This window comes from Actinomyces lilanjuaniae, from assembly GCF_003606385.1.
GTDB classification, from domain to species: Bacteria; Actinomycetota; Actinomycetes; order Actinomycetales; family Actinomycetaceae; genus Actinomyces; species Actinomyces lilanjuaniae.
Genome location: NZ_CP032514.1, coordinates 2,931,408 through 3,024,912 on the forward strand (window position 1 = coordinate 2,931,408; position 93,505 = coordinate 3,024,912).

The following is a 93,505-nucleotide window of genomic DNA, read 5'->3' on the forward strand; positions in this document are numbered from 1 at the left end:
CATTCTGGTCCAGGACCAGGCGTCGGCAGGCGCTCGCACGTACGGATTCAGCCAGTCGGCGAAGACACTGGGGACGGCCGACCTTCGGCCGTGCATTCGCACGGTAGACCTTGGCGCTCATGGGCATCTCAGTCATCATGTCGATGAGTGCTTTGCGAACCTCCGGACGCTCCCTGGAGTCCTCGGAGTCGCCCTGCACCACTGCTGTCCTCACAGCATGCAGCTCACGCAGCCCTCAACCTCGGTGCCGGTGAGCGCCGCCTGGCGCAGACGGATGTAGTAGAGGGTCTTGATGCCCTTGCGCCAGGCGTAGATCTGCGCCCGGTTGACGTCGCGAGTGGTGGCGGTGTCCGGGAAGAACAGGGTGAGGCTCAGCCCCTGGTCCACGTGCTGGGTGGCAGCCGCGTAGGTGTCGATGATCTTCTCGGGACCGATCTCGTAGGCGTCCTGGTAGTACTCCAGGTTGTCGTTGGTCATGTAGGGCGCCGGGTAGTAGACGCGGCCGATCTTGCCCTCCTTGCGGATCTCGATCTTGGCGACGATCGGGTGGATGGAGGAGGTGGAGTTGTTGATGTAGGAGATCGACCCGGTCGGCGGCACCGCCTGCAGGTTGCGGTTGTACAGACCGCCCTGCCTGACCTTACGGGCCAGCTCCGCCCAGTCCGCACGAGTGGGCACGTGCACACTGGAGGCCTCGAAGAGCTCACGCACACGGTCAGTCACCGGCACGAAGTCCTGAGTCACGTACTTCTCGAAGAAGGAACCGTCGGCGTAGGCGGAGTCCTCGAAGCCCACAAAGCTCTGGCCCCGCTCCACCGCCAACTCGTTGGAGGCGGTCAGGGCCGCGAACAGCACGCTGGCAAAGTACACGTTGGTGAAGTCCAGCCCCTCCTCAGACCCGTAGTAGATGCGCTCCCGGGCCAGGTAGCCGTGGAGGTTCATCTGCCCCAGGCCGATGGCGTGGGACTCACGGTTGCCCCGGTCGATGGAGGGGACGCTGGGCAGGCGGGTCTGGTCGCTGACCGCCGTCAGGCCGCGCACCGCGGTGCGGATGGTGCGCGCGAAGTCCGGGGAGTCCATCGTCCTGGCGATGTTGAGGGAGCCCAGGTTGCAGGAGATGTCCTTGCCCACGTGGGTAAAGGACAGGTCCTCGCCTAGGACGCTGGGCTCGCTGACCTGGAGGATCTCCGAGCACAGGTTGGACATGACCACCTTGCCCTTGACCGGATTGGCCCGGTTGACCGTGTCCTCGAACATGACGTAGGGGTAGCCGGACTCGAACTGGATCTCCGCCAGGGTCTGGAAGAAGGTGCGGGCGTTGATCTTGGTCTTCCTGATCCGCCCGTCGTCGACCATCTCCCGGTACCTCTCAGTGACATTGACGTCAGCGAAGGGTATCCCGTAGACGCGCTCGACGTCGTAGGGGCTGAAGAGGTACATGTCCTCGTTAGCCCGCGCTAGCTCAAAGGTGATGTCGGGAATGACCACGCCCAGCGACAGCGTCTTGATACGGATCTTCTCGTCGGCGTTCTCGCGCTTAGTGTCCAGGAAGCGCATGATGTCAGGGTGGTGGGCATGCAGGTACACCGCCCCTGCACCCTGGCGGGCGCCGAGCTGGTTGGCGTAGGAGAAGGAGTCCTCCAGCAGCTTCATGACGGGGATGACGCCGCTGGACTGGTTCTCGATCCGCTTGATGGGGGCGCCCATCTCCCGCAGGTTGCTCAGCAGCAACGCCACGCCGCCGCCGCGCTTGGACAGCTGGAGGGCGGAGTTGATACCGCGGGCAATGGACTCCATGTTGTCCTCGATACGCACCAGGAAGCAGGAGACCGGCTCGCCGCGCTGCGCCTTGCCCTCGTTGAGGAAGGTCGGGGTGGCCGGCTGGAAGCGCCCGGTCATCATCTCCTCGACGAGGTCCAGGGCCAGCGTCTCGTCACCGTCGGCCAGGGTCAGGGCCACCATGGTGACCCGGTCCTCGAAGCGTTCCAGGTAGCGCTTGCCGTCGAAGGTCTTGAGCGTGTAGGAGGTGTAGTACTTGAAGGCGCCCAGAAAGGTCTCAAAACGGAACTTGTGGGCGTAGGCGGCCTTGAAGGCCGTCTTGACGAAGGCCGGGGAGTAGCGCTCCAGGACGTGGCCCTCGTAGTAGCCCTCGCTCACCAGGTAGTCGAGCTTCTCCTCCAGGTCGTGGAAGAAGACCGTGTTCTGGTTGACGTGCTGGAGAAAGTACTGGCGGGCTGCCTGGCGGTCGGCGTCGAACTGGATGAGCCCGTTGGCGTCATACAGGTTCAGCCTGGCATTGAGGGCGTGGTAGTCCAGGTCCGGGGACGGCGCGGTCTCCGTGCCAGTGTCCGTCAGCGTGTCTGCCAAAAGTTATCCAATCCTTGCTTGACGCGTTCCACGTCGGTCGGAGTGCCGAGCAGTTCGTAGCGGTACAGCACAGGTACGCCCAATTTGCTGGCGATGATGTCGCCGGCCAGGCCGTAGGCCTGGCCGAAGTTGGTGTTGCCCGAGGTGATAACCCCTCGGCACAGCGCCCGGTTGCGCGGGTCGTTGAGAAACCTGATGACCTGCTTAGGCACTGCACCCTTGACAGAGCCACCGCCGTAGGTGGGCACCACCAGAACGTAGTCCTCCTCCACCCGAAGCGCCCCGTCCGCGGGACGCAGGGGGATACGAGCACTGGGTAGGCCGAGCCTGCTGACAAACCTGTGGGTGTTCTCCGAAGTGGAGGAGAAGTAGACCAGAAGGGGTGGCCCAGGAGGCTGGCTGCTCATACAGCAACAGCATCCAGCGCAGAGATCAGACGGCGACGGCCTCAGCCGCAGCCGCCAGGGCCTTGATCCTGTCCGGACGGAAGCCGGACCAGTGGTCGCCGCCAGCGGTAACCACCGGCGCCTGGGCGTACCCCAGGGCACGAACCTGCTCCAGGGCCTCGGCGTCCTGGGTGACGTCCACCGTCCGGTAGGCCAGGCCGGCCTTGTCCAGGGCACGGTAGGTAGCCGAGCACTGGACACAGTTGGGCTTGCTGTAGACGGTGATCGCCATGTCGTCCTCTTCCTCAGGTTCCCGCGGCCCCTCCAGACCGTCCCCCCGTGAGAGGGCCGACCCGGAGGCGACCACGCTGCTGCCATTCACGGCTGGCGCGAGCGCCGCCGTTGGGCAAGACACTACCCCTAGGGGTCGATTCACGCCACCACCCCTAGATGATGTGTCTGGCGTGTTCTTGTGCATAAGCACCGCTCCGTTCTGTGGACAGCTTCCACGAGCTTGTGGAGGACCGGTGGACGCCCCACCGGTCACGGCCCAGGCCCCGCCGGAACCCCGGTCAAGTGTCCCGCGGAACCATGGTCCTCCAGGGGTGTGACACGAACCCGGGCACCTTGGACACAGACAGCCCCGGCACAGTGAGCACCAGTGTCTCCAGCCTGCCCCCACCCTGGGGACAACGTCACCTGAACCTCTTGTCCCACTCTTGTCACACCTCCGTCTGGCGTGTCGCGGCAGCGTGGACATCACGACCTGCGAGGGCCGCCGCAGGCGCAGCGGTCGCAGGGCAGCCCGGGCAGGCGCTCGGTGCGACCGCTGTGGCAGGATGTCAGGCCACACTCAGACCTGCCGCCTCGTCAGAACGAGGAGGAGGAGCCGGACCCCGAGAAGCCTCCGCTGAAGCCACCGCCCCCGTGCCCGCCCCCCACCGAGCCTTCACCGCCAATGAAGCCTCCCACACCGCTCTCGCCGCTGGACGGCTCGTAGGAGGCTGCGGCGCGGTAGCCCGCTACCAGGTCCGCGGCTGGTGCGAAGAAGACAGCTGTCCCAGCCAGGCCGCCTGGGGCGCCGACCCCGGCCGCCTGCCGTGAGCCGTCCCGGACCCTGCTGCTGCGCCTCGACACTCCTGGCGCTGAGAGACCAGGCGAGCTTGGGTTGAGCCGGATCGTGGAGTACGGGACGTAGCTCTCACTGACACCGTCATACGACCACTGACCGCCGTAGACCCTCGCTGTCTCCGAGTCCCCGCAGGGGTGGGACTGCTTGTAGTACTGCTGCCGCTGCTCGGCGTGGCGCGAGTCGTCCGCGTCTAGGGCGGCCTTGGCCAGCACGTCAACCCGGATTCGGGTCTCGTCTGAGACGCGGTCCAGCTCAGCCAGAGCGTCTTCGGGCACCATCCGATGGTCAGCCAGCTCCTCCGTCATTGTGTCCAGCCGCTGCTTCTGAACACGTACCCACTGGCGCTCCTTTGCCGCAAGCCCCCTCAGCCTCCCGTCCCAGACCTCGCCGCACAGCTCTCTCAGGGCCTGCAGGTCCTCCAGCACCGGCCCCATCTCGTTGCGCCAGGCATCCTGCCAGCCGTGGCCCATGGTGAGCAGGGCAGCAGCGTTGACGACGACGTCGTCCAGCGCGTCCAGCTCAGCGGCCTTCTTCTGCAAGCGGGTCGCCCGCCGCAGCAGCCGCCAGCTGAACCACTGGGCACCTACCGGCTCGCCGTGCTCACCGAAGAGCCGCGTTACGTCGTCGTACTCCTGGCGGAACCACCGGTACCGGGCAAGGACCTGCGCCCCGTAGGGCCGGGCCTCCGGGATTGTGCGGGCCGCACGCTCGGTGGCCTCATGATCACGGACCACCTGCGCGTAGGAACTGCGTGCAGCAGCGGTGCGGCGCCGGGCCAGCACCCCAGGACCCAGGTAGGCGCCGACAAGAGCCACGCCTCCTACCCCGAGCAGGACCGGTAGCACGGCTACCGCTGGCCTGTCCTCACCGGGTCTGCCAACATTGTCGGCAATATCCCCTCCCATGGCCGCCACGGCGCCGTCCCAGTCCGCCTGCCGCAGCCGGGACCTAGCAGCCTCCTGGGCCGCCTGCTGCTGGTCCAGGGGCAGCGTGACGTCCTCCCCGAAGTAGCAGCCGACCCACCGGGAGTCCGGGGCAAGGGCCAGGATGACTAGCCCTTCAGCCCAGTAGCCCGGGTCCTTCGGGGAGATCCAGGGGGTGTGGGTGTCCCTGGTGCGCGCATAGTCCCGGACCGTGTCGTTAAAGTCGCGAGCGCTGGCAATACCGTGACCGGGCACAGAGAGGACGGCCACGTGGACATCCTGGCGGAAGGCCAGCTCACCCAGGCTGTCAGCAAGGGTCTCCTCCTGGAACACGTCTGCCTCGTCGTGAATCTCCACGCTGGGGTGGTGGGTACGCCCAAACGGCCACGTCACTACCAGCACAGCGGACACGAGAAGCACCAGGCCCGTGCCGAGCACTGCCACAAAGAGCGCGACAGCCCGCAGCCCTCCCAGGTGCACAGCAGACGGCCTCTTGCCACTGCCAGCACTGCCATCACGAGGCGGCCTCACGCCCCTCCCGCGTCCGGTGCGGGGCAGCCTCATACCTCCTCCGGTTCTGGCCGGGCAGGGCCTCACGGCAGCCATCCGTCAGGGCCGTACGGCCACGGCCTCGATCTCCACCCTCGCCCCCAGCGGCAGGGCCGCCACCGCGAAGGCGGCCCGGGCGGGCAGGACCTCCCCCTCGAAGAAGCGGGCGTAGACCTCGTTGACCGCGGCAAAGTCAGCGATGTCGGCCAGCAGCACGGTGGTCTTGACGACGTCGGCGTAACCCAGGCCCGCAGCGGACAGGATCGCGCCCACGTTCCTCAGCACCTGCTCCGCCTGCACCTGGACACCCCCTTCGACGAGGGAGCCGGTAGCGGGGTCCAGCGGGACCTGTCCGGAGACAAAGACTAGGCTGCCACTGCCCTCCCCGGTGCTCACTGCCTGAGAGTAGGGGCCGACGGCAGCGGGGGCCGACTCGGTGGCGACAACGGATGCAGGGGCGGCAGCGCCGCGATCAGGACTGGTTGAGATCATGAGCACACCCTGGTCTACCCTGCGGACCAGGTCAAGGCGCGCCGAGCAGGCATACCTTCTCGGTCCTGTTCTCGGTCCTGCGCCCGGCTTCTTGTGCCCGGTGAGCGAAAACACGCACCCGCACCAGTGGTCGGTGACACACTATGCGCCATGCACCCACGCGCAGGACAACCAGCCCAGCCCGAGGACCTCATCAATGTCGACGAGGTCGTCTCCGCCTACTACGACCTTGTCCCCGACCCCACCGTTCCCGCACAGAAGGTGGTCTTCGGCACCTCCGGGCACCGGGGCTCCTCCCTGGACACGGCCTTCAACGAGGCACACATCGTGGCCACCACCGCTGCCATCGTGGAGTACCGCCGCTCCCAGGGCACCGACGGCACTCTCTACCTGGGGCGCGACACCCATGCCCTGTCCGAGCCTGCGTGGCGCACCGCCATCGAGGTGCTCTCCGGTGCGGGCGTCATGACCGCGATCGACGCCCGCGGCTCCTACACCCCCACCCCTGCCGTGTCCCACTCCATCCTCCTGGCCAACGGGGCAGGCACCGCTGAGGGCGTGCGCACCACCGGTCCTGGCCTGGCCGACGGCATCGTGGTCACCCCCTCCCACAACCCTCCGCGTGACGGCGGCTTCAAGTACAACCCGCCCACAGGAGGTCCCGCGGGCTCCGAGGCCACCGGCTGGATCGCCTCGCGGGCCAACGAGCTGCTAGCCTCCGGCTGGCGTGAGGTCCCCGCGTACCCGTCGCCGAGGCCCTGGACGGCCCCTACGTGATCAGGCACGACTACCTGGAGACCTACGTCGCCGACCTGGCCAACGTCATCGACATGGACGCCATCCGTGAGGCGGGGGTACGCATCGGCGCCGACCCGCTGGGCGGGGCAGCCGTGGACTACTGGGGGGCCATCGGCGAGCGCTACGGCCTGGACCTCACGGTGGTCAACCCGAGCGTGGACCCGGCCTGGTCCTTCATGACCCTGGACTGGGACGGCAAGATCCGCATGGACTGCTCCTCCCCCAGTGCCATGGCCTCCCTGCGTGAGGCCATGACGCCTGACGCCGAGGGCGCGACCCCCTACGACGTCGCCACCGGCAACGACGCCGACTCCGACCGTCACGGCATCGTCACCCCTGACGGCGGGCTCATGAATCCCAACCACTACCTGGCCGTGGCTATTGAGTACCTCCTCACCCACCGCCCCGGCTGGGGGCAGGGCTGCGCCGTGGGCAAGACCCTGGTCTCCTCCTCCCTCATCGACCGGGTGGTGGAGGCTGTCGGCCGCCGCCTGGTGGAGGTGCCGGTGGGCTTCAAGCACTTCGTACCCGGCCTGCTGGACGGGTCGGTGGGCTTCGGCGGCGAGGAGAGCGCCGGGGCGTCCTTCCTGCGCAAGGACGGCACCGTGTGGACCACGGACAAGGACGGCATCATCCTGGCGCTGCTGGCCAGCGAGATCATCGCGGTGACCGGGAAGTCGCCCTCCGCCCTGCACCAGGAGCAGGTGGAGCGCTTCGGTGCCAGCGCCTACGCCCGTATCGACGCTGCTGCCTCCAAGGAGGAGAAGGCCAAGCTGGCGGCCCTGTCCCCCTCCGACGTCACCGCCACCGAGCTGGCTGGCGAGGAGATCACCGCCCGCCTGGTGGACGCCCCCGGTAACGGGGAGCCGATCGGCGGGCTGAAGGTCACCACGGACAACGCCTGGTTCGCCGCGCGCCCCTCAGGCACTGAGGACGTCTACAAGATCTATGCCGAGTCCTTCAAGGGGGACGAGCACCTGGCCCTGGTCCAGGAGGAGGCCAAGAAGGTGGTGTCTGCCGCCCTGGGCGGCTGAGGCCGGGCTGGCTCGCCGCGACGCGAGGCGCGCCGAGACGTACCGATTCCGTCACGATGCACCGAATCCTCATAGGTGACTGACGTACCAGTCGTCCTATGAGGATTCGGTCGTTCTCGCAGAGACCTCCCCGGTCTTCATGCCTGGCCGTCAGGCAGTCTCCTGTCAGGGCCACCAGCCAGCCCGGTGGACTGTCTAGGCTTGTCTACGTGAGCCAGACACGACCGTCCTCACCCTCCGACCCGTGCGGTGACGCCTCGAGCACTCGCCCGGGCAACCAGTCAGGCGACTCCACGAGCGGACCGAGCCAGCCGCCCCGCACCGCCCCCTCCCACCAGTCCCGCCCCGGCCCGGACGACGACGTCATGCTGGCCACCGGTAGGCCAAGGTCCACATCGTCTGTCCCCTCCGCGCAGCACCCCCCACAGAGGCGGCCCGGACATGCCGGGCCCTCCCAGAGCCCGGGGCAGACCAGCACTGCCTGGAAGAGACCTGCCCCGGCACGTCCCGCCCAAGGCGGCCGCCGACCGGGCCGCAAGGCGTGGGTGCCCAACCAGCACGGGGCCTGGTCCATGCTCGTCCTGCCCCCGGTGGTCGGCTGGGTGGTGGGCGGCTTCAGCTGGGTGAACCTGCTGCTCATCCCCGCCTGGTGGGGGGCCTACCTGACCTACTGGGCGTGGTCACAGTGGCTGCGCACCCGCTCCGCACAGCGCCGTGTCCTGCTGCTCATGCCGCTGCTCGTCTACACCGGCTGGACGGGAGTGCTGGGCCTCGTCACCGTCCTGGTCACCCCCTACCTGCTGCAGTGGGCCGTACCGCTGGCACCCTTGCTTGCCGTCGCAGCCCACCAGGTGTGGCGAGGCCGCGAGCGCTCCCTCCTGTCCGGGCTCTCCACCACGGCGGCCGCCTCCCTCATGGCGGCTATCACCTACTGCCTGGCCGTGGGGGGCGCAGGCGGGTTCCTGGGACTGGGAGCGGGGGCCGACAACCTACCGGGGAGCTCACCTAACGGAGAACTGACAGGCTGGTCGTGGATGTGGCTGGTCACTGCGCTGACAGCCGCCTACTTCTGCGGAACCGTGCCCTACATCAAGTCCATGATCCGCGAGCGTTTCAACACCGTGCTCCTGGCCGGGACGGTCGCGGCGCACACGGCGGTCGCAGCGGTGACGCTGTGGCTGGCCAGCGGCGGCTACCTGCCGTGGGCGCACGCGGTGCTGTGGGTGGTGCTGGCTGTGCGGTCCCTGGTCGTGCCGCTGCGGCAGTGGCGGCTGGTACGCGGGCACCACCAGCCCTTGCGACCCCGCCAGCTGGGACTGATAGAGATCGTGATGTGCCTGGCCTTCCTGCTGAGCGTAGCCACGTACTGAGGGCGGCACGGGCGCGCTCCGGCACCTGCTGACACCTGCTGCGCGCACCGTGCCGAGCCCAGTCGTCACACACGGACCTTCGCGACACCTCTAGCACCCCAGCCGGGCACGGGTGTCCCGGAGGTGGTCATCGATCCACCACACCACGGGCCGGGGGATGCCCTCCGCCCAGGCCTCTTGGCTGGCAGTGTGCCAGAGGTCGCAGAAGCGCTGCACCGTGTCGTCGACGACGTCGAGCACGTCCTCCTTCCCCACGCCGAGCCTGCGCTGGAGCTCGGCACAGTGGTCCCGGGTCACCTGGGACAGCCGCCGGGCACCCAAAAAAGGCAGGCCCAGGTCGGGGTCCTCCGGGCTGGGCAGGTACACCGCCGTGCACACGAGGTCGTAGGCGGGCGAGAGGCGGGCGCGCCTGCGGTCGGGATAGATGAGCGACCAGTTCTTCAGGTGGGCGTCCCCGTTACCTACCAGCAGGTTGAAGGTGGCACGCCGCACCATCTCCCGCAGCGACTCGTGGTCCCGCCCACGATAGGCCAGGCCTGCCACGGTCTGGACGGTGGACTGGTACTTCCCCTCTCCCGCCCCAGACTTTCCCAGGACCTGGGCAAGGTCCTCCATGTGGACGCGGCCCCCGGGACTGCGGTCAAAGCGCCGTATGGCGTAGGCCTGGCCCTCATGGGAGGGCCAGAACCTATCACTCAGGTCAGGAGCCTGGTCGCGGTGCACCATCCGGGTCTCGGGAACCGCAATGCCCACGGCCCGGGCCAGGCCCATGACAGCGAACTCGTTGGCGGGCAGGTCTGGGTACTGGGTGTCCGGCGTCTTGAGGATCCACTCTCCCGTCTGGCCGTGCGCGGGCAGCGCCAGGCGCTCCTCCTCCCACCTCATGGAGAGCTTGAGGGCCAGGCCGGCCAGTGAGAACCGCAGGTCGGGCTGGACCGGGTCCCCCCGACCGCCTGGGCCGCCCTGGTCGACGACGTGCAGCAACTCCGTCCGGACCCCTAGGGACTGCTGGTCCTCCGGGTCCAGTACCACCTCAACGGCCCCGGGCAGGTCGCGGCCGATCCGTACCAGCAGGTCGATCTCCTGGTGGGTGCTCACATCCTGCTCACGGGCGATCAACTCGCGCAGCCGCCCCTCAGGTAGCAGGTTGGAGAACCACGCAGGCAGATGGTTTACCGCGTGCGGCTGCCTGCGGGGATGGTCCTCAAACTACTGCCCCAGCACGGGACGGTCCGCACGCCCCCAGTAGTCGCGGTCAAGCACGAACTTGGTGAAGGAGTCCCGCCGCTGGAGCGAGCCGACGTGCTGTCCATGCAACAACACAGCGTAGACCTCCTCCCTCACAGGTCAGCCTCCCCGTGAGAACGGTCCTGGTCGGAGGGAGGACTGATCAGCTCGACCAGGGGCGGGGTGTCGTCATAGGCGTAGGCGGTGCGCACCGCCAAGAAGTCGCTGAGGTAGTCCTCCAGCATCTTTTCCCGCCGCTGCAACAGCTCCTGGTAGCGGTTGTCCTGAAGGAGACCCAGCGTCTCCTGGTCCAGCAGCAGGGAGGCAAGGGCGGACTCCTCGACGTCGCCGGAGAGCTGGGCTACCAGTTCACGCCGGTCATCTACGGCAATAACCCGATTAGCCGCCAGGGCAGAGTCCGGCCCCAGCACAGCAGCAGGAGCCAGCTCCACCGCGACCGCCCGGGGAGTAGTCTCTCCCTCCAGCACAGTGGCCAGCTCCTCCAGCGTGACCGACTGGCCTGTCATCAGGTTGACTGGGTTCCGTTTCCACATGGCCGCCAGGATCATCTTGGAGTCGGCACGAGTGGACCGAAAGGTGCGCAGGTCTGGCAGTCCCGGAGGCTCGGGGAGCCTGACAGCGTCAAGAAGCCGCTGGACGGAGGCGGACTCTTCGCCTGGAACCACGTGCTTGGCCATGTCCCGCAGGTCGGTCCGGGAACCGCTGATGCTCAGGGCGTCAGCCCCCGCACTGGAGCGCCACAGCCACCGGCGCAAAAGCTCTAGGTTGCGCGCGTGAGGCTGGGGGAAAAGAGCAAAGAACCTGGTGAGGACAAGCAGCTGGAAGCGGAAGGGCAGGAAGGTCATATGAGGGACATCCGCCTGCCCCTGGAGAAAGCGGACTGCGGCCACCAGTGCCCGCTCAGTAGCCTCATAGGCCTCCTGTCGGTCCTCTCCGGAGAAGGCGCTGACCTCACGGCGAGCCGGGGAGAACTCGCTGTGGATGTCCCGGGTGATGTCAGGGTGACGGCGGGTCAGCAGTGCCTGAACCACCACCGTGTCCGAGAGCAGGCCAAAACGGGTCTCGCTGTCTACACGAGCGGCTATCCCCGGGATCGTCAGCTCCCGCCCCGGGCCACCGTGGATGGCGTCAAAGATCTCGGCGGCGTTCAGGCGCTTGCCCCGGGAGTTGATCCGGTCAAACACCTCGCGTAGGACGCTCTCGTCAGCCTGCTCCATGACCGTAGCGGGTACAGCGACCCGGTTGAGCCGACCCGCCACATCCTGGATGAGAGGAGCATGCTCAGAGGCGTCCGGGTTGTCCGCCAGCCAAGCGAGCGCCCGCCCGATATCAAAAAGGTCCGGCAAGGGGATGACCAGTGACTCGTCAAGGCGGCTGGCCCCCACTACCTGGTGGGTCCTCAGCGAGTATCCCAGGGTGAAGCGCGGGTCCTTGGCGCCTTCTGGGTCGACAACGTTGACCAGGCTGGTAATGCGCTGCTGGCCGTCCACTACCCATAGAGCGTCCTCACGCGCAGCCGCCTCCACCTCCAGCCCGCCAATCCGCAGCACCTGCGCCTGCGCCTCACGCTTCCACAGCAGGAGGCTGCCAAAGGGGTAGCCTCGCACCACGGAGTCAAGCAGGCTAAGAACGTCACGGGCCTCCCAGCGGAAGGAGCGCTGAAACTGGGGGACGCGCAGACGACCGGAACGCACCAGCACACGCAGGTCGGCAATGGTGTAGACCTGGCTCGTCGAGACCGCCTGAGACTCCTCCATAACCCTGATCATAAGGCCAGGCACTGACAGCCTCTGTCGGCTCACCTGCCCACTCCTCCGGCTCCGCTCGCCCACTCACTGCCAGGAGTCCGGTTCACGGCACACACCGCTGGCCAGGCTGACTCAGACCCCCTCAAGCCCCCAGCACAGTCAGAGGCAGCACACCCACGCCGTCGGGCCGTACGTGGGCCACGCCGGTGGGCACCACCACCAGACACATCAGTGGCGGGCTGGTCATCTTGGCGGTGACCCGCAGCAGGTTCGCCGCACCCTCCTCAACACGGCCCTCACCCAGCTTGACCTCGACGGCTAGCCACTGGCCATCCGCCCCTTCCACCACGGCGTCGATCTCGTCACGTCCCTTGGTGTCACGGTAGTGGAACACCCCGCGCGCACCCGCAGCCTGGGCATAGACTCGCAGGTCGTGCACCACCTGGGACTCGAACAGGAAGCCAAGCGTCTGCGGATCCGTCATCAGCCTGTCGCTGCCCGCCCCCAGCAGGACGGCCGCCAGTGAAGGGTCCACCAGGTGCCGGGCGGGGGCCTGCGAGGCCGCGCTCGCTGAGCGCAGGCTCGGCGACCAGGCAGGCTGGTCCTCAACCAGGAAGAGACGCTGGGCCAGGTCGTGCAGCGCCGTCGGCGCCGTTGGTCCCAGAGAGCCCACGTACTCCTTCCTCATGCGGCGCACGACCGCCGCCTGGCTGGCCGGCTGCGCCACCAGACCCGCCAGGGCACTCAGGTAGGCGTGGAACCTGCGTGGGTCACGGCGCGTGCCAGCCACTGTGGCGAACTCGTGCTCCACGATATCCTGGACGTAGGAGTCAGCACGCGAGCGGGCGGACCGCTCTGACAGGTCGAACCAACCCGGCCACCCACCGGTGACGACGCGGCTGACCAGCTCGGGCAGGCCCAGGGCGCTCTCTGCCAGCGGGAGCTCCTCGCCGTCCAGGAGCGAGGACAGCGAGACCTCCCCCGTAGAGTGCCCCGTCTCCGCGAGGGTCATGGTACGCAGCAGGAGCGTGTGCATGCGCCCCGCCCCCGAGTGGCGCAACGGGTCGTCGTCAGGACTGGCCGAGCCAGTGAGCACGAACTGACCGGGTGCACGACGCTGGTCCACAGCATGGCGCACCTCGTTCCACAGCCCCGGGGCCAGCTGCCACTCGTCCAGCAGCCGAGGTGTGTCACCAGCCAGCGCGGTCTCCGGAGAGGCACGTGCCAGCCGGGCCCGGGGCGAGGCCGAGTCAAGCCGCAAGGTAGACGCTGCCACCTGCAGGGCGGACTCCGTCTTGCCTGTGGCCCGGGCACCACGCAGCACCACGGCGCCGCTGGAGGCCAGAGCATCGCGGATCAGCGGGTCCACCACCCGAGGCCGGTACGACGACATGCCCTTAGCGTACAGATACGCCCCTGCTCCACAGTGGAGTTCTCCATCAGCCACTGGTGGAGAAATCCGCTAGTGACTGATGGAGTTCTCCACCAGGTTTCAGCGTTGTCCCGTCACCTGCGGCCCGGTCCGCAGCCCGCGTCGGCCACACCTCACGGCGACCGCGCCCCAGCCCGGACCGGCACCAGCCACCCCTCAGCCGCAGCCGCCGTCGGCCGTACCCGGCCTGCGTATGGCACCGGGTCCCTCGGTCTACCGCCCCGGCGCAGCTGCCCCTCAGTCCGTGGCCCGCACCAACCACCAGGCGGCGTAGGGAGGCACCGGTACCCGCCCGTCCCCGGCCCCCTCCAGGGAGGTCGAGCCGAAGGGCACCGTGTCAGTCAGGACGTCGGTGGCCCCCATGACCCCTAGCTCGGCCAGCCGGGCGGCCGAGACCGAGCGCCAGTCAGGCGTCACGTTGTACACGCCCACGAAACTGCCCCTGGGGTGGTCGCGGTGGGTGAGGAGCACACCGGGGTCGTCCACGTCGTCGACCTGGGTGCGCACGCTGGCCTCCAGCTGGGGCAGGCTGGCGCGCACGCGGGCCATGCGGACCAGGTCGGTGAAGACCCGCCCCTCCACGGTGGAGCGGTTCCAGCGCTCAGCCACCCGGGCGTCATCGAGCCGGGGACGCCCGGCCCAGCGGCAGTCCGCCTCGTGGCCGGGCTCGGCGTCCCAGTTGGGGTCGTTGGGCTGGGCCAGCTCGTCCCCGCTCCACAGCACGGGAACTCCTCCCCACCCGTAGAGGAGGGCGTGCGCCATGCGCAGGGCGTGGATCCTCTCCTCGCGCCATGTCCACAGGTCCTCGGCCTGGTGCGCAGGAGTGTCGTCGGTGACGCCCTCCCAGGCCTCTGCCGCAGCCTCCAGCCCGATGAGGGAGGCGGCGGTGCCTGCGATGCGCCGGTCCCCGGTGATCGGGTTGTGCTGGAAGACCAGCCCCCGGGCGTCGCTGGTGGGATAGGCCCCGCAGTACCAGTCCGCCAGGAAGGCCCGGTGTCCGAACCCGGACAGGCCGACGGCGGCAGCGTCGCCGTCGTCGATGGCCCAGCCGATGTCGTCGTGGCAGCGCAGGTAGGTGATCCAGGTGGCGGTTGAGGGCTCCACGGGCAGGTTCTGGAGCGCCTCGACCGCCAGGGTCGTGTCCCGGGTGGCAAGCATGGACCAGACCTGGACCATGAGGGAGTTGTGGTAGGCCAGGTCGGAGACCTTGCCGGTGTACCTGCCCTGCCCCAGGTACTGGAGCAGCTCGGTAGGAGCCACGATCGCCTCGGCCTTCAGGTCGAGGGCCGGGCAGGCGATACGGGTCAGCGCCCGCAGGGCTGCGGTGACGGCGTGGACCTCAGGCTGGCCCTGGCAGTCGGTGCCCTTGCGCTTGATGGTGAAGGCGATGGCGTCCAGGCGCAGCACCTCCACCCCCCGGTTAGCCAGGTCCAGCACGATGTCGGCGAACTCTTCCATGACGCGGGGGTTGCGCCAGTTGAGGTCCCACTGGAAAGAGTTGAAGGTGGTCCACACCCACCCCGCCATGTCCTCGTCCCAGGTGAAGCTGCCGGGCGCGAAGTCCGGGAAGATCTCCGGGAGGGTCTCCTCGTAGGCGTCAGGTTCGGTGCGGTCGGGATAGACCAGGAAGTAGTCTCGGTAGCGCTGCTCCCCGGCCCGCGCCCGCGCGGCCCACTCGTGCTCGGCGGCCACGTGGTTGAGCACCAGGTCCACGACCAGGGAGATCCCGGCCTCACGCAGATGCGCCGTCAGGTCCTCCAGGTCCTCCATCGTACCCAGGTCCTCGCGGACGGACCGGTAGTCGGCCACGGCGTAGCCGCCGTCGGAGTCGCCCGGCCGCGGAGTGAGCAGCGGCATGAGGTGGAGGTAGGTGACGCCCAGCTCACGCAGGTAGTCGATACGCTCCTCTACGCCCCGAAGCGTCCCGGCAAAACGCTCGGTATAAGCTGCGTAGCCGATGCGGCTGGGGTCCTGGACCCAGGAGGGGTCCAGTGTGCGGGCCAGGTCCAGCCGACGCAGCTCGGGGTCACGGTCGGCGTAGGCGTGCGCCGCCTGCTCTACCAGCGTGAGCGCGGTATCCGCCCCGGCATCACCGTAGAGGGTCGTCAGACCGTCAAGCAGGTCCGGATACCAGCGCTCGACGCGCGTGAGAAAGATGTCTCTCTCTGCGGCCTCAAGCGGGTCAAGAGCGTGAAAGACGAGATCGTAGAGGGTCTCGGGGACGGGGGCGGCGCTGCTCATGGACCTATCTTCCACTGCGGACGGCCCGAAGGAAAGCGCACGGGCGGACACCAGGGAGGTCGTGCTCCATTCCCGCTAGGGCCTGGCCTCACGTGCAATCAGGCTCGTCTTGACGCCCACCCCGTAGCGGAAGCCGCCGAGGGAGCCGTCGGTACGCACCACCCTGTGGCAGGGAACAAAGAGCGCAGCAGCATTGAAGGCGCACGCCCCGGCCGCCGCGCGCACGGCACGGGGACGTCCGCAGCGGGCGGCGTAATCGGCATAGCTCAGCACAGCCCCCGGCGGGATCCCGCGCAGAACCTCCCAGGCCGCCTCACGAAAGGGACCTGAGCGCTGGACCACCGGCACCCGGCCGGGCGCCTCCAGCTCACCGGAGTAGTAGGACTCCACGGCAGCCAGTGCCTGGCTGAGCGGGTCGGAGTCGCCGATCTGCGGACCGGGTGGACACGACCCGCTGGCGGCCGCGGAAGATCCCTCCAGCCCCGGGGACAGGCTCTCTGCACCTGGACGCGCGCCCTCGTCGGTCGGAAGCAGGTCAGCACAGACCAGCTCCAGGTCCTTGGCACCCGGTCGCAGGCTGGGGTGGATAAGAGCCAGCAGGTCAGCCGGGTCGGTAGTCCACCCCGATGCCAGAACCTCCCGGCCCACGACAATCGTGAAGGGGCCGTCCGGGGTCTGCGTCGTGGCAGCACGAGGGCGGTACGGACGAGGAGGGTCGGGGTACACCATGGGCATGAGGCACTCCTGTGTCGTCTCCGGACCGTGCCTGGGCCGTCTCCAGTGTCCCCGGTATCCCCAGGCACCTCCGGAGCAGGCACGGACCCTGCCTCCAGTTCGCGCGTCATTCTGGCATACCAAGCGTCCAGGTACCGGACTCACGCGTCGAGCGGCTGGTCGGCACAGTGCCTGCCACCGTCCGGGCGCACGCCGCCACCCCCACCCCCGGCAGCCGTCTTTTGTTGGCCTGGGCACCTGTCCGGGTGCAGGCTAGTGCCATGACCCAGACACCCACGACGGCCCCGACGGCTCTGACGGACCGCATCACCACTCCCCCCATCGCCCTGGCCATCGCCGGCTCGGAGGCCTCCGGCGGCGCCGGGGCGCAGACTGACCTCAAGACCTTCCACCAGTTGGGAGTCTTCGGCTGCACCTCACTGACCTGCATCGTATCCTTCGACCCCGCCAACGACTGGGCGCACCGTTTTGTCCCCGTGGACCCGCAGGTCATCCACGACCAGATCGAGGCCGCCACGGCAGTACACGGCCGCATCGACGCCGTCAAGATCGGCATGCTGGGCACACCTGCCACGATCGACGTCGTGGCTGAGGCCCTGGAGCAGCACCGCTTCCCCCACGTGGTCGTGGACCCGGTCCTCATCTGCAAGGGCCAGGAGCCCGGGGCCGCTCTCGACGTGGACAACGCGCTGCGCCAAAAGGTCCTCCCCCTGGCTGACGTCGTCACCCCTAACCTCTTTGAGAGCCAGGTCCTGGCCGGCGTCGAGGAGATCACCACGGTTGACCAGCTCAAGGACGCCGCCAGGCGCATCCACGACGCCGGCGCCCCCCACGTCGTCGCCAAGGCCGGCACCCTGCTGGGTACGGGCACGGCGCTGGACGTCTACTACAACGGCAGCGACCTGGAGGTCCTGGAGGTGCCCGCCGTGGGACAAGAACGCGTCTCAGGCGCGGGCTGCACCCTGGCGGCAGCGATCACTGCCGAGCTCGCCAAGGGCGCTACGCCGTTGGAGGCTGCCCGTACCGCCAAGGACGTCGTCGTCAGTGCCATCGAGAACAGGATGCACGGCAACGCGCCCTTCGACTGCGTCTACCAGGGGGCCTACACAGCCTGACACCGGAGCGGACGCACACCGACGCTCAACAAGGCCAGCCACCTACCGGGCCGTGTGAGGCAGCCGCCTCCAACGGCCGCGCACTCACTGCGCTGGTGGGCGCCGCCCCGGTAGACAGGCTGTCTGGTTACTAGGTAACCTACCTACCATGGCGACCCCACCCGTCTCAACGAACCTCGTACGCGGGCTCCTGGAACCCTGCCTGCTCTCCCTGCTGGAAGTCGGCCCGGACTACGGACTGTCCCTCAGCCAGCGCCTGGAGACCAGCGGCATCGGCCCGGTACCCGGCGGCACCCTCTATCCGGCGCTGCTCCGCCTGGACCGACGCGGCCTAGTCACCACCTCCTGGAGGCCGTCCCCCTCCGGACCTGCTCGCAAGTACTTCGAGCTGACCCCGCTGGGTACCTCCGAGCTCGCAGAACGTCGCCGGGAGTGGCGGCGGCTGTCGGCAGCACTGGGAGGCGTCATCGAGGGAAACGCACAGGAGACACATACCAGCGCAGACGAAGCCGAGACGAGAGGCTGATACAACGGTGCCCCTCAACAACCCGTGGCTACGCCCCAAGACCTCCCGGGACCACCCAGCCTCCTCCGACTGGCTGCGCTCCTTCACCACCGAGCTGACCTCCCTGGGCGTAACCGCCCAGCAGCGCGAGCAGCTGGAGACGGACACTCGGCTGGAGGTCGAGGCGGCAGACCTGCCACCAGCAGAGATGTACGGACCGGCCGCCCTCTACGCCCGCGAGCTTGCTGCCGCCCTGCGCAGCAGCGAGCCTGCCCGGCAGCCGCTTCCCCCTATGCCGCCTCAGGAGGTCGTCCTCCGCCTGACTGACATCTGCCTACGTCGGGGGCGGCGGGCTGTCCTGGACCAGGTAAGCCTGGAGCTGCGTCGCGGGGAGGTCCTGGCGGTAGTCGGGACCAACGGCGCCGGCAAGTCCTCCCTGCTCCAGGTCTGTGCCGGGATCCTCAGGCCAACCAGCGGTCAGGTGGAGCGCTGCCAAAGCTTCGGATACGCTCCCCAGCGCGACGCCCTGGCTCCGCTGCTTACCGTCGACGAGCACCTCAGCCTGTTCGGGTGCGCGCGCGGGGCCACAGGCTCCCGAGCCCGTGCCACCGGATACCGGCTCCTCTCCACCCTGGGGTGGAACGCCCGGGGCGCCCAGACTGTGGGCACGCTGTCCGGCGGGACCCAGCAGAAGGTCAGCCTCAGCCTCGCCCAGCTCGACGCCCCTCACCTCCTTCTTCTTGACGAGCCCTACCAGGGCCTGGACTCCACAGCCTACGAGGACCTGTGGGAGCTGATCAGGACCTGGAGCCGGGCGGGCACCGCCATCCTTCTGGTCACCCACCTGCTGCGCGACGTCGACCGGGTGGACCAGGTCATCGAGCTGGCCGCCCTTGACGAGAGGACACAGGAGGCACACCGATGAGAACGCCAGCGACGACTCCCTCCATGGCCGGGCTGGTCGCGCAGGTCACTGTGCACGAGCTGTTTCGCCGCCGGGGAGCGCTCGCACTGACCCTGCTGCTGCCGCTGACCTTTTACCTGGTCCGCCTGGACACCCACTGGACGGCGCTGCGCCTGCTGGCTATGGGCTTGGGGTGGGCTGTGGCGACCCTGGCCCTGTTCACCCAGGTCTCCTCACGCCTCATCGACCGGCGGCTGGTGGTGGCCGGGGCGCGTCCACAGTCGCTGTGGGCCGGGTGCCACCTGGCCGTCCTCCTGCTGGGGTGGGTGGTGGCTGTGGTCTACGCCGCCCTGGTGCTGGGTACTGCGGGCGACGACCTGGAGCACCCAGGCGCCGTGGTCGTCATGCTGGTGCTGACCGCGACCGCAGCCGTGCCGCTGGGCTCACTGGTGGCGGCGCTAGTCCCCCGGGACCTGGAGGGGGCGATGCTCCTGCTCGCAGTCATGGCTGTCCAGCTGCTGGTCGACCCTGAGGAGGAGTGGACCCGGATCCTGCCCCTGTGGTCCGCCCGCGAGCTGGCCAGCTACGTCGTGGAGCCCCTGGGAGCGCAGGCAGGCGACTACCTGGCCAGGGGCGTGGGCCACGCAGTGGCCGTCACCGCCGTCCTGCTGGTGCTCAGCGCAGTGCTGAGCAGGCTGCGGCTGCGCGTAGTGACACCGCCACTGCCTGCGGAACCGGGGTAGGCGGCTGGCTGCACCGAGGCAGGGGAGGCCGACACCTGGGCGTATCCGGTTCGGGCTGCCGTCACCCTCCCAGGTGTGCTGCCCGGGCTAGCGCGGGCAGCCGCGCAGCGCACGCACAAGCAGGTCACGGCTGCCGACCTGGGCGGCTTCACCGTGTGGGTCTCGGCCGTCATCGCGGACCAGGGCGTGGGCGAGCACAACCTTGGCAGCAAGCCGTCTCCGACCAGCAGATTGAGGCACGGCTGCGAGACCGAGGGCCTGACCACGCGCTCGGATGCGATCCGAGCGCGGAGTCTTGGCTAGAGCCTTTCAAGAAGGGCGTCAAGGGCGTCGGTGCTAGCCCAGCCGTTGACGCTGACCGCGCCAGTAGGGTCAACACGCACCTCAAGCCGGTCCGGGACAGAGTCAAGGCGTGAGACGAGCCTGGCGTATCGTGGAGTCAGAGCGTGGAACCGCTGGTTGACCGACCCGACCCAGGGGCGCCGGTGGTCAGGCACCGCGATGTCAAAGGGCCCGTCAACAAGAAGGTCCGTGTTCGCCAGAAGCCCTGCGACGCCGGGAGCGCGGGAGCACCTGAGCCTCTCCAGCCAGTAACCGGTAAAGGTCATGACCGTCTGGCCGCGACGCCGCACAAGGTAGGCAAGCCGCGCAAGAGCCTCTGGCTGCTCGAAGGGCTCGCCCCCAAGGAAGGTAACACCCTCGACATCCTCGGGAATCCGTTGAAGGAGGCTGTCGGGCTCGACGGGTGTACCGCCCCGCTTTCCCCACAGGTGGGGGTTGAAGCACCCTCTGCACCGAATTGTGCAGCCTTGCACCCACAAGGCGGTACGCAGCCCCGGCCCCTCGGCCCTCGTCCGCTCAAGAAGACGAGCGAGCAGAATAGGGTCACTCATCACAGGTCAAGCAGGCGACCGCGCTGACCGCCCCGGTCCTTCCCGGACTCACTGCCCCTGCTGGGCTCACCACCCTTCCTGGCCTCCTCGTTCTTCGAGAACTCGCTGAAGACGACCCGCTCACGCATCCGAAAGACCTGGTGAGGCTGGAGGTCGGCCGCGGACACCAGGTCGTCAAGGTCGCGAAAGCCCCCGAGCCGCTGGCGGGCTTCAAGGATCCTGTTGATCGCCTCTGCGTCAAGAGAGCCGATGGTCTCCAGCTCCGAGGCCCCAGCGGCGTTGGCGTCAACTACGCCTGTCGAAATGTCTACCTGCCGTCGGGAGGAGCGGCGTTCATCAGCGCCCGGAACCGAGACCTCCTTGAATGGGTCAGCCGGCGATTCAGCCGAAGCCTCGTGGTGCCCGTAGTACCGCGACATGTCAATTCCAAGATCAGACGACCCGAGGCTCAGGTCGGCAGGCGACGCCGCAGACCCTCCACCAGCCCGATAAAGGTCCTGGGAGCGGGACCACTGGGCCTCGGATGGCGTTCTGCCACCCGAGAAGAGGGGATCACCCCACCCTAGGCCAGTGTCACGCCCTACCAGCCGCGCAAGCGCGTCCTCACGCTTCATGACGGCACGAAGGACTGTACGCCGCATGATGAGTGCGTGGGAGGTCCCCCCGATCCAGCAGATAAACATGAGCGCCCCGAACATGTTCTCCATGAGGGAGGCATACTCCGGCACGTCGTCATAGCCAGAGGAGAACCACAAGCCAGTGGTAAGAACGAGCCAGACGGCCACAACGCACCAGAACCGCCTGGACTGCACCATCATGCCGGCCCAGATCCACCCAAGAAAGGAAAATATCCCCAGACCGGCGGCAACAACAACTATCCAGGCGGAGTGCCTGAGCCTCCACCCGAAGGGCTTCTGAGCCAGCAGGGCGTCAATTCTGTCGACCGGCAACAGTGGTCTCCTCAGTAGTATCCTGCTGGCTCACGCCCTGGGCCGCGTAGTAGTCAGCCGTAAACGCGCTCTCTGTCGCGACCGCCTCAAGGATATCCTCAAGAACGCCGACCTGCGGAAGACAGGAAGAGCCGACGAAGCCGATCGTCTCGGCATCCACCGTGCCGTCAGGCCCCACTGAGACCTTGAGGTACCTCCGCGCACTCATCTCGCCCCTACCTCCATCATCAAGGTGACAACACGGTCGTCATCAACAGTCTCGGACTCGATACGCATACCAGCGGCAGGAGCACGGTCCCGCAGTCGCTGGACCACGGCCTGCTGCACCCTGAGACCATAGGCGCGGTCAAGATCCTCAACAAAATTGCGCGCAAGATCCGGGGAGTCCGGGTCAGCAAAGTGGATCGTCCACAGCCCGTCGCTGTCACGGGTCAGGACAAGGGGACCAACGGAGGTCGCACCGGCAAGCCGCCCCTCCTCAGTACGCTGCACTGACACACCCAGGTCATGCAGGGCGTCAACAAGCAGCCCCTCGTCACGCATACGTGACCTCACACCGACCGTCCGCCTCGGGTGCGACGGGGTGCTGCCCTCCTGCCACGCCTGCCCCACGGTCACAGCGGCCAGGGCCAGGGGGACCAATGTGATGCTAAGACTCATCCGCTCATCCTTCCGCTCAGACTGGTCAGAACTCGACACGGCGGCCAGCTGCGGCAATATCCCCGGCAAGGCCTCCAGGCCCTCCTGGCCCCGACCGCGCCGTAGCCGACCACGTACCAGCCGACCCCCCGGGAAAGGCCCCAGGAGGAGACGCAGGCAGGGACCCGGAGAGGGAGGACGGCCTCGCGCTCGCAGCCACCGCGCGCTCACTCGCCCACGCCCGGACAGCGCTCAGCTGCTCCGCCTGCGTCACGCTCAGAGGAACAGACCTGTTCACCGCGCTCACCAGGTCGTCTCCCGTCAGGGCACGACGGCTCGCGAAGGCGTCGAACAGGGCATCCAGGACCGCCTGCTCAATCTCTGCTCCCGAGAATCCCTCAGAGGTCGCCACCAGGTTCGCAAGCAAGACCTTGTCAAGCACGAAGTCGCTGTGCCGCTCGGCAGCCTGGACGTGCTTGGCAACATGGAGCCTCCAGATCTGCTCACGTTCCTCCTCGTTAGGCAGGTCCACGAAGAAGATCTCGTCAAACCGCCCCTTGCGCAGGAGCTCTGGAGGCAGGTCACGGACATTGTTGGACGTCGCGATGACGAAGACCGGGGCCGTCTTCTCCTGCATCCACGTGAGGAAGGCACCGAAGACGCGGGAGGAGGTTCCGGAGTCCCCGCTCCCGCCGACCCCGGAGAACCCCTTCTCTATCTCGTCCACCCACAGCACGGCGGGAGAAGCCGCCTCAGCAGAACGAATTGCCGAGCGCAGGTTCGACTCGCTGGAGCCGACAAGCCCCGAGAACATCTTGCCGACGTCGAGCCGCAGCAGAGGGAGGCACCACGCCGACGCCACCGCCTTGGCTGTCAACGACTTTCCACAGCCAGGAACCCCGGTAATCAAGACACCACGGGGGGCAGGAACGCCGTAGTAGCGCGCTTCCGCCAGCCACGACCCGTCCCTGCGGCTCAGCCATCTTTTAAGGTTGTCAAGGCCGCCCACGCCGTCAAGATCGATATCGGTGTCGATGTAGTCAAGCAGACCGCTCTTGCGCACCGCCTGCTTCTTCTCCTGAAGAACGGTCTCCACGTCACTGGCGTCAAGTCGGCCGTCCTCAGCCATCGCCAGGGCGAGAGCCCCTTCCGCCTCCGTCTCCGTGAGCCCGACAGCCGCTCTCACCAGGCGGTCCTTGTCCGTCTCCGCCAGGTCGATCTCGAGACGTCGGTTCCCGGCGTTGTCCATGATGAGCTGGTCAAGAATACTACGGATTTCAACCTCGTCCGGAAGCGGGAAGTCGAGAAGGTGAATGTCTTTCTCCAGCTCGGCCGGAATCCGCCGTATCGGAGCGAGGATGATAATCGTGCGCCGCAGCTCCCCGCGCTGGAACTCAGCCGCGGCCTCCCTCAGCTTTCGCACAACTCCTGCATCCGCCGGGCGAGTCCCGTCCCCCAGGTGCGCGTGCAGGTCAAGGAACACAAAGGTTGCAGACTCCCGGGTCTCCATTGCCGCATCAAGCGCCCTGCTGGGATCAGTCGTTCCAGGTGCCACCTTTCCTTCCGGGCCAACAAGACCTGCGGTACAGCTCCAGGTGTGTACCGGGCGCGAGGACGCCAGCGCCGGCCCGGCCTCCAGCGTCTCCCGGATTGCGGCAAGCGCCCGCCTCTCCTCAAAGGTCTCGACATAGATAATCGGGAACCGGGCTTTTGCCAGGACAGAAAGGGACGCCTCAAAGGATGCGGCCACGCTATACGTCCTCTCATGTATGGGGCGGAGCAGGTCCCGGGGAGCGGCTCCCGGGGAAACCGGGCCTGACGCTGCGGCACTTTACTCTCACGCAGTCCCCGTGTCAGTCCATGAGGTAGAGAGTCGTCCCAGCCCTTCCCTCTGCGGAGGTTCCAGCCTGGTACCCGGCAAGGCAGGCGGTGACACACCCGGCAGGCCGCCGCCCGCCCCCGCCCTCACACGTAGGCGGGCTCGGGAGTGATATCGCGGGCCATGTTGGCGAACCTCGACAGGTGCCCCTGGAAGGCCACCGGGATGGAGCGGGTCTGCCCGTTGCGGTGCTTGGCGACGATAATGTCCGCCTCTCCGGGACGCTCCTCCTGGTTGTAGTACTCGGGCCGGTGCAGCAGCATGATGATGTCGGCGTCCTGCTCCAGGGATCCGGACTCGCGCAGGTCCGACATCTGCGGCTTGTTGCCGGTGCGCTGCTCGGGACCACGGTTGAGCTGGGCCACGGCAATGACGGGGATCTCCAGCTCCTTGGCCAGGAGCTTCAGCGAGCGGGAGAACTCTGAGACCTCCTGCTGGCGCGACTCCACCCGCTTGCCCGAGCTCATGAGCTGGAGGTAGTCAACCACCATGACGCCTAGGTTGTGCTGCTGGCGCATCCGCAGGGCCTTGGAGCGTATCTGGGGCATGGTGAGGTTGGGGGAGTCGTCGATGAACAGCGGCGCGTTGGAGACCGGGTTGTAGGCCACGGCCACGTCAGTCCAGTCCCGGTCCTCCATCTGGCGCGAGCCACGCAGCTTGTTCATGTCCACCCCGGACTCGGCGGCCAGGATGCGCATCATGAGCTCCATGCGCCCCATCTCCAGGGAGAAGTAGCAGCTGGTGATGCCGTGGTGGATGGAGGCGCTGCGGCAGAAGTCCACGGCCAGGGTGGACTTGCCCATGGCTGGGCGCGCGGCGACGATGACCATCTGGCCGGGATGGAGGCCCCCGGTCAGCTCGTCGAGCTCCAGGAACCCGGTGGGTACCCCGGTGAGCACCCCGTTGTCGCGGTTCTGGGCGGCCTCGATCTCCAGGTTGGCCTCCCCCAGGAGGTCCGCCACCGGGAGGTAGTCCTCCCGCTCACCCTCGTTGTGGGCTACGGCGTAGACCTCGGCCTCGGCCAGGGTCACCAGCTCATCGATGTCACCGGCGTCCGTAGAGTAGCCGAGCTGGGTGATGCGGGTCCCGGCCTGGACCAGGCCGCGCATGAGGAACTTCTCCTTGACGATGCGTGCGTAGTAGGCGGCGTTGGCGGCGGTAGGGACCGTGGCCATGAGCGAGGCCAAGTAGGAGGCGCCGCCGACACGTTCCAGCTCGCCCCGCTTGGCCAGCTCGTCGGCAACGATGAGAGGGTCGGCGGGCTCGGACCGATTGTAGATCTCGACGATCGCATCAAAGACCAGCTCGTGGGCCGAGCGGTAGAACTCAGGGCCGCGCAGCACCTCAATGACGTCGGTGATGGCCTCCTTGCTCAGCAGCATCCCGCCCAGCGTGGCCATCTCGGCGTCAAGGTCCTGGGGAGGGAGCCGGTCGAATGCAGAGTCCCCCCGGGAGGAGACAGTCTCCCCCGCAGCCTCCGTCCCGTCCGTTCCGTCCATCTGAACCCGCCTTCCTGCGCCCCTGCGTGAACCCGCTCCTAGACATGACCCGGCGCCACCCGGCACGGGTGGATCCGTAGGAGCCCCGGGGGACGAGCGTCGGACTCCCACCCGCACGAGCCCCTGACCGCGGGTTCCAGCAACGGTACTGACGCCGCTATCGGCGCTGCTGCCGTTGCTGCTGCCAGCACTGCCGAGCCTCGCGCGCGCGAGACCATAGCGCCAATGGATCGCACTCGCAAACCCTCAGGCCGGACATCCTGGGGAGAACACCCATAGACCTGTGGACTCCACCCACAGGCTTGGGGACGCCACCCTGATGTCATGGGGACAGCCGTGGGGACCGGAGGTGGTGACCATCGGAACACATCCATCAAACCCTTGTCATAGCAGGCAAAAGTGAGCCCAGGACACCTATAGGAACTTCCCACCGGATCACAATGTGGGTCTGTGGAAAGGTGGGAATCTCTGTGGACAAAGGTCACGTCGAGGTTGAGGTCTACAGCCCCGCGCAGCCTCCGATCACCAGATTGTCAACAGTTTTCCCCAAGGTCACCCCCACTTATGAGCGACGATGTCTGCCGCCACCGCAGTGGGCACAGTAGGACACAATGACACCGTGCACGCCGCTCCCACCGTCCCTAGCCTGAACCGCCGTATCTTGTCCCTGGCGGTACCCGCGCTGGGGGCGCTCGTCGCCGAGCCGGTCTTCGTCCTCATAGACTCGGCCATGGTGGGCCACCTGGGGACTGCCAGCCTGGCGGGGCTGTCCCTGGCCTCGACTGTGCTGACGACCACCGTGGGCCTGTTCGTGTTTCTCGCCTATGCGACGACAGCCACCACAGCCAGGCTCCTGGGAGCGGGGCGCCAGGCCGACGGCCTGCGAGCCGGGCTTGACGGCATCTGGCTCGGCCTGGTCCTGGGTGCAGCGGGCGCGGTAGCCCTGGCTGCCACCGCCCCCTGGCTCGTCGAGGCGATGGGAGCCCAGGCGCAGGTGGCTCAGGCAGCCCGCTCCTACCTGTGGGCCTCTGCCCCCGGTCTGCCGGGCATGCTTGTGGTCCTGGCGGCTACCGGCACGCTGCGAGGACTGTTGGACACCCGCACACCTTTTGTCGTAGCAACAGCAGGGGCTCTGCTCAACGTCGTCCTCAATGCCGCCCTGGTCTACGGCCTGGGCCTGGGGATCGTCGGCTCCGGCGCAGGGACAGCTCTGGCCCAGACCCTGATGGCCCTGGCGCTGGTACGGCCCCTGGTCAGAGCCGCTCGTGCCCGGGGTGTTCCCGTGGCGCCTCGGCGCGCGGGTCTTCGTGCCTCGCTGGGCAACGGGCTGCCGCTCCTGGTGCGCACCCTCAGCCTGCGCACCGCCATCCTGGTCACCGTGTGGGCCGCGACGGCACAGGGGCCCACAGCACTAGCCGCCCACCAGGTAGTGACCGCCGTGTGGAACCTCGCCGCCTTTGCGCTGGATGCCCTGGCGATCGCCGCCCAGGCACTGGTGGGCACCTCCCTGGGACAGGCGGAGGCATCACGAGCCTCCCAGCCCGCTCCGGCCAGAGGCCCCAGCCCAGGAGCCGGTACTGAGGCCCTGGCCGACCCGCAGCACGGGCGGTGGGCAGAGACCAGCCGGGAGGAGGCAATCTGGCAGGTGGATGACGTCTTGCGCCGGACACTGGCGTGGGGGGTGGTGACCGGGACCGGTATCGGCATGGTTGTCGCCGTGTCCAGCCCCTGGCTTCCTCGCCTGTTCACCTCGGAGTCGGCCGTGGTCCTCACGGCAGTGCCGAGTCTTCTGGTCGCCGCCTCTGCCATGCCCCTGGCCGGGGCCGTCTACCTGTTCGACGGCGTCCTCATGGGGGCGGGGGACGGCCGTTACCTCGCCCGTGCTGGCCTGATGACGCTGGTGCCCTACGTGCCTCTGGCGATCGTGGTCAGTCGTACCTGGCCTGCTGACGACCTCGGCAGCAGTGTGCCTGCCCCTGGCCTGCTGTGGCTGTGGGTCGCCTTCGCGTGGGTGTTCATGGGTGCCAGAGCAGTCACCACCGGTCTACGCACACGCGGGAGCGCCTGGCGAAGGTAGCCGGAACACGCGAGTCGGACCGGCAGGTGCAGGCATCCCCAGGTACGCCCAAGCGCACCCCAGGCCTTCAGGCCCGGCCTCCAGCCCGACCTACCATCACGCAGTACCGGGCCTGCCCTACCACCTGCGTGCCACAGGCAGGTGGTAGGGCAGGCCCGGTGGGGGTGTCGCTGGTCAGTCACCCGCCCGCTTAGCGGGCTGCGACGACATTGACCTCAAGACGGGCGACGACGTCAGCGTGCAGGCGCACTGAGCCGCTGTGGCGGCCGGTGGACTTGATAGGAGGAGTCATGTCGATCTTGCGACGGTCGACATCAGGACCACCTGCCTCCTTGACTGCCTCGGCCAGCGCAGCCGTGGTCACTGCGCCAAAGAGGCGTCCGCCGGCGCCGGCCCGGGCCGTCACGGTCACGACGTTCCCATTGAGCCAGTCGCGGGCCGCATGGGCCTGGTCAAGGGAGTGGATGGCCCGACGACGCCGCGCCTCGTTCATCTGGTCAATCTGGCGTTGGGCACCCTTGGTCCAGGGTGTGGCCAACTTGCGGGGTACCAGGTAGTTACGGGCGTATCCGTCCTTAACCTCTACGACCTCGCCTGCGGCACCCAGGTGGGCCACGTCATGGGTGAGGATCAGCTTGGTTGTCATCTCAACAGCCTCCTGTCAGCGAGCCGAGCTCGAGTAGGGAAGCAGCGCCATCTCCCGGGCGTTCTTCACAGCCTTGGCGATCTTGCGCTGGTCCTGGACAGAGACGCCCGTGACACGGCGGGCACGAATCTTGCCACGGTCGGAGATGAACTTGCGCAGGGTTGCTGTGTCCTTGTAGTCGATCCTGCCGACCTTGACGGTCTTAACCGGGCTGACCTTCTTCTTGGGCTTGCGAAGTTGGGGCTTCGCCATAGTGGTACTCCTTGGTCTGAGCGCCTGGGCGCTCTACGAGATGATTTTTCGGGTGAGTGGGGACGGGGGAGGAGGCCAGTAGCGTCAACAGTGCCAGTGACGTCCACGGAGAGCAGCGCGCTGGACGCGATGCCGGTCAGAACGGGGGCTCGTCCCCGAACGACGTGGAGCCGCCCGTGGCCCAGGGGTCGTCGGGGCGCCACCAGCCGGAGCGTTGTAGCTGGGCTGGCCACCAAAGCCGCCGCCCTGCTGGCCTCCCTGGCCGCCAAAACCACCCTGCGACTGGCCGCCGAAACCGCCCTGGGGACCCCCCTGACCACCGAAGCCGCCCTGCTGGCCACCACCGCGGGGGTTACGGGTGACCTGGGCCTTGGCGTACCTCAGAGAAGGGCCGATCTCGTCGACCTGCATCTCCACCACGGTGCGGTTCTCGCCCTCACGGGTGGTGAAGGAGCGCTGGACCAGGCGCCCCTGGACGATGACGCGGGTGCCCTTGGTCAGGGACTCCGCCACGTTCTCCGCGGCGTCCCTCCAGATGGAGCAGCGCATGAACAGGGTCTCCCCGTCACGCCACTCCTGGGCCTGGCGGTCAAAGGTACGCGGCGTGGAGGCCACGGTGAACGACGCGACCGCAGCCCCGGAGGGGGTGAAGCGCATCTCGGGGTCCGCCGTCAGGTTCCCCACGACGGTGATGACAGTGTCTCCAGCCATAGGTTTCTCCGTTCCCGGTAGGGGCTCAGGCCTCGGGGCGCAGCAGCTTGGTACGCAGGACAGTCTCGTTGAGGCCGAGCTGGCGGTCGAGCTCCTGAGCGGTCTCAGGGGTCGCTGTCATATCCACGACGGCGTAGATGCCCTCGGACTTCTTGTTGATCTCGTAGGCCAGGCGGCGCTTGCCCCAGATATCGACCTTGTCCACAGTGCCCCCGCTGCTGGGGACAACCTGCAGCATCTTCTCCAGCGCGGAGCCGACAGTGCGCTCATCCGTAGCAGGGTCAAGGATGATCATGATCTCGTAGTGACGCATGCTTAGTACCCACCTCCTCTGGTCTTCAGCGGTCACGGTCCTTCCGTGACAGGAGGGTGATGCGTACGGCGCACCGTGCGGCAGGGGACCTGGTACAGGCCCGCTGACGCAGACCGGCGCAGCCAGTGGCCCAGACTACCGGAGACCAGGCAGGGCCGAGAAGACCCGGCAGGCCGGTGTGACGTGCCGTGCCACACGTCAACAGCGTCTAGCACCCCTCAGCGCCCGCCCCACGGCCCCGTGCCAGCGGCCGGGAGCCTGAGCACGGCCCAGCAGCTGAGCCGGAAGACGGCAGAGCCGGGGGAGTGCCCCCAGGGCGCAGGGATTAGTGGTCAGTCGCCGCCCTAAAATTACTCCGTCTCGGACTCGGGCGGACTGTCCGGCAGCTCAGCACCCCCTCCACCACCAGAGTTACCGCCCGAGTCAGTGCCACCGCCCGAGTCAGTGCCACCGCCCGGGTCAGTGCCATCGCCCCCGGAACCGCCCGGATCCTCCTGCTCCACCGGCGGCTGCACAGGTTCCTGAGTGACTGGGGCCTCAACCGTCGGCTGAGCAGGTGCCTCGGTAGCAGGTGCCTCGGTAGCAGGCGCCTCGGTAGCAGGCTCCTCTACAGGGGCCTCCTCTACAGGGGCCTCCTCTACAGGGGCCTCCTCTACGGGCGCCTGGTCCTGAGACCCGGAGTCGGTGGAGGGCTGCTGGTAGTCCTCGGCAACCTCGCCCGCCTCCCCGTGAATCGCACCGCGGGTGTAGGAACCAGCCGTGCGCTCGGGGAAGGCCTCAACAGGAACATCCTCCAGGGCCACCGACATGTAGTCCACAAAGATGTCAGCCGGGTAGGTGGAGCCGGTAATCTCGCTGTACTCGCCCCAGGGAGTGATCGACTCCTCCGTCCCGTCCTCACCCGACTGGTAGAGAGTCACGGCAGTCACCACCTGCGGGGTGAAGCCGACGAACTGGGCGGACTTGTTGTCCGAGGAGGAGCCGGTCTTGGCTGCGATAGGGCGCCCCAGGGCGAGCACCTTGGTCGCGCTCCCCTCGTTGACCACCTGCTGGAGGGCGTAGTCCGCGTCCGCCATGACCCCCTCATCAAACTCCTGGGAGCCCTCCGTGGGGGCCGCGTAGGCGACCGCGTCCTCCGAGTTCTTTACGGTGTCCACAATGTGGGTGTCGCGCTTGACCCCTTGGGCCGCAAAGGTGGAGTAGGCCCCGGCGATGTCGATCGTGTGCGGAGAGGCCGAGCCCAGCACGTTCTGGATATAGTCGTTCATCCCCTGGGTGTCCTCCGGGTAGCCGGCGCGGACGGCCGCCTCGTTCGTCAGCTCGGGCCCCACGTCCTGGTTGAGCTGGAGGTAGGGAGTGTTGATCGAGTGGGCAGTGGACTTCACCAGGTCCGACCAGCCGTAGGAGGCGTTCTGGTAGTTCTGGAACTGGTGGCCCGCAATGGTCATGGGCGAGTCACCCACGTATCCGTTAGCCAGGGTCGCCCCGTTCTCCAGCGCCGCCACCAGCGCGAAGGGCTTGTAGGTGGACCCAGCCTGGGCCATGGCGTCGGTCGCGGTGTTGACCTGGTTCGTCAGGTAGTCCTCCCCCCCGTACAGGGACAGGATTCCCCCGGTTGAGGCATCGACGGAGACCAGGGCCACGTGCAGGTTCTCCGAGTGCCCCTCCGGCAGACCCTGGGCAGAAGCGACGGCCGCGTCCTGGTCGGTCTTGTCGATCGTGGTGACAATCTGAAAGCCACCGGTGTCGATCTCCTCCTCGCTCAGGCCGGCCTTCTCCTGGAGCTCGGCGCGCACCATCTGCAGCAGGTAGCCGTTGGTGCCGGCGTAGACCTGCTCTGTACTCGGCGTAACCGTCTCCGGGAAGGCCGCGGAGTCGTACTCCTCCTGGGTGATGTAGTCATCCTCGAGCATGTAGTCCATGACCCGTTCCCACCGGACCTCAGCCTGGTCCGGGTCCACCGCAGGGTCCCAGGAGCTGGGAGAGGGTAGGACACCGGCCAGCAGGGCTGCCTCCGAGACGGTCAGGTCCGCCGCAGACTTGTCGAAGAACGCCTGAGCCGCAGTCTCGATGCCGTAGGCACCCCTCCCGTAGTAGACGGTGTTGAGGTAGGCGCCCAGGATCTCCTCCTTCGACTGCTGCTGGTCGATCTTGATGGCCATGATGGCCTGCTGGAACTTGCCGAAGTAGGAGCTGGTAGTGTCAACGTAGTAGTTCTTGACGTACTGCTGCGTCAACGTGGACGCACCCTGGGTCTCGCCCCCACGGAGGTTGTTCCACAGGGCTCGGGCAATGCCCCTGGGGTCCACACCGCTGTTGGAGTAGAAGGAGCGGTCCTCAGAGGCCACCACGGCGTTGCCCACGTAGTCCGGCAGGGAGTCAGCGTCCACCACCTTCCGGTTGTGCTCGGCAAACTTACCCATCGCGGTGGTTCCGTCGGAGTAGTAGACGGTCGTGGCCTGCGCCAGGGCGAACTCGTTGGGCTCAGGGACCCTGATGGTGGCGTAGGCGTAGGCGAAGGTGCCGACCACGGCCAGGACCAGGAAGAGGAAGCTTCCCATGACAAAGCGCCAGCTCGGAAGCCAGCGCCGGACCGGCCCCTTTCCGGCGCGCGGGTAGTTGAGGAAACGACGTCGTGCCTTGGCTCCTGAGGCTGCGACGCTACCAGCCGCAGCCGACACAGCCGTACCCGCCCCCCGGGCCCGGTCCGCAGACCTGCGGGCCCAAGGAAGACGGGGAAACGTACGGGTGGATGCCGCAGAGGAGTCAGTCCCCTCGCGCTCAGCGCTCGCCACCTGAGCCAGCTTCTTGCCGCTAGGACGAGAGCCACCCGGGTTCATGTTGTCTGCCACGCGCTCCTCGCTTCAGTTGACGGCCATGACATCGGTTGACACCAACCGGTTTCGGTCGGTCTCGACTGACACCGCCTCAGCACCTGCCGGTACCAGCAGACGGTAGGCGACGCCTGCCCGACGGACCTCCTGCACGGAGCCCGTTCGTACGAGGATAGTAGCCTTGCCTGTTACTCGCGCTGTGAGGTACACCCGGACACCTCGACCCGGCACGCCAGAAGAGTGGGCAGGACTGTCCCAGGACGCTCACCACGCCCGCCCTGGACTACCCCGCCGTACCGGGCCTGCCAGCCGCTCCCGCGCGTCAGCTGCCCTCAAGGTCAGTCCGGGCCGACACCGAGCTGCGTGGGCCCGAGCCCGGGCACTCCCACCAGCCCGGGCTCTCTACGCGACCAAGGACACACGAGCAGTCTAGGCTCTCACCGGTGCAGCGGCGCACGGCACAGGCGCACCGGCAGGACCGGGCTGCGGCTGAGACAGGACCAGGACGTGGGTGATGACAAAAAGCTCACCCGCACTAGGAGACTCATGACAAAAGGCCTACCTGGTCCGCGATAGTCTTTTGCGCGGGCGCCCGGAGAACGTCGGCTCCCGTGGACGGCATGTGCGATGGCTGCCCACGGGGGCCGACAGCCCAGACAGCGTCAGGACTCTCCCGGCGGCATCCACTTCCGGGCGCTTCCAGGTACTGCGCACCGTCGTCAGCACTTGTGACACCCCTCCTATCTTTCCCCTGCCCACAGTGTCAGGCTTGCCAGGAGAAACTACTCCTGCTGGGATGCGGGCTCATGACTTCCAGGACAGCTCAGGACACCGGTACTGCCGTGCCTTTCTCCCGCCTCGCCTCCTCGGTGGTCTCAGACCTGGGCACAACGACCACTACAGGGCTGACCGCCACCGAGGCGTCCCGGCGCCTGGCCGCCGACGGCCCCAATGACCTGCCGTCCGCACCTGCCGTACCTGCGTGGAGGCGCCTCCTGTCCCAGCTCAACGACCCGCTCATCCACCTGCTGCTGGTCGCTGTGGTCATCTCCGCCGCCGCCTGGGCCCTGGAGGGATCTCACGGGGTCCCGGTCGACTCGCTCGTCATCCTGGCCGTTGTCATCCTCAACGCCGTGATCGGCCTCGTCCAGGAGAGCAAGGCCGCTGACGCTGTCGCAGCCCTGTCAGAAATGACCCGGGCCACCTCAACCGTCCTACGTGACGGATCACGGCTCGTCGTGCCCTCCTCCGAGCTCGTCGTCGGGGACGTCCTGCTCCTGTCCGAGGGGGACCAGGTGGGAGCCGACGCCCGCCTGCTGGAGACAGCCACCCTGCGCGTGGTGGAGTCCTCCCTGACTGGCGAGGCCGAGGCCGTCACCAAGACACCAGACCCGGTCGGTCCCGACACGGACCTGGCCGACCGCACCTGCATGGTCTACCGCGGCACTGCTGTGGCCCAGGGCACCGGCCGGGCCGTCGTCGTGGCCACCGGGGCCGACACGGAGATGGGCGCCATCGCCCAGATGCTGGAGTCCGTCGAGGAGGAGCCGACCCCGCTACAGAAGGAGATCCACCAGATCTCCAGGATGCTGGGAGTCATCGTCGTCGTTATCGCGGTGGTCGTGGTGAGCACCCTCTTGGCCCTGGCCAGCGACCGCAGCGCCGAGACTGTCATCCAGGCCCTGCTGCTGGGCGTGTCCCTGGCGGTGGCCGCAGTACCTGAGGGGCTGCCCGCCATCCTGTCAGTGGTCCTGGCACTGGGAGTCCAGCGCCTGGCCCTGCACCGGGCGGTGGTCAAGAAGCTGACCAGCGTGGAGACCCTCGGGTCGGCTTCGGTCATCTGCTCGGACAAGACCGGCACGCTCACTCGCTCGCAGATGACCGTCCAGGAGGTGGTCACCGCCTCGGGAACCGCTGTAGTCACCGGGACCGGCTACGCCCCTACCGGCCAGGTAGCCCCCGACGCCGACCGCGACGGCCGTCCCGACCCTGAGCCCCTGGCAGGTGCGCTGGCCGACGAGGTCACGGTGGTGCTCTCCGGCGGGGCGATGGCCTCAGACGCTGAGCTGAGCGTGACCGACGAGGTGTGGAGCGTCATCGGCGACCCCACCGAAGGCGCCTTCCTCGTGGCGGAGAGAAAGCTCGGCACCGACGGGAGCCGCCAGGGACGCTTCACCCGTGTGGGCGAGATCCCCTTCACCTCCGAGCGCAAGATGATGTCCGTGCTGTACAGCGACGCCAGGCACGGCACCATCCTCGTGTCCAAGGGAGCACCCGACGTACTCCTGGAACGCTGTACACGGGTCCGCGTGGACGGTACCGCCACCGTCCTGGATGAGAAGCTGGCCACCCGCCTCACCAATCACGTCACGGACATGTCCGGCCGGGCCCTGCGCACCCTGGCAGTGGCCTACCGGGTGCTCAGCCAGGAGGAGGCTGAGCGTGTGAGCGCGATCTCGCACGGGACGGGAGCAGGCGGCACAACCGCTGCGGCTGAAACCCCAGGCTCCCCGCAGACCACAGGCTCCGCGCACAGCCCCTCCGTCACGGCCGCCGTCCCTGCAGATGCCCCTGCAGAGCGCTCTGACCTCTCCGACCTGGAGCACGACCTGGTCATGGCCGGCGTCGTGGGCATCATCGACCCGCCCCGCCCCGAGGCAGCCACCGCCGTCGCCGAGGCCCACCGCGCCGGGGTACGCGTCCTCATGATTACCGGGGACCACCCGGCCACCGCCGGGCGCATCGCCGCCGACCTGGGTCTGGCCGAGCGCGGAGCGCGAGTGGTGACCGGCCGCGAGCTGAGCACGATGGACGAGAACGCGCTGGACGCCGCCGTCGCCGAGGCCAACGTCTACGCCCGGGTGGCGCCCGAGCACAAGATGCGGATCGTCCACGCCCTGCGCTCCCAGGGCCACACGGTGTCCATGACCGGCGACGGCGTCAACGATGCTCCCGCCCTGCGAGCCGCCGACATCGGTGTGGCTATGGGGATCACCGGCACTCAGGTGACCAAGGAGGCCGCCGCCATGGTGCTGGCTGACGACAACTTCGCCACCATCGTGGACGCGGTGCGCGAGGGGCGGCGCATCTTCGACAACATCAAGAAGTTCCTGCGGTTCCTGCTGTCCTCCAACATGGGGGAGGTGCTCACTGTCTTCAGCGGCGTGGTGCTGGCCGGGGCCATCGGGTTGTCCCAGAACTCAGGGACTGACGTAGTGCTGCCCCTGCTGGCCACCCAGATTCTGTGGATCAACCTGGTCACCGACTCAGGACCGGCCCTAGCCATGGGGGTGGACCCCAGCGTCGAGGACGTTATGGGACGCCCGCCGCGCAAGCCTGACGACCGTGTGGTAGATGGCACTATGTGGGTCGGAGTGCTACTGGTGGGAGCGGTCATGGCTACCGCCACCCTGGGAACCCTGGACCTCTTCCTGCCCGGGGGGCTCATCCAGACCAGCCTGTCCACCGACGACCTGGACACGGCCCGCACGGCGGCCTTCACCACCCTTGTGCTGGCCCAGCTGTTCAACACCCTCAACTCACGCTCAGAGCGGGTGAGCGCCTTCAGCCACCTCTTTGTCAACAAGTGGCTGTGGGGCTCTGTCCTCCTGGCCGTGCTGCTCCAGGTCGCCGTGGTGGAGGTGCCCCTGCTCCAGACGGCCTTCTCCACCCGTTCCCTGGACCTGACCCACTGGGCAGTCGTGGTGACCATGGCCTCCCTGGTGCTGTGGGCCGACGAGCTGCGCAAGGTGGTGGCACGGGTACTGGCCTGACCAGGAGCACCAGCACCTCAGTCTCCACCACGTCGACAGCGCCCCCACGCTGTACGTCTTGAAGCCGGCACCTGGTTGTGGCCCACGGCACCAAGCACGCTCATTGCTGCCCCACAGGGCAATCACGAATTGCACCAGTCCCGCCTGCGGGGAGGTCTGGGCACAGGCTCAGCAGGCTCGGAGACCGCCGAACGGCTCCAACTCCCTGAACCGGCTCGAGCCGCCTCGGTAGCCCCGCGATGTAGCGAATCCTCATAGAATCCTCACAGAACGACCGGCACGTCAGTCATCTAGGAGGATTCGGCTGCTCTTGAGGATTTGGTCGCCTCTGCGGCAAGGCCGTGCGAGTGGTGGCGAGCCCGGGGGGTAACAGGCGCGGCTACCCGGCGGCTGGCAGCGGGCACCTGCGTTCCTGGCAGGACCACCCCGCTAGCGGCCCTGGTACTCCTCCAGAAGGCCCTGGTACACCTGAGTGTCACGCTGGGAGAAGGTGTCGATGACGACGAGCATGCCCTGACCGCCCCCACCGCAGGACCAGAGGCCTCCGCCGCTCCTGCGCTATCCCCGTGCTCGCCCAGCCAGTCAAGGACCTCCGTCAGCGCCACCCTGGCGGCCTGCTCGACCGGGTACCCGAAGGCTCCGGTGGACACCGAGCACAAGGCGATGCTGTCCAGCCCGGCACTCCAGGCCGTCTCCAGGCAGGAGCGGTAGCAGGAGGCCAGCAGGCGGGCGTTCTCCTCTGTAGGCTCACCGCCGGAGACGACCGGGCCAACCGTGTGGATAACGGCCTGGGCGGGCAGGCTGAAGCCGGGGGTGAGGACGGCGGTACCAGTGGGCTCAGGCGCCCCCTGGGCACGTACGTGCTCAGCGCAGGCGTTGCGCAGCCACGGCCCGGCGGCGGCGTGGATGGCGTTGTCGATGCAGGCGTGGCCAGGGACCCGGCAGCCCAGCAGAGCGCTGTTGGCAGCGTTGACGACAGCGCCCACACGTAGGCGCGTGATGTCGCCCTGCCACAGAGCCATCGCAGACAGCGGCCCGCTACTGGCCACCCGCGGCAGGGTGGCGACGTCAACCACGCCCCTGTCCCGGGCCTCGGCGTCCAGGAGGGCACCGATGGCGTCAGCGGCCTGCGACGGCACGGTGCCAGGCTCGCGCAGGGTCAGCAGGGTGTCCAGCAGCCGACGGTCCGCCTCGACCCGCCCGGTGGGGGTAAGCCGTGCGAGCTCGGAGTCGGAGAGATAGCGCCTGGCGTCGTCAACGGCCCAGGCCAGCGTCTGGGCCACAAGCGTCCCGTAGTCCTCGACATGCTGCCCTCTGGCCTCCCTCATGGAGCACCCGCCGCGTCGTAGGCCTCCCGGGCGGCCAGGACCTGGTCGGCGTGGTCCTGCGCCCAAGTCCGCAGTGTCGTCATCGGCCCGCGCAGCGTGGCACCCAGAGGGGTCAGCCCGTAGTCCACGCGCGGCGGCACGCCACTGGTCTCGGTGCGCTCCAGCAGACCGTCACGCTCCATGGAGCGCAGCGTCTGGGTCAGGACCTTGGGGGTCACCCCACCAACGCGACAGCGCAGGTCGGAGAAGCGCAGGGGGCCGTCGTGCAGGGCCATGACCACCAGGGGAGACCAGCGGTTCACGACGTGGCGCAAGACCGTGCGCGAGGGACAGCGCGGAGACATGACGTCATAGTCGATAAGTGGACCAGCACGACGGTCCTCAGTGACGTAAGACGTTGTATCAGTCATAAAAGCCTCGGAGCTTCTCGTAGTTTCCTTGAGGTATCTAGTATCTAGAACATACCATCACAGCACCTGCCGCCAGCAGAGGCGGGACAGGACAGCCGCCACACCTTTAGGAGGAACCATGAAGATCGCAGTCATCGGCGGAACCGGGATGGTCGGGTCGCGCACCGTCACCGAGGCGGCCTCTCGCGGACACGAGGTCACCAGCGCCACCCGCTCGGGCAGGCCTGCCGCCGACGCCACGACAGACATCGTCACCCGGCTCTCCGACGTTGAGGCCGTGCGCCGTCTGCTGGCCGACAACGACGTCGTCATCATCACGACCTCACCTGACCGCACCGGCGGACCGGTCCAGCCCACGATCGACGAGCACCGGGCGCTGGTGGAGTCCCTGACCGCCGAGCCGCTCGGACGACTGGTCGTGGTCGGCGGCGCAGGAGCGCTGGAGACTGAGCCCGGCTCCGGCCAGCTCATCAAGGACACGCCCGACTTCCCGGCGGAGGTCTACCCCGAGGCCAACGCCTACGCCCAGGTCCTGGAGCTCTACCGGGGCGCGGGCTCTGCCTTTGCCTGGTCTGTCGTGGCCCCGGCCCCGACGATCGAGCCCGGGCAGCGCACCGGGACCTACACCCAGGCCACGGACAGCCCCGCCGGTCCCCGGGTCTCCGCAGAGGACATGGCCGTGGCGCTGGTTGACGAGGCCGAGTCCGACGCCCACCGCGGTATCCGCTGGACAGTGGCCTCACAGGGCTGAGGCGCGGACGGCTCCCGGCAGCCGGGCCGGGAGACCCGCTCACCCGCCCCTACCTCGGCAGGCGGCCTGCCAGCCCCGGCGGCTACCCGAGGACCTGCCCCAGCAGCCCGGCCCGCTCCGCCAGGACGGCGAGCTGGACACGGTTGCTGGCGCCCATCCGCTCCTGGGCGCTGCGCAGGTGGGTCTTGACCGTGGAGGCGGAGACGTAGAGCCGGGCCGCGATCTGCTCGGTGGTCAGGCCCTCCGCAGCCGCCTGGACCACCTCACGCTCCCGGTCAGTCAGCCTGGCCCCGCCCTCACCGGACGGCACGGTCCCCCCAGACCACGACAGCCGAGTGCGGGGCGCCCCGGCACCCGCCTGCCCGGTACCAGGCAGCCCGGCGCAGGGGCTCCCGGCCTCCGCCAGGCTCCCAGGCCCGGCAGCGGCCCTGCCTACCCCGCCTGAGGCCACCGCCTGCCCCCGGGAGCGCACGTGTGCCAGGAGCGTGCGCATGGCCCCGGGCGACAGGGGGCTGTCTCCAGCCACGACCCGTCGCAGGCCGGGCACCAGCTCCTTGGGGGCAGAGACCTTGAGCAGGTAGCCCTCGGCCCCGGCCTCGATGGCACGCACCACCGCGTCGTCCACGTCCCACGTGGTCAGGGCAACCACGTGGGGGTGGCCCGCGGCCGCACAGATGCGCCGGGTGGCCTCGATACCGTCCATGACCGGCATCCCCAGGTCCATGAGCACCACGTCTGCGCGGTGGTGGGCGACGGCATGGACCGCCTCCTGACCGTCGTCGGCCTGCGCCACGACCTCAAACTCCTCCCGGGGGCGCAGGAGAGGCAGGATGGCCGATCGGGTCAGCGGGTCGTCGTCAACGACGATGATCCGGACAGGCCCCGAGGTGGTCGCACCGGGCTCCGTTGTGTGCACCTGCCCAGTCTACGTACCAGCAAGGCAGCCCGCACCCATTCTCACGTCGGGGCGGGCCGCCACGGCAGGTGGCTGCGCACCACAAAGCTGCCCTGGCCGTCCGGACCGGCCTGGAAAGTGCCCCCGCAGATCTCGGCACGCTTGGCCATCCCGCGCAGCCCCGTCCCGCTGCCTGCGCCCGCACCCGTTCCCCGTGCCCCGCCCACAGCCTCAGCCTCCCCTGCAGCCTCACCGACTGCCTGCGCCCCGACGTCCACCGCGTTGGAGCAGGTGATGTCAATGCCAGTGGTCGGCCCTCCCTCCACCCGCAGCCTCACGGTGCGCCCCGGGGCGTGCCTGCGGGCGTTGGTCAGGCACTCCTGCACGATCCGGTAGACGGCCCGGGACAAGACGTCGTCGGCCTGGTCAGCGCGGTCAAGGAAGATCGAGGAGGTGACAGGCTGCCGGGCAGCCAGGACGTCGTCCACCATGCCAGCCAGGTCCGCCAGGCGCGGCGCAGGCTCGGCAGCGCCCACAGGCTCACGCAGCACCGTCAGGAGCGAGCGCAGGTCCCGCATAGCGGTCTCCGCCTCCTCACGGACCAGTCGGGCCGCCTCCCGCGCGTGGTCCGTGGGCACGTCCTGGTCCGGACCCACGGCCCGGGCCAGGACGTCCGCCTCCTGCGAGCCACCCGCCCCCACCTGGCCGTCGGCCTCCTCCTGCGGCTCACTGGGCTGGGCTGCGGCCTCAAGGACTGCGGCGTGCAGGGCGAGCAGGGACAGGCGGTGCCCCAGCCCGTCGTGCACCTCCCGGGCCACGCGCTCCCGCTCCTCCTGCAGGTCCACGCGCTCAGCCAGGTGGGTAGAGACCCTGGCCTGCTCCTGGGCGGTGCGCGCGGCCTGGGCGGAGGCGGCAGCGGCGGCCCGGGCGCGCTGGCGGGCACTCCGCTCGCCGTCGCGGGCGCGCAGCAACAGCCCGGTGACCACGGGCAGGGCCATGACGAGCAGGGTCAGGGCGGGGGCGGTGCTCCCGTGGAGGGTTCCCACACCGTTGCTCTGGTCAAAGGCCAAGATCCCCACCACGGAGTTGCCGGTGACTGCCTGCACCGTGTCGCGGCCGATGGCCCGCCAGGTCCCGGCACCCAGCACGAGGCCGACCACCCAGGGAGCCGGGTCGCGCACGGAGCCGGCCCGCCGTACGACGGTGGTCATGGCGACCAGCCCTACCGTCGTATCCAACCCGGTGAGCAGGCCAGCGACAGAGGAGACCACGGTGACGGCGACGGGCCACCTGTGACGCGCGAACAAGGCCGCCAGGAGCACCAGGGCGAGGCCTATGAGCCCCAGGCCGGGCAGTGCCCGCATCGGGCGGCCAGTGAGCACCTCCTCGTGGGACATGATGGATCCCAGGCTTATCAGGCTGGCGAACAAGCACAGGAGGAGCAGCCCGGTCTCCCGCGCCACCCTGCCCACGACGGCTGCGAGCCGAGGCCGGGGGGCCGGGGCAGGGAGGTGGTAGGCGGGGTAGGGGGACCCTGCCAGCGCACCCGTACCAGGGGCAGCCGCACAGGGCGGGGCCGTCGCAGAAGCATCGGGGATCGGGTAGGCAGGCGGGGCTGCCGGGACCGGGTAGGCAGGCACACCCGCCCGGGCCGGGTAGGCAGGTGCACTCCCCTGGAGGGGGTAGGCGCCGTGCCCGGGGATGAAGCCGGGTGAGGTCATGCGGACACTGTAGAGCCTGCACCGGCCGCCGACCTCCACCGATGAGGCAGCCACCTGGCCACGGACCTGTCGGCAGGACGACCCGCACGGGGCTGCCCACAAGGCTGACTGCGGCGGCAGGCGTGGGCATCCAGAAGCCCTGTCCGAACAGACAGCTGCTCAGACCGATCGGTCGATGTGGCCGCACGCCCCTGCGGCGCAGCCTTGACCCTGTCATCAACCAGCGCTGGACGCCACCGCCCCGGGCAGCCTGCCGCCAGACAGCAAGGCCCTTACCGGTCCCGGGCGCACCTCTGCTGGAGCAGACATGACGCAGACCTGGCACAGATCCTGACAGGAAGGACCCGACCATGACCACCACACCTGGCACACCGCCTCAGCCCACACCGCCCCAGCCCTCCGCTCCCTACCCCGGACCTGGGGGACAGGTGCCTCCCGTCCCCGTGCCCGACGCTCCTGTGCCCTCTGGACCCAAGCGCTCGTGGTTCGCCAGGCACAAGGTCCTCACCGGCCTGGGCGCCCTCGTCCTCGTGTCCGCCCTGGCCTCCGCCCTCGGTGGGGGTGAGGGCTCCTCCGCAGGCGCGACCACGGCACCCAGCGCAGCAGCCGACGCAGCCGAGACGGACCAGGCCGCCGCAGGCTCTGGGGACAGCGCCGACACCGCGCAGGCTCCTGCCGAGGGCAGCCAGCCCGAGGACAGCCAGCCGCCGTCGGGTCTCACCTTCCCCGGCATGGCCGACGACGACATCGTCGGTCGCACGGGCGACACCCTGACAAGCAAGGACGTGAGCATCACCACCACACCGGTGACCGCCGGGGACGCCACCCTCGGGCCGACGGCCTGCACCACGGTTACCGTCGTCAACGGCTCCACGGACCCGGTGGACGTCAACGCCTTCGACTTCACGCTTTTGAACCCCGAGGGCGCCATCACCGACCCGGGCTTCAGCGGAACGGACACCCACCTGACCTCCAGCACCCTGGTCCCGCAGGGGAGCGTCAGCGGTGACGTGTGCTTCGACGTCGATATCTCCGCAGGCGGCCAGTACGTGGTCATCTACGACCCGGTCCTGACCCTGTTCACCGACCGCGCCGCCTGGGTCAACGAGCTCTGAGCAGGCCGCGCGCGGCGGCGCCGACCCGGCCGTCAGCCAGTACCACCAGGAGTACCGCAGCACCACCAGGAGTACCGTGGCTGACGGCTGGGCGCTCAGCCCACAGGCTGTGAGGCCGGGGCGGGACCGGTCTCGGCACCAGGACCAGAGTCAGTGCCGACGTCGGGACCTGGGGCCTGGCCGCGCACCGTCATGACCACCCAGTAGCACAGGGCGCCCAGGGGCGCGGCAATGAACCAGGAGAACGGGGCCAGTACCTGGCACAGGCGCAGTGGCAGCAGCGCGATGCACAACGCAGCCACCGCTGCGGGGACGAAGGCCGCCAGCGCGTTCAGGTTGACCCCGCGCTGGTAGTAGTAGCGCCCGTTCCTAGCCGGGGAGTACAGATCATGCAGGTCCACCCGGGAGCGCTTGTAGTAGAAGTAGTCGATGACCAGGATCCCGAAGAACGGCCCCAGCAGTGCCCCCAGCGACCCCAGGAAGTAGGTGATGGCCACAGGGCTTCCGTACAGGTTCCACGGGGTGACAGCGATCGAGGCGAGGACCGCGACGATCCCGCCCACGCGGAACGACAGCCTCCGCGGGCTCACGTTGGACAGGTCGAAGGCCGCCGAGACAAAGTTGGCGACAATGTTGACACCGATGGTGGCCACGATAAACCCCAGGCTCACCACGTAGAACACCAGGTCGTTGTCGATACGCGACAGCAGGTCGCCCGGGTCGTGGAACGCCTCGCCGTAGACCTTGATGGCCGCGGCCGAGCACAGCACCGAGGTCATGGCGAAGGCGGTCCAGTTCAGAGGCAGCCCCAGCACGTTGCCCAGCACCATGGAGCGGGCGCTGGGCGCGTAGCGGGCGAAGTCAGAGAAGTTCAGCATCAGGGTGGCCAGGGTTCCCACCGTCAGCCCCACGGCTACCATGACCTGGTACACCTGGTAGCCGATTCCGGGCGTGCGGCCCTCGGCGTTGGCCGTCCAGTCGAACTCCCACCCCGCCTGCCACAGCATCCAGGCACCCAGGCCGATCATGATCACCCAGATGACCGGCCCGGCCAGTCCCTGGAAGTGACGCACGGCGTCCATGCCGCGCCACACGATGACCAGCTGGACAGCGGACAGGACAAGGAAGGCCACCCACCCTGAGACACGCAGCCCCAGGACGGGGGCGTCCAGCTCCCCCACGAGGGGCAGCACCCGTATCATCAACAGCTCCAGGGAGACCGAGGCCAGGTAGGTCTGGATCCCGTACCAGGCGATCGCCACGATCCCGCGGATCACGGCCGGGAAGTTGGCACCCCACACGCCCCAGGTCACCCGGGATATCACCGGGTAGGGGGCTCCCGTCTCGTAACCCATGAGCCCGGAGACGCAGCACGCCACGAAGATGATCAGCGTGGCGAGGAGCACGCCGATGACGATGCCCAGCGGCGTCATCCCCGTCAGCGTCCCCGTCCCGATGAACAGGGCGGCGGCGAAGGTGTAGTTCGAGGCGTTGTGCGCGTCGTTCATCCACAGGGAGAACAGGGCGTAGCCGCCCCAGGTGCGCTCCTGCGCCGTCGCCGGGGCGAGGTCGTCGTTGAACAGCCGCCCGTCCGTGTCACCACGACGCAGCTCGTCGCGGTCGACCTCCACAGCTTCCATGGCTGACCCTCTCCTCAGGTCTGGGACACCGCGCCCGGCTCCGGGCCCAGGGCCACGGCCAGGGGGGCGTCAGCAGCAGGGTCGTGCGCCAGCGGCTCGAACTCGTTGACGGCGTCCAGGGAGGTCCCCATCGAGACGTTGGTGACACGCTCCAGGACCGCCTCAACCACCACCGGCACCTGGTCACGCAGCGCGGTCTGGCGCGCGCTGGACAGCGCCTGTGCCAGCTCCTCGGGCGTGTGCGCCCGCACGGCCCGGCACCCCAGCGCCTCCACCACGCCCACGTGGTCCACCCCGTAGCCCCGGGTCTGGGGGGCGTTGATATTGACGAAGGACAGCTGGACCTGGTAGTCCATGTCAAAAGCGCGTTGCGCCTGCCGGATCAGGCCCAGGTAGGCATTGTTGACTACCACGTGCACGTAGGGGATCTGGAGCTGGGCGGCCACCGCCAGCTCCTCAATGAGGAACTGGAAGTCGTAGTCCCCGGACAGCGCCACCACCGGGGTACTCGGGTCCGCTACGCTGGCGCCGATCGCCGCCGGAAGCGTCCACCCCAGTGGTGACGCCTGGCTGGCGTTGACCCAGTGCCGGGGGCGGTAGACGTGCAGCATCTGGGCCGCGGCAATCTGGGACAGGCCGATCGTGGTGACGTAGCGGGTCTCGGGCCCGAAGGCCCGGCACATCTCCTCATAGACCCGCTGGGGCTTCATGGGCACCTCGTCAAAGTGGGTCCTGCGCAGCAGGGTGCGCTTGCGCTCCTGGCACTCCTGCACCCAGGAGCCGTAGCGCTCCAGCGGGGCAGAGTAGCGCTGACGAGCCGCCTGGAGCAGGGTGCGCAGGGCGGCGCCCGCGTCGCTGACGGACCAGAAGTCGGGTGGGAAGACCCGCCCGACCTGCGTGGGCTCGATGTCCACGTGGACGAACCGGCGCTGTCCCCGGTAGGTGTCCAGGTCTCCCGTGTGACGGCTCGCCCAGCGGTTGCCGATCCCGATCACCAGGTCGGACTCCAGGAAGGTCGCGTTGGCGTAGCGCTGGGAGGTCTGGATACCTACCAGGCCCTGGGCCAGCCGGTGGTCGTCAGGGACGGCTCCCCACCCCATGAGGGTGGAGACCACCGGAACACCCAGGTACTCCGCCAGGGCAACCATGTCGTCGGCGGCCTCGGCGCTGATCACCCCTCCGCCACAGATAAGCAGCGGGTGCCTGGAGGCGTCGAGCATGTCGAGGATCCGCTCTGCCTGGTAGGCGGACATGGCGGGACGCTCCACCGGAAGCGGCTGGTAGGCGTCGATGTCGAACTCGATCACGGTGACCTGAACGTCAAGGGGCAGGTCGACAAGGACGGGACCCGGACGGCCAGAGCGCATGAGCTGGAAAGCCTTGGCCATGGTCCCGGGAACCTGGGCGGCCTCCAGGACGGTGACCGCCATCTTGGTGACCGGCGCGGCAACCGCAGCAATGTCGACAGCCTGGAACTCCTCCTTGTGCAGCATGGGGACGGCAGCCTGGCCGGTCAGGCACAGGATGGGCACGGAGTCCGCCGACGCGGAGTACATCCCGGTGACCATGTCGGTCCCCCCGGGACCGGAGGTGCCGATGCACACCCCGATACGACCTCCCCCCACACGGGAGAACCCCTCGGCCATGTGGGAGGCGGCCTCCACGTGGCGGGCCAGGACGTGGCGGATGCCCCCGTGCGCCCTCATGGCCGAGTACAGCGGGTTGATGGCAGCGCCTGGAACCCCGAAGGCCTGGGTGGCCCCCTCCTTGGCCAGGATGAGGGCGATGGCGTCCACTGCTCGCATTCGTGTCATGTCTTGCGCTCCTTCCTGTTCACGGCACTGCTCACAGCGTGCGCCAGGCCTCGCGCAGCACCCGCTTGGCGTCAGCGACCACGGCGCGCGAGCGCTGCGCGCCCAGGGGCTGGACCTCGAAGGCGACGACAGCGCGCTCAGGGGCGTCCTCACGCAGGTAGCCGATGTCCAGCAGGCAGCGCAGGAACTCCCGCACCTCGGGGACACCACTCTCACCCTTGGGGTGGCCGAAGTAGGGGTGCAGGTCCCCGTAGGCGGGGTCGTCCAGGTCGCGGATGACGCAGGTGCCGATGTGGGCGTGGTTGATGAAGTCCCGAGTGGCGGACAGGGCCTGGCGCGGTGTCTCCCCCTGCATCGGCAGGTGGGAGAGGTCCACCATGAGGCCGAAGTCCGGACAGCCTTGCGCACCTCGTAGGCGACCTCGCAGGCCAGCCGGTTGGTGCCCACCAGGGCGCACTTGTCCGTGGAGTCGTCAAAGGTCTCCAGGGACAGTACCAGCCCCCCGTCTCCCTGGGACCTGGCGTAGCGGCCGACCTGGACGACGGAGTCGACCAGTAGCGCCAGGGCCTCGTCGCGGCGCTGCGCCGGCCTGGGTCCGGAGAGGAACCCGATCTTGCGCGCCCCCACCTCGTAGGCCTGGTCCACGGCTGCCTTCATGGCCGCCACGGCCTGGGCGCGCTGGTCCTCGTCAAAGGAGTTGAGGTCGTACCCGCCCTTGAGGAGCCAGGGCTGGGCACCGAACCCGACGTCCACGCCGGAGGTGCGCAGCAGACCCGTGACGGCGTCGCGCTCCTTCTGGTCATTGATGCGGGTGATCTCGATCTCCTCAAAGAAGTCGTCCTCGACGACCTCGGCGACGGAGGCGGCTACGGGCTGGTCCCCGCCCGCGGCAAAGGGGTAGGCCATGAAGTGGACGATCCCGACCTTCATGTAGTCGTGCAGCGACTCCTTCACGATCATGCACCTCTTTTCCGTGTCTCTTTCCCTGTTTTCTCTTCTGTCTTCCTGTCTGGCCTGCTGCCTGACCGCGCTGCGCGCAGGAAGCAGGCTGTGGCGGCACCCCGTCGTGCCCGGGACCTGGGACGCCTGGTCTCGACCGGGCGTGCCAGGTCCTAGCCGCTGCGACGCCCCACCGCCCTGAGCGCCGCCTGGGCAATGTCCCGAGCCCGCAGGCCGAAGTAGTCAAAGAGCTCGTCCATGGTCCCGGACAGGCCGAAGACGTCACGGGTACCGACCCTCTCCATGGGGACTGGACGGTTCTCCACCACCAGCTCGGCAACGGCAGAGCCCAGGCCACCGATCACGGAGTGCTCCTCCGCTGTGACCACGCACCCGGTCCGCTCCACAGAGTCGAGCAGGGTCTGGGCGTCCAGGGGCTTGACGGTGTGGACGTGGAGGACCTCGGCCTCGACCCCCTGGGCGTGGAGCCGACGGGCGGCTCCCAGCACCTCGCTGAGCATGCAGCCTGTCGAGACCAGGGTGACGTCGCAGCCCTCGCGCAGGCGCAGAGCCCTGCCGATGTCAAAGGGGGTGTCCTCCCGGGTGACCACGTCCACCGCCAGCTTGGCGACCCGCAGGTAGACAGGCCCGTCCAGCTCGTAGGCTGCAGCCACGGCCTTGCGCGTCTCGACCGCGTCGCACGGACAGACCACCGTCATCTCCGGCAGGGAGCGCATGAGGCTGACATCCTCCAGGGGCAGGTGGGTCGCGCCCTCCTGCGCCGCACTAGTGCCCGCGTTGTGCCCCACGATCTTGACGTTGCGCCCGGAGTAGGCCACGCTCACGCGGATCTGGTCGAAGCCGCGGCCGGTGAGGAAGTTGGCGTAGGCGTTGGCGAAGGGCACCTTGCCCAGCAGCGAGAGCCCGGCAGCGGTTCCCACGATGTCGCACTCGGCGATTCCGATGTTGAGGAAGCGGTCGGGAAAGGCCTCCTGGAACCTGCTGGTGTAGCTGGCCTTGGAGCAGTCGCCGTCCAGGACGAACACCTCCTCGTGGCGACTACCGACATCCAGCAGACCCTGCGCGTACCCGTCTCGGGGCTCTCTGCGGGGCGCACGCTCCTGCGGCTCCTCCTGCTGCCCGCCCGGGGGACCCTGGGCACTGTCCTGGGGCTCCATCTGCGTTCCTGCGGGTGTCATACCGGTTCCTCCAGCTCCTCCAGAGCCTGGCGCAGCTCCTCGTCACTGGGTGCCTTCCCGTGAAAGGCCGAGGTGTTCTCCATGAAGGAGACTCCCTTCCCCTTGACTGTGCGGGCAATGATGATGGTGGGCACCCCCCGTGCCTGGGCGGCCGTCTCCAGCGCGGTGTCCACCGCACGCAGGTCGTGGCCGTCCACCTCAATGACGTTCCAGCCGAAGGCCCTCCACTTCGCGCAGACGTCGCCGACGGACTTGACCCCCTCGACGGCCCCGTCCAGCTGGATCCCGTTGGCGTCCAGGACGGCGCACACGGTGTCCAGGTGGTGCGCCGCCGCCGTCATGGCGGCCTCCCAGACCTGCCCCTCCTGAATCTCCCCGTCGCCGAGCATGACGTAGTAGCGCGCCGTGACGCCGTCGTGACGGGCGGCCAGGGCGGCACCGTTGGCCACCGAGAGCCCCTGGCCCAGGGACCCCGAGGAGGAGTCGACCCAGGGCAGGTGGGTGTTGGAGGGGTGGCCCTGGAGCCTGGTAGGCATGGCCCGGAAGGTCATGAGCTCCTCGTGGGCAATGAGGCCCCTGGCGGCCATGACCGCGTAGTAGGCGGGTGTGCAGTGCCCCTTGGACAGGAAGAACATGTCCCGCTCGCGCCACAACGGCTCCTCGGGGCGGATCCGCATGTGCCGCAGGTAGAGCACCACCAGCACGTCGATGGCTGACAGCGACCCTCCCGGGTGCCCGCTGCCGGCCTTGTGCGTCATAAGGACGATGTCACGTCGGCACTGGCGTGCCACCCGGAGCATCTCCTCCAGCTCCTGGTCGTTGAGCATACTTCTCTCCTTTTGGTCCGACGCTGCGTGCACCAGGTCCTGTCCTCCGAGCCCCGCGACGGGCCCAAGGCCTCGTTGCCGCTCCTGCTCACACCTCCCGTAACGAGATGTCCTGGGCTCCCTCCCAGAGGAGCCTCTCACCCAGGGCCGGCAGGTGCTGCCCACCCTCGACGACGGTGGCGAAGTGGTTCCCAGCCAGCTGTCCTGCCTTGGAGGCGAAGCTGACGTAGCCGTAGGCGATGAGCAGCTCGGTCTCGGAGACGCCACCGGGGTAGATGACGATCTCGCCCGGGTGCGGGTAGCAGGTCCCGTTCTCGGCCTCCAGCCCCAGGTCCAGGTCCCCGAAGGGAATCCACCCTGCCTGCCCGGACCAGCGCACGTGGATGATCTGGGACTCCAGCGGCAGAAGCCTGTCCCGCAGCGCCGCCACGGTCCGGGGAGCAGCCTCCTCCTCGTAACGTGCACGCAGGCTGAAGCCGCCGACGGTGATCTCAAGCCCTGTCATGATGACTGCCTTTCTCGTAGTTGGTGGTGCTCCCGGCCACTGCTCCTGACCGGCCTTCTCGGTGGTTGGTCCTGCTGCTCCTGGCGCTCACGGCAGCCCCCGGCCCCGTAACGACAGGTCACGCTGGCAGGAGGCTCCCGCGTTCGCGGCCACGCATCCGGTCCCTCACCGAGCAGGCCCACGCTCACAGCCCCAGGATCGCGGTCAACAGGGCCATCCGAATCGACACGGACTGGAGGATGGCCCGGAAGTAGAGCTGGTGGGGGCTGTCGTCGATACGCAGGTCCATCTCCCCCGCCCGACGGGGGAGAGTGTGGGTGACGTAGATCTGGTGACCCTTCTCCGCCTCCTCAGCCAATGTCTCGTAGCGCACGAGGTAGCGGTCCATCAGCGTCTTGAACTCCTCCGCCTTGGCTCCCGCCGGAGCGGAGCACCCGGGCAGGTAGATGAGGTCCTGGGTGCGGACGAAGTCGTTGAAGCGGTCCTGGTCAAAGTCAGTCTCCTCGCGCAGTCCACCGTGGAGGGTGGAGCGGATGAGGCTGGTGACCTCCTCAGGGGCGCGGCGGTCGGAGTCCGAGCAGATCGTCACCTCCGCCCCCAGGCGTGCCAGGCCGTAGGCCATGGAGTGCCCGGTGCGGGCCTCCACCATGTCAGGGGAGACCACCGCGACGCGAAGGCCCTCGACCCGCCCGAAGCGACGCCACATGGTGTAGAGGTCCAGGAGCGCCTGAGTGGGGTGCTCCCAGTGGCCCCAGCCGCCGTTGATCACGGGACAGGTCGCGGCCTGCGCCCCTCTCCTGGCCTCGTCCTCGTCGTGGTGGCGCAGCACCACCAGGTTGGCGTACTGGGATATACAGCGCATGGTGTCCTCAATGGACTCCTCCTTGGCCACCGAGGAGGTGACACCGGGGTTCGCCTCGACGATCGTGTGGCCGCCCAGGCGCTGCATGGCGGTCTGAAAGCTCATCCGGGTCCGGGTCGAGGGCTGGAAGAACAGCAGGGCGAGCACCTTGTCCGGCAGCAGGTCGATCCTGGAGCGGTTGAACAGCTCCAGGACCCGTCCCAGCTCGAAGAGGTTGTAGAGCTGGTCGTCAGCCATGTCGTTGATGGAGACAAAGCTCTTGCCAACATGGTCGACGGCGCTGACGAGCTCCTCGATCGAGCGCATGTACTGGGGCATTGTGTCCTCCTTGTCTGGCCCTTGTCGGGTCCTTGTCTAGCCCTTGTCTGGTCCCTATCGGGTTCCTGTCGAGGTAGTGGCTGTGTCCGTGGGCTGTCACGAGTTGGAACTACCTGCCGCCCACATCGCTCGGCCATCGGCGCGGTAGGGCTCAGCAGCGCCTGATCACGCGACCGCCCATGGACTCGCGGTCCACCAGGCGGCCACGAAGGAAGGTGCGGTGCACCACCCCGCGCAGCCTCCGCCCGTGGTAAGGGGTGAGCTTGTTCCTGTGCTCCAGCCGCTGGGCATCGACGACGAAGGTCTCCCGGGGGTCCATCACCACCAGGTCGGCGTCGCAGCCTGCAGCGATGGCACCCTTGCCCGGGATGCTGAAGGCCTGGCAGGGAGCAGTAGCCATCCAGCGGGCAAGGTCCTGCGGGCCCACGCCGTGCTCCTCACCAGCCGTCAGCACGGCCGCGGGCCCCACCTGCACGGAGGAGACACCGCCCCACGCCGTGGCAAAATCTCCGGTCTGCCGGTTCTTGAGGTCCTCGGTGCAGGGAGAGTGGTCTGAGGCGACGTGGTCGATAGTGCCGTCGAGCAGCCCCTCCCACAGCGCCTGCCGGTTGGTCTCCTCCCGCAGCGGCGGGGCGCACTTGTACTCAGTGGCACCGTCAGGCACCGTGTGCGCCGCAAAGGTCAGGTAGTGGGGGCAGGTCTCCGCGGTGACCGGGACGCCGTCGTCCTTGGCCCGGCGGATCGCAGGCAGCGCCCGGGCAGAGGACAGGTGGAGGATATGCACCCGCGCCCCCGTGGCACGGGCTGCCTGGAGGACCCGGTCGATAGCCTGAACCTCCGCCTGGGACGGTCGCGAGGCCAGGTAGTCGGCGTACTCCCGCCCCACGTTCTGGGGTGCAGCCGCCAGCACCTGAGGGTCCTCGGCGTGGACGAGTAGGACCGCTCCCAGCTCGGCCACCTCGGCGGCCACCCGGTCCAGCTCCGTGTAGCTCAGGTGGCCGTACTCGGTGATACCGGAGAAGGAGGTGAAGCACTTGAAGCCAAAGACCCCGCGTTGCCACAGGGGCGCCAGCTGGGCGGTGCCGCCCGGGACCGCTCCTGCCCACAGGCCGACGTCCACTGAGAGCCTGCCGCGGGCGGCCGCCTCTTTGGCCTCCAGCGCCTCCACTGTCGTGGTAGGAGGAGAGGAGTTGAGCGGCATGTCGATGATCGTCGTCACACCCGCGGCCAGAGCCGCCCGGGTGGCGCTCTCGTAGCCCTCCCAGCTGGTGCGGCCCGGCTCGTTGACGTGGACGTGGGTATCCACCAGGCCGGGCATGAGGACACAGGTGCCAGGTACGCTCACCTCCGCGTCAGCACTGACAGGGGCGTCGATACCCGTCACTGCGGTGATGCTCTCCCCGTCGACGACAACGGCGGCCGGGCGGGTGCCCCCCGGCAGGACGACCTGGCGGGAGCGGACGACCAGGTCGTGGTGCGACGGCGTGGCGGACGTGCCTGGCAGGGTGGCAGGGGCGGTGGTCTCCATGGCGGGTCTCCGTGTCTGGTCTGTCTTGTCTGTGTGGCCTGTGGGTGTGGTCTGGTGTGTTCTGTGATCCCGGATACCCACCAGTGCCGCCCGGTACTGTCCGGGGCCGCCGGTGCCTCGCGGCTGGTGACGGGCGTCAGCAGGTTCGGGCGGCACCTGTCCTGCGCGTCAGCGGGAGACAGAGTCCCGATCTGCCTCCAGGTCCACGGACTCCGCCTGGCGGACCGCACGCAGCACATAGGGGTCGTGTCGGGACAGGAGAAGGTGCACACTCAGCCCCAGCGCGGCGCCGATGAACCAGGAGAAGGGGCTGAGGAACCTGCAGGGGTCGGTCGGTACCACCGCCACGGCTACCGAGGGAGCGCTGGCGACGACGAAGGCCCACACCGCCCTGAGGTTCCACCCCCGGGTGAAGGAGTGGAGGCCGTCAGCGCGGAACAGCTCGGAGACCTGAACCTTCTCCCGGCGCAGGATGTAGTAGTCGGCGATGATGATGCCGAACAGCGGCCCCAGGACGGCACCCAGGGCAGCCAGGAACACGTTGATGATGACCGGGTTGCTGTAAAGGTTCCACGGGGTGATCACCAGGGCGATGCAGGCCGAGATGACACCTCCCCGGACAAAGGTGATCCTCTCTGGCCAGGCATTGGCCAGGTCGTAGGCAGGGGAGACGAAGTTCGCCACCACGTTGATCCCTAGCGTCGCCACCGTGAAGGTCACCGCACCCAGGATGATGGCTACCGGGTGCTCGATCCGCGCGACGAGCTCGATGGGGTCAAAGATGTAGTCCCCGTAGATCCTCAGAGAGCCCGCGGTGACCAGTACAGAGACCACGGAGAAGGCGATGAAGTTGACGGGCAGGCCCCACAGGTTCGCCATCCACACGGCCCGGCGTGTCGGAGAGAACCGGGAGAAGTCGCAGAAGTTCAGCAGGAGGGTGGAGAAGTAGGACACCGTCAGGGCCACAGCGGCTCCCACGGCGTGAGCAGTTCCCCAGCGGGCTGGGGACGTGGCAAGGTTGAGCGAGATGTGCCAGTCCGCACGCATAAGGATGTAGACGGTCAGGACGAGCATGACGACCCACACCGCAGGACCGGCCCAGTCCTGGAACCGGCGGATGGTATCCATGCCGTTGCGCAGCAGCAGCAGCTGGAGTGCCCACATGAAAAGGAAGGCGGCCCAGCCCAGGAGGCTCTCACCCAGGAACCTGGCCTGCCCGACCTCGGTGATACCGGGCCATATGCCCCCGACCAGCACGATGACGGCCCTAGAGGCCAGCCAGGTCTGGATGCCGTACCAGCAGATCGCCACGAATCCTCGCAGCAGTGCGGGCAGGTTGGAGCCCAGCGTGCCGAAGGTGATCCGCGCCAGGACGGGATAGCACAGGCCCGTCCTCTGCCCAGCAAATCCCACGAGGTTCATGAGGAGGAAGACCACGATGATGCCTACGGTCAGCGAGGCGAACACGGAGACGGCACCGATGCCCAGGGCGAAGAGACCAGCGGCAAAGGTGTAGCCACCGATGGAGTGAATGTCTGACATCCACATGGCGAAGAGGGAGAAGAATCCCCAGTCCCGGCTCCTGGCCGGCGCCAGGTCGTCATTGATCAGGCGGGGATCGACCGACGCGGTCGACTCGGTCGGGTGCCCGACTAGTGTGTCGTGTTCCACCGCAGCGTCCTTTCAGTCTTGTGAGCTCCACTCCACCCGCTTCAGGCGCCGTTGCCCGACCGGGTGCGCGCGGTCAGGTGACCTCCACGACCTCAGCGGACAGGGGCCAGCCACTGAGCCGCTTGGGACGAGGCTCGGCATAGGTGCGGACCTTGGAGGTACGCAGCCCCAGGTCCACCAGGAGCTCCGCGGTCTTGACCGCAGCAGCCACCCCCTCGACCACCGGGACTCCCAGCTCCTCGGCGAGCACGGCATCCAGTCCCGCCATACCGCCACAGCCCAGGACGACGACCTCGGCGAGGTCCTGCTCCACAGCCAGGCGGGCCTGGTGGGCAATTGCCTCCCGCGCCCGGGTGGTGTCCTCGAGCTCCAGCACGCCAAGACCGGTCGCCCGCACGGAGGTGCAGTGGCTCAGCAGGCCGAAGCACAGGAGGCGGTCCTCAATGTGGGGGACGGTGCGGTCCAGGGTGGTGACCACCGAGAAGCGGCGGCCCAGCAGCATCGCTGTGTGCACGGCCGCCTCAGTGATGTCAACAACCGGCACCTCCAAGAGCTCCATGAGGCCCTCCTTGCCGTGGTCACCGAAGCCGGCCAGGATCACAGCGTCAGCACCGCCCTGGTAGGTGACCACCGCGTCCATGACGGCAGCGGCAGCAAGATAGGACTCAAAGCCCCCCTCTACGGAGTCCGCGCCAACGACGGGGGTCAGGCCCACGACGTTCGTGCCGCTGCGGGCCACTGCGGCGGCAGCCTGGCAGATGCTGTCGGTCATGGAGGAGGTGGTGTTGACGTTGACGGCGAGGATCTTCATTGTTCCGCGCTCTCAGGAGGTTCGACGGTTTGCGTATCGGCACCTGGGCTCTCAGGTTCCGGGCTGCTGGGGTCCTGGACAGCCCGGGGCTTGCAGCGGGATGACGCCGTAGCACACCCACACTGCGGATCCACGGCGAGCAACTCACCCGCACTGGATACCTAAGAACTCAGTGCTCTGAGGTCTTGTACATCCATTACACCACCGACCGCGAACCTTGGCAACCCCGGCCCTGACCCGCTCCGGCCCCAACCACGACCTCAGGGACCGACCACTGCCCCCACCTCCGGCCCGACCTGTCAAGAACCGTAGGCGCCCCCTTACCTGGCAGCCGCCCCTGAGAGGGTTCTCCTGGCCGTCTCTCCAGCGTCGGTCCTGGCGGTGGCCAGAAACGTCAAGGAGGACGGCCACCGACGCAGCCGTCCTCCTCGCTCTCTTCCGCAAGACCCTCCCCCTGCGGCGCGCCTATTCACAGATGCGCAAATATGGCGACTATCACATTCCGGAGCGGTGAAGTAGTCGAAAGGCAGTCGCCACACAGATCACGACAGACACAAAGGCGCAGGCAAGCACCGTAGGCAGGGATCCTGCGGCCGCAGCAAAGATGATGAACATCCCCAGCACCGCCAGCAGCGCCAGCACCACAGTCACCGTGGTTACCACGGCCTCCACGTCAGCCGTGCTGACTGCGGCGCCCTCCGTCTGGCTGGCCTCCCGGGGCTGCGGGATCCCCACCGCCTCGACGGCGGAAGGACTGATAGATGCGGTTGTTGCTGACATGGCTCCTGCTCTCTGGCATGGGCGGGAGCGCGTGAGAGCCGTGCTCCCGCACAGCCTTGTACGTCTCGACAATCCAAGCGAGCATAAACCACCTCAGAGCACTGAGCATTGTCAGATGCCTCTCACCGCTCAGGTCCTAGGGCTCCTCACAACCTGACCTGGGATCGGCGCGGCCCCTCCCTGGCTGCCCATAGGTCCTCAGAGGCCGTCAGACAGCTCCCCGCCCTGGCGGTCACGTGCTGCCAGGATGTCGGCCCGCGTCTGCGCCATGTGCTCACGCATCAGCTCAGCGGCCCGGGCGCCGTCGCCGACAGCGACCGCCTCCTGGATAGCACGGTGCTGCTCAGCCACACGCGTCCGCACGCCCTGAGCCTCTGCGGCTCTGAACCTGGCACCGAGCAGGGCGTCACGGTAGGGGTGCACCGCAGCGGGGACGAACTGGTTGCCGGCAGCGCTGAGAACGGCGTCGTGAAAGGCGTTGTCCAGCCCGACCACCGCCTGGACGTCGTCGGTTCTCGCGGCCACCTCGTACTCCTCCACGCACCGCGACATCTCCGCCAGATGACTGTCCGCGCGGTGAGCAGCAGCCAGCCGGACGGCACCGACCTCCAGCATCTCCTGAACCCCCAGGACGTCGAGCTCCACCTCCAGCACACGCCCCTCGTGCGCGGCCACGTACATGAGGTAGCGCAGCTCGCGCCACCGGAACCGCGGCAGGAGAAACGTGCCCCTCCCGTGCACCACATTGAGGACCCCGCCCATAGAGAGGTTCCTCACCGCCTCACGCATTGTTGGCCGCGAGACCCGAAGGAACCGGGCCAGCTCGGCCTCGGCGGGAAGCGGCTCGTCCTCCACGAAGATTCCGTTGGCGACCGCGTCGAGAACCTTCTCAACGGCCCCTGCCACCATGTCATTGGCCACGCAGACTCCTCACGCACAGGCTCCCAGGATGTGGCAGCGTAGCTGGACGACCGCGCACGAAGGGGCCTGACCGACATCCAGTACTATCGCTCGCAGCCTACCCTCCACCCTGAGCAGTACGCTCTTCAGCGCGCTGCGGAGCCGCCCAGCGGCTCCGCCCGCTGCTGCCGCGACCCGGTCTCGGCCTCTGCCGCCACCGCCCTGGGCCCCCCGCCCAGGGCGCGCACCAACCACCAGTAGGCAGCCGCAACCACCCACACGAGCACGACCAGCGCTGCCTGCACCGGTACCGACCAGCCGGTACCGGGAAGCACCAGGACCGCAGCTCCTGCCGCCACGCACTCAGCAGTGTTGAACAGGACGTCGTAGATGCTGAAGGCACGACCCCGGTAGAAGTCGGCCGTGTCGCTCTGGACTATCGTGTCCACAGCAATCTTGGCTCCCTGCACACCTGTACCGAACACGAGGAGACCTCCGGTCATCCAGTACTGGTCGTAGGTCGCTACAAGTACCAGCTGGCCCGCACTGCCCCCACCAGGCAGGCCACCACCCATGCTGACGGCGAGACCCGTTCATGGGCAAGAGGAGTCAGGACCACGGCCACCCCGTGACCCGCCACCATCGCCCCATGAGGACACCGAACAACGCCAGGCCCCGGTCGGCGTCCTGGGGGGCAGCTAGCAGGTTGCGCGCCACCAGGATGACGGTGACGACCTCCATGCCGTAGACAAACCGGTGCAGCGCCATCGTGGTCAGCGCCAGACCCGGGGTGCCGCGACGCACCAGGTAGACCACAGCGTCGACCAGGTCAGCCGCAGCAGCCACGAGCCCGGCGCCCAGACCGGTACCCCCGTTGCCCTCCCGGCCGTCAGGCCCCAGCTGGTCAGGCCGCAACCGGGTCACCACCAGGGCAGCGCCGCAGTAGAGAAGGACCGCCGTCACCAGGCTGGCCGTCTCCTGCGGGCTGCCCTCGGGGAGTAGGAGCCGCAGCAGCACCCCGATGACGGCACCCAGCGCGGTGGCCGCCCCACCCAGGGTGGGTACGACGGAGTTGGCCACCAGGAGACGCTGGCGAGCCACGACCTGAGGCAGCCCGGCACTGAGCACGCTGAGCAGGAACCTGCTCGTACCCAGGGCCACAAGTACGAGCACGTAGAGGAGCGGCCCCCTACCAAGAACCCGCAGGACGACAGCGGTAGCAGCGATCAGGCCTGCCCGGGCCAGGTTGCCGTACAGGAGGGTCTGGCGCCGCCGCCACCGGTCGATGAGGGGACCAGTCAAGGGACCCACGACGCTGAAGGGCAGGAGCATGACCACCAAGGCGGTGGCGACCCCGCTGGCTGTGGCCATGCTGTGGGCCTGGAAGAAGAAGAGGGTGGCCAGCCCCACCTGGACCATCCCGTCCCCGGTCTGGGACAGCAGCCGGACTACCAGCAGGGTCCGGAATGCCCGGACGGAGGCAAGGCCCTTGAGGTCGGTCGTCAGCTGCATGGGCGCTATGGTTCCCGGCTCAGGGACTCAGGTCCAGCAGGCCACGGCACACCCTCTGCACGGCGGAGCAGATGACGGGACAATAAAGGTATGAGCGATAGAACCACGACTGACACCACGCTCTCCGCCGAGCACGTATCCTCCACCCCGATCGCCGTCCCTGTTGCGGGGAGCGGACCCCTGGTCCGGGCGCCGTGCGGTCCGGTGCGCGGCCGGTGGCGTACCGTCGTCCCGCCCGGCACCCTGGCTGACGCTCCTGCTACCACACCTGTCTGCCGCGCCCCCGACCTCACCAGACAGCTGACTGGCTACGGACGCTCCGCCGCGTTCTACAACATCCCCTACGCCGAGGCACCGGTAGGTCGGCTTCGCTTCATGGCGCCCGTCCCGCGCGCCCGCTGGCAGGAGGAGCGCGCGGCCCTCCTTCCCGGGCCGACGCCGCAACGGGGCTCGGTCTTTGAGGACCCCGCCATTCCAGAGCCCTCCGGCCCCGGCGAGGACATGCTCAACCTCAACGTCTTCACCCCGGTGCCCGGGCAGGCAAAAGCCGGGCTGCCGGTCTACGTGTGGATCCACGGCGGCGGCTGGTCCTCCGGGTGCCAGGCCAGCCCCTGGTACGACGGCGCCGCCTTCAACCGCGACGGCGTGGTGACTGTCGTCCCGTCCTACCGGCTCGGCTTTGACGGCTACGGCTGGGTGGACGGGTCCGACGCCCCGCTCAACCGCGGTGTACTCGACCAGGTCCTTGCCCTGGAGTGGGTACGCGACAACATCGCCGCCTTTGGTGGCGACCCCACCAACGTCACCGTCGGAGGGCAGAGTGCTGGCGGGGGCAACGTGCTCACCCTGATGACAGCACCCCGGGCTGAGGGCCTGTTCTGCCGCGGCATCATCGAGTCGGCGGCTGTCACTGACATCCCTGCCGACCGGGCTCGGGACACGGCCCGGCAGATGGCTGAGCTTGCCGGGGTCACCCCCACCCTGGAGGGGTGGCACACCCTGGACTACGACCAGCTCTTCGCCACCACCATGGACTTTGAGGCCCATCGCACCGAGCTGGCCGCGACGCACGCGCCGCCGCTGGCCCACAGGGTCCGAGCCGCCCTGGTGCCCGGCGAGGACACCACCATCACCTACGGCCCCACTGTGGACGGTGACGTCCTGTCTCTGGGCGTGCACGAGGCGGTCGCCCGGGGCCACAGTGCCGGGGTCCCGCTCCTGGCCATCAGCACGACGCACGAGTTCCTCACCGCGACGTCGGAGCTGGCTGATGAGATGGAGGGGCGCAGTGCCGCAGAGGTGCTGACCGAAGCGGGGGTGGACGCCGGGCTGGCGCGCGACTACGTGGCCGGGCACCCCGAGCACACGGACAGGCAGCACCTGCTTCTCGGCAACGTCTTGTCTGACGCCATGTTCCACCTGCCGCTGGTGGCCTGGGCCGAGGCCCGCCGCTGTCACCGCAGCACCCATGACAGCAACGCAGGTACGTGGATCAGCCGCTTCGCCTGGGAGTCGCCCGCCACCGGCTGGTCCACCCACTGCTTCGAGGTGCCCTTCGCCTTCGACTGCCTGGCCCACCCCTACTGCGACCACACCCTGCAGGGCAGACCGCCGCAGTCACTGGCTGACGCTGTGCACGGCGACTGGGTACGGTTCATCACCACCGGGGACCCGGGGTGGACCGCCTGGGACGAGCGCGGCCTGGGGCGCGCCTACGGCGACCCACGCGGCCCCCGTCCTGACGGCACCGCCGACGGCGAGGTGTACAGGCTCCAGCGTCGGCTGCTGGCCGCAGGCAGGAGCCTGAGGCGCCAGGACACGACCCAGGGGCGCAGCCCGCAGGACTGAGGTCGCGGCTGCCCGGCTAAGGCCTGGCCAATACCCGGGCGTGTGCCCTGCATAGCACGTGGTATCGCGGTACCACGCTCAGATGCAGCGTGCCGACAGCACCCCGTCGATCGCGCGCACCTCGGCAAGGACCTCGGGGAGGCGCTCACCCTCGATATCAACCAGGGTCACCGCCAGGTCGTCGCGGGACTTGTTGAGCAGGTTGGCGATGTTCTGCCCGTGCTGAGCCACGATCGTGGAGACCTGTCCCACCATGTTAGGGACGTTTCGGTTGACGATGACCAGGCGGTGGGTACCCTCCGCGCGGGCCATGACAGCCTCAGGGAAGTTGACGGCGTTGTGGACCTGACCGTCCTCCAGGAAGCCGCGTAGGGACTCCGCCGCCATGATGGCGCAGTTGCGCTCCGCCTCCTTGGTGGAGGCGCCCAGGTGCGGCAGGGAGATGCACTTGGGATGCTTGTGGACGGCCGTGGAGGGGAAGTCACACACGTATCCGCCCAGCTGGTCCTCGTCCAGGGCAGTGACGACAGCGTCGGTGTCGACGATCTCCGCCCGGGCGAAGTTGAGCAGCACGGCAGTGTCCTTCATGAGAGCCAGACGCTGGGTGCTCACCAGGCCCCGGGTGGCGGGAATGAGGGGGACGTGCACCGTGAGGATGTCGGCGCGCCGGAACACCTCCTCGATCGAGTCAGCCCGCTCCACCTCCGCGCTCAGGTGCCAGGCGTGCTCCACCGAGATCCCCGGGTCGAAACCGACGACACTCAGCCCCAGCCCTAGTGCCGCGTTGGCGACCTGGACCCCGATCGCCCCCAGGCCGATGATGCCCAGGGTGCGTCCGGGCAGCTCAAAGCCCACGAACTGCTTCTTTCCCGCCTCGACCGCCTTGGCGATCTGCGCGTCGTCGCCCGACAGCTCGTGGGCGAAGCGGGCGGCGGGGATGAGGTGACGCGAGGCGATGAACAGCCCTGCCAGCACCAGCTCCTTGACGGCATTGGCGTTGGCTCCGGGAGTGTTGAACACCGGCACGCCCCGCTCGGTCAGCGCCGCCACCGGAATATTGTTGGTTCCGGCCCCGGCGCGGGCCACCGCCATGACGGAGTCCCCGATGGGGGTGTCGTGAAGGGAGGCCGAGCGCACCAGCAGGGCGTGGGGCTCCTCCACACCACCACCGACCTCGTAGAGCTCGTCGGGGAAGCGCGACAGGCCAGCCCCGGAGATGCCGTTGAGTGTCTGGATACGGTAGGTCTTGTCAGTCATCTGTGCAGTCTCTTCCCTGTGTCTGGCAGGCCTGACCCCAGGTCTGGCCCTGGCCCTGGGCTCAAGCCCTGGTCGCCTCGAAGTCGGTCATGTAGTCCACCAGCGCCTGGACGCCCTCAATGGGCATGGCATTGTAGATGGAGGCCCGCATCCCTCCCACGGAGCGGTGGCCCTTGAGATTGGTCAGGCCCGCAGCCTGGGCGCCGAGGAGGAAGTCGGCGTCCAGAGCCGGGTCAGCCAGAGTGAAGGGAACGTTCATCCAGGACCGGGAGCGCTCCTGGACAGGGTTGGTATAGAAGTCTGAGGCGTCGACGGCACCGTAGAGCAGCTCGGCCTTGGCACGGTTGCGCTCGCCCATGGCTTCCAGGCCACCGTTATCCTCCAGCCAGTGAGCGATGAGCCCCAGGAGGTAGACGGCAAAGGTGGGCGGGGTGTTGAGCATGGAGTCGGCGGCGGACATCCTGGTGTAGTCCAGGACAACGGGGGTCGTGGTGCGAGCGCGCCCCAGGAGGTCCTCACGAACGATGACCACGCACAGCCCGGAGGGGCCCATGTTCTTCTGCGCCCCGGCGTAGATGAGCCCGTAGCGGCTGACGTCCAGGGGACGGGACAGGATGGTGGAGGAGGCGTCGGCCACCAGGGCGACGTCGCCCGCGTCAGGGACGTAGCCGAACTCGACGCCGCCAATGGTCTCGTTGGGGGTGTAGTGCAGGTAGCGGGCGTCCTGGGGGACGGAGAAGGAGCCCTCCTCCGGGGTGGTGGTGTAGGAGGAGGCGGCCTCGTCCGCGACGACGACGACGTCCAGGTCGTAGGCGCGGGCCTGCTCGACAGCCTTGGCTGACCACTGGCCGGTGTTGAGGTAGGCAACCGTGTCACCGGGTGCGGTGAGGTTAAGGGGGATACCCGCGAACTGGGCTGTGGCCCCACCCTGGAGGAAGAGGACCCGGTAGTCCTCGGGCACGCCCATGACACGGCGCAGGGTGGCCTCCGCGTCAGCAGCGCATGCCACGAAGTCCTTGCCACGGTGGGAGACCTCCAGGACGGACATCCCCGACCCGGACCAGTCGGTCAGCTCGGAGGCGGCACGCTCCAGCACGGGCAGAGGCAGCTGGGCGGGACCGGCGGAGAAGTTGTAGACGCGCACGGGCACATTGTGTCCACTTGGGCCAGGGGCGGCAATCTCGTGCACCCGTGGCGTGGTGCAGGAAGCCTCCAGTGTGAGGTAGTGCTCCACCGGGCGGCCCGGGAGCCGTCAGCCCTACCCGGGGCACAGGGGCTCGTGGCAGACGGTCGAGGCCGCTCACCACCCCAGGGGCAGTCGCGCCCGGGGTGCAACGGCTTGTGCCTACCGGGACCTGCTACCGGTCCTGCCCGCTCCGGGCAGGTAGCCTGCGAGCACGGGGACAGCGGCAGCCCACTAGGACCGCGGTCGGTCTCGCGTATCGGCCTACCGTCCCCCGGACCGGCCCTGGACCCTGCAGCCTGGGGCACCGACCCAGCACCTCCCAGCAAGGCGGCGAGAATGACCCACCTCCCGATCGACGGCGTACCTGCGCAGGTACCTGCCGAGGACCCCGGCGACGCGCCGGGTAGCCTCGGCTCGCGCCGTGTCGGGGCCGTCTGGGACCGGGTCGCGGCCGGGTGGGGCGGCCGTAGGGGAAGGCGACGAGCCGTCGTCAGCATCGTGGGCATCGTGATCGTGGCTGTCCTCCTGGCTGCGGGCCTACGTGCCTGTCTGCCTCTGGGGGCGTGGGAGGAGCTGCCCCGGACCGTCGCTCCCGTATCCAACCCGCTCAAGGGCATGCTCCCCTATGCTCCTGAGGACCCGCAGGCCGACCCCGACCTCTCCGACTCCGCCCTGCCCCACACGATGGAGTGGCTCTACCTGCCCCTCAGCGACGTGGTCACAGGACCTGACGCCTACGACTGGACAGTCCTGGAGTCCCACCTGGAGGCGATCGCTGCTCGTGGGCACCACACGGTCCTGCGCTTCTACATGGACTTTCCCGGTCGTCCCAGCGGCGTCCCCCCCTACCTGGTGGAGGACGGCCTGGTCACCACCCGCTCCTACAGCTTCTACCACAACGGGGTACAGGGCTCAGCCGCCTCGGTGAGCCCGGACTACAACGACCCGGACACGATGACGATGCTCACCGGCTTCGTCTCCGCCTTCGGGGAACGCTACGACGGTGACCCCCGCCTAGGCTTCGTCACCCAGGGCCTGGTGGGCTTCTGGGGGGAGGGGCACACCTGGCCCATGGACGGCACTGTCTCCTCGGACAATCCCCGGGGCGAGGACTGGATGGCCAGCGAGGCCAACCAGAAGGCACTGGTGGAGGCCTGGGACGAGGCCTTTGACACCACCCCGACCCAGATGCGCTACCCCACGTCGTGGTCAGCCTCCCACGACGTGGGCTACCACGACGACTCCTTTGGCTACGCCACCCTGGATACGACAGACTGGCACTTCATGGCGCTCATGCGCACGGCCGGGGCCACGCAGGCCTGGCAGACCAGTCCGATCGGCGGGGAGGTGTACCCGGGCATCCAGGACTGTGTGCTGACCGACCCTGACGACTGCGGCTCCGCCCAGGACGTGGCGGCCGGGCGCGACATCGACCTGACCGCCTCCATCCAGGCCACTCACGCTACCTGGCTGCTCGACGACTGGGTCTTCACCGGGGACATGGGGGAGCAGGAGCGCAGGCTCGCCGCCGAGTCGAGCGCGTCCACCGGCTACGAGCTGGCGGCGACGCGGTGGCGTGCGCGCGGCAGCGAGGTGGAGGTGGAGATCGTCAACGACGGAGTGGCTCCCTTCTACTACAGCTGGCAGGTGGAGGTCGTCGTCCTGGACTCCGGAGGCACCGTGGTGGAACGCACAGCTCTAAACGGCGACCTACGCCAGGTTCTGCCCGGCACGGCGGTCACCTTCTCCGGCACGCTGGACGTGCCCGAGGAGCAGGCAACGGTGCTGCTGCGGGTCGTCAACCCGCTGGAGGGCGGTGCGCCGCTGCGGCTGGCTAACGCGGGCCAGGACCAGGACCTGGAGGGTTACCTAACCCTGGGCCGCCTGGGGCCAACGGGCTCAGGCTCCCGAGGGGGTAGGGGTTCTCCCGAGGGGCGGGCCAGGTCGTTCTGACTCTGTGTCCCAGCATGTCCCGGCAAGTCACGGCATGCCGTCCATCTCACGCTCCCGGACGGCCGGTGGGCCGCGGTCGGGTCAGGCTGGGCGGTCTGCAGGCGACAGCGGGGGCGTCCTGCCTGGTCAGGGGGTCGATCAGGTTGACACCAGCACCCGGGGGAGCCGCCCCTCAGGCTGGTGGTCATCGGGCCGGGCGCCTCCTGACCATGGACGACGGCACCGTCACCTGCCCCCTGTCAGCCCTGGGATCCCAGGAGACCGGCCCTGTCACAGCGGGTAGGGGGATGCCGAGCCCTCGACGGCCTCGGTGAGGTCAACCTCCCGGCCACCCACGCGGAAGCGGTAGCGGCCCAGGAGCTCGACCTCCTCCTCCCGGGTGACCCACGTCCGCAGCGCCTTCTTCTCCGCCTCCTCCAGCCAGGCCGTCCGGTCTGAGACGCACCGGAAGCGGCAGGCGGCAGCCAGCTCGCGCAGCCAGAGCATCTGGGTGTCGTCCAGGAGGTTGCGACGGTGCCGGAAGAAGGCCACGTCCGGGTCAACCCCGATGACCTCTCCCAGCCATAGCCGACTCGCACTGGCTCGCAGCGCGTTGCGGGCCGTGGCGTCACTGGGGTCGTCGGTAGCGTAGTTGTCCCACATGGGGGCCACGTCCGGTCCAACCCTCACCGCGTCGAGGACACCGACGGAGGGCATGAGCAGGGCACCCGAGCCGAGCAGGAACACGTCCTCCCCCGCCGCCTGACGAACTAAGCGCAGGCCCTCACGGTAGGCCTGCTCACGGTCGGTGTCTTGTGCCCGGACCCCGGGGACCGCCGCGGCATTGAGGAAGTCGAGCTTGAGGTAGGAGAACCCCCACTCGTGGACCACCCGGTCGATGACCTCGTATACCAGGTCCTGGGCACGCGGGTGGGTCATGTCCAGGGCGTGGTAGTGGGAGCCCCAGTTGGACCCGGCCACAGCCAGCGAGCCGTCGGCAGCGCGAACAAAGGCCTCAGGATGCTCCCGCACTGCCCGGGACCCGGGCAGGGCGATGAAGGGAGCCACCCACAGGCCGGGGGTCATATCCGCCTCCCAGACGGCGTCGGCGACCGCCTTCATGCCAGAGGGGAAGCGTGGCCCCGCGTGCCAGTCCCCGACCCCAGCCTGCCAGCCGTCGTCGATCTGCAGGGTGGAGAACCCGCACCGGGCCACTTCAGGGATCTCCGCCGCGACGGCCTCCTCGGAGACCCCCTCGTAGTAGGAGTACCAGGAGCACCACACGCTCTGCGGCCTGATCTCACGGCGCCCCTGGTACGCCCCTAGCTGCCGGGCGTAGGCGGTCATGACCTGGGTGGCGGATCCGACCAGGATGACCCAGCGTCCGGGCCGCCCGGTCTCGGTGAAGGCCTCCAGGGCGGCCTCGTCCACGCGTACCCGGGGGGTCTCGCCCTCCAGGCAGCCCACGAGAACGGCACTGGGCCGGTCCGGTACCACCTCCCCGGCAGGCTTCTCTCCGACGGGTCCGGCGTCCTCGACCACGGCCACCCAGGAGGAGTGGTGACGGGTGGGGTCGTCCCAGAGGTCGTCGTCAGCGGTGCGGCGGCGAACCGGGTTGGCTACCCGCAGGGGCGGATCCGCCAGCCGTTGCCACCCCGAGGGGGACCACGACGTCTGGCCGGTGCGGTAGACCTCACCGCCACGCATGTCGTGGAGAAGACTCAGGTGTGCCGCGCGCACGTAGGCCTTCCCGTCCCTGCGGGTGACGTCGCCGTCGGTGGCCAGGGCGATGCTCCGGCCGCCTAGGTCAATCTGGTGGATCACGGGTCCTCTCCTGCCTGCTGGTGTCTTCGTAGTCCTTCCTTATGGACCCTCTGCTGTCCGCCTACACCGCAACCTACCGGGTCCCACGGCCAGGCGACAGGCTCCCGGGGCATCCTGTGGACAGCCTGATCGTCGTCGGGAGCCTCGGATGGTGAGAACCGACCCGCACGCAGCGACACCCCGCAGCACCGTGACACGCACCGCTACTGTCTGGGTCCAGTCCCCGCCCTGAACGTCCCCGAATCAGCCCCGCCTCTGGCCGCCCTCGAAGTAGGCGGCCACGCGCTCCTCCACCCGGGGGACGTCGCGGGGCACCGACCCCGAGCGCAGGGACTCGGTGGCCAGGGCGCCCGTGGCCACGGCGTCGCGAGCGCCCACGGGGGAGGTCTGCGTGGACCCGCCGTCACGCACGAAGCGCAGGAACTCATCCATGGTGCGCTGGTCGGCGCTGTCGTGCCCGGTCCCCTCCTCCGTGATGGGGTACTCGGCGCTGCCGTGCTCGCTGTAGCCCGAGCGTCGTGTCCACACCCGGACCACGCCCCCCGCGCCGTCGCCGAAGTTCTCCGCCCGGCCCCGCGTCCCGATCACCGTGTAGCTGCGCCAGTAGTCGGGGGTGAAGTGGCACTGCTGGTAGCTGGCCATGACCCCGTTGCGCAGGGTCATGAGGACCATAGACAGGTCCTCGACGTCGATCACCGGGTTGAGCCCGGTCAGCGCATCGGGCGGCCAGTGGTCGTGGCTGAACCAGTCGCCCATGACGGTGCCGGGGCTGGCCCCGTGGGGGCGCCGTTCCCCGGCGCCGTAGACCATGAGGTCACCCATCCCCACCACCCTGCGGGTCGTGGACCCGGCGATCCAGTGGATGACGTCGATGTCGTGGGCGGCCTTCTGCAGGAGCAGCCCGGTGGTCCTGGCCCGCTCAGCGTGCCAGTCCCGGAAGTAGTAGTCACCTCCGTTGCCCACAAAGTGTCGGCACCACACCGCCTTGGGCTCACCGATCTCGCCGCGGTCCACCACGTCCTTGAGCAGCCTGACCACGGCCATGTGCCGCATGTTGTGGCCCACGTACAGCCTGGTCCCGCTGCGCCGCGCCACCTCCAGCACCCGGTCCGCCCCCTTGAGGCTGACCGCCAGCGGCTTCTCCAGGTAGACGGGCACACCGGCGCGCAGGAAGGCGCAGGCCACCTCCTCATGGGTGTCGTCCGGAGTGGTCACGACCACGGCGTCCAGCCCGGAGCGCCCCGCCTCGGCCAGCTCACGGTAGTCGGAGACCACCTCGACCCCTGCGGGCAGGAACCGCCGGGCACGCTGGTGCCGGTCGTTCGCGGGATCTGCTGCTGCCACCAGTCGGGCAGGCACAGGGGAGGACTCGGCCAGGGCAGCCAGAGGACTGCGCGCGCCGACCCCCACCACGCCGACCCTCAGCTCTGTCACGGTCGCCTCCTCACCAGCGCTTGCTCCCCGTCCCATCCTGGCACAGACCCGGGCACGTCTGCGTCCGCACCCTCACGCCAGGACAGGTCTGCTGTAGCCTTCATCCCGAAGGTTCTTCCGTCTCTTCTATCCCGAGACTGACCTGGACAACGCCGTCACCTGCACCTGTAGTTAACCCCTTGTCGAACACCACGGTTAAGCCTATGACTGCACTGCTCGAGCTGGAGGATCTCGTCGTCTCCCGAGGGAGAAGGTTCCGCCTCGCCCCACTGACCATCCGCTTCGACACCCCTGGTGTCGTGGGTCTCTTTGGTCACAACGGGGCCGGGAAGACGACCCTGCTCAAAGCCCTGGCCGGGCTGCTGCCCCTCCGGTCGGGCTCGGTGAAAACCCCGGGCGCGGCACTGCCGACCCTCCTGCCAGACTCCCCGTTCCTCTACACCTTCTTGAGGGTCGGCTCGGTCCCTGACGTCCTGGGGGACTACTTCGAGGACTTTGACCGCGACCGCGCCCGGTCCATCATCAACAGCCTCTCACTGGACACCTCCAAGAAGGTGGGCGACCTGTCGAAGGGCATGGAGGAGCAGCTCAACCTCGGCATGACGCTGGCCAGGAGGTCGTCGGTCTACCTCCTTGACGAGCCCCTGGCAGCAGTGGACCCCGTGACACGCGACCGGATGCTGGAGCTCATAGGGCAGCACAGGCCCGCCGACGCCCTCATCATCGTCAGCACACACCTCATCGCTGGCCTGGAGCCTCTTTTCGACGAGTGCGTCGTGCTCCACGACGGCAGGATGCTGCTGCGCACGCAGGCCTCGCAGGCATCGTCCGGGCAGAGCCTGGAGGCACGGATCAAGGAGGCGATGCTGCGTGCGTGACATCCGTACCGAGGCGCGCAAGCACCTGGGCTTCTTCTCGGTGTGCGCCGTCGTGCTCGCCGCCACCCTCCTCCTCAGGGAACTCCTGGAGTCCTACAGATCTGTGACCGAGGTGGTCTGGGTCTTTGCCGTCATCCTCGTGTCGGCAGCCACCACTTTTTACGTGGGGGCGCACGTCTTCATCTTTCTGGTGCTCAAAGGAGACATCCTCCTCCAGCTCTCCACCCACTCGCCCCTGAGAAAGCTCCTGGTCAAGACGCTCCCGCTCGCTACCGGCTTCTGCGCCACCGGTCTCATCACCCTGCTGGCCTACGCCACGACGTGGCCGGAGCAGGGCAGAGCAGGGGCGGTAGCCTACGCAGTCTGCGCCAAGCTCGCCTCGTGCGCAGCCCTGGTGTCCCTGGCATGGCTCCTGGGGCTCGCCGCCGCAGGCCTCAGGGGGTTCTACCTGCGGCTCCTGGTCTACGCCGGCGGACTCGTCGTGCTGGTCGGCCTGCAGGCCGCCGCGGTGTGGAGCACGGCCGGGCTGGAGGGCACCGGGTGGGCGGTAGGCGCGTCCACCTCCTACACGGGGTACCCGGTGTACTACGGGCCTCTAGGCGTCTGCCTGGGAACACCGTTCACCACCGACTCGACAGGACCCTACGTGCTCAGCCTGGTCCTCAACATCCTCTGGATGGGGGTCTGCCTGCTGGCCGTCGGGCTGAGCTCCCGTCTGCGCCGCCGGGGCGCCGTGCGCCTGCACGCCTCCTAGCGCAGGCCGCGCCCGCGCATCCCGTCCAGCCCCGCCCCTTACTCCTGGTCCTGCCGGGCAGCCCACCAGGAGCGCAGCGCCTGACGAGCCAGCTCCTCACCCAGGGGACCTTTCTCCATGCGTAGGTCCAGCAGGAAGCGGTAGGCCTGGCCCACAACCGGTCCGGGGGCGACCCCCAGCTCGGCCATAATCTGGCTGCCGTCCAGGTCGGGACGGATCGCGGCCAGCTCCTCGGCCTTGCGCAGCTGGTCGATACGTGCCTCCAGGTCGTCGTAGGCGTGGTCCAGCATGGCGGCCTTGCGCCGGTTGCGGGTGGTGACGTCGGCACGCGTGAGCCGGTGGAGGCGCTCCAGCAGGGGACCGGCGTCGGTGACGTAGCGGCGCACCGCCGAGTCCGACCACCCGGCGTCGGCGTAGCCGTGGAAGCGCAGGTGCAGCTCGACCAGTCGCGCCACGTCTTTGACAGTCTGCTTGTCAAAGCGCAGGGCGCGCAGGCGCTTGGCGGCCAGGCGCGCCCCCACGTGGTCGTGCCCGTGGAAGGTCACCGTCCCGCCCGGCAGAAAGCGGCGGGTGGCGGGTTTGCCGATGTCGTGGAGGAGCGCGGCCAGGCGCAGCACCAGGTCGGGTCCGGGCACAGGCCCCTGCGGGCCGGTCTCCAGGTCGATGGCCTGGTCCAGGACCGTCAGGGTGTGCTCGTAGACGTCCTTGTGGCGGCGGTGCTCGTCCACGGTCTCGCGCAGGGCCGACACCTCCGGCAGGACGACGTCGGCCACCCCGGTGTGCACCAGAAGCTCCAGGCCGCGCCGGGGCCAGGGGCTGGTCAGCAGCCTTTCCAGCTCGGCACGCACGCGCTCGGCAGAGACGATGCTCAGCCGCGACGCCATCTGGGACATAGCGCTTACCACGTCGGGCTCAACATCCAGACCCAGCTGGGCGGCAAAGCGCGCGGCCCGCATGATGCGCAGGGGATCGTCGTCAAAGGACTGGACAGGGGAGACCGGGGTGCGCAGGACCCCTGCCCTCAGGTCCGCCAGCCCGTGGTGGGGGTCGACAAGCTCCAGGTCGGGCAGGCGCAGGGCCATGGCGTTGACGGTGAAGTCCCGGCGGGTGAGGTCCCCCTCCAGGGTGTCGCCGTAGGAGACGGTCGGCTTGCGCGAGCCAACCTCGTAGTCCTCGGTGCGGTAGGTCGTCACCTCCACGACCACTTCTCCCTTGCGGGCACCGATCGTGCCAAAGTCGCGTCCGACGTCCCAGCAGGCGTCCCCCCAGGCACGCAGCAGTACCTCCGTCTGCTCCGGGCGGGCCGAGGTGGTCAGGTCCAGGTCGTGGGGAGTGGTTCCCATGAAGGCGTCACGTACCGGCCCGCCCACCAGGGCGATCTCGTGGCCTGCCCGGGCAAAGGTGTGGGCCAGAGCAGCCAGGGGCACCGGTAGGGCAAAGAGCGCGCAGCGTGCTGTCGGGGTCAGGCCGCAGGCATCTGGCTCCTCGGAGAGCGGGGCGTGGGAGGGGGGACGGGTCTGCGCAGTCATCAGGCCAAGCCTGCCACGTCGGGAGCCGTCGGCGGCGGCGTCCCTGTCAGCACCCGGTCGGCTCTGGCCGTGACAGTCCTCATCGACCCACGCGGAGGTCTCGTCCACATCCATTGACACCGCTGTTGGACCTAGAGTATCCCTATGTCCTCCCGTCGCACCCGCACGCCCCGCGCCGCCTCGGCGGCTCGCCGGGCGGGTGCGCGCAGCCTCCCCGTCGTCGACGAGACAAGCGCCGGCGGCCTGGTTGTTGACGTCCAGGCTGGTCAGGCCTTCACCGCGGTCATCGCGCGCCGTAACCGTGGTGGGCGGCTGGAGTGGTGCCTGCCCAAGGGGCACCTGGAAGGAACAGAGACACCGGAGGAGGCCGCCGTGCGAGAGATCGCCGAGGAGACCGGTATCACCGGCCAGGTGCTGCGCCACCTGGCGACGATCGACTACTGGTTCGCTGGCGACGCGCACCGCGTCCACAAGGTGGTACACCACTTCCTCCTGGAAGCTGTCGACGGGTTCCTCACCACCGCCAACGACCCCGACCACGAGGCGGAGGACGTCGAGTGGGTGGCCCTGGACGACGTGGCCCGCCGCCTGGCTTACCCCAACGAGCGTCGTATCGTGGCGGCCGCCCGGAAGATCCTTGTGGGTGACGCATGAGGGGCCGGAAGGCACCTCACCGGCGCGGCCGCCGCCCCCAGAAGGTGGAACCGCGCCTGCCGGCAGCGCTGGTGACCGCGCTGACAGCGCTGAGTCTGCTGACCCTGGTGCTGGCCCCGGCCAGTGCCCTGTCGGCAGCGGCCCCGACCTCCCCGGCACCTGTCTCTGCTGCCTCCGTTGCGCTGCCCAGCGAGGTCGAGCTGGTGTCCGGCCAGGTGACACTGAGCATCGACGCCCTGGCGCCGGAGGTGATCCACGACGGAGAGGACCTCCTGGTCACCGGCACCATCGCCAACGGTACCGACGAGACGCTGTCAGGCAGCTCCCTGGTGGTCCAGATCCAGGAGGGCACGGAGGTCACCTTCGAGACGCTGTCCCTGTGGCTGGCCAACGAGCGAGACACTTCTCTGTCGTCACCGTCTACCACACGGCTGCCACAGCTCCAGCCCGGGCAGACCTCCTCCTTCTCCGTGACGGTCAACTCTGAGAACCTGCCGCTGTCCGCTCGCGACCAGTGGGGTCCTCGTGGCGTCCAAGTCGCCCTTACCGACGGCGGGGCCACTGTCGCTGAGGACCGCAGCATCATCGTGTGGGACAGCTCCTCGAGTGTGGACGCGGCCCGTGTCACCACCGTCATCCCTGTCACAGCCTCTGCCGAGGAACTGATGGTCCTGACCCTCCCGGCCTCTGCGGCCGACGACTCCTCGGCCGCAGAGGTGACCGTGACTGAGGTCCAGCAGCGGGTCCAGGCCCTGCTGGAGCTGGCGGGTGACGGCGTGGTCCTGGCAGTGGACCCGGCACTCCTGGAGGCTCTCGGTGTTGACGCCGGGTCCTTCCAGGGGGACCTGGCCAGCTCGACCCCACCCGACACCACAGGCACGGCCACCGCACCCAGCACCCCCCACACGGGGCAGCCCTCCGGACCCTCTCCCGCAGCCGCCTCCCCGTCTGCAGCACCCACTGCAGATCCGTCTGCCACCCCCTCAGGCTCCTCCTCGGCCCCAACTGCCCCGGCATCGCTGACTGCGGCCCTGACCCGTGCCATCGCTAACGGCGACGTCGCGACCCTGCCTTGGGACGACGCCGATACGGCAGCCCTGTCCCACCTGGGGGAGACCAACCTCCTGACCACCTCCGTCCAGAGGTCCCAGTCCTCAGCCGTGGCTGGTGCCGGGGCGGACCCCACGCTGGCCTGGCCCGTCTCGTCCCAGCTGGACGCCCAGACCCTGGAGGCCTTGCCTGACTCCGTGACGACGATCGTCGCTCCCGTTGGCTCCGTCCCCGTGACCCAGGATCTCACCTACACGCCCTCCGGAACGACGACGATCGGAAGTCGCACGATACTGGTACCCGACGAGCCCGCCTCGCTCACCCTGGCTGGGCAGCTGCCCGAGCCTCTCGACGACCAAGAGCTCAGCGACCTGGACACGCGCCAGCTGCTGCGTGCACGGACCGCGATCTTCACCCGCCAGGCACCATCTGTGGGTCGCGACCTGGTCATCACCTTGGACCGGGCCTCGGCCGCAGCGGTAGAACCGGAGGTGCTCGCGCAGCGGCTGGCAGCCCTGCGGGACACGTCCTGGGTCACTGCCCAGGACCTGGAGACCCTGAGGTCGCGGACGGTCGAAAAGGGAGGGACTGGGGAAACGGGGAGTGCCAGGAGCTCCGCGAGCCCGGACCCGTCAGGATCAGGTAGCAGGGACAGCGGGGACGTGGCCCGCACGGACCCGCCGGAGCAAGTCAGTGACAGCGACGAGATCACCTCTGGGATCCTGTCGGAGGCCTACCGGTCGGGAGGCCGCCTGGACTCGATCGCCTCGGTGCTCTCCGACCCCCGGGCAGCTCTGGGGCGAGCCAGTGACCTGGCGAGCATCGTCTCCTCAGCGTCCTGGCGCTCCAACCCCCAGGCCCGCCGCGCGTACCTGGACTCTGCCGTTGCCGCAGGGGACTCGGTTGTCGACGCGCTGAGCGCTGCTCCCTCCTCCACCATCAACATCATCAGCTCGGAGGCTGACCTGCCGGTGAGGATCGTCTCGACCCTGAGCCAGGAGGCGACTCTCCAGGTACGTCTGGTCTCAGACAGCCAGCGTCTCCAGATGCCTGACAGTGTCACTGTCACGGTCCCTGCACGCAGCCAGGTCACGACGACAGTCCCGGTCACGGCAGTAGGCTCCGGTGACGTTGACCTGACGATCGAGGTCCTTGCGGATGACGGTACGGCTGTGGGAACCCCGACCACCGTGCACATGCAGGTGCGAGCGGCGTGGGAGTCTGTCGGCACCTGGGTGGTCGGTGGCGTCCTGGCCCTTGTCCTGGTCTCCGGCGTGACGCGTACGGTACGTAGAGGACGCCGCACCGTCACGCCGACCATACCGGCACCAGCCCAGGAGAAGGCATGACCCCGCCCCGGCACGCCCGGCCCAGACGCTCCTTCCTTTCCCCGAACCCGCACCGGTCCCAGGCCTCACTGGCCCGTTCCTCAGCGATCATGGCCTCGGGAACGTTGGTCTCCCGTGTACTGGGGCTGGTGCGCAACGCCCTCATCGTCATCGCTCTGGGGGCTACCGGCTCAGGGGCGGCAGACGCCTTCAACACCGCCAACAACCTGCCGACAAACCTGTACAACATGATGATCGGTGGCGTCCTCAACGCCATCCTGGTACCTCAGATCGTCCGGGCACTGCGCAAGCGCAACGGCGAGGAGCTGGTCAACCGGCTCCTGACCGCCGCGGCCACCCTCATGCTCGTTGTCACGGTGGTGATCACCGCTGCGGCTCCCCTGGTGTTCTACGTCAACGCCTCCTCCCTCGCCTCGGGCCGGTGGCAGCCGGTCTCCTATGCCTTCGCCTTCTGGTTCATGCCGCAGATCTTCTTCTACGGCCTCTACGCCCTGTGGGGCCAGGTCCTCAACGCCCGGTCCAGCTTCGGCCCCTATATGTGGTCGCCGGTGCTCAACAACATCATCTCCATCATCTCCATCATTGCCTACATCCGGGTCTACGGGGCCTATACCGACGGGCAGGGGCCGGAGGTGTGGGACGCGGGCCGCATCACCTTGATCGGAGCAACCACCACCCTGGGCATCGCCGCCCAGGCCCTGATCCTCTACATACCCCTAGTGCGTTCCGGCTTCCAACCACGCATCGTCTTTGGCATACGAGGCCTGGGACTAGGGCAGAGCTCCAGGGTCGCCCTGTGGGCGCTGCTCGGCGTCGCCATCATCTCCCTGAGCACCTGGGCCACCACCAACCTGGGCTCAGCCGCGGTCACGGCCTCTGAGCTCCCTGAGTACGCCGACGTTGTGGTGCCGTCAACGACGATGTGGTCCAACGCCTACCTGGTCTACATCCTTCCCCAGTCCCTGGTGGTGACCTCCATCATTACCGCCTTGTTCACCCGTATGAGCGAGAAGGCCTCCTCAGGCGACCGGGAGGGCGTGCGCGACGACCTGTCACTGGGCCTGCGCTCTGCCGGGGTGTTCACGGTGCTGGCTACCGCAGGCATCTGCGTCCTGGCAGTGCCTGCACTCCAGGTCTTCACCCCGTCGATCTCTCTGAGGGTGGCCCAGGCTACCGCACCGGTCCTTGTCCTCCTGGCCCTGGGGATCGTCCCGCAGGGGATCTGGTTCACCACCCAGCGAGTCATGCTGGCCTACGAGGACACTAAACGGCTTCTTATCGCCGACGCTGTGGTGGGCCTGCTCCCCGTGGTCCTGTGCGCCCTGGCCTACCTCCTGGCACCGGCCAACCACTGGATGGCCTGGGCGGCCTTTGCCAACACCCTCAGCCAGGTTGCCGCATGCGTCGTCGTCGTCCCGCTGATGCGGCGCCACCTGCCGAGCCTGGACGGGCGCAGGGTCGCCACCACCCACCTGCGCCTGTGCCTGGCCGCAGCACCTGCGGTACTCATCGGCATGGTCCTGGTAGCGCTGATGGGAGAGGTAGACGGAGCCTCGTCCCTGAACCGTCTCCTGGCCGCCTCGACCCAGGTCGTCGTCGTGGCCTCGGTCATGTCCTTCACCTACCTCGTCATGGGACGGATAGTCAACGTCGAGGAGATTGTCGTTGCCTTCCGCCCGCTGTCACGGGTCCTGGTCAAAATTGGCCAGCGCCTGCCGGGTCCGGCAGGTCGATCGGTGCTGCGCCTGGCAGAGTGGATGACACCGACGACGGCTCCTGCTAGTGGCGCCCCCACAAGCAGGACCATTCCTTCAGCGCCGCCTCCACCACGGGCGGCCCCGGCACCTCCACCTCCGGCTGCTTCTACTGCACCCCCCACCACACCACAGCCTGCCCCGGCACCACCACCCCCGCCTGTGCCTACCACCGCCCCTCAGGGGGCGTCGGCGCACGGACAGCCGCAGGCTTCCTACCCTCCCAGCGTTCTTCCTCACGCCCCTTCCTCGGCCGACCGCGCTGGGCGGTCACCTGTACGACGCCCGGTGGTACCTGCTGTACCGCCGACAGTACCCCCATCGGTCCCGCCGGTCCCTCGTACCTCTCCGGCAGCTACGACTATGCCTCCGCCCGAGGCCGTCACACGCGCGACGCCCCTTACCTCCCCTCCACCACCAGCCCACCCTGCTGGCGCTGCGGTCACCCCCCGGGGCGCCGCTCCCGCGCCACCTCCGGACAGCTCCCCCCTGTCCGCCAACCTGCCTGTCAGCATAGAGCCGTCCACCGTCGTGCTCCCGTCAGGTCACACCACCGAGCAGGCACAGAGCCCACGGACCGCTACGATGGGTCCATCAGTATCTGACGGACAGTCACCCCGAGGAAGGAGACGCATGTCTGAGGCGACGCCGATTGGCAGTGGCCGCTACGGACTCCTGGGGACCCTGTCCACCACGCTGCCCCGAATCGTTCGACACCGCGGTGTTGACACCATCCTCGACCGCGAGGTGACCATCCTCGTGCTCACGGACGCCTCGGTCCACCGCGACAGTGTCATGGACGCGGCAAGCCGCGCCGTACTGGTGGACGACGAGCGCCTTCAGCGGGTATACGATGTTGAGCGCTCCGAGCCCTCCATCATCATCACTGAGCCCCTGGCGGGCCGCACCCTCAGTTCCCTGGTGGCCCGCGGCATCACCTCGGCGCAGGTCAGAGCCATCATTGGTGAGACAGCCCAGGCGCTTGACGCCGGGGCCCGTAAAGGTCTGCACCACCTCAACCTGTCCCCTGAGTCCATTCGGGTGCTCCCCGGGGGAGAGGTCAAGATCAGCGGGCTGGGGATCGAGGCCGCCGCTCTGGACCTGGAGAGCAAGGTCGCCAAGAACGACCCTCTTGCCGCCGACCGTGCTGACGCCCGTGCCCTCGTGGAGATCCTCTACTACGGGCTGACCGGCCGTTGGCCCGGGAAACGTCCCGGGATCCCCTCCGCACCTCGTCTGGGTGGCGCGCCCGTCGTCCCGTCCACGCTGGTAGCTGGTATCGACCCGGTCCTGGACGACCTGTGCGTGCGTACATGGAACGGGCAGCCTCCCATCTCAGCCGCCGAGGTCGCGCGGGCGCTGGGAAGCTGGGAGCCTGTCAGCGGCTACGTGGTCGACCCCGCTCGGGACTACCCGGCCGTGATGAGAACCAGCACCCAGCAGAACGGACCAGGCTCCACATCACGTACAGCAGGTACCGGGGTTGCTAGTGCTGCCCGCGGAGTACTAGATCGTCTGCGTCGCTCTAGCAGCACGGATAGCGGTGCTTCGGCTACCGCCTCAGCGACTGCCGCTCACGCCTCGCAGACTGCCGTAACGGACTCCTTTGCTCAGCAAGGTCCCGCTTACGACGCGATGGACGAGGACACCGTGGTCGCTGGCGACCTGCGTGCCGAGGAGGAGGCGACTCCTCGGGCAGGAATCGGCTACGTCCAGGTCACCGGCCCGGTCAACCCGATGCCGAGCGTGCTGACCAACGCCTCGGAGACAGCTCCAGGCGCCGCTCCTGTCCCCTCTGAGCCCTTCACAGGCAGCTTTGAGGTCAACTTCGACGACCTTGAGGACGAGGAAGAGGATGAGGTTGACGAGGAACTAGCCCAGTCTGTCAACCGTACCACGACCAGCATCATCCTCACCCTGGTTGTCGTAGCTCTTGTCGGCGTTGTCATTGCCGTGCTGATTCTGCAACAGCTGGCGGGAATCCGCTTTACCGACCCCGACGGACCAGCCGCCGACACGGTTCCCTCCGCGACATCGGCGCAGTCGGCCCAGGACGACGGCGATGAGGCGGATGAGCAGTCCGGGGACGAGGAGGACAGTGAGGACAGCGCGCCTATCACCGTCAGCGGCGCACAGAGCCTGGACCCCTTCGGCGACGGGAACGAGCACCCAGAGCTGGCTGACCTCCTGGTGGACGGGGACACCTCCCAGGAGTGGTTCTCCCGGTACTACAACGACCCCGGTATGGATGGCAAGGGCGGGGTGGGAGTTGTCGTGACTCTGGAGGAGTCTGCCGAGGTCTCTGGTATCGACATCCACGGAACCGGGGAGGGCGGATCGATCCAGGTTCGTGCCACGAGTCCCGAGGACCCTACAGGGGGCGAGCTGCTGGCTGAAGGTCCCTTCACCTCGCAAGTCACCTCATTCGACTTCGAGTCCACGGAGACGGCATCAGTTGTCGTATGGATCACGGAACTTCCCAGAGCCGCTGACGGCTCCAATAAGGCCACTATCACCGAGATCACCCTCCGATAGGTCCTTGCTTGGGAACAATCGCTTTTCATCCTCAGTTTGCTCTAGTGACACTGGTCCTTGTCAGCCAGCGTGCACCGTGTGCTACTCCCACACCAGGAGGATCATGATTCACGACGTCATCATCGTCGGCTCCGGCCCTGCGGGCTACACCGCCGCTATCTATGCTGCTCGCGCCCAGTTGGCACCCGTCGTGCTGGCAGGATCGGTGACAGCCGGGGGAGCACTGATGAACACAACGGAGGTGGAGAACTACCCTGGATTTGTCCAAGGTGTAATGGGTCCCACCCTGATGACCCAGATGCAAGAGCAGGCAGAACGCTTCGGAGCAGAGATCCGCTACGAGGACGTCACCGCCTTGGAGCTGGAAGGCCTGACCAAGCGTGTCGTCACGGATGAGGGCACCTACGAAGCCCGTACAGTGATAATCTCTACCGGCTCAGAGTACAGGCACCTGGGGCTAGAGGCTGAGGACCGCCTTTCCGGCCACGGGGTGTCCTACTGTGCGACATGCGACGGGTTCTTCTTCAAGGACCAGGATATCGTCGTGGTCGGCGGGGGTGACTCCGCGATGGAGGAAGCCACGTTCCTGACTCGGTTCGCCAGGTCAGTGACCGTTGTGCACCGCCGTGACGAGCTGAGGGCCTCCGCAGTTATGGCACAGCGTGCCCACGACGACCCCAAGATCACCTTCGCCTGGAACTCCACTGTGGCTGAGTTGCACGGTCAGGACTCCCTGACCAGCGTGACGCTTGAGGACACGGTGACCGGGAAGCGGCGTCAGCTCGAGGCAACCGGGTTGTTCGTGGCAATTGGTCAGATTCCCCGTAGTGAGTTGGTAAAAGACGTGCTGGACCTGGACGAGGCAGGATACATCCAAGTCGAGGCTCCGTCGCAGCGCACTCGCTTACCAGGCGTCTTCGCCTGTGGCGACGTCGCTGACCCGGTCTACCAGCAGGCTGTCACGGCAGCCGGGTCGGGCTGCCGCGCGGCCCTAGACGCAGAACACTACTTGGCCACGCTGTGAGGTGGAGCTGCGACTGGGCGTAGTGGCCCGAAGCAGGCCCGCTCTACGGTAGACAAGGAGGCACGATACCCGTCATCAACTCCACTGCGTATAAGTGCGCAGCTCGGACGCCAACGCAACCTATATCTGCGCGTCGCGTCGGAAAGACACACCACCCCTACTAGCGATACCGACGTACCAGGCTACGACTCATCCTAGGAGAACACCATGTCTGCTGCTCTTGACGTCACCGATGCCACCTTTAACGAGGAGGTTCTCGGCTCTGACAAGCCCGTTGTCATCGACTTCTGGGCCGACTGGTGCGGCCCTTGCCGCCAGATGGCACCGATTGTCGACGAAGTAGCGACCGAGCTGGGAGAGCGGGTGAAGTTCGTCAAGATCAACGTCGACGACAGCCCAGCCACCGCGCGGTCCTTTGGGATACGGTCTATTCCGACCTTTGCGGTCGTCCGTGACGGTGAGACATTCCATCAGTTCGCCGGCTCACGCCCCAAGGCCTCGTTCAAGGCCGAGGTGGAGAAGGTCTTGGATTGAAGATCTGGAGTCCGAAGTAGGGGGTGTGCCAGCCCAGCCGGTGCTGGGTTGGCACACCGCGCCTCATGTGACTGCCTGTTCCTGACCCAACGGCACGTGCCCAGTCGCGGACACGTACACACCGAAAACCACCGATGGTCCCCTAGAATGACAGTCATCACAACCACCCGGGCATGATAGAAGACAGTACATGCACTATATCTCTACCCGAGGCGGGATGCGTCCAGCCCGTTTTACCGAGGTCCTGTTGTCCGGCTTGGCGCCAGACGGGGGACTGGTAGTCCCCCTTGCACTACCATCACTCAGCGCAGACTGCCTTGAGGCATGGAGATGCCTGGACTACGCAGCCCTGGCTTCCAAGGTGATCGGTCTGTTCGCCACCGACGTCCCTGAGGCCGATCTTCAGACTATGACTGCCGTCGCCTACGGGCCGCAGCGGTTCCCAGCACCTGTGGTACCGGTGCGCGATCACAGCGCAGTTGTTGCAGGGCTGCACCTCGTGGGCTTGTCTGAGGGCCCCACCATGGCCTTTAAGGACCTGGCGATGCAGTTCCTGGGCCAAGCGGTGCCCTATGTCCTGGACAAGCAGGGACAGGTGCTCAATATTCTAGGAGCAACATCCGGAGACACTGGATCGGCTGCTGAGCACGCCTTCCGGGGGCAGGACGCAGTGAACGTCTTCATGCTTTCACCGGCAGGCCGGATGAGTCCCGTCCAGCGGGCGCAGATGTACTCTCTGCACGATCCAAATATTCACAACATCGCCGTTGAGGGCGTGTTCGACGACTGCCAGGACCTGGTCAAGACCCTCAGCAACGACATCGCCTTCAAGGAACGTTACTCGCTGGGAGCCGTCAACTCCATCAACATCGGACGAATCGTGGCCCAGGCGGTCTACTACGTGTGGGCGTGGTTGCGTGTCACAGACCGGGTGGAAGAGCGGCGACGTTCTGACTTCCAGGTCGACGTATGTGTTCCCTCGGGCAATTTCGGCAACGTCTATGCAGGTCATATAGTGCGCAGCATGGGACTGCCGATCCGTAGACTCATCGTGGCAACCAACGAGAACAACGTTCTGGAAGAATTTTTTTCTACTGGAATCTACACGCCGCGAAGCGCAGAGGCTACCCTCGCCACGTCTAGTCCTTCCATGGATATCTCCAAGGCTTCTAACCTGGAGCGGTTCCTTTGGTCTCTTCTGGGACCGGAGCGGTTCTCGCGCGCCTGGAGGGAACTGGAGGACTGCGGCTCACTGGATCTGTCGGACCAGGTAGAGCGCATACGCGAAGAGTTCGGTTTCATTGCCATGTCCTCCTCCCACGCCAAACGCCTAGAGACAATTCGCTTTATGAGTAGCCACGGTGTCACCGTCGACCCGCATACCGCCGACGGTATCACCACGGCCCTGAACCTTATGGAGCCCAGTTTCCCGACACTGGTATTGGAGACTGCAAGACCGGAAAAGTTTCTCGGCACCGTTGGGGAGGCCCTTGGGTTCCCCCAACCGATCCCAAATACCGTCAGCAAACTCCTGGCGCTTCCTCAGCGAAAGACAACAATTACCGCCGACGAGCAAGAACTGAGAACCATTATCGCTACGAACGCGGTCACAGCCAACTCATCGACCTTCCAGTAGCCACTCTGGTAGAAGGATCCTGGCTCTGCAAGTGTGTTGGGGTAGAGAGGCGAGGGCTACTTTTATCTGGCAGAATTGGAGCGGTAACATATGGCCTCGAACTGAGAGCGGTCTCGAACCCCACAGCTCAGCTGCGACGATCGTTCTTCACAGATCAGCCGGTGACCAGTTGGCTGCCAGCCGACTAGCCGGAGTGACCTGAGTCTGGTCAAGAAACCTTCCTGCCATCTATCCTTGTCAGACTTGGCACTGACCGTAGCACCAGAGGTCGTCATGGAAGGAGTTCCTCGTGGAAGAGATGAGCCAGGTCAAGGGAAACCGACTTGACCCATGGCTAGACAGCTATGCCACACGTGCCCACGGCCTGAGGGCGTCTGAGACACGTTCCCTGTTTGCAGTCGCCTCGCGTCCTGAGGTGGTCTCGTTAGCGGGCGGAATGCCCAATCTCAAAGATCTACCTCTTGACCGCATCGCCGACGCAACTGCCGAAATGATCCGCAAGGACGGAGGTAAGGCACTGCAGTACGGAAACGGGCAGGGGTTGCCGCGGCTTCGTGAGCACGTCACCGAAGTTATGGCTCTGGAGGGTATCGACGCAGGAGCCGACGACGTCATCATCACCACGGGCTCGCAGCAAGCCGTCGATATAGTTACCGAACTGTTTATTGACCCGGGCGACGTAATCCTTGCCGAGGCGCCAACATATGTTGGTTCTCTATCGATCTTCTCCACCTACCAGGCTGATGTACAGCATGTGGCCATTGATGCCCACGGCGTCATCCCCGAAGCCTTGGAGGAGGCGATCCTCAGGACCAAACGAGAAGGTCGAACTATTAAATTTTTTTACTGTTTGCCCAACTTTCATAACCCTGCTGGCGTCACTCTCAGCGAAGAACGTCGCCCGCTTGTCATTGATATATGCCGTCGACACCATATTCTTATCGTTGAAGACAACCCCTACGGACTGCTTGGCTTTGAAGGTCAGACTTACACAGCACTCAAGACGCTCGCCCCGGATGACGTAATCTATCTTGGGTCCTTCTCGAAGATCTTTGCGCCTGGGTACCGTGTGGGCTGGGCTGTCGCTCCTCCAGCGGTAAAGGAAAAGATGAAGCTCGCTTCCGAGGCCGCTATTCTTTGTCCGTCCTCTGTTGGCCAGTACTCTATCTCGATGTACCTGGAGCAGTTCGATTGGAAGAAGCAGATCGGGGAGTTCCGTACCATGTACAGGGAACGGCGAGATACCATGGTGGGAGCCCTAGAGGAGTACTTACCGGTGTGCCGCTGGAACGTCCCGGACGGCGGCTTCTATGTGTGGGTTGGACTCCCTGAAGGTATTGACGCTAGAGAAATGCTTCCCCGTGCAGTGACAAATCTCGTTGCCTATGTCTCTGGCACAGCCTTCTACGCAGGAGGAAAAGCCGGCCAAGACCACCTTCGGCTTTCCTTCTGCTACCCAGAGCCGGTTGATATTAGGGAGGGAGTCCGGAGACTGTCCCAAGTTATTAGTCGCGATCTGGAGAACTACAGATTGTTTGGCCCTACTTCGTACCGTGACTCACTAGGTATAACTGCCCCAGGCCCAGATCAGGTTTAAGGAGAATCATGACCAAGACTCCTCAGTCAGAACCGCTACGTATCGCTATACTCGCAGGAGGCCTCAGTCACGAACGGGATATTTCGCTACGCTCAGGCAACCGTGTAGCCCAGGTTCTCAAGCAGGATGGGCATTCCGTGCTCGTCCTCGACGTCGACGCCCGTATGATTAGTTCTCTACGCGCTTTCGGCCCTGATGTAGTATGGCCCTTAGTTCATGGAAGCCACGGTGAGGACGGTGGACTTCAGAACACTCTTATCGCACTGGGGCTTCCTTATGTTGGCACACATTCGGATGGGTGCCAGCGTTCGTCCTTCAAGCCGACTGCTAAGGCTACCGTACGAACCGGCGGCGTACTTACCCCGGATTCCCTCACGCTGCCACGCGCATACTTTAGCCAGTTAGGCGCTCAAGACGTTCTCGGTGTTGTTGCTGGGCACCTAGGGTTTCCACTTGTCGTCAAGCCAAATCAAGGCGGTTCAGGTCTTGGTGTATCCGTCGCCTTTAACGCAGATGAACTTCGGGCGGCAATGGTTGCTTGCTTCTCCTATGACGACCGTGCGCTTATTGAGAAGTATGTTGAAGGAACAGAGATTGCGGTGTCTGTTGTCGATACCGGAGCGGGACCACGTGCACTACCCCCGGTCGAAGTAGTTTCTCAAGGTCAATACGACTTCGATGCGAGATACAATCCTGGTCGGTCTGAATACTTTGTGCCAGCCAGACTTAGCGGTGACGATGCAGACAAGGTCAAAGAGACAGCTCTGGCGGTTCACCGCACGCTAGGCCTTGGTAATCTGTCGCGGACCGACTTAATTCTCGACGCCCACGGCACACCCTGGTTTATTGACGTCAATGTAGTCCCTGGAATGACAGAAAACTCACTTCTACCCATGGCCATCAAAGCAGATGAGGAACTTGGGGACCTCTATGATGCCTTGGTGAGAAATCCTTTGGTCCAGCCCTAATGCTTCACTATCGTTCTACCAGTTATGCCGCAGGTGACGAGGGTAGTCATGTCTATATACAGCGCCAGCAATAGGCTCTGACGTCTCAGGAGAGTTCTTTCTGATAGTCTTCCGTGCGGCTCTGCTACTGCAGACGCGTATATCCACGGTTGTCAATAACAGCAATATCCGTTTCTAGCGGATGCCCGTTTCTGTTCCAGTACCTGCTGCATTGATAGTAACATCGGTATAGTTCGCCTGGATGTCAACTTCCTGGTTTAAAATTCATAACAAATACTAGGCGAATATTACCTTTCAACACTTCAACACACTTGGTGACAGAGAAGTTAGCGCAGGCACACCAAGACCTCGCTAAGTCGCTATATAACTCACATATGGTAGCTTCAACTATTCTATGTGTGGAAGGTAGATTCCCACAGGCAATCACGCATGCATGATAACCAGCAGAATGCATTAACATTATTCACTCATTGAAGTGGATTAGCGGTTTGTGCTGGCACTACCTGTAAGTAGCCTTCCGGCAGCGGAGTCCGCATTCACTGCGCCACCCATTCGTTCTGCCCCCAGTGGACCTTTGCATTGAGGTGTCAGCACATAACGATCAAACCCACCACCCTTTAGGCCACAAAAGTGATTCGTATATTATATATAGATCATTTTGTACATAAAATGGTATTGACACCCCGTCTTACCACACATACGCCATGTTAAAGACATTGTCCACTCGTGGGTCATTTACTGCGCATATAGCTTTCATCGACCCGCTCCTATATGGTGAGAGTCTTCGCTTAGCGCCACCATCATCCTGTAGCAGGATATTTCATAACTCGACTTTTAAAGTACCATGCAGTATGGGGCTTGGTATCCATAGTCCACACAGCAACTACCAGCAAATACGGCGTATTGGACTATTGCCTATATTCTGCACACCACTCTATATCTCGTCGGTTATGTTAACTGAGGAGTTCGGTTAATTACCGTCAACACAGTAACCTATAATGGCCACCAGATGTCACTACAAATACCTTTATGTGTTGTTAGTGATCTACACACACCTCTGGTACTGAGCAGCCTTAGCACCCAACATTACTACTATTATCGTACTCTAGTTATACTCCCCATGACCCGTTGAGCATATATATGTGTGCGACTGTGCCGGGATTCATTTGGTATATACATTCCTAAGACATAGCCTTAACCTCGAGCCAGTGTACAACTATCTGTACAGTAGCGAATAATCACCTGTAGCACGGCCTGATCATAGTGCCTATCCACAAATACGCTCACCCATGGGGTTTAATAATAACTGTAGTCTACCTAGTTCAAGCGTCACCTAAGCTGTCGCAGCCCTTGAACTATATTTTATTCACGCAAGACACTACCTTGGCTCAGTGCATGTAATAATGAATGCTACAAACCATTTGCGTCTGTACAACACACGGTATGTATGCTAGCGGAACCAGTTTGTAACAGAAATCTCTAATGAGTCGACGTGATTTTCACATGCTACATGCGATAAGTAAGCATGTTTCACGTGAAACACTTCCTTGCAACCAGAAGCACCTGCTCGTGAATACTCAGCGCGAATGTTTCCGTGTCCACGCTAGGACCTTTGTATACGGGACTGATTCATGCACCGACGTCTGCTCCCATACTGTAGGTGCGACGAATCACTTGCACGTGAAGTGTTAATGTTAGGTCTATACAGATCGACACATGTCTGCACCCGGGCTCTATCCGACCTAGGAAGAATGTGATGATCAGGCAATTAATAACCATTTTGAGTATTAATGTGTAAACAATACTTTCGAATAACTAAAGTATCGTGAGTATATCTTCGTACTGTAAAGTACTATTCATCGAAAAAACGCAATTAACGATCCTACTGCACATCCCAAGTACAGAAATATGTAAAACACTTCGGTATTATCGCGAATCAGTTCACAACACGGTACGCCAATGGGGCAAATGAGCCTGTCTATTGTCTAACGATCACGTTTCACGTACATCTCTGCGGACGCTTTCGCCAGCGACAGTTGCTAGGCAACGAGTTAATAGTTCGCGATCGACATATCGAGTATGGAATTACATGCCATCAAAAAGTTATACGCATCTAACACACAACACACTCACCTATATGTAGAAACTGCTATGTATATCAAGCAACTATAGTTGGTACAGGCACCGTGTATATGTCTGCATTGTCAAAACCTATGCGCAATTTTCATTGATGCGAAGTATCAGCAGACTAATACTGCGATCAACTTGTTCCCAACACTGAGTCATCACGCCATGTTTCACGTGAAACAGTTACATGTAAAACTGCATGTGTTTACTGCACCGCATGCAGCAAGCGACGGGAAACAATATCAAGACAAACTTATCCCAGCTATCGAAAAATCAACAGTCTAGTTTGCATACATTACACGTCCGTCCGAACGACAACGAAGCAGCCTACATACGCAACAAGAGCGACTATTAGCAATCACAACTTCCGATACACAGTACTAAGTATAGCAAGTCAAAACAGCCAGAGCAGCATGAAGTACCATAACCGAACAATAACTTGAAAAGCGCGAATAGGTCGATAGAAAGCCATTTGACATGAACCGCACTTCATACTACCCTCTGAAAGGCAAGGCACCTTGCGTCCATGCCTAGTTATATCGCCTCGATAAGTAACGACATACAAACAAGACATCCATTAATGAACAATCGACAACAAGTTGCCGCGTCTAAAATCGACAAAATATACGAGAGTCAAACCCAAGTAATACTTCAAGGACAATAGAGTCCACCGTCTCATCGACACAAGCACGCACTACCGCTCCACAGCAGCACATACTGTATTCGTGGAACAACTTTGTCATGCAGACAAAAAAATACTGCAAGACACTACTCACATAGCGTCGATAACCTATTAAGGCAAGAGAAAATATGATAAATATATGCCGCTCAGTAAAACAGTCGCACAAAGGAGCACATGCACATACACGAAAACGAACCAATAAAGGAAGCACATCAATATAGTAGATCTACGGAAGCGCACAACGATACCTCTATAGAGAAGCTATGTGCACAGGCCGATACCCGCATGCCTCAGAGACGAACGACTACTCCTCGTCAAGTGAGGTACCCGGCGCCAATGCACTCACGATCCGGGCCAAGTCTTCGTCACCAGCAAACTCAATGGTAATACGGCCTTTTTTTGCGCCCTTCGTCACTTTAACCCTAGTATCAAATGCATCGGATAAGCGAGTTGACAGTGCTGGTAAAGGAGTACTACGGGTGCGGAGACTCTTGGATTGCTGTCGAGAAGAGTCCGATTCTTCATGAAGAGCCACCATCTCTTCAGTGGCACGAACAGATAGGCCTTCTGCAACAACTCGTTGCGCCATGCGCTCCATTGCATCAACATGCGAAAGCCCCAGAAGAGCGCGAGCATGTCCGGCCGAGAGTACGCCAGCGGCAAGCCTCCGCTGCACCAGTGGAGGAAGCTTCATAAGCCGCAGCGTATTGGAAATCTGTGAACGCGATATCGATATCCTATCAGACAGTTCAGCCTGAGTGCAACCAAAGTCCTCAAGTAACTGCTGGTAAGCAGCAGCCTCTTCCAGGGGATTCAACTGCACGCGATGAAGATTTTCCAACAACGCGTTGCGCAGCATATCAACGTCGTCAGTGTCCCGGACCACCGCAGGAATGTTATCCAGTGACGCTTCTTTTGCCGCGCGAAGTCGACGTTCACCTAAGATAAGTTCAAAGCGTTCCTCCTCCAGTTCTCCCTGAGAGGCAGAGCGACGCACCACAATAGGCTGCAATAGCCCCACTTCTGTAATAGAAGCAGCGAGTTCGGAGATATCTTCTTCGTCGAAGACCTGACGCGGTTGCCGTGGATTAGGATCAATAAGTTCTACTGGGATCTCAGCAAACGTCGCTCCAGGAACTGGAACAAGCTCCTCTCCCTCATCTGCAGCTGCCCGACTAGGATGGGCTTTCCCGGCAAAAGTTGTCTGGCGGCCAGAACGACCTCGACCATCGCGAGCGGAGGTATCATTTGGCACCTCGCGATCGCTCTTGCGGCTGCTACGCTTCCCGGACACCCGGCGGTCTCCAGTCGGGGCCGCCACATCATGGCGACGGCTAACTGAAGACGTTTCACGTGAAACATACGGAAAATCGTCAGACACGCCACTCTCAGGCACATCAGCACCTGAACCTCCATGAATGTCACGATCCGATTGGGGAATCCGCCGTTCCTCTGATGATTCTTTTCCAGATGGCTTAGTCTGCTTCACTGGCCGCCCTGCGTCTGTATCATCTTTCGATACTATCGAACCGTCCCGTTCGGACTGTGCAGATTCATTACGAGCAGAGTCCGCTGCCTCAGTAGTAATTGCATGGGTGTTCCCAGCAGCAGAACCTTCCACCAAATCAAAACTATCTTCCCTGCTATCTGGGAAAAATACGTCGGACGGGCGACTAGAACTAACCGTTTCTTTTTGAGCATCGGGAATAAGCGCCTGGAGCCCACGTCCAAGACCTCTCCTCTTTTGAGCCATCAGGAATCGCCACCTTCCTTGTCGGAGGATCCTCTAAAAGCAACCTCGCGTGCCATCTTCATATAAGCAATTGCTCCAGTCGACCGAGGATCCCAGAACACCACAGGAGCACCAAACGAGGGCGCTTCGGCAACCCGGATGGAACGCGGTATTTTAGTCTCTAGGGTTGCATCCGGAAAGTAAGTGCGAACCTCGGACTCAACTTCACGTGACAATGTGGTACGTCCGTCAAACATAGTCAGCACAATCATCGACACTCCAAGTCCCGGGTTATGCACCTGAGCAATCCTATCGATAGATCTGGTAAGAAGAGCCAGACCTTCCAATGCATAATACTCTGCTTGCATAGGAATAAGAACTTCATGAGCTGCAACAAACGCATTGATAGTCATTATACCGAGGCTAGGTGGACAGTCCACAATGACATAGTCTAGATGCTGCTGATCTTCCTGCTCACGAAACTCCAGGTAGTCAGTCAACGCCGTCCTTAGCCGAGACTCTCTCTCCGAGGTCTCAATTAACTCAATCTCAACAGCAGCAACATCTATTGTTGCCGGCACACACAATAAAGTGTCGCTGAATCTAGTTGTCGCGACAACATCCCTTATCGGGACTCCGTCAACCAGTATATCGTAAATCGACTGGACATCCTCATCATGTTCAACCCCCAAAGCCGTAGAAGCGTTGCCCTGTGAATCCGCATCAATGAGCAATACATGCAGCCCGCCTTGCGCCAATGCTGCAGCTAGATTTACTGCAGTAGAGGTTTTGCCCACGCCACCCTTCTGATTGGCGACAGCCACAATGCGCGTCTTCTCAGGACGAGGATAACCCCCCAAGGTCATCTCATCCAGTGCGACGCGATCTGCCTGGAGCTGATCGAAGATAGATGATCCCGACAACCTGGTCCTCCTCGGACGACAAACCCGGTCGCTGCTGCTAACCAGGTACTAGGCAGTCTACGCGAGGAGTACGGCAGCTAGCTGACCACCGCGCCGAACTTCAACGGGTGTTTATGGGATACTCTACACGCCTAAGTTCAACAACCCGTGCAAACCGATCACCCGGCAGCGACACCTCATGAATGACAGGTATAGATAACTTAAACCTATCTATATCAGATCTTGCCTTTTTTATCTCTGTCTCCACCCTGTCCCCTTTGAGAGCGATGAGACACCCATCGTCCCGCACAAGAGGAGCCGCCAACTGAATCAATTTCGATAGACTAGCAACCGCCCGAGCAGTAACGACATCGTACCGCTCACGAATATGTTCAGCACGCTCACGCCGCACCGTCACTCGCCTCAAGCCCAGTTCATCCACCACGTCACGAAGCCACTGTGCTCTACGTTCCATGGCATCAACAAGGACAACGTCGAGATCAGGTCTAAGTAACGCAATCACCACGCCGGGGAAACCTGCTCCTGAACCAATATCGACAACCTGACCGCTGTTGGGAAGAAAAGGTGCAACCGCCGCGGAGTTAACAAGGTGTCGGCTCCACAATCGTGGAAGCTCATTAGGTCCTATGATTCCTTTCAACTGACCTTGCCTACTAAGCATATTAGCGAAATGCTCCGCCGCTGAAAAAGCATCGCCAAAAAATTCCCTCACTTCTTCATGGGGAAATTCGATCTCATTATCAACAACTTCAGCATTCATCGTAAACCCGCTGCCTGAACCATTCGGTCCCATTTAAAGTAACTGCTGTACTGCCATCTATAAGACTATTTAATACCCCTCCAAAATACATATATTTTAAAACAACAAACTGCCCTATCCACAATGCGTGTTACCATTACTAACCACGGACGAAGTCATTACCGCCCACTCGGCAACAATCCAAACCTAAACCTATCTCTTATTGACAGAGAGTCATACCCCGTCATGTAACATCCTCGCTACAAGTATCCCTCTACCGTCTTACCTGTCCACATAAAAATTGCCACTCCGTCAATTGCTCACGTCCTCCCTGCTTATGATCGCTATATTGTCTTAGCAATATAATCCACAGCATTATCTTTCGCAGGACTAACCACAACATGCCGATATGGTTCAGCACCTTCAGATCCCGAAACTAATCCAGCGGAAGCTACAACGTCATGACAAATTTTCCTTTCAAAAGGATTCATTGGAGCCAAGGCAACCGGTTCGCCTGAGAGAAGAACCTTTGTAATAGCCTCTTCTGCAACCTTGGCTAACTCATGCCGACGAGAGACACGATATTCATTGATATCAAGCATGAGTCGCGAACGACTACCAGTACGTGTCTGCACGGCAAGACGAGTCAGATCTTGGACCGCTTCCAGAATCTCGCCGTTATCGCCCACAAGAGCCGCCAAGTCACGCTCGTCACCTTCATCAGAGGCGACAACAGCAATCGACGCCCGGCCGTGAGCGACATCAATGTCAATATCACCCCCAATATCAGCAATATCCAAAAACTCTTCAAGATAGTCCGCGCCTATCTCGCCTTCCTCCTCCAAATGGGATACCATATCAATCGGCATCGCATTGTCACTCATTGCTATCCGTTCTCTTTAAGGTAGTGGATACTTTAAAACAGTAATTCGAAGCATAAACCATGTCAAGTACAGGCTCAACGCCAAAATCACTTTCATCGATGGTGCCTCTTCTTGCGCTTCGCTGCTGTCCGCCTACGGGCACGAGCACGTTTCTCATAGCGGCGTCGAGCAATTTGTTCATCAGTTAGTTCGCCAGAACTGGATGACGTCGTTGCGATTGTGCTATCGCGATGGTCGTCATCCCGGCTCCAAGAGTCAGTCTCTTCCTCCCCCGTTGGAACAGCATCCCTACGAGCCTCATGAGCTAGCGCAGCCGCCCGGCCAGGTCTCCTTTTCCTGTCCTTACGCACCGGCTGGCGACGCTGTCCACCCGAATGAGCATTGGCCCCGGCTTTGGCAGCGGCCTCAGCACGCTCCTCTTCTTCCAGTGAAGGAAGCCCTTTACGAGCCCGTTTAGCATTGACGCGCGCGCGATACTTCTTTTCCGCCTCCGACCCCGGAGCAGGCATATTACGAATCGTAAAAAATTGTTGTCCCAGTGTCCAGATATTGGATGTCACCCAGTATACTAAGACGCCGATCTGGAACTGAACCCCGCTAACCGCAAAGATGAGCGGCATCACCATGATCATTATCCTCTGAGACCGGATCATGGGGTTGTCCGAATTCTTGGCGGACTCTGGCATGTTCTTCATGCTCAACTGCGCCATAGTGTACCACTGCGTCACCGACATAATAATAATCATGATGACGGTAACAACTCTTACCTGCACATCCGGTGTGTTTACGAAAGAAGCTGAGAGATGTGCGCCGAACACGTTGGAGGCTTGAATGTCTGACGCAATATCGGCGGTCAACGGACCTATGGAACTTCGACCATTATATGAGCCTTCTGCGACACGCTGTAGTGAAGCAAGCACCCGAAACAATGCTATAAATACCGGCATCTGCACGAGAAGCGGCAGACAGGAAGAAAGTGGGTTAGTACCATGCTTACGGTACAGCGCCATCATCTCCTCCTGCTGGCGCTGCTGCGACACAGGGTCTTTCTTACCCTTATATTTTTCCCGAAGTGCTTGCATCTCGGGTTGCATCAACTGCATTCCACGAGACGATCTTATCTGCCTGAACATTAACGGCATAATTAGGACGCGGACGACAACGGTAAGACCGATGATCGACAAGACCCAAGCAATCCCTGGACCGTCCTGAAATCCTAGGAAGACCAGAAGGTCATGAATATGAACCATGACCCACGCGACTACAACACTAAGGGGCCATAGTATGCTGTCCATATATGCTCCTAGCCGTCAAGAAACTACCAAACCATTAGGCAGATCACCTGCGTCTCCGCCCGCATGTCAGCGATTGTGCGATTCCCATAAAATTTGGACACAGCAACTTCTCCGAGCCAGATGGATAAGTTAATGTGCGTTACTGTTTAAGGAAACGTGGAACATCGCGGGGGAGAGTATAGCGCCATCGACCCTTGTCAGGAACATGGTCGACACCACCCAATGTCATTGGGTTGCAGCGCAGTAATCGCCATACTGTAAGTACCAGTCCTTTAATTATACCATGAGCCTCAACAGCTCCAAATGCATATGAAGAACAGCTTGGATAATAACGGCATCTAGCCGGAAATGCAGGAGAGATATATCTCTGATAAAAGGCCAGAAGGGACAGCACCACAACACGAGCGACCTGACGCACCCGATAACTCATTGCAACTACTGCGACCAGAACTGAGCTAGTCATTGTCGCGGCCTCTTTTCATACAAGTGATGACACTTCCGAAGAAGCGCATCAAATTCTTTACCGAGGTCAGCACTTGGGATACCGTCCGCACTAGATAGAACACGAACAATCAATCTTGATCCGGGCTGCATCAACTCGACGCGACTGGATAGAAGACCGCGGAGCCGACGCTTGACACGGTTACGATGTGTCGCCAGAGGAATCTGCTTTTTGGACACTGTCAAGCCGATACGCGTAGGTGAGTCTTCCCCACTGGAAGCCAAGTATAAGTAAAGCACCATATTCCGGCTACCGCTGCGCACGCCACCTCGTATCACAGAGGAGAAGTCATCGCCCCGGACCAGACGATTCCTTGCGTCAAGCACCTCAGACAGTGAGACGTGCACGTCCCTTACGGCGACGAGATGCAAGAACCGCACGACCTGCTCGGGTCCGCATACGCTTGCGGAAACCGTGCACTCTAGAACGCCTACGGTTGCTGGGCTGATAGGTCCGCTTGGTCACGGCTAGACTCCTGGTTGAGGTATGTTCCCGCAGCATCGCGGTGTGCTACGACGCTGCGACGTGCGGTTGGCCCATGGGTTGGGACGGGAGACCGCACATGTAGCGACACTACAGTACGGATCATACGAACCAAGGTCAAACGCGTGCCGTCAAGGCAACGAGGGAACATCTGTCACCCAGACAGTATTTATATGTTTCTCTAGCCACAATTTTTAGGTACCGCAGTGACTCCCTGCTAGGGCCGAGGATCCACTCATGCGAGCCACCCACATAGCCCGCAGGTACCCGGGGCACTTAGCCCCTTTGGGTGGTGTGACATCAGAAGCCAGATCATGCGCCTGGCTCCGAGTTGAATGGTGACACCGATAAGTTTCCGAGAATTAATCACTTTTCCCTGTTACCAAGAGCACGACCCCCCACCGCAACTGTCCCAAGGTGCTTTGTGGACACTACTTCGTCTAGTCCCTGTGTGAACTGTGGATACCATGCTTGACGGACGCCATCACTCCCGAACCACAGGCTGCGTCGCCACGGAGAGATCCTTGTCGGCATGAGCACGCACTGCCCACACACCTTAATGTGATCGAGAACTCGCCTGTCTCCCCAGATGTGGACAAGTCTGTGGATAAACATGCATCATGTCCTCCGTCAGCCAGTATGGCTGGTACACCATGAAGTCATGCCTGTCAGGAGTCTATC

73 protein-coding genes and 4 pseudogenes (1 of these 77 running past the window's edge) are annotated in these 93,505 nt (G+C 65.6%); 23 read left to right on the top strand and 54 right to left on the bottom strand.

Annotation, left to right across the window (positions count from 1 at the left end; genetic code table 11):
* From D5R93_RS14395 to D5R93_RS12610, 6 genes are all read right to left on the bottom strand, one after another.
* Window positions 1–202 carry the 5' portion of a hypothetical protein gene (locus D5R93_RS14395; RefSeq protein ID WP_243106815.1) on the bottom strand. 200 nt of this gene lie to the left of the window's left edge, so 202 of the gene's 402 nt are visible here — the first part of the coding sequence; the start codon lies at window positions 200–202; its stop codon lies off the left edge, out of view.
* Window positions 203–210: 8 nt separating this feature from the next.
* The gene (gene nrdE / locus D5R93_RS12590) at window positions 211–2,367 is read right to left on the bottom strand and encodes a class 1b ribonucleoside-diphosphate reductase subunit alpha (RefSeq protein WP_120205560.1); all 2,157 of its coding nucleotides are present in this window, start codon (window positions 2,365–2,367) and stop codon (window positions 211–213) included.
* Window positions 2,352–2,774, bottom strand: a complete 423-nt coding sequence (nrdI, locus tag D5R93_RS12595; protein ID WP_119835427.1) for a class Ib ribonucleoside-diphosphate reductase assembly flavoprotein NrdI — start codon at window positions 2,772–2,774, stop codon at window positions 2,352–2,354. Before nrdI ends, nrdE begins: the two co-directional genes overlap by 16 nt.
* A gap of 25 nt (window positions 2,775–2,799) precedes the next feature.
* On the bottom strand, window positions 2,800–3,045 hold the full coding sequence (nrdH, locus tag D5R93_RS12600; RefSeq protein ID WP_119835609.1) for a glutaredoxin-like protein NrdH: 246 nt from the start codon (window positions 3,043–3,045) through the stop codon (window positions 2,800–2,802).
* Window positions 3,046–3,623: 578 nt separating this feature from the next.
* The gene (locus tag D5R93_RS12605; RefSeq protein ID WP_120205563.1) at window positions 3,624–5,372 is read right to left on the bottom strand and encodes a DUF5129 domain-containing protein; all 1,749 of its coding nucleotides are present in this window, start codon (window positions 5,370–5,372) and stop codon (window positions 3,624–3,626) included.
* A gap of 45 nt (window positions 5,373–5,417) precedes the next feature.
* Window positions 5,418–5,849 carry a Rid family detoxifying hydrolase gene (locus D5R93_RS12610; RefSeq protein WP_120205565.1) on the bottom strand — a complete coding sequence of 144 codons (432 nt, stop codon included), beginning with the start codon at window positions 5,847–5,849 and terminating at the stop codon, window positions 5,418–5,420.
* A gap of 150 nt (window positions 5,850–5,999) precedes the next feature.
* On the opposite strand from D5R93_RS12610, the pseudogene pgm reads away from it, so the two are divergent.
* A pseudogene (pgm, locus tag D5R93_RS12615) lies at window positions 6,000–7,681 on the top strand (phosphoglucomutase (alpha-D-glucose-1,6-bisphosphate-dependent)).
* 209 nt (window positions 7,682–7,890) lie between these two features.
* Window positions 7,891–9,051, top strand: coding sequence for a YwiC-like family protein (locus tag D5R93_RS12620; protein WP_243106816.1), 1,161 nt, complete (start codon window positions 7,891–7,893; stop codon window positions 9,049–9,051).
* Window positions 9,052–9,141: 90 nt separating this feature from the next.
* Here the strand turns inward: D5R93_RS12620 and D5R93_RS12625 are convergent, their stop codons facing one another.
* The 6 genes and pseudogenes from D5R93_RS12625 to D5R93_RS12645 all read right to left on the bottom strand — a co-directional run bounded on the left by D5R93_RS12625 (window position 9,142) and on the right by D5R93_RS12645 (window position 16,455).
* The gene (locus D5R93_RS12625) at window positions 9,142–10,083 is read right to left on the bottom strand and encodes a type II toxin-antitoxin system HipA family toxin (protein ID WP_279221437.1); all 942 of its coding nucleotides are present in this window, start codon (window positions 10,081–10,083) and stop codon (window positions 9,142–9,144) included.
* A 9-nt stretch (window positions 10,084–10,092) separates the two neighbouring features.
* Window positions 10,093–10,233: pseudogene (locus tag D5R93_RS14640) on the bottom strand (HipA N-terminal domain-containing protein); the annotation flags it as partial.
* Between the two features lie 158 nt (window positions 10,234–10,391).
* Window positions 10,392–12,056, bottom strand: a complete 1,665-nt coding sequence (locus tag D5R93_RS12630; RefSeq protein WP_120206101.1) for a DUF262 domain-containing protein — start codon at window positions 12,054–12,056, stop codon at window positions 10,392–10,394.
* Between the two features lie 133 nt (window positions 12,057–12,189).
* Window positions 12,190–13,440 (bottom strand): ATP-binding protein, encoded by a 1,251-nt coding sequence (locus tag D5R93_RS12635; protein ID WP_120205570.1) that lies wholly within the window; start codon window positions 13,438–13,440, stop codon window positions 12,190–12,192.
* Between the two features lie 276 nt (window positions 13,441–13,716).
* Window positions 13,717–15,720, bottom strand: a complete 2,004-nt coding sequence (locus D5R93_RS12640) for an alpha-amylase family protein (protein WP_119835420.1) — start codon at window positions 15,718–15,720, stop codon at window positions 13,717–13,719.
* Window positions 15,721–15,795: 75 nt separating this feature from the next.
* Entirely contained in the window at window positions 15,796–16,455 is a 660-nt protein-coding gene (locus D5R93_RS12645; RefSeq protein WP_243106817.1) for a methylated-DNA--[protein]-cysteine S-methyltransferase, read from the bottom strand.
* Between the two features lie 260 nt (window positions 16,456–16,715).
* Here D5R93_RS12645 and D5R93_RS12650 point away from each other — a divergent pair, with 260 nt between their 5' ends.
* From D5R93_RS12650 to D5R93_RS12670, 5 genes are all read left to right on the top strand, one after another.
* A complete protein-coding gene (locus D5R93_RS12650; protein WP_119835419.1) occupies window positions 16,716–17,570 on the top strand; it encodes a hydroxymethylpyrimidine/phosphomethylpyrimidine kinase in 855 nt (284 codons plus the stop codon).
* Window positions 17,571–17,718: 148 nt separating this feature from the next.
* Entirely contained in the window at window positions 17,719–18,096 is a 378-nt protein-coding gene (locus D5R93_RS12655) for a PadR family transcriptional regulator (protein WP_120205572.1), read from the top strand.
* Window positions 18,097–18,103: 7 nt separating this feature from the next.
* Window positions 18,104–19,000: an ATP-binding cassette domain-containing protein gene (locus D5R93_RS12660; RefSeq protein WP_182911322.1), complete on the top strand. Its 897-nt coding sequence runs from the start codon at window positions 18,104–18,106 to the stop codon at window positions 18,998–19,000.
* A complete protein-coding gene (locus D5R93_RS12665) occupies window positions 18,997–19,722 on the top strand; it encodes an ABC transporter permease (protein ID WP_243106818.1) in 726 nt (241 codons plus the stop codon). Before D5R93_RS12660 ends, D5R93_RS12665 begins: the two co-directional genes overlap by 4 nt.
* A gap of 75 nt (window positions 19,723–19,797) precedes the next feature.
* Complete coding sequence (locus D5R93_RS12670; protein WP_120205575.1) at window positions 19,798–20,025, top strand: hypothetical protein; 228 nt, start codon at window positions 19,798–19,800, stop codon at window positions 20,023–20,025.
* Here the strand turns inward: D5R93_RS12670 and D5R93_RS12675 are convergent.
* The 6 genes from D5R93_RS12675 to dnaB form a co-directional block, all read right to left on the bottom strand.
* The gene (locus tag D5R93_RS12675) at window positions 20,022–20,615 is read right to left on the bottom strand and encodes a 4Fe-4S single cluster domain-containing protein (RefSeq protein WP_119835604.1); all 594 of its coding nucleotides are present in this window, start codon (window positions 20,613–20,615) and stop codon (window positions 20,022–20,024) included. The genes D5R93_RS12670 and D5R93_RS12675 overlap by 4 nt on opposite strands.
* On the bottom strand, window positions 20,615–21,565 hold the full coding sequence (locus D5R93_RS12680) for a ComEA family DNA-binding protein (protein ID WP_162933981.1): 951 nt from the start codon (window positions 21,563–21,565) through the stop codon (window positions 20,615–20,617). The genes D5R93_RS12675 and D5R93_RS12680 overlap by 1 nt, the downstream gene beginning before the upstream one ends.
* Window positions 21,546–21,773, bottom strand: coding sequence for a DUF2997 domain-containing protein (locus D5R93_RS12685; RefSeq protein ID WP_119835415.1), 228 nt, complete (start codon window positions 21,771–21,773; stop codon window positions 21,546–21,548). The genes D5R93_RS12680 and D5R93_RS12685 overlap by 20 nt, the downstream gene beginning before the upstream one ends.
* Entirely contained in the window at window positions 21,770–22,225 is a 456-nt protein-coding gene (locus D5R93_RS12690) for a hypothetical protein (protein WP_119835414.1), read from the bottom strand. Before D5R93_RS12690 ends, D5R93_RS12685 begins: the two co-directional genes overlap by 4 nt.
* A 25-nt stretch (window positions 22,226–22,250) precedes the next feature.
* Window positions 22,251–23,954, bottom strand: coding sequence for an AAA family ATPase (locus D5R93_RS12695; protein ID WP_205570061.1), 1,704 nt, complete (start codon window positions 23,952–23,954; stop codon window positions 22,251–22,253).
* A gap of 215 nt (window positions 23,955–24,169) precedes the next feature.
* Window positions 24,170–25,582 carry a replicative DNA helicase gene (gene dnaB / locus D5R93_RS12700; protein ID WP_120205582.1) on the bottom strand — a complete coding sequence of 471 codons (1,413 nt, stop codon included), beginning with the start codon at window positions 25,580–25,582 and terminating at the stop codon, window positions 24,170–24,172.
* Window positions 25,583–26,156: 574 nt separating this feature from the next.
* Here dnaB and D5R93_RS12705 point away from each other — a divergent pair.
* The gene (locus tag D5R93_RS12705) at window positions 26,157–27,659 is read left to right on the top strand and encodes an MATE family efflux transporter (protein ID WP_120205585.1); all 1,503 of its coding nucleotides are present in this window, start codon (window positions 26,157–26,159) and stop codon (window positions 27,657–27,659) included.
* A 190-nt stretch (window positions 27,660–27,849) separates the two neighbouring features.
* Here D5R93_RS12705 and rplI read toward each other — a convergent pair whose 3' ends face one another.
* The 5 genes and pseudogenes from rplI to D5R93_RS12730 all read right to left on the bottom strand — a co-directional run bounded on the left by rplI (window position 27,850) and on the right by D5R93_RS12730 (window position 32,433).
* Window positions 27,850–28,305, bottom strand: coding sequence for a 50S ribosomal protein L9 (rplI, locus tag D5R93_RS12710; RefSeq protein ID WP_120205587.1), 456 nt, complete (start codon window positions 28,303–28,305; stop codon window positions 27,850–27,852).
* A gap of 15 nt (window positions 28,306–28,320) precedes the next feature.
* A complete protein-coding gene (gene rpsR, locus D5R93_RS12715; protein ID WP_119835410.1) occupies window positions 28,321–28,557 on the bottom strand; it encodes a 30S ribosomal protein S18 in 237 nt (78 codons plus the stop codon).
* Window positions 28,558–28,693: 136 nt separating this feature from the next.
* Window positions 28,694–29,268: pseudogene (locus D5R93_RS12720) on the bottom strand (single-stranded DNA-binding protein).
* A 25-nt stretch (window positions 29,269–29,293) separates the two neighbouring features.
* Complete coding sequence (gene rpsF / locus D5R93_RS12725; RefSeq protein ID WP_120205590.1) at window positions 29,294–29,581, bottom strand: 30S ribosomal protein S6; 288 nt, start codon at window positions 29,579–29,581, stop codon at window positions 29,294–29,296.
* 350 nt (window positions 29,582–29,931) lie between these two features.
* Complete coding sequence (locus D5R93_RS12730; RefSeq protein ID WP_120205592.1) at window positions 29,932–32,433, bottom strand: transglycosylase domain-containing protein; 2,502 nt, start codon at window positions 32,431–32,433, stop codon at window positions 29,932–29,934.
* A gap of 788 nt (window positions 32,434–33,221) precedes the next feature.
* Here D5R93_RS12730 and D5R93_RS12740 point away from each other — a divergent pair.
* On the top strand, window positions 33,222–36,188 hold the full coding sequence (locus D5R93_RS12740; protein WP_120205595.1) for a cation-translocating P-type ATPase: 2,967 nt from the start codon (window positions 33,222–33,224) through the stop codon (window positions 36,186–36,188).
* Between the two features lie 290 nt (window positions 36,189–36,478).
* On the opposite strand, the gene D5R93_RS12745 is transcribed toward D5R93_RS12740, so the two are convergent.
* On the bottom strand, window positions 36,479–37,516 hold the full coding sequence (locus D5R93_RS12745) for a macro domain-containing protein (RefSeq protein ID WP_243106820.1): 1,038 nt from the start codon (window positions 37,514–37,516) through the stop codon (window positions 36,479–36,481).
* Complete coding sequence (locus D5R93_RS12750; RefSeq protein ID WP_120205597.1) at window positions 37,513–37,926, bottom strand: winged helix-turn-helix transcriptional regulator; 414 nt, start codon at window positions 37,924–37,926, stop codon at window positions 37,513–37,515. Before D5R93_RS12750 ends, D5R93_RS12745 begins: the two co-directional genes overlap by 4 nt.
* A 118-nt stretch (window positions 37,927–38,044) precedes the next feature.
* Between D5R93_RS12750 and D5R93_RS12755 the strand changes: the two genes are divergently transcribed.
* Window positions 38,045–38,677 carry an NAD(P)-dependent oxidoreductase gene (locus D5R93_RS12755; protein WP_119835403.1) on the top strand — a complete coding sequence of 211 codons (633 nt, stop codon included), beginning with the start codon at window positions 38,045–38,047 and terminating at the stop codon, window positions 38,675–38,677.
* Between the two features lie 82 nt (window positions 38,678–38,759).
* On the opposite strand, the gene D5R93_RS12760 is transcribed toward D5R93_RS12755, so the two are convergent.
* Both D5R93_RS12760 and D5R93_RS12765 read right to left on the bottom strand, forming a co-directional pair.
* Entirely contained in the window at window positions 38,760–39,593 is an 834-nt protein-coding gene (locus D5R93_RS12760; protein ID WP_120205600.1) for a response regulator transcription factor, read from the bottom strand.
* A 41-nt stretch (window positions 39,594–39,634) separates the two neighbouring features.
* On the bottom strand, window positions 39,635–41,293 hold the full coding sequence (locus D5R93_RS12765) for a sensor histidine kinase (RefSeq protein WP_243106821.1): 1,659 nt from the start codon (window positions 41,291–41,293) through the stop codon (window positions 39,635–39,637).
* A gap of 350 nt (window positions 41,294–41,643) precedes the next feature.
* Between D5R93_RS12765 and D5R93_RS12770 the strand changes: the two genes are divergently transcribed.
* The gene (locus D5R93_RS12770) at window positions 41,644–42,408 is read left to right on the top strand and encodes a DUF4352 domain-containing protein (RefSeq protein ID WP_119835401.1); all 765 of its coding nucleotides are present in this window, start codon (window positions 41,644–41,646) and stop codon (window positions 42,406–42,408) included.
* A gap of 95 nt (window positions 42,409–42,503) precedes the next feature.
* Here the strand turns inward: D5R93_RS12770 and D5R93_RS12775 are convergent, their stop codons facing one another.
* From D5R93_RS12775 to D5R93_RS12835, 14 genes and pseudogenes are all read right to left on the bottom strand, one after another.
* A complete protein-coding gene (locus D5R93_RS12775) occupies window positions 42,504–44,048 on the bottom strand; it encodes an NCS1 family nucleobase:cation symporter-1 (RefSeq protein WP_120205602.1) in 1,545 nt (514 codons plus the stop codon).
* Between the two features lie 14 nt (window positions 44,049–44,062).
* Entirely contained in the window at window positions 44,063–45,862 is a 1,800-nt protein-coding gene (gene gcl, locus D5R93_RS12780; RefSeq protein ID WP_120205605.1) for a glyoxylate carboligase, read from the bottom strand.
* Window positions 45,863–46,393: 531 nt separating this feature from the next.
* Window positions 46,394–46,822 (bottom strand): annotated as a pseudogene (locus tag D5R93_RS15095) (sugar phosphate isomerase/epimerase); the annotation flags it as partial.
* Window positions 46,823–46,974: 152 nt separating this feature from the next.
* A complete protein-coding gene (locus tag D5R93_RS12790; protein WP_243106823.1) occupies window positions 46,975–48,000 on the bottom strand; it encodes a transketolase family protein in 1,026 nt (341 codons plus the stop codon).
* Complete coding sequence (locus D5R93_RS12795; RefSeq protein ID WP_119835397.1) at window positions 47,997–48,827, bottom strand: transketolase; 831 nt, start codon at window positions 48,825–48,827, stop codon at window positions 47,997–47,999. The genes D5R93_RS12790 and D5R93_RS12795 overlap by 4 nt, the downstream gene beginning before the upstream one ends.
* A gap of 88 nt (window positions 48,828–48,915) precedes the next feature.
* Window positions 48,916–49,332 (bottom strand): DUF3830 family protein, encoded by a 417-nt coding sequence (locus D5R93_RS12800; RefSeq protein ID WP_119835396.1) that lies wholly within the window; start codon window positions 49,330–49,332, stop codon window positions 48,916–48,918.
* A 184-nt stretch (window positions 49,333–49,516) separates the two neighbouring features.
* Window positions 49,517–50,512: an aspartate/ornithine carbamoyltransferase family protein gene (locus D5R93_RS12805; RefSeq protein WP_119835395.1), complete on the bottom strand. Its 996-nt coding sequence runs from the start codon at window positions 50,510–50,512 to the stop codon at window positions 49,517–49,519.
* A 151-nt stretch (window positions 50,513–50,663) separates the two neighbouring features.
* Window positions 50,664–52,040, bottom strand: coding sequence for an allantoinase AllB (allB, locus tag D5R93_RS12810; protein WP_120205607.1), 1,377 nt, complete (start codon window positions 52,038–52,040; stop codon window positions 50,664–50,666).
* 168 nt (window positions 52,041–52,208) lie between these two features.
* Window positions 52,209–53,711, bottom strand: a complete 1,503-nt coding sequence (locus tag D5R93_RS12815; protein WP_119835393.1) for an NCS1 family nucleobase:cation symporter-1 — start codon at window positions 53,709–53,711, stop codon at window positions 52,209–52,211.
* 73 nt (window positions 53,712–53,784) lie between these two features.
* On the bottom strand, window positions 53,785–54,522 hold the full coding sequence (locus tag D5R93_RS12820; protein WP_120205610.1) for an aspartate/glutamate racemase family protein: 738 nt from the start codon (window positions 54,520–54,522) through the stop codon (window positions 53,785–53,787).
* Window positions 54,523–55,017: 495 nt separating this feature from the next.
* Complete coding sequence (locus tag D5R93_RS12825) at window positions 55,018–55,302, bottom strand: hypothetical protein (RefSeq protein WP_119835391.1); 285 nt, start codon at window positions 55,300–55,302, stop codon at window positions 55,018–55,020.
* A 198-nt stretch (window positions 55,303–55,500) separates the two neighbouring features.
* Window positions 55,501–56,223 carry a FadR/GntR family transcriptional regulator gene (locus D5R93_RS12830; protein WP_120205612.1) on the bottom strand — a complete coding sequence of 241 codons (723 nt, stop codon included), beginning with the start codon at window positions 56,221–56,223 and terminating at the stop codon, window positions 55,501–55,503.
* 125 nt (window positions 56,224–56,348) lie between these two features.
* Entirely contained in the window at window positions 56,349–56,777 is a 429-nt protein-coding gene (locus D5R93_RS14400; RefSeq protein WP_243106824.1) for a hypothetical protein, read from the bottom strand.
* Between the two features lie 34 nt (window positions 56,778–56,811).
* Window positions 56,812–57,714: an MFS transporter gene (locus D5R93_RS12835; RefSeq protein WP_243106825.1), complete on the bottom strand. Its 903-nt coding sequence runs from the start codon at window positions 57,712–57,714 to the stop codon at window positions 56,812–56,814.
* Window positions 57,715–57,804: 90 nt separating this feature from the next.
* Here D5R93_RS12835 and D5R93_RS12840 point away from each other — a divergent pair, with 90 nt between their 5' ends.
* Window positions 57,805–59,562 carry a carboxylesterase/lipase family protein gene (locus D5R93_RS12840; RefSeq protein ID WP_120205615.1) on the top strand — a complete coding sequence of 586 codons (1,758 nt, stop codon included), beginning with the start codon at window positions 57,805–57,807 and terminating at the stop codon, window positions 59,560–59,562.
* Between the two features lie 78 nt (window positions 59,563–59,640).
* Here the strand turns inward: D5R93_RS12840 and D5R93_RS12845 are convergent, their stop codons facing one another.
* Together D5R93_RS12845 and serC are read right to left on the bottom strand one after the other, a co-directional pair.
* A complete protein-coding gene (locus D5R93_RS12845; protein WP_119835387.1) occupies window positions 59,641–60,819 on the bottom strand; it encodes a phosphoglycerate dehydrogenase in 1,179 nt (392 codons plus the stop codon).
* A 61-nt stretch (window positions 60,820–60,880) separates the two neighbouring features.
* Window positions 60,881–61,963, bottom strand: a complete 1,083-nt coding sequence (serC, locus tag D5R93_RS12850) for a 3-phosphoserine/phosphohydroxythreonine transaminase (protein ID WP_119835386.1) — start codon at window positions 61,961–61,963, stop codon at window positions 60,881–60,883.
* Window positions 61,964–62,341: 378 nt separating this feature from the next.
* Between serC and D5R93_RS12855 the strand changes: the two genes are divergently transcribed.
* A complete protein-coding gene (locus D5R93_RS12855; protein ID WP_120205618.1) occupies window positions 62,342–63,958 on the top strand; it encodes a DUF4832 domain-containing protein in 1,617 nt (538 codons plus the stop codon).
* Window positions 63,959–64,228: 270 nt separating this feature from the next.
* Here D5R93_RS12855 and D5R93_RS12860 read toward each other — a convergent pair whose 3' ends face one another.
* The gene (locus D5R93_RS12860) at window positions 64,229–65,761 is read right to left on the bottom strand and encodes a glycoside hydrolase family 36 protein (RefSeq protein WP_120205620.1); all 1,533 of its coding nucleotides are present in this window, start codon (window positions 65,759–65,761) and stop codon (window positions 64,229–64,231) included.
* Window positions 65,762–66,004: 243 nt separating this feature from the next.
* Window positions 66,005–67,231, bottom strand: coding sequence for a Gfo/Idh/MocA family protein (locus D5R93_RS12865; RefSeq protein WP_120205622.1), 1,227 nt, complete (start codon window positions 67,229–67,231; stop codon window positions 66,005–66,007).
* Window positions 67,232–67,398: 167 nt separating this feature from the next.
* Between D5R93_RS12865 and D5R93_RS12870 the strand changes: the two genes are divergently transcribed.
* The gene (locus D5R93_RS12870; RefSeq protein WP_120205625.1) at window positions 67,399–68,073 is read left to right on the top strand and encodes an ATP-binding cassette domain-containing protein; all 675 of its coding nucleotides are present in this window, start codon (window positions 67,399–67,401) and stop codon (window positions 68,071–68,073) included.
* On the top strand, window positions 68,066–68,827 hold the full coding sequence (locus D5R93_RS12875; protein ID WP_119835381.1) for a hypothetical protein: 762 nt from the start codon (window positions 68,066–68,068) through the stop codon (window positions 68,825–68,827). The genes D5R93_RS12870 and D5R93_RS12875 overlap by 8 nt, the downstream gene beginning before the upstream one ends.
* Window positions 68,828–68,865: 38 nt before the next feature.
* Here the strand turns inward: D5R93_RS12875 and D5R93_RS12880 are convergent, their stop codons facing one another.
* On the bottom strand, window positions 68,866–70,356 hold the full coding sequence (locus tag D5R93_RS12880; RefSeq protein ID WP_119835600.1) for a CCA tRNA nucleotidyltransferase: 1,491 nt from the start codon (window positions 70,354–70,356) through the stop codon (window positions 68,866–68,868).
* 144 nt (window positions 70,357–70,500) lie between these two features.
* Here D5R93_RS12880 and D5R93_RS12885 point away from each other — a divergent pair, with 144 nt between their 5' ends.
* The 8 genes from D5R93_RS12885 to D5R93_RS12920 all read left to right on the top strand — a co-directional run bounded on the left by D5R93_RS12885 (window position 70,501) and on the right by D5R93_RS12920 (window position 83,457).
* A complete protein-coding gene (locus tag D5R93_RS12885; protein WP_119835380.1) occupies window positions 70,501–71,010 on the top strand; it encodes an NUDIX hydrolase in 510 nt (169 codons plus the stop codon).
* A 44-nt stretch (window positions 71,011–71,054) separates the two neighbouring features.
* Window positions 71,055–73,409, top strand: a complete 2,355-nt coding sequence (locus D5R93_RS12890) for a DUF6049 family protein (RefSeq protein WP_162933982.1) — start codon at window positions 71,055–71,057, stop codon at window positions 73,407–73,409.
* The gene (locus D5R93_RS12895; RefSeq protein ID WP_120205629.1) at window positions 73,406–77,698 is read left to right on the top strand and encodes a murein biosynthesis integral membrane protein MurJ; all 4,293 of its coding nucleotides are present in this window, start codon (window positions 73,406–73,408) and stop codon (window positions 77,696–77,698) included. The genes D5R93_RS12890 and D5R93_RS12895 overlap by 4 nt, the downstream gene beginning before the upstream one ends.
* Window positions 77,699–77,801: 103 nt before the next feature.
* Window positions 77,802–78,722: a thioredoxin-disulfide reductase gene (gene trxB / locus D5R93_RS12900; protein WP_120205632.1), complete on the top strand. Its 921-nt coding sequence runs from the start codon at window positions 77,802–77,804 to the stop codon at window positions 78,720–78,722.
* A gap of 207 nt (window positions 78,723–78,929) precedes the next feature.
* Window positions 78,930–79,256 carry a thioredoxin gene (gene trxA / locus D5R93_RS12905; RefSeq protein WP_119835376.1) on the top strand — a complete coding sequence of 109 codons (327 nt, stop codon included), beginning with the start codon at window positions 78,930–78,932 and terminating at the stop codon, window positions 79,254–79,256.
* A 190-nt stretch (window positions 79,257–79,446) separates the two neighbouring features.
* Complete coding sequence (gene thrC, locus D5R93_RS12910; protein WP_119835375.1) at window positions 79,447–80,892, top strand: threonine synthase; 1,446 nt, start codon at window positions 79,447–79,449, stop codon at window positions 80,890–80,892.
* Window positions 80,893–81,190: 298 nt separating this feature from the next.
* Window positions 81,191–82,489, top strand: coding sequence for an aminotransferase-like domain-containing protein (locus tag D5R93_RS12915; RefSeq protein ID WP_205570145.1), 1,299 nt, complete (start codon window positions 81,191–81,193; stop codon window positions 82,487–82,489).
* Window positions 82,490–82,497: 8 nt separating this feature from the next.
* Window positions 82,498–83,457: a D-alanine--D-alanine ligase family protein gene (locus tag D5R93_RS12920; protein ID WP_119835373.1), complete on the top strand. Its 960-nt coding sequence runs from the start codon at window positions 82,498–82,500 to the stop codon at window positions 83,455–83,457.
* Window positions 83,458–86,570: 3,113 nt separating this feature from the next.
* Here D5R93_RS12920 and D5R93_RS12925 read toward each other — a convergent pair.
* The 8 genes from D5R93_RS12925 to rpmH form a co-directional block, all read right to left on the bottom strand.
* Window positions 86,571–88,019 carry a ParB/RepB/Spo0J family partition protein gene (locus tag D5R93_RS12925; protein ID WP_120206109.1) on the bottom strand — a complete coding sequence of 483 codons (1,449 nt, stop codon included), beginning with the start codon at window positions 88,017–88,019 and terminating at the stop codon, window positions 86,571–86,573.
* Complete coding sequence (locus D5R93_RS12930; protein WP_120205637.1) at window positions 88,019–88,921, bottom strand: ParA family protein; 903 nt, start codon at window positions 88,919–88,921, stop codon at window positions 88,019–88,021. The genes D5R93_RS12925 and D5R93_RS12930 overlap by 1 nt, the downstream gene beginning before the upstream one ends.
* A 100-nt stretch (window positions 88,922–89,021) precedes the next feature.
* Complete coding sequence (gene rsmG, locus D5R93_RS12935) at window positions 89,022–89,681, bottom strand: 16S rRNA (guanine(527)-N(7))-methyltransferase RsmG (protein ID WP_120205639.1); 660 nt, start codon at window positions 89,679–89,681, stop codon at window positions 89,022–89,024.
* Between the two features lie 323 nt (window positions 89,682–90,004).
* Entirely contained in the window at window positions 90,005–90,544 is a 540-nt protein-coding gene (locus D5R93_RS12940; RefSeq protein ID WP_119835370.1) for a Jag family protein, read from the bottom strand.
* A 92-nt stretch (window positions 90,545–90,636) separates the two neighbouring features.
* Window positions 90,637–91,839 (bottom strand): membrane protein insertase YidC, encoded by a 1,203-nt coding sequence (gene yidC / locus D5R93_RS12945; protein WP_120205641.1) that lies wholly within the window; start codon window positions 91,837–91,839, stop codon window positions 90,637–90,639.
* Between the two features lie 139 nt (window positions 91,840–91,978).
* On the bottom strand, window positions 91,979–92,269 hold the full coding sequence (yidD, locus tag D5R93_RS12950; protein ID WP_120205644.1) for a membrane protein insertion efficiency factor YidD: 291 nt from the start codon (window positions 92,267–92,269) through the stop codon (window positions 91,979–91,981).
* Between the two features lie 29 nt (window positions 92,270–92,298).
* Window positions 92,299–92,721, bottom strand: a complete 423-nt coding sequence (gene rnpA / locus D5R93_RS12955) for a ribonuclease P protein component (protein ID WP_341466831.1) — start codon at window positions 92,719–92,721, stop codon at window positions 92,299–92,301.
* Complete coding sequence (gene rpmH / locus D5R93_RS12960) at window positions 92,669–92,806, bottom strand: 50S ribosomal protein L34 (protein WP_119835366.1); 138 nt, start codon at window positions 92,804–92,806, stop codon at window positions 92,669–92,671. The genes rnpA and rpmH overlap by 53 nt, the downstream gene beginning before the upstream one ends.
* Window positions 92,807–93,505: the final 699 nt, after the last annotated feature.

What these genes read in the sequence shown, in the direction of transcription:
- D5R93_RS12870 (WP_120205625.1), top strand. Translation starts at nt 67,399, where the DNA reads ATGACTGCACTGCTCGAGCTGGAGGATCTCGTCGTCTCCCGAGGGAGA.
- D5R93_RS12630 (WP_120206101.1), bottom strand. Translation starts at nt 12,056, where the DNA reads ATGGAGGAGTCTCAGGCGGTCTCGACGAGCCAGGTCTACACCATTGCC.
- D5R93_RS12745 (WP_243106820.1), bottom strand. Translation starts at nt 37,516, where the DNA reads ATGAGGGAGGCCAGAGGGCAGCATGTCGAGGACTACGGGACGCTTGTG.
- D5R93_RS12740 (WP_120205595.1), top strand. Translation starts at nt 33,222, where the DNA reads ATGACTTCCAGGACAGCTCAGGACACCGGTACTGCCGTGCCTTTCTCC.
- D5R93_RS14400 (WP_243106824.1), bottom strand. Translation starts at nt 56,777, where the DNA reads ATGGGTGGTGGCCTGCCTGGTGGGGGCAGTGCGGGCCAGCTGGTACTT.
- D5R93_RS12795 (WP_119835397.1), bottom strand. Translation starts at nt 48,827, where the DNA reads ATGCTCAACGACCAGGAGCTGGAGGAGATGCTCCGGGTGGCACGCCAG.
- rsmG (WP_120205639.1), bottom strand. Translation starts at nt 89,681, where the DNA reads ATGAATGCTGAAGTTGTTGATAATGAGATCGAATTTCCCCATGAAGAA.
- D5R93_RS12645 (WP_243106817.1), bottom strand. Translation starts at nt 16,455, where the DNA reads ATGCCCATGGTGTACCCCGACCCTCCTCGTCCGTACCGCCCTCGTGCT.
- D5R93_RS12610 (WP_120205565.1), bottom strand. Translation starts at nt 5,849, where the DNA reads ATGATCTCAACCAGTCCTGATCGCGGCGCTGCCGCCCCTGCATCCGTT.
- D5R93_RS12665 (WP_243106818.1), top strand. Translation starts at nt 18,997, where the DNA reads ATGAGAACGCCAGCGACGACTCCCTCCATGGCCGGGCTGGTCGCGCAG.
- thrC (WP_119835375.1), top strand. Translation starts at nt 79,447, where the DNA reads ATGCACTATATCTCTACCCGAGGCGGGATGCGTCCAGCCCGTTTTACC.
- D5R93_RS12640 (WP_119835420.1), bottom strand. Translation starts at nt 15,720, where the DNA reads ATGAGCAGCGCCGCCCCCGTCCCCGAGACCCTCTACGATCTCGTCTTT.
- D5R93_RS12865 (WP_120205622.1), bottom strand. Translation starts at nt 67,231, where the DNA reads ATGGGACGGGGAGCAAGCGCTGGTGAGGAGGCGACCGTGACAGAGCTG.
- D5R93_RS12770 (WP_119835401.1), top strand. Translation starts at nt 41,644, where the DNA reads ATGACCACCACACCTGGCACACCGCCTCAGCCCACACCGCCCCAGCCC.
- D5R93_RS12755 (WP_119835403.1), top strand. Translation starts at nt 38,045, where the DNA reads ATGAAGATCGCAGTCATCGGCGGAACCGGGATGGTCGGGTCGCGCACC.
- D5R93_RS12925 (WP_120206109.1), bottom strand. Translation starts at nt 88,019, where the DNA reads ATGGCTCAAAAGAGGAGAGGTCTTGGACGTGGGCTCCAGGCGCTTATT.
- nrdH (WP_119835609.1), bottom strand. Translation starts at nt 3,045, where the DNA reads ATGGCGATCACCGTCTACAGCAAGCCCAACTGTGTCCAGTGCTCGGCT.
- rpsR (WP_119835410.1), bottom strand. Translation starts at nt 28,557, where the DNA reads ATGGCGAAGCCCCAACTTCGCAAGCCCAAGAAGAAGGTCAGCCCGGTT.
- D5R93_RS12655 (WP_120205572.1), top strand. Translation starts at nt 17,719, where the DNA reads ATGGCGACCCCACCCGTCTCAACGAACCTCGTACGCGGGCTCCTGGAA.
- trxB (WP_120205632.1), top strand. Translation starts at nt 77,802, where the DNA reads ATGATTCACGACGTCATCATCGTCGGCTCCGGCCCTGCGGGCTACACC.
- D5R93_RS12820 (WP_120205610.1), bottom strand. Translation starts at nt 54,522, where the DNA reads ATGAAGATCCTCGCCGTCAACGTCAACACCACCTCCTCCATGACCGAC.
- D5R93_RS12765 (WP_243106821.1), bottom strand. Translation starts at nt 41,293, where the DNA reads ATGACCTCACCCGGCTTCATCCCCGGGCACGGCGCCTACCCCCTCCAG.
- yidD (WP_120205644.1), bottom strand. Translation starts at nt 92,269, where the DNA reads ATGAGTTATCGGGTGCGTCAGGTCGCTCGTGTTGTGGTGCTGTCCCTT.
- D5R93_RS12800 (WP_119835396.1), bottom strand. Translation starts at nt 49,332, where the DNA reads ATGACAGGGCTTGAGATCACCGTCGGCGGCTTCAGCCTGCGTGCACGT.
- D5R93_RS12605 (WP_120205563.1), bottom strand. Translation starts at nt 5,372, where the DNA reads ATGAGGCTGCCCCGCACCGGACGCGGGAGGGGCGTGAGGCCGCCTCGT.
- D5R93_RS12790 (WP_243106823.1), bottom strand. Translation starts at nt 48,000, where the DNA reads ATGACACCCGCAGGAACGCAGATGGAGCCCCAGGACAGTGCCCAGGGT.
- gcl (WP_120205605.1), bottom strand. Translation starts at nt 45,862, where the DNA reads ATGACACGAATGCGAGCAGTGGACGCCATCGCCCTCATCCTGGCCAAG.
- D5R93_RS12690 (WP_119835414.1), bottom strand. Translation starts at nt 22,225, where the DNA reads ATGAGTCTTAGCATCACATTGGTCCCCCTGGCCCTGGCCGCTGTGACC.
- D5R93_RS12705 (WP_120205585.1), top strand. Translation starts at nt 26,157, where the DNA reads ATGTCTGCCGCCACCGCAGTGGGCACAGTAGGACACAATGACACCGTG.
- D5R93_RS12835 (WP_243106825.1), bottom strand. Translation starts at nt 57,714, where the DNA reads ATGCAGCTGACGACCGACCTCAAGGGCCTTGCCTCCGTCCGGGCATTC.
- rpsF (WP_120205590.1), bottom strand. Translation starts at nt 29,581, where the DNA reads ATGCGTCACTACGAGATCATGATCATCCTTGACCCTGCTACGGATGAG.
- D5R93_RS12750 (WP_120205597.1), bottom strand. Translation starts at nt 37,926, where the DNA reads ATGACTGATACAACGTCTTACGTCACTGAGGACCGTCGTGCTGGTCCA.
- dnaB (WP_120205582.1), bottom strand. Translation starts at nt 25,582, where the DNA reads ATGGACGGAACGGACGGGACGGAGGCTGCGGGGGAGACTGTCTCCTCC.
- yidC (WP_120205641.1), bottom strand. Translation starts at nt 91,839, where the DNA reads ATGGACAGCATACTATGGCCCCTTAGTGTTGTAGTCGCGTGGGTCATG.
- D5R93_RS12895 (WP_120205629.1), top strand. Translation starts at nt 73,406, where the DNA reads ATGACCCCGCCCCGGCACGCCCGGCCCAGACGCTCCTTCCTTTCCCCG.
- D5R93_RS12840 (WP_120205615.1), top strand. Translation starts at nt 57,805, where the DNA reads ATGAGCGATAGAACCACGACTGACACCACGCTCTCCGCCGAGCACGTA.
- trxA (WP_119835376.1), top strand. Translation starts at nt 78,930, where the DNA reads ATGTCTGCTGCTCTTGACGTCACCGATGCCACCTTTAACGAGGAGGTT.
- D5R93_RS12920 (WP_119835373.1), top strand. Translation starts at nt 82,498, where the DNA reads ATGACCAAGACTCCTCAGTCAGAACCGCTACGTATCGCTATACTCGCA.
- D5R93_RS12915 (WP_205570145.1), top strand. Translation starts at nt 81,191, where the DNA reads ATGAGCCAGGTCAAGGGAAACCGACTTGACCCATGGCTAGACAGCTAT.
- D5R93_RS12635 (WP_120205570.1), bottom strand. Translation starts at nt 13,440, where the DNA reads ATGTCGTCGTACCGGCCTCGGGTGGTGGACCCGCTGATCCGCGATGCT.
- D5R93_RS12855 (WP_120205618.1), top strand. Translation starts at nt 62,342, where the DNA reads ATGACCCACCTCCCGATCGACGGCGTACCTGCGCAGGTACCTGCCGAG.
- D5R93_RS12805 (WP_119835395.1), bottom strand. Translation starts at nt 50,512, where the DNA reads ATGCCCCAGTACATGCGCTCGATCGAGGAGCTCGTCAGCGCCGTCGAC.
- D5R93_RS12825 (WP_119835391.1), bottom strand. Translation starts at nt 55,302, where the DNA reads ATGTCAGCAACAACCGCATCTATCAGTCCTTCCGCCGTCGAGGCGGTG.
- D5R93_RS12775 (WP_120205602.1), bottom strand. Translation starts at nt 44,048, where the DNA reads ATGGAAGCTGTGGAGGTCGACCGCGACGAGCTGCGTCGTGGTGACACG.
- D5R93_RS12685 (WP_119835415.1), bottom strand. Translation starts at nt 21,773, where the DNA reads ATGAGTGCGCGGAGGTACCTCAAGGTCTCAGTGGGGCCTGACGGCACG.
- allB (WP_120205607.1), bottom strand. Translation starts at nt 52,040, where the DNA reads ATGGAGACCACCGCCCCTGCCACCCTGCCAGGCACGTCCGCCACGCCG.
- D5R93_RS12845 (WP_119835387.1), bottom strand. Translation starts at nt 60,819, where the DNA reads ATGACTGACAAGACCTACCGTATCCAGACACTCAACGGCATCTCCGGG.
- rplI (WP_120205587.1), bottom strand. Translation starts at nt 28,305, where the DNA reads ATGACAACCAAGCTGATCCTCACCCATGACGTGGCCCACCTGGGTGCC.
- D5R93_RS12675 (WP_119835604.1), bottom strand. Translation starts at nt 20,615, where the DNA reads ATGAGTGACCCTATTCTGCTCGCTCGTCTTCTTGAGCGGACGAGGGCC.
- D5R93_RS12880 (WP_119835600.1), bottom strand. Translation starts at nt 70,356, where the DNA reads ATGACTGCGCAGACCCGTCCCCCCTCCCACGCCCCGCTCTCCGAGGAG.
- D5R93_RS12940 (WP_119835370.1), bottom strand. Translation starts at nt 90,544, where the DNA reads ATGAGTGACAATGCGATGCCGATTGATATGGTATCCCATTTGGAGGAG.
- D5R93_RS12650 (WP_119835419.1), top strand. Translation starts at nt 16,716, where the DNA reads ATGACCCAGACACCCACGACGGCCCCGACGGCTCTGACGGACCGCATC.
- D5R93_RS12885 (WP_119835380.1), top strand. Translation starts at nt 70,501, where the DNA reads ATGTCCTCCCGTCGCACCCGCACGCCCCGCGCCGCCTCGGCGGCTCGC.
- nrdI (WP_119835427.1), bottom strand. Translation starts at nt 2,774, where the DNA reads ATGAGCAGCCAGCCTCCTGGGCCACCCCTTCTGGTCTACTTCTCCTCC.